We start from the raw sequence: 114,887 nt of genomic DNA on the forward strand, positions 1-114,887 counted from the left end.
GGGGAATGGGGAATGGCAAAAGCGGGCCTCCGATCTCCCCACCAAACCGGCAGGTGGCAGTACACCGCTTTACCCATTCCCGATTCCCCATTCTCCATTCCCAAGAAAAAAGCCGGCGTCAGCCGGCTTTTTTCAAACAAAATCATTCGGATTCCCACCACATCCAGAAGCTGTCCCACAGGCGCTTGAAGAAACCGGCCTCATCGACCGCCTTCAGCGCCACCAGCGGGGCCTGCGCCACCACCTTGCCGTCCAGGCTCACCTTGACCATGCCGATCTGCTGGCCCTGCTTGATCGGCGCCTCGAGGGTCTTGGGCACTTCGATCGACGGCTTCAGTTCGTTGTAGCGGCCGCGCGGCACGCTGACCAGCAGCGGCTGCGCCACGCCCAGCAGCACCTGCTTCTCGGTGCCCTTCCACACGCGCTGCTGCGCGACCTGCTTGCCCGGCTCGTACAGGCTGTGGGTCTCGAAGAAGCGGAAGCCCCAGTTCAGCAGCGCCAGGCTGTCCTCGGCACGCTGCTTCTCGGAGCTGTCGCCCATCACCACCGCGATCAGGCGCTGGTCGCCGCGCTTGGCCGAGCTGAGCAGGCAGTAGCCGGCCTCGGAGGTGTGGCCGGTCTTGATGCCGTCCACGCTGGGGTCGCGCCACAGCAGCAGGTTGCGGTTGGGCTGGGTGATGTCGCCGACGCGGAATTCCTTGATCTTGTTGTACGCGTAGGTTTCCGGATAGTCGCGGACCATCGCCCGGCCCAGCAGCGCCAGGTCGTAGGCGGTGGTGTAGTGGCCGTCGGCCGACAGGCCGTGGGCGTTGACGAAGTGCGAGCCGGTCATGCCGATCTTCTTCGCGTACTCGTTCATCAGCGACGCGAAGGCTTCCTCGCTGCCGGCGGTGTGTTCGGCCAGCGCGATCGCCGCGTCGTTGCCGGACTGGATCGCCATGCCCTTTTCCATGTCTTCCAGGCGCGCGGTCTTGTTGACCGGGAAGCCGCTGTAGCTGCCGTCGGTGCCGGCGCCGCCCTCGCGCCAGGCGCGCTCGCTGAGCATGACCTGGTCGTCGCGGGTGATCTTGCCAAGCTTCAGTTCGGCCGCGATCACGTACGAGGTCATCACCTTGGTGATGCTGGCCGGGGCCACGCGTTCGTGCTCGTTCTCGCCGGCCAGCACCTGGCCGGTGGCGTAATCCATCAGCACCCAGGACTTGGAGACGGCCGGCTTGGGCGCGGGCGGGATCGCCACGGTGGCCGGAGCGGCGGCAGCGGCGGCCGGCGGCGCGGGAACCGGGCCGGGCGTCTGCGCGGAAACCAGGCCGACGGCGAACGTGGCCACGGCAGCGACGGCGAAGCGGAATTTCATCTAAAACGACTCCTGGCGGGCCCGAAGGCCGATGGAAAACGCGACATTGTAGGCCGAGCCGGCGCCCGGGCAGGCGCGGCGCGGGCACGCGCGCGAACCGGCGTTAAGCCATCGGCGCGCCGACCGCCCGCCGTGGCGGGCACGCCACCTCAATCCTTGACGATCTGCGGCCGGCCGAAGCCGAGGCCGGCGATGCGCGTGGCCAGCTCGGCGGCGCGGCCATGGTCCTCGGCCGCCACCCGCAGCCGCCACAGGGTGCGGCCACCGGAGACGATGTCGCTGATGCTGGCGCCGACGATGCCGGCCGAGGCCAACTGCGACAGCGCGCGGTTGGCGTTCTCGCGGCTGGCGAAGCTGGCCACCTGCAGCAGGATGCCGAGCGGCCCGCGCGCGCTGTCGTCGTCGGCGCGCGACGCGGCGCTGGCGACCGGTGCGGGAGGCGGCGCTGCCGGCGTCGCCACTGCGACGGCCGGGGCGGCCACGACGGCGGTCGCCGCGGCAGCGGGCCTGGTCGTCGCGGTGCCGCGGGATCCGCGCACCGGGGTGCTCGCCGCGGCCACGCTGGGCGCGGGCGTGGCCGGCTTGCCGGTGGCCACGCGCACGCCGCGCGACTTCATCCAGGCGTCGAAACGATCGGCATCGCCGACCCGGCCCGGCGCGTCCTGCACACGATAGCGCCAACGCTCGCCTTCCGGCAGCGCCGCGGCCGTGGCGGTCGCCGCGGCGGCGGTAGGCGCAACGACCGCCGCCACCGTGCCGGCGCGCGCCGGCACGGTCGCGGCGGCGGCCACGCTGCCGCCGGCCGATCCGGCCGACTTCGCCGGCAGGGTCTTGACCAGGTTGTCCATGTCCGCCGCGCGCCGCACCGCCGCGGGATCGCGTGTGGCGGTGGCGGTGGCGGTGGACGCGCTGGCCAGCAGCGTCGCCGGGCGCCGGCCGGGAGTGCGCCGTGCCAGCAGGTCGCCGTTGTCGGCCGGGGTCAGGCCGCGCACTTCCACGCGGCCGGTGCCCTTGCCGGTGATGCCGAGCTTGACCGCCGCCGCGTAGCTGAGGTCGATCAGCCGATCATCGTGGAATGGGCCGCGATCGTTGATCCGCACCACCACCGACTCGCCGTTGTCCAGGTTGGTGACCAGGGCGAAGCTGGGCAGCGGCAGGGTCTTGTGCGCGGCGGTGAACGCGTACATGTCGTAGACCTCGCGGTTGGAGGTCAGCCGGCCGTGGAACTTGCTGCCGTAGTACGAGGCGGTGCCGCGCTCGACGTAGCTGTGCGGATCGTCGATGACCACGTACTCGCGGCCCAGCACCATGTACGGGGAGCGGTTGCCGATCGCCGAGCGCGGCTCGTCGGTGACCAGCGGCTCGGGAATGCAGGCGACGTTGGGCACGTAGTCCGGGGTGCTGTCGCGCACGCCGGGCGCATACAGGCCACCGGCGGTGTAGTTGCCGCGCTTGGACGGATCTTCCTTGGCCGGCGCGTAGGGCGAGGTCGACGGACAACCGGTGGCGACGTGCGCCGGGCCCTTGCCCTCGACCCGGATGCCGGGCCCGGCGCCGCCGGCGGTCTTCTTCGGGGCGCTGCTGCAGGCGGCCAGCGCCAGCACAGCGACGACGGGAGCGATCCGGAGCAGCGCGTTCGGGTTCATGCCGGGGGTAACTCCTTGCCGGCGATGGCCTGGGACAGTTGGTAGACGGCCATCGCGTACATCTTGGAATTGTTGTAGCGGGTGATCGCGTAGTAGTTCTGGAAGCCCAGCCAGTACTGCTTGCCGGCGCTGCCGTCGAGCGTGATCGGCGTGGCGCCGCCGGCGGCTGCCGGCACCGGCGCGGTCGGCGTGTAGCCGCGCGCGGCCAGGTCGGCCAGGGTGTAAGTCGGCGTCCAGTCGGTCGGATTGAATTCCTCGGCGCCCGGGCGCAGCGTCGCCGGCACCGCGACCACGCCGTCGCGCACCCAGCCGCCCTTCTTGACGAAGTAGTTGGCGATGGACGAGAACGCGTCGTCGTAGTCGGTGAACAGGTTGCGCTTGCCGTCGCCATCTCCGTCGACCGCGAATTGGCGATAGCTGGAGGGCATGAACTGGCCCAGGCCCATCGCGCCGGCGTAGCTGCCGATCAGGCCGGTGATGTCCAGGTTCTCCTCGCGGGCCAGCGCGAACAGCTGGCCGAGCTCATCGCGGAAGAACAGTTCGCGGCGCACCTCGCGCTCGAGCTTGGCCGGGTCGCCGCTGCGCGGATAGCGGAACGCCAGCGTGTACAGCGCATCCAGCACGCGGTAGGAGCCGGCGTTCTTGCCGTAGCTGGTTTCCACGCCGATGATCGCGACGATGACCTCGGCCGGCACGCCGGTGCGCGCCTGCACCCGCTGCAGTTCGTCGCGATGCGTGGCCAGGAACGCGCGGCCGCCATCGATGCGCGCCTGGCTGATGAACATCGGCCGGTACTCGCTCCACGGCTTGACCCGCTCGGCCGGGCGCGACATCGCCGCGACGATCGCATCCTTGAACTGGGCCTGCGCCAGGGTCGCCTCGATCTGCGCCGGATCCATGCCGTACCTGGCCGCGGTGTCGCGGACGAAGTTGGCGCGGGCGACCTCGAACGGGACTGGGGTCAGGTCCACCGGTGGCGCCTGCACCACTTCCGGCGCGGCCTCGGCCGGCGGAGCCGGACGCGGCGCAGGCGGCGGCGCGCTGGCCTGCGGCGGCGACGGAGGCGCCTTGGGCTGGGTCGCGCATGCGACCAGGCCAAGCGTGAGCAGGCAAATCAGCGAGCGTCGGATCATGCCGGCAGACTAACAGATTCAAGATGAATTTCTACCAATAACGCCATGAAACAAAAGAACTTTGCCCCAGGTCAAGTGCGCCCGCAGCATGACCTGCCGGCATGCACCGGGCACGCGCCCCGACCCGGGCGTGGCGACGGAACAAAAAAGCCGCCGGGGTTGCCCCCGGCGGCCTGGCCTGACGCATGGCGCCCACTCAGAACGGCGCGTCGATGTCGACCACGTCGATCAGCTTGTGATTGACGAATTCCTTGATGCCCAGCCCGATCAGTTCGCGCCCGTAGCCGGAACGGCGCACGCCGCCGAACGGCAGGTCGGCCTTGACCATGGTCGGGTGGTTGACGAACACCATGCCGGTGGAGATGCGCCTGGCCACCGCCACGCCGCGCGCATCGTCGCCGGTGAACACCGAGCCGCCGAGGCCGAACGGCGAATCGTTGGCGATGCGCACCGCGTCGTCCTCGTCCCGGGCGCGGAACAGCATCGACACCGGGCCGAAGAATTCCTGGTGGTAGGCCGGGTTGTCCGGGGCGACGTCGGTGAGGAAGGTCGGCTGCACGAACGCGCCATGCACCGGCACCGGCGGCCCGACCTCGGTCGCGGTGGCGCCGTGCCTGACCGCCTCGGCGATCTGCCGCTTCAGGTCGTCGGCGGCGCCTTGCGAAGACAGCGGCGCCAGGGTGGTCGCCGGATCCATCGGATCGCCGGCCCGCAGCGCCGCCACGCCGGCGCGGTAGCGCTGCAGGAATTCCTCGTACACCTCCTGCACCACGATCATGCGCTTGGACGACACGCAGACCTGCCCGCCGTTCCAGTGGCGGCCGAACACCGCCCACTTCACCGTCTTCTCCAGCGGCGCATCGTCCAGCACCACGAAGGCGTCGGCACCGCCCAGTTCCATGGTCGACTTCTTCAGCGCCTTGGCCGCCTGGGCCGCGACGATGGCGCCGGCGCCTTCCGACCCGGTGAGCGCCACACCGTGCACGCGCGGATCGTTGAGGATGGTCTCCACCTGGCCGCGGGTCGCGTAGAGATTGACGAAGGCCCCGGCCGGCAACCCGGCTTCGGCCATCAGCGCTTGGAACTTGGCCGCGCACTGCGGCACGTTGGAGGCGTGCTTGAGCAGCACGGTATTGCCGGCCGACAGTTGCGGGGCGATGATCCGCGCGATCTGGTAGTACGGGAAATTCCACGGTTCGATCGCCAGCAGCACGCCCAGCGGCTCGTGCACCACCATCGCCCTGCCCTCGGCCGGATCGGCCACCGGCAGATGCTCCGGCGCCAGCAAGCGCTCGGCGTTGACCGCGTAGTACTCGAAGATGTCCGCCGACAGCCGCACCTCGGCTTCGGCCTCGCCGATCAGCTTGCCCATCTCCAGCGTCAGCAGGCATGCGTACTCGCGGGTGTTGGCGCGCAGCAGCCGCGCCGCGGCATGCATCACCCTGGCGCGTTCGGCGAACGGGGCCTGCTTCCATTGCTGGAACGCGGCGTCGGCGGCATCGATCGCGGCCAGTACCTGCGCATCGGTGGCCTCCGGGAAGCTGGCGAGCAATTCACCGGTATAGGGATTGCGGGTCGCATAGGTCATGGTGGTGTCCTCGTGGAAGGTCGGAAAGCGCCGGACGCCTCGCGCCGGCGCGGGAAGCGGTTGGGTCAGGCGGCCAGTTCCTTCACCGCCTGCACCATGCGGTTGAGCACCGCGGCGGCGTCGCCGTAGACCATGTCGCAGTTGTCGCCGTAGAACAGCAGGTTCTCCACGCCGGCGTAGCCCTTGCCCTGGCCGCGCTTGATCACGTAGACCTGATGCGCCTGGTCGGCGTTGAGGATCGGCATGCCGTAGATCGGCGACGCCTTGTCGGTGCGCGCCGCCGGGTTGACCACGTCGTTGGCGCCGATCACCAGCGCCACGTCGGTGCTGGCGAAGCTGTCGTTGATGTCCTCCATGTCGTAGATCAGGTCGTAGGGCACCCCGGCTTCGGCCAGCAGCACGTTCATGTGCCCGGGCATGCGCCCGGCGACCGGATGGATGGCGAACTTCACGTCGACGCCGGCGGCCTGCAACAGCTTCACCAGCTCGTACAGCCGCCCTTGCGCCTGCGCCACGGCCAGGCCGTAACCGGGCACGATGATCACGCTGGAGGCGTAGCGCATCGACGTCGCCGCATCGCCCGGCTCGACCGCGGTCATGCGGCCCTGCACGTCGCCCCGCACGACGGCGGCGCCGTCGCCGAAATTGCTGAACAGCACGTTGCCCAGCGAGCGGTTCATCGCCTTGGCCATCAGCACGGTCAGCAGGGTGCCGGCGGAGCCGACCACCATGCCGGCGATCATCAGCGCCGGGTTCTGCAGGGCGAAGCCTTCCAGGCCCACCGCCAGGCCGGTGAAGGCGTTGTACAGCGAGATCACCACCGGCATGTCGGCGCCGCCGATCGGCAGCGTCATCAGCACGCCGAAGCCCAGCGCGGCGATGAAGAACGCTGGCGCCGCCCAGGCGCCGCCCGTGCCGGTGACCACCAGCGTGCCCAGCACCAGCGCGGCCAGGAACACCGCAGCATTGAACGCGCTCTGGCCCTTGAACCGCCACGCGGTGTCGATGCGGCCATCGAGCTTGGCCCAGGCGATCACCGAGCCGGACAGCGAGATCGCGCCGATCAGCGCACCGAGCACGGTCACCGCCAGATGCAGGCCGCCCTGCTGCGGCTGCCGCGTAGTCAGCGCGACCCCGGCCACCGCCGCGGCGGCGCCGCCGCCCATGCCGTTGTACAGCGCCACCATCTGCGGCATTGCGGTCACCGCGACACGGCGGCCGCTGCGCCAGGCCCAGGCACCGCCCAGCAGCAACGCCAGCAGCGCCAGTGCGAGGTTGGTCAGCGCGTGCGGACGCGCCGCGGGCTGCAGGTCGGCGAGATAGCCGAAGGCGGCGGCCACCGCCACCAGCATGCCGATCCCGGCCAGGACGATGCCGCGCAGCGCGGTCACCGGCGAGGACATGCGCTTGAGGCCGAGGATGAACAGCAACGCGGCGGCGAACCCGCTCAGTTCCACCAGGAGCGAGAGCATGGCGCTACTCCTTCGCGGCCGGCGCGGCGCTGGGCTTGAACATCGCCAGCATGCGGTCGGTGACCACGTAGCCGCCGGCGGCATTGCCGGCGCCCAGCAGCACGCCGACGAAACCGATCGCCTGGCCGGCGACGGTGTCGGCATTGAACAGCGCGTGCATCGCGCCGACCACGACGATGCCGTGGACGAAGTTGGACCCGGACATCAGCGGCGTGTGCAGGATCGACGGCACCTTGCCGATCACTTCGTAGCCGGTGAACGCGGCCAGCATGAACACGTACAACGCGATCAGCCAGCTCATCGACAGATCGAGAGACATGACTCAGGACTCCTTGGTGGGAACGGGCGCGGCGGCCGGCACCGGTGGGTGGCAGAGGCGGCCGTCATGGGTGAGCGCGGTGCCGGCGACCACCGCATCGTCGAAGTCCGGCGCCAGTGCGCCGTCGCGCACCAGCAGGTCGAGCAGCCCCAGCAGGTTCTTGGCGTACAGCTCGCTGGCGTGCTGGGCCAACGCCGAAGGCACGTTGCGCGGGGCGACGAGGGTGACCGGTCCGACGTCCACGGTCTGCCCCGGCACGCTGCCTTCGCAGTTGCCGCCGCTGTCGGCGGCGAGATCGACGATCACCGCGCCGGGCTTCATGCCGGCGATCTGCTCGCGGTCGATCAGGATCGGCGCGGTGCGCCCGGGCACGTTGGCGGTGGTGATGATCAGATCGGCCTGCTGGATGTGCTGGGTCAGCACCGCCGCGGCCTTGGCCCGCTCCTCGGCGCTGAGTTCGCGCGCATAGCCGCCCTCGCCGCGTGCGTCGATGCCGGTGTCGACGAAGCGCGCGCCGACCGACTGCGCCTGCTCGCGGGTTTCCGGACGCACGTCGTAGCCTTCGGTGATCGCGCCAAGCCGGTGCGCGGTGGCCAGCGCCTGCAGGCCGGCCACGCCCAGGCCCATCACCAGCACGCGCGCGGCACGCAGCGAACCGACCGCGGTGGTCATCATCGGCAGGATGCGCGGCAGATGCACGGCGCCGAGCAGCGGCGCGTAGTAGCCGGCCAGTGCGGCCTGACTGGACAGCACGTCCAGCGCCTGCGCGCGGCTGATGCGCGGCACGGTCTCCATCGCGAAGGCGGTGATGCGGCGTTCGCACAGCAGCTCCAGCAGGCCGGGCAGCTTGGCCGGGTACAGCATCGCGATCAGCATGCTGCCCGGGCGCAGCGCCGCCACCGTGCGCAGCGATGGCGCCTGCACGGCCAGCAGCAGGTCCGCACCGGCCACCACCTCTTGCGCATCGTCGAGCACGGTGGCGCCGGCATAGGCCGCATCCGGCAGTCGCGAACCGCCGCCGGCACCGGCCTGCAGGCGCAATTGCGCGCCCAACTTGGCCAGCTTCGGCAGCACCGCGGGCACCATCGCCACGCGGCGCTCCTCGGCCTGTTCTTCCCTCAGGACTGCAACAGTGAACGCCATGATCGCGGCTCGCTTGGAGGACGCGTGCACTGTGCGCGCCGGCCGACGCGCGGGCATTGATCCGGATCAAGCGCGCTGCCGCATCACGCGCAAAAGAACGCGCGCGATGCCCGCAGCTAGGTGGCGGAACGCTGCGGTGCGACAGGGCGATGGCATCACGTGCGGACGATTGCAGTGCGTGGCGGCGCACCCCATCAAAGCCGCAAGACGCGAGCACCGACCGCTCGCGCCACGCGGGCGTGCGCCGAGTGGCCGCCGGCGTTGCGCGCGCGGGCTACAGGGCCGGGAACACCGGCGCGCTGCTGCAGGCTGGAATCGACCCGGCGAGCGTGGTCGCATAGGTCGAGGCCGCGCTGCTGTCCTCGCTCAAGCGCAGGTCGGATTGGTCCACGCCGATGCGCGCATTGCTGGCATGCAGCGTGGCGACATCGGCGGCCACGTGCGCCAGCACCAGCTCGAGCGGTGTCGCGGCGCTGTAGCCCTGCACCGTACTGCCCTTGCCGGCGGGCGTGTCCTGCGCGCGCAGTCCGTCGACCACGATCCCGGCGAAGGTCGGCACGCTGCCGCTGCGGCTGCCGCCGTGGTCGTGGCCGTACAGCGGCGTGATCACCAGGGGCTTGGCCACATCGAACAGGCAGGTGTTGCGGTAGAGCACGTCGCGCACCGGTCCGCCCTTGACCAGGCCGGTCTTGATGCGCAGGCCGTTGTTGTCGGTGGCGACGATGCCGTCGGCGTCGTGGCCGACCAGGCGATTGCCGTCCACCAGCACGTTGCCGACGCCGTACATCACCTCGCTGCCGATGGAGATGCCGTGGGTGCCGTAGAAGCGCGAGTCGCGCACGGTGATGTCGGCCGAGCGCGCGGCGCTGGTCTTGATCGCGATGCCGTCGTCGCCGGCCATCACGTCGTTGTCGGCCAGGGTCGCATTGCGCACGCTGTCCAGATCGAGGCCGTCGGTGTTGGGGCTGTTGGCCGGCGCCCGGACCCGCACGCCCCACACGGTGACGCCGTCGCCGCCGTGCACGAAAACGTGGAAGTACGGCGCATTGATCAGGTTGACGTGGTAGAGCTGCAGATCGGCGACGTCCTGCGCGCGGATCAGGTCGGGCGCGTTCTGGGTCTGGCCGGCGGCCTTGGCGCTGCGCGCGAACTGCCACCAGCTGTCGCTGCCGCCGAGCATCGGCAGGTCGCCGCGGCCGTCGATAGTGCCCTGGCGGCCGGCGCCGTCGCGCACGCCCATCACCCCCAGGCTGCGCCCCTGCAGGGCGATCAGCGCGCGGCAGCCGCCGCTGCGGGCCGCGGCCTGGCCGCAGGCGTTGCGGCCGGGCACCTGGTAGTCGGCGGGCCGACGCGAGGCGAACAGGGTCACGCCGCTGTCGATCGCCAGCGTGGTGTCGCTGCGGATCGTCAACGGTCCGCTGAGGAAGGCATTGCCGCTGCCGGCGCGCAGCAGCACCGCGCCGTGCTCACCGGCGGCGCAGCGGTCGAGCGCGGCCTGGATGCGCGCAGTGTCCGGCGCGCTGCGCTCCTGCGCGTCGGTGAAGCGGCGCTGCTGCGCCTGCAGGGTGGCATCCAGCGCCATGCACACCGGCGGCAAGTGCGGTTCGACCACGTGACGGGAATCGCCGGTCGCGGCAGCGCTGACGAACGCAGCGGCGGCGAGGACGCCGCCGGACACCAGCGCGACGCGCACAGGCTTGCTCATTGCCGGAGCGCGGCGTGCGACGGCGGCAGCGTGGCGGCGGGCGACGCCGCGGCGGCCGCAGGACGCGGCTCCGGCAGCTCGGCGACCGGCAGGCGCACGTCGGCGGACAATTGCTGCCAGCGGCCGTCGACGATCGTCGCCAGCCCGGCCGGGTGTTGATCGAAATGGTGACCGCCGTGCAACACCACCACCTCCGCTCCGCGCGCGCGCAATTGCGGGCAGAGCGTATCTTTTTCCTTGTCGCCGTACACGCACAGCAACTGCGCCGCGGGAATGCGCGCCAGTTCCGGCTGCACCGGCAGTGCGTCGTCGTCGTCGCCGAGGTTGAGCCAGCCGCGCACGCGGATCTGGAAATCGGCCTTGTGTTCCAGGCCCAGCAACGCGACCAGGCCGACCTGCTCGCGCTGCGCCTGTGGCAGCCGGTTGACCATGAACGGCAGGGTGGTGGCGCCGAAGGAATAGCCGACCAGCAGGATCTTCTGCGGATGCCAGCGCTGCTGGTAGTAGGCGATGACCCGGCTCAGGTCGGCGCTGGCCCGCGCCGGCGGCTTGGCCCGCCAGAAGTAGCGCAGGCTGTCCCAGCCGACCACGGCGATGCCGCGGCGCTGCAGCGCTTCGGCCATGCCCTTGTCGATGTCGCGCCAGCCGCCGTCGCCGGACAGCACGATGGCCAGCGGTGCGCCCGGGGTCGCCGAGGGCAGCTCGGTCAGCGGCAGATCGTCCAGCGCCCCGCCACGGCCGCGCGCATGCAGGTGCGCGGCGACCCGCGCGGCCAGCGCGGCATCCACGCCGCCGTCGGCCGGCGCGGCCACGGTGTCGACAAAGCCCTGCGCTGCGGTCGCGGCGGCGGTGCCGGCACAGACCTCGGTGGGTGCCGGCGCCACGCCGATCGCGCCCCCCAGGGTCGCGGAGGGCGCCGCGCCGACGATGCGCGCGGCCAGGGTCGCGGCGGTGCCGGTGCCGGCCAGCACCGGCAGGTAGTAGCTGTCGCCGTGCAACTGCCGCTGCAGCCGCCGGCTCAGCCGTTCGGCATCGTGCCAGGCCTTGTCGCAGCCGTGGCCGCCACGGCGCAAGTGCTTCAGATAGCGCTGGCCGTCGACCACCGCGACCAGCGCGCCGCTGGCGGCGATGCGCCGCGCGGCGTCCTGCCGCTGCGCCGGGCTGCCGCTGGCCAGCAGGATCACCAGGCCCTGCGGCGCCCCCTGCGGATGCACCAGGGTCGTGCGCCCGTAGCCACGGGCATGCAGCGCCCCCGGCGGAAAGTAATAGCGCAGCAGTGCATAGCCGCTCAGGCCCAGCACCACGCTCGTCAACAGCAACACGCGCAGGAATTTCATCGACACGCATCCATCCCGGCCAACGCCGAGCCTCTGGACAACCACGGGAACGACGAGGCAGCGGCGGACGACGCAGACGGGTGGGCCGGAGCCCGGATCGGCGGATGCGCTGCGGAGGATGCCTCGGCGATGTGGGCTGGGATGGATGCGCGGGGTCGCACCTGCCTACCCGGAAGTTCCTGCACACCTGTGGGCCGGGGGGAGCGGCGCGCGTCACGTGGCATCGACGCGCATTGTGCGGATGCACGACATGCGCCGCAATAATGCCGTCACCTGCCTGCAAGGTTGCGGTTAAGCCAGCGCGCGTCGAACGCCGTGCGCTGGTTCAGTAGCCGTGCACCGGGCGGTGCGCCTTCACCGCCATCACCAGGCCCAGCCCGGCCAGCAACGACACCGCCGAGGTGCCGCCGTAGCTCATCAGCGGCATCGGCACGCCGACCACCGGCAGCAGCCCGGAGATCATGCCGCCGTTGACCAGCACGTAGACGAAGAACGCCAGGCCGGTGGCGCCGGCCAGCAGCCGCGAGAAGGTGTCGCGCGCCTGCGAGGCGATCCACAGGCAGCGCCCGATCACGATCAGGTACAGGGTCATCACCGTGGCCACGCCGATCCAGCCGAACTCCTCGCTGAGCACGGAGAACGCGAAGTCGGTGGTCTGCTCGGGAATGAAGTTCAGGTGCGACTGCGAGCCCATGCCCCAGCCCTTGCCGTGCAGGCCGCCGGAACCGATCGCGATCTTGGACTGGATGATGTTCCAGCCGGCGCCGAGCGCGTCGTTCTCCGGGTTGAGGAACATCATGATGCGGTCCTTCTGGTAGGGCCGCAGCAGCCACAGCCAGGCCACCGGCGCGGCCGCGGCGACGCCGCCGACGGCGATGCCCACCCACCACCACGGCAGGCCGGCCAGCAGCAGCACGAAGCCACCGCTGGCGGCGATCAGCACGCCGGTTCCGAAGTCCGGCTGCAGCATGATCAAGGCGGTGGGAATGCCGATGATGACCGCGCTGACCAGCACGGTCGGGATGCGCGGCGGCAGCGGCATGCGGTGCAGGTACCAGGCCACCATCATCGGCATGCTGATCTTCAACAGCTCGGCCGGCTGCAGGTAGAACACCTTCAGGTCCAGCCACTGCCGCCCGTACTTGCCGGTGCCCAGCACGAACACCGCCAGCAGCGGCAGCATCGACAGCGCGTAGATCAGCGGGGTCCAGGCGCGCAGGCGCAGCGCCGACACCCGCGACAGGCTCCACATCGCCGCCGCACCGATGGCGAAGCGCGCGCCCTGCGCCATGACGAGGTGCATGCCGCCGGCGCTCTTGAGCACCGCCAGCCCCATCGCCATCAGCGCGCCCAGCGCCAGGCACAGCGGCCAGTCCAGGGTACGGGTGAAGCGGCCGCCGATGTCGACCAGCCAGCGCAGGAAATCCTTCATCGCTCGTCCGGAATCTCGTCGGGGATCGCCGGCGCTGCGGACTGCAGCGGCACCACCGCCGCATCCACCTCTGCCTGGCCGATCAGCACCGGGCGTTCGCCGGCGGCCAGGGCGACCGCATCGGCGGCGGCGCGCGAGCCGGGATCTTCTGCGTAGTACAGGTGGCTGCCGAACGCGGTGGCGCCGCGCAGGCTGTCCAGCGGTTCGACGCCGGGCGGCAGCCGGCCGAGTAGCCAGGCATCGAAGATCTTGCGCGCGATCGGCGCGGCGGTGCTGGCGCCGTAGCCGCCGCCTTCCACCGCGATCGCCAGGGCGATGGTCGGCCGCTCGGCGGGCGCGAAGCCCTCGAACAGCGAACGGTGGCGCAGGTGCATCGGCAGGCTGCGCGGATCGACCGCGGCCAGCCCCTTGCGGCTGACCACCTGCGCGGTACCGGTCTTGCCAGCCATCTGGTACGGCGCACCGACGGTGATGGCATAGCCGCTGCCGCCCGGACGCATGGTGTCCATCATGCCCTCGCGCACCGCCTGCAGGTTGCTGGGGTTGTCGCTGATCGGCTTGCTCGGCTCCGGCTGCACCGGCGCCCACGGCTGATCGAAGGCCTGGCGCGTGGCCATCACCAGATGCGGCGTGCGCAGTTGCCCGTCGGCGAGGCCGGCGACCCCGCGCACCAGTTGCAGCGGCGTCACCTTCCAGTCGCCCTGGCCGATGGCGATGTTGACCGTGTCGCCGGGGTACCAGGCTTCCTTGCGGCTCTTGGCCTTGTACGCCGGCGAGGGCACGATGCCGCCGGTCTCGCCGACCAGGTCGATGCCGGTGGGCACGCCGAAGCCGTAGCGGGTCATGTACTGGTCGACCTTGGTGATGCCCATGTCGATGGCCAGCTTGTAGTAGTAGGTGTTCACCGACTGCGCGATCGACTTGCGCAGGTCGGTCCAGCCGTGGCCGCCGCGGTGCGAGTCGCCCCAGCCGCGGCTGACCCCGGGCAGATAGAACATGCCGGTGGAGAGGATCTTGTCCTCCGGGCGGCGGGTGCCGCTGTCCAGGCCGGCCAGGCCCATGAACGGCTTGATGGTGGAGCCGGGCGCCACGCCGCCCAGCACCAGGCGGTTGAACTGCGGCCGCGACGGGTCGCTGTTGAGCGCCTGGAAGTCGGCGTGGGAAATGCCGTTGACGAACAGGTTGGGGTCGTAGGACGGCAGGCTGACCATGGCCAGGATCTCGCCGGTGCGCGGATCGATGGCGATGGCCGAGCCCTGGTAGTCGCCGAACGCGGCGACCATGGCGCGCTGCAGGTCGGCGTCGATGGACAGGCGCAGGTCGGCGCCGGACTGCGCCGGCACCCGGCCGACGGTGCGGATCGCGCGGCCCTGCACGTTGGTCTCGACCTGCTCGTAGCCGACCTTGCCGCGCAGTTGCTCCTCGTAATAGCGCTCCAGCCCGGACTTGCCGATGTGGGTCAGCGCGGCGTTGCCCTCGCCCAGCGTCTCCAGGTCCTTCTCGTCGATGCGGCCGACATAGCCGATGATGTGCGCGAACAGGTCGCCGTAGGGGTAGTGCCGGGTCAGGTAGGGTTCCAGCTCCACGCCCGGGAAGCGCCAGCGGTCCACCGCGAAGCGCGCCCGCTCCTCCTCGCTTACACGCAGCTTCAGAGTGATCGGGCGGAAGCTGCGGCTGGCCTTGCGCGCGGCCTGAAAACGCTCGATGTCTTCCGGCGACAGCGCGATGACCTTGCCCAGCTCGGCCAGCAGCGCGTCCATGTCGGCGACCTTGTCCGGGGTCACGTCGAGCCGGAACGCGGGCACGTTCTCGGCCAGCAGGCGGCCGTTGCGGTCGTAGATCATGCCGCGTCCGGGCACTACCGGCCGTGGCTTGATGCGGTTGGCGTCCGAGCGGGTGGCGTAGATGTCGTGGTCCAGCACCTGCAGCTTGAAGTACCAGGCGCCCAGGCCCAGCAGCGCCAGCAGCACGCACAGGAAGCCCAGCGCCGCGCGGCGCCGGAACTGCTCGGCCTCGGCGTGCGGGTTCTTCTGCGCGCGACGCGGATGCAGGGCCATGCTACTTGCTCCGCCGGCCCAGCCGCAGCGCGTCCAGCAGCACGAACAGCGGCGGCCACAGCGCCATGCCCAGCAGCGGCGCCCACCAGTAGTTCCACGGCAGGGTCGGCTCGCCGACGGCCAGGTGCACCGCCGCGGCGACGATGCGGTCGTTGACCAGCAGGCCGCCGATCGCCAGCGCCTGCTGCGACATCGGGAAGAAGCGGATGCGCGCGCGGAAGCGCTGCAGGATGAAGCTCAGGATCACCAGGCGCAGCGCCTGCTCGCCCAGCACCCCGCCGTACAGCAGATCGGCGAGCACCCCGACCGCGAAGGCGAAGCCCAGCCCGACCTTGTCCGGGGTCTCGATCACCCAGTACGCCACCACCAGCGCCAGCCAGTACGGCCGCAGCGGCTGCACCACCAACGGCAACGGCATCAACCCCAGCAACAGCGCCACGATCACGCTGACCGGGAGCACCCAGCCTTTGCTGCGCAGGCGGCTCATTGGCCCGTCTCCTTTGGAGCCGGGCGGGAATCGGGATTCGGGAATCGGGAATCGGATGTCGCGCGTGCCGGCTTGGTCGGCGGCGGGGTGGCCGCGGTGGCGGATGGGTGCACGTTCGGCGATGTCGAGGCGGCGGCGCCGGTTGCGGGGGCTTGCGTCACGCCCTGCGCTGGCTTGGCGTCACCGCTTTGTGCTGCTCCAGCCACGGGCGAAGCTCCTTCCGCTGCCGCTGCGGCAGGCGTCGCCAATTCCCGATTCCCGATTCCCCATTCCCGGCTCTTCAACAACAACACATCCCGCCCGCGGTCCAGCTTCGCCGCCGGCTTCAGCTCGCCGACCAGGAAGGCGTGGGTGTCGTCCGGGCGCAGGGCGGAGATGGTGCCGACCGGGAAGCCGGCCGGGAAGCGGCCGCCCAGCCCGGAGGTGACGATCTCGTCGCCCACCTCGACGCCGGCGCTGAGCGGGATGTCGCGCAGTTCCAGGCTGCCGCCGCGGCCGTAGACGATCAGGCGCACGCCGTTGCGCGCCACCGTCACCGGCACCGCGTGGTCGGGGTCGGTCAGCAGCAGCACGGTGGAGTGCAGCGGGGTCACCGCGATCACCTGGCCCATCAGGCCGCCGGCGTCGATCACCGCCTGGCCGACGTGCACGCCGTCGCGGCTGCCGGCATCGAGCACCAGGCGCTGTCGGGTCGGGTCCAGGTCGATGTCCAGGATCGGCGCCAGTTGCACGTCCAGGCCGCGGCGCTCGGCCACGCCCAGCAGTTCGCGCAGCTGCGCGTTGTCCAGCGCCGCGGTCTGCAGCCGGGTCAGGCGCGCCTTGGCGATCAGCAGTTCGTTGCGCAACGCGCGGTTTTCCTTGACCAGCTGCGCGTGGCTGGCCGCGTTCTCCTGCACCTGCGACCCCAGCCGCCCGGGCAGGCCGGCCAGCGCCCAGATCGGCTGCACCAGCACCGTGGCCTGGCTTCGCAGGCGGGCCAGCCAGTCGGCCTGCGCGTCGAGCACGATCAGCACCAGCGCCAACGCCAGGTAGGCCAGCAGGCGCGGCGTGCTGGCGGATTCGCCGGGGCGGGCGGTGACGGGAGGACCGGCGTAAGGAGGCACGGGCTAAAGCCGGGAATGGGGAATCGGGAGTGGGGAATCGAACAACAACGGCGCGCTCCCGGCGCGATCGGGCCGGAGCGCAGGCAGGCGAGTGGAGAGGGAGCCGGCAGTGCGGAGGCGGAGGGGCCATTCTATTCCCCATTCCCGACTCCCCATTCCCGGCCTCACATTCACTCCGGCGCGAAGAACTCGTTGCCGTGCATGTCCACCAGCTCCAGCGCACGGCCGCCGCCGCGGGCCACGCAGGTCAGCGGATCGTCGGCGACCTGCACGTGCAGGCCGGTTTCCTCGGAGATCAGCCGGTCCAGGTCGCGCAGCAGCGCGCCGCCGCCGGTCAGCACGATGCCGCGCTCGGCGACGTCGGCGCACAGTTCCGGCGGGGTCTGCTCCAGCGCCAGCTTGACCGCCGAGACGATGCCCGACAGCGGCTCGTGCAGCGCTTCCAGCACTTCGTTGGAGTTGATCTTGATCATCTTCGGCACGCCCTCGGCGAGGTTGCGGCCGGAGATCTCCATCTCCTGCACCACCGCCTGCGGGTAGGCGCAGCCGATCTCCAGCTTGATCCGCTCGGCCGTGGCCTCGCCGATCAGCATGCCGTGGTTGCGGCGCACATAATTGGTGATCGACTCGTCGAAGCGGTCGCCGCCGATGCGCACCGACTGCGAATAGACGATGCCGTTCAGCGAAATGACCGCGACCTCGGTGGTGCCGCCGCCGATGTCGATGACCATCGAGCCGCGCGCCTCGGTGACCGGCATGCCGGCGCCGATCGCCGCGGCCATCGGTTCCTCGATCAGGTACACGTCGCGGGCGCCGGCCTCCTCGGCCGATTCCTTGATCGCGCGGCGCTCGACCTGGGTGGAGCCGGCCGGCACGCACACCAGCACGCGCGGGCTGGGGCGCAGGAAGCGCGACTTGTGCACCTTCTTGATGAAATGCTTCAGCATCGCCTCGGTGTAGGTGAAGTCGGCGATGACGCCGTCCTTCATCGGGCGGATGGTGGTGATGTGGCCCGGCGTACGGCCGAGCATCTGCTTGGCCTCGGCGCCGACCGCGGCCACCGAGCGGGTGCCGCCGATCGCCCGGTCCTGGCGCACCGCCACCACCGACGGTTCGTTCAGCACGATGCCCTGGCCACGCACGTAGATGAGGGTGTTGGCCGTGCCCAGATCGATGGACAGGTCGTTGGAGAACATGCCGCGGAGTTTCTTGAACATCGGGGGATTGGGTCCTGGGGCGCGCGCCGTCGCCAGAATGGCGAAAAAATGGGCAGAAAACGAAGTCCGCTAGCCTAGCAACCCGCCTGGGTGCGGGCAAGGAAAATTCTCGCTAAAACCACGCGTTGCGTGGTATCGGCGGGACCGCGATGGATCGTGGTTCTGGCCCTGCCGGGCCGCAGCCGTTACCCTTTGCGCCGCGGCGACCCCGCCCCTCGCCCGCCTGAATGCGGGCTCATTCCTCCGCCAAGGCCTGCCCGATGTCTGCACTGATCTGTGGTTCTCTCGCTTACGACACCATCATGGTGTTCCCGGACCAGTTCAAGAACCACATCCTGCCGGACAAGGTGCACATCCTGAACGTGTCGTTCCTGGTGCCGCGGATGCGCCGCGAGTTCGGCGGCTGCGCCGGCAACATCGCCTACAACCTGCACCTGCTGGGCGGCCACCCGATCCCGATGGGCACGGTGGGCCAGGACTTCGGCCCGTACCGCGAGCATTTCCAGGCGCTGGGCATCGACCTGTCGCGGGTCAAGGTGATCGAGGAGCTGTTCACCCCGCAGGCGTTCATCACCACCGACCACGACAACAACCAGATCACCGCGTTCCATCCGGGCGCGATGATGCGCAGCTACGAGAATCACGTGAAGGACGTGCCGGGCGTGACCCTGGGCCTGGTCGGCCCGGACGGGCGCGAGGGCATGATCCAGAACGCCGAGGAGTTCAGCGCCGGCGGCGTGCCGTTCATCTTCGACCCCGGCCAGGCCATGCCGCTGTTCAACGGCCCGGAGCTGCGCCAGTTCATCGAGCAGGCCGACTACGTGGTGGTCAACGACTACGAGTCCAACCTGCTGCAGGAGCGCACCGGCTGGAACGAGAAGGACATCGTCTCGCGCGTGCAGGCCTACATCACCACCCAGGGCCCCAAGGGCGCCCTGGTCCACACCCCCGAGAAGACCTACGACATCCCGCCGGCGCACGAGCGCCGCGTGGTCGACCCCACCGGCTGCGGCGACGCCTTCCGCGCCGGCCTGATCTTCGGCATCCAGCGCGGCTGCGACTGGCTGACCATCGGCCGCATGGGCAACCTGATGGGCGCCCTGAAGGTCGAGCACCCGGGCACGCAGAACCAGCGCTTCGACTTCGACGAATTCAACGACCAGTTCAAGCAGCAGTTCGGTTACGCGTTGTAAGGCTGGGGCACTACCGGCGGAACGGCAGCGTCGACACCTGGCCATCGCGCTTGCCGGACGCCTACCCGGCGGGCCGCCGTTCCACGACCGATTGCGACGCGGCATCCAGGCTTGCGGCGCCGATCCGGGCGGGGCTAGACTCGGCCGCCCGCGTCGATGGAATGATCGGATGGACACCGCGCCTCGCTGGACCGCCAGGATCCTGGCCGCCGCACCGATCCCGCGTGGACTGCTGCTCTCCATGTGCTGCGCGGCGACCCTGTGCGCCTGCGGCAACGCCGCCCAGGCACCCGCGAGCGCGACTCCCTCCGTGCCCCCGACCGCCCCCGCGCCTGCCGCGAACGGCCCAACGGCGCCTGCTGCGACGCATGATGCGGCGGCCGCGCAAGTGCCCGCCGGCCGCTATGCCACCCAGCCCGGCTGGGGCCAGCTGACCGTGCAGCCCGATGCACGCTTCACCCTCGAAACGCAGAATGTCGATGCCGGTTGCAGCTTCAGCGGCACGCTGCACGGAACCCAGGCCGCGGTCGACGACGGCACCTGCACGCTGCAGTTGGCACCCAAGGCAGACGGCGTGGCGGTGTCCGCCACGGCCGGCGCCGAGAGCGCGTGCCGGGAGTACTGCGGCGGCAACGGCAGCTTCGCAGGCGATTATCTGAAACAGGCTGCGACCTGCACACCTGAAGCCATGCAGCGAACGCGCAAGGCCTTCCAAGCATCCTACGATCGCAAGGACTATGCGGGTGCCGAAGCGACGCTCGCGCCGCTCTATCGCGACTGCGTGGCGGCCCTCAACTTCGGCGACGCCGGCGCCATCCGCAACGACTACGCGCTGACCCAGCATAAACTCGGCGACGATGCCGGATGCCGGCAGACGCTGGCGCCCTACCAGGACGACGCCAAGCGCAGCGACGACGCCATCAGCGAAGGCATGACGCCCGCCCTCGTCGACGATTACCTCCGCGTGATCCGCGCCGCACGCACCAACCTCAAGCTCTGCGGAGAAGGCAGAGGCTAACGCGAGCGTCTACAGGGACGACACACCATCGGGGAACAGCGACATGTCCGATCCAAACACCGCCCCCACCGCGGCAACGCCGCAACTCACCGACGCGCAACTCAAGACCTTGGGTTACTTCGCCATCGGCGTGGCCTCGGAAGGCAGCCTGGGCTCCAAGAATGTGGCCTATCACCTGTCGTTCGCCGGATCGGTCGAGGGCAACACGCTCAAGCCGGTGGCCAACAGCGGCTTCAGCATCGGCACGCTGCAGACCGACCTGGGCGCACATCCGGACGTCGTCCCGACGCTGGTGGATGCCTACCAGACATGGGCCGCCCGGCAGACTCCGAGTCTGGCGCTGTCGGAAAACCAAAGAACACAGACGATCTCCGATCTGCAGCGCAATGGCGATGCCATCCGCGCGGACAACGGCCGCGCACCCGATGCAACCGTGCTCAAGAACCTCAATACCTTCCTGGCCTCCGATGCAGGCGTGCAATTCGTACACGATCGCGACCGCACGCAGATCGACCATCTGATGCGCGAAGGCGACGGCAAGAAGGACCATGGCGGCGCGCTGCACCAATTGCGCCAGACGGAGTTGTACAAGAACGCGAGCCTGGACGACCAGGCCAAGTACGCCACCGTGCTGATGAAGCTGGAGAACCAGGCCGGCAAGAGTCAGTATCCGAAGATCCTCAAGGGCATCAACGACGGCAGCCTCGGCAGCGTCGAGGACGTGGTGAACAAGGTCGACGCGCTGCTGCCGAACAAGACCAACAAGAAAGGCGAGGTGGTGCCCGACTACATCGAGAGCGGCGTCCACCACGCGCTCGCAGGTACCGAGGTGTTCAACAAGCTCCGTGCGGCGCAGCCTGGAAATCCCCTGCATGATGCTTTTGCGGCGGTCTCCGCCGACCCATTGCGCAGCCCGGTCGACCTGAAGGGCGATACCGCCCACGCGGATGCGCTGCATCAGTACAACGCGACCAAGACCCTGTTCCTGCAGAACGGCCAGTCGCCAAAACTGATCAGCGCCCTCGACCAGGACAGTGCGTTCGGCTACAACCTCAAAGGCCGGAACGGCAAGACGGTGGCGCAGTCGTCGAGCCTGTTCGGCGCGGACAACGATGTGGTCGTCTTCGATGGGAACGGTCACGGTACCGCCTTCGTCGGCGGCAAGTGGAGCGCGGTGCAGCGCGACGAGGTCAAGCGCGTCGGCAATGCGGATCAGAGCGTGGATCTTCAACTGCGCAAGGACGGCAAGAGCGAAACGCTGCTGCACGTACCGACCCCGGCGCAGTTGCGCGAACGCAGCGAGCAGCAGCAACCGCAAACGCCTGCGCCGGATCGCGCTCCGGCGTCGGCGCCCGGCCCGAACGACGCCAGCCACCGGAATCATGCGCTGCTCGAGCAGATCCGCGAGGGCGTCAGAAGGATCGACCAGGATCTGGGCAAACCGTACGATGCGGCCAGCGAACGCCTGAGCCGTGCTGCGTTGGCCGCTTGCCGGGACAATGGCGGCCCCGGCAACGCGCCGCTGGCGTCGAACGCACTGGAACGGGCCGATCGCGTGGCGCTCACCGAGAAGGGCCATCTGGTGGTGGTCGAAGGTGAACAGCGCGACCCGGCGCAAAAGCGCGCCAGCGTGGATGTGCAAGTGGCGCTCGCCACTCCGGTGGAACAGTCCGACCAGCGACTGCAGGCCGCGAATCAGGCGATCGACCGCGAACGGCAACTCACGCAACAGCAGGAATTTGCGCGCGAGCGGGACGCGCCGAGCCGCAACGGCCCGGCACTGGCATAACCCGACTTCGGCCGGGCGCATGCGGCGGCGCGCAGCGCGCCGTCTGCGTAGCAGGCGGTGTGGCACTCGATTCGATTCGCACCGTCGCCGTTCCCCCCGCGCGACGGTGGATGCGGATGCACTACGACATGGCGCTGTCGGAGCGCGGCGTGTCCTGCACGCCCACCGACAGTCATGATGGAGCGAGGATCCCAGCGCGAGCGGGGGATCGACGGCGGGCGACGCCATCGCTTTGCTGCACTGCGGGTTGAGCCCAGGCCTGGTTTGTGCGTCACTTGCGCAAGGGCCCCTGGGGGGGACGAGAGCGCGCCCATGTCCGAGTCGACTGTCGCCAGCCTCGCGCAAGCCAAGGTCGTCGCACCATCCGCCGCCGAGGCCGACTGCGCGCCGCTGGCGCGCATGCGCCATTTCCGCCAGATCGAGTCCTTGCCGCCGGCGCTGGCACGCTCGTGGCGGCGCTGCCTCGACGAGTACGGCCTGGCCCCGGACACCCACCCCTCGCCGATGGTCCATGACGACGGTGAGTTGCGCGAGCGCCAGCAGCGGCTGGAGGCGCTGCTGCGCATCGCCAAGGTGGAGATGGAAAATCTCTACGAACAGATCGCCGGCGGCAGCTACGCGGTGGTGTTCGCCGACACCGAGGCCACGGTCCTGCACAGCGTGCAGGATCCGGCGCTGCTGCGTGCGTTCCGCGAGACCGGGCTGTTCTGTGGCGCCAGTTGGGCCGAACGCTACCAGGGCACCAACGGCATCGGCACCTGTGCGGTGGAGGGCAGTGCGCTGAGCGTGCACCGCGGCGAACACTATCTGGAGCGGCACCTGCCGTTGTCCTGCAGCGGCGCGCCGATCCTGGACCCGCAAGGCCATCTGCTGGCGGTGCTGGACGCCTCCACGCCCGACGCACGCGACACCAAGCTGGTGCAGCGCCATACCGGCGCGCTGGTGCGCATGTCGGCGGCGCAGATCGCCCGCGCGTACTTCCTGGAGCAGTACCGGCATGCGTGGATCCTGCGCTTCCACAGCCGCCCCGAGTTCGCCGGCCTGCTGCACGAGGCGCTGATCGCGGTCGGCGGCGACGGCCGCGTGCTGGCGGTCAACGAGGCCACGCTGGAACAGCTCGGCAAGCCCGACCGTTCGCCGCTGGTCGGGCGCGACATCGCCCAGGTGATGCAGCTGGATTTCGACACGCTGGAGCAGCGCGCGCGCAAAGACGCCAGTACGTTGTGGTCGATCCGTTGCGCCTGCCACGGCCGCCGCTTCTTCGCCCTGGCGCAGCCACCGCGTGCGCGCAGCGCTGCCGGCCGAACGCGCGCCGCGGGCGAGGACGGCCAGGCCGCGCGCGCCAACGATCATGTCGGTTCCGATCCGCGCATGCTGCACAACCTGGACAATGCGCTGAAGCTGGCCAAGCACCGCGTGTCGATCCTGCTGTGCGGCGCCACCGGCACCGGCAAGGAAGAGTTCGCCAAGGCGGTGCACCGCAGCTCGCCCTGGGCCGACCGCCCGTTCGTGGCGGTGAACTGTGCGGCGATCCCGGAAGCGCTGATCGAGAGCGAGCTGTTCGGCTATGCGCGCGGCGCCTTCACCGATGCCGCGCGCGAAGGACGCCACGGCAAGCTGTTGCAGGCCAGCGGCGGCACCCTGTTCCTGGACGAGATCGGCGACATGCCGCTGCCGCTGCAAACACGCCTGCTGCGGGTGCTGGAGGAACAGAGCGTGACCCCGCTGGGCAGCGACCGCGCCGTGCCGCTGGAACTGCACGTGATCAGCGCCAGCCACCGCGACCTGGCGCAGATGGTCGGCAGCGGCGGCTTCCGCGAGGACCTGTACTACCGCCTCAACGGCGTGGTGCTGCACCTGCCGCCGCTGCGCGAGCGCAGCGACAAGGCCGAACTGATCCGCACCCTGCTGCGCGAGGAGAGCGGCGAGCAGACGGTGCGCATCAGCGAGGACGCCCTGCACAAGCTGCTCAGCTATGCCTGGCCCGGCAACCTGCGGCAGCTGCGCAACGTGCTGCGTACCGCGGCGGTGCTGTGCGCCGATGGCGTCATCCGCATCCCCAACCTGCCGCAGGAAATCGTCGACGCCGACAGCGGCCCATGCCTGCTCGGCGACGATGCGCATGCCGGCGACGGCATGCCCGGCCGCGTCGCCCTGGACAGTGCCGAGCGCAGCGTGCTGCAGCAGCAGCTCGAGCGTCACCGATGGAACGTCAGCCGCACCGCCGATGCGCTGGGCATCAGCCGCAATACCTTGTATCGCAAGCTGCGCAAGCACGGGTTGGCGACGGCTTGAGTGGCGGCGGCATCGCGATTCAAGGGGTTTGCTGCGTGTCGCGAATGAAGCCTCGCCTGTCGCGTCCTGCCATTCGGTAGCGGCGTGAGTGCTGTGGGGTATTGGCGTCCCAACCGTTGAGGCGGCTGGAGGATGCCGGGCTTCGATGTCGCGGCTGAAGCAGCTCCCACGACAACCGTTTTTACGACAACAGCTTGCGGGTCGCTGAGATCGCACACTGCGGAAGGGACTTCAGTCCCGACTGCGGACGGAGCCGGATAGTTTCGTCCGAGGTCGCGGCTGACGCCGCTCCTGCAGGAAGCCCTGCGCCGGTGGCCAAGCGCGAACCCAGGCAGGAGCGGCTTCAGCCGCGCCAGTCGCCCGCGCCGGCTGGCGTGCAGCCGTGTGGACACGGCGGATGGCACGCGCCGAGCGGTGCCACCACACGAACCGCAAAGCGCCCGCTAGAAGCGCCAGCGCAAACCGACCTGGTATTGCCGCGGGGCGCCGGGGGCGACGAAGCGCGAGGGGCCGTCCTCGACCGCAGCGTCCTGCGGGCGCGCCAGGGCGCCGCCCGGGAACAGGTCCTCGGCGATCGCCGCATACGTCTCGTAGCGGCGGTCGAACACGTTGTTGACCCGCAGGTACAACGACAGGCCTTCGGCGAGTTCCCAGGTGCCGTGCAGGTCGAGCAAGGCATAGCCGCCGGTGGACAGGTCGTGGCGCGCCGGCGCCTCGCCTTCCTCGGGGTCCTCGACCAGGCCGTCCTCGTTGCCGCTGGCCACGCGCCGCGACACCGCGCGCAAGTCGGCCCCCAGCGTCAGCTGCGCCAGCGCCTGCCAGTCCACGCCCAGCTTCAGCGTGTTGCGCGGCAGGCCGGCGATGCGCGTGCCCGGCCGCAAGGTCACCGTGCGCTCGCCGGAGAGCAGTTCGCCGGCGCTGCGGTAGGTGGCGTCCAGGTAGCTGTAGCCGGCGAACCAGCGCAGCGCGCCGTGGCTGCCGCGGTAGCTGAGGTCGGCGCCCTGATAGCGGGTGCGGTCGACGTTGTCGAAATAGCCCTGCTGGGAATTGGGTGCGCGCAGGAACAGGATGTCGTCGCGGTTGTCGGCGCGGTACAGCGAGGCGTTCAGCGTCTGCGCCGGCGTCGGGTTCCAGCGCAGGCCGAGCTCGTAGGTGCGCGAGACGATCTGCTCCAGGCGCGGGTCGGCCTGCAGTCCGGTCGGCAACCGGCACGGCTGTTCCGGGTCGGCGCAGCCGAGTTCGATCGCGGTCGGCGCGCGGCTGTTCTGCGAGGCCGAGGCGAACGCGGTGAAGCCGTCGCCCAGGCGCTGGGTGATGCCCAGCGAGGGATTGGCCTTGGCGAACACGAAGCGCTCGCGCGGCAGCACGCCGTCGTCGGCGGTGGACAGGGTGTTGGCGACGGCGACGCGGTTCCAGCGCAGCGCGGCATTGAGGTGGGTGGCCTCGCTCAGCTCCCAGGTATCGGCGGCGAACAGGCCCAGGGTGCTGCTGCGCCCGTCGACGCCGGAGAAGAACTCCCGATCCTCGTCCGGATCGGCGACCACCGAGCGATCGTCCTGCACGAACGCCTCCTGCTCGTACTGCCGGTAGCGCACGCGGTTGCGGTCATAGGTGGCGCCGATGCTCAGCGCGTGCACGCCGGCCTGGTGGCTGAGGTTCAGTGCCACGCCCTCGGCGTGCTGGCGCATCTGCGTGGTGTTGAGCACGCCACTGTGCAGCGCGTCGGCATCGGCGCGCGACACCGTGCAGCCGGCGTCCAGCGGCGTGCCGTCGGCGGCGTAGCCGTCGGCGCAATCGTCGACGAACTCTTCGTAGTCGTCGTTGATGTCGCCGTTGACGGTGTCGCGCCGCCCCTGGCGGTAGTAGGCGAGCAGATGCAGTGCGGTGCGCTCGTCGAAGCGATGGTCGAACTGTCCGGTGAGCAGCGTGTTGCGGTTGCGGGTCAGGTCCGGCGAGGTGTAGACCGCTGCGCGGTCGGCTTCGTACAGCCCCGGCTCCGTGCCCTCGTCGGTGTAGCGATAGCTCGGCAGCAGGCCATTGCCGACCAGGCGGCTGCGCCCGTGCAGCAGCGACACGTCCCAGTCGGTGCGCTCGCCCTGCCGCCCGAACTTGCCGAACACGGTCCCCAGGCGGCCGGCGGAGGCATCGCGCCAGCCGTTCTCGTCAAAACCGGTGGCCGCGACGAAGGCATGCAGGCCGTCGGCACCGGCGTAGCCGTAGGACGCATCCAGGCGCTTGCGCGCGCCGCTGCCCACCGACAGGTCGGCGCGCAGGCCAGGCGCGGTCAGGCCGGACTGGGTGGTGAAGGCCAGCGCGCCACCCAGCGTGTTGGGACCGAACAGCGGGTTGGAGCCCGGCATCAGCGCGACGCTGCGGATCGCCGCCTCCGGCATCATGTCCCAGCTGACGATGTCGGCGAACGGCTCGTTCATGCGCACACCGTCCAGGTACACCGACACGCCCTGCGAGGCGCCCGGCAAGGCCGAGGCACGGAAACCGCGGAAGGTCAGGTCGGTCTGGAACGGGCTGCCCTGCACCTCGTTGGTGTCCACGCCGTTCATTTCGCGCAGCAGGAAGTCGGTGAGGTTGCCGGCCTGGCTGCGTGCGATGTCGTCGGCATTGGCGGTCTGCACCGTGTACGGCAGCAGGTCGGCATCGATCAGCGTGCCGGGGATCGGCGTGGCGGTGACCTCGACCCGGTCCAGCGCGGTGATCTGCGCGTCGTCGGCGTTGACCGTGGTCTGCGCGTGCGCCGGTGCGGCGAGCAGGCCGATGGCGGTGGCGACGGCCAGCGCGAGCAGGCTCGGCGGCGGAGTATGCGGTCCTGGGGTGTGGGTCATGCCGGTTCCTTGAGGGCTCAGTAGAGAACGATCGATTTGATGCCGCGGCCGGCGCGCATCGCCTCGAAGCCGCGGTTGATGTGGTCCAGCGGCAGGGTTTCGCTGATGAGTTCGTCGATGCGGATCTCCCCGGCCAGGTAGCGCTCGGCATAGGCCGGCAGCTCGCTGCGGCCCTTGACCCCGCCGAACGCGCTGCCGCGCCAGGCGCGGCCGGTGACCAGTTGCAGCGGCCGCGTGCTGATCTCCTGCGCGCTCGGCGCCACGCCGAGGATGATGCTTTCGCCCCAGCCCTTGTGGCAGCACTCCAGCGCCGCGCGCATCGCGCGCACGTCGCCGACGCAGGCAAAGCTGTGGTCGGCGCCGCCGTCGGTGAGGTCGACGATGACCTGCTGCACCGGCGCGCCGAAATCCTTCGGATCCAGGCAGTCGGTGGCGCCCAGCGCGCGCGCCAGCGGGAACTTGTCGCGGTTGATGTCGACCACGATGATGCGCTCGGCGCGCGCCATCACCGCGCCCTGCACCACCGACAGGCCGATGCCGCCGAGTCCGAACACCGCCACGCTCTCGCCGGGACGCACCCGCGCGGTGTTGAGCACGGCGCCGATGCCGGTGGTGACCGTGCAGCCGAGCAGGCAGGCCTTGTCCAGCGGCGCGTCCGGATGGATCCTGGCCACCGCGATCTCCGGCAGCACGGTGTACTCGGCGAAGGTGCTGGTGCCCATGTAGTGCAGCAGCGGACGTCCATGCAGCGAGAAGCGGCTGCTGCCGTCGGGCATCAGCCCGCGGTCCTGGGTGCTTCGGATCGCCTGGCACAGGTTGGTGCGGTTGGAACGGCAGTACTTGCACACGCCGCATTCGGGCATGTACAGCGGGATCACGTGATCGCCCGGGCGCACGCTGGTGACGCCGACGCCGACCTCTTCGACCACGCCGGCGCCTTCCTGGCCCAGGATCACCGGGAATGCCGTATCGGCATCGGCACCGGACAGGGCGATGTCGTCGCCGTGGCAGACGCCGCTGGCGACCATGCGCACCAGCACCTCGCCGGCCTTGGGCGGCTGCAGATCCACCTCTTCGATGGCCAGCGGCTGGTTCGCCGCCCAGGCGACCGCGGCTCGCGTCTTCATTCCGGCTCTCCCCGCCTCCCGTCGCGGCGCCCGTGAGCGCCGCTCGCCTCACCTCACTGCGCCACGATCACACCCCATGGCATCTCGCCCACCGCGATCTGCTTGATCTCCTTCATCGCCGCCGTGTCGATGACACTGATGCTGTTGGAACGGCCATTGGCCACGTACAACTTTTTGCCGTCCGGGCTCAGCGCCGGGTTCCAGGGCCGCTGCCCCACCGGGATCTCCGCCAACGCACGGCGCGCGGCCGGATCGATCACGCTGACCGTGCCGGCGCCATTGGACGCGTACACGCGGCTGCCGTCGCGGGCGATGGCGATGCCGGCGGTACGCTGCCCGGCCGGAATGCTGGCCACGCGCGTGCGCGCCGCCAGGTCGATCACGTCGACCACATTGGCCGCTTCCTGCGCCACATAGACCGTCTTGCCGTCGGGCGCGAACGCCATGCCGCGCGGATGCCCGCTGGTGGCGATGACGCCGGTGGACGCGCCGGCCTTCAGGTCGATCACGTCCAGGTCGTTGGAGCCTTCGTTGCTGGTCAGCAGCAGCGCGCCATCCGGCGTGTAGACGCAGTGTTCCGGCGCCTGCCCGCGAGTGGCGATGTGCGCGCCGATGGTGAAGCTGGCCGGGTCGATCAGCATCACCTGGTTCTGCCCCTCCACGCACACCGCCAGTTGGCGGCCGTCCGGCGACGCGGCCACGCCTTCGGCGTTCTCGCCGATGTCGACGCTGCGCAGCACGCGGTCCTGCACGGTATCCAGGTCCAGCAGGCGATGGCCCTGCGCGTCGATGACGTACAGATGCCCGGGCGGCCCCGGCACCACCTGCTGCAGGCGCTTGCCGAGCTGGCCCTGCGCCGACAGCGTGCGCACCACGCGGTCGCTACCGGTGTCGATCACCGAGATGGTGCCGCTGCGCTGGTTCGGGACGTAGGCCAGCGCCGCGGTCGCGGCCGCAGGCGCTGGCGCGGCCGCCGCCGCCGCATCGGCCCCCGCCGTCGGCGCGGCGGTGCGCTGGCACGCAGCAGCGAACAGCGACAGCGCGACGACGGCGGACAGGCGCAACGCTTTCCTCATTGCGTGGCGCCCGCGGTCTTGTTGATGGAATGGATGAAGGCCAGCAGCTTCTCGGTATCGCCCGGCTTGAGCACGGGACCGAACGGCGGCATCTGCCCGACCACCTTCTCGTGGCCGATCCGGGTCTTGCCGTGCGCGGTCATGCCGGCGGTGCCTTCGGTGATCAGCGTACGCAAGGTGTCGTCGTCGCTGCCGTACACCCAGATGTCGTTGGTCAGCGGCGGACACATGCCGCCACCACCGGTGCCGCCGTGACAGGCGGTGCAGCCGGCGGAGTTGAACAGCGCCTTGCCTTCGGCGACCAGCTCCGGGGTGACCTTGACCGGCGGTCCCTTCGGAATCGGCGTCACCGCCGCAGCGGGGGCCGGTGCGGCGGCAGGAGCGGCGGCGGGCGCGGTCGCCGCCGGCGCAGAGGCCGGTGCAGGCGCCGGCGCCGCAGCCGGCTCGGGTGTGGCCGCTGGCGCGGCGGGCGTCTCCTGCTTGCCGCAGGCGGCCAGCAACAGGAGCGAGGCGAACAGGGACACGGGCAACAGCACGGAGACGGCACGACGACGGACGGAAGCAGAGCGCATGGGAGCAGAACCTTTGCGGAGTGCACGATGGGAGGAGCAGGCCGGGCGAGCGGCGTGTACGGAACGGCGGAAAGCGGTCATTGCGTGCGTCGGTGCTGGGCCTCCGTCAGCAGGTGGGCGAGTTCGGCATTGCCGCGTTGCTGGGCCAGCGCCGCCGGGGTCTTGCCGTCGGCGTCGCGCGCATCGGCGCTGGCGCCGGCGGCGAGCAGACGCCGGGCGCTGTCCTCGCGGCCGGCAGCGGCGGCCAGCATCAACGGCGTGACGCCGGCGCGGTTGGCACGGTCGGCTTCGGCACCGCGCTTGAGCAGCAGATCGAGGATCTTCGGGTCGTTGCGCGCCACCGCGAACATCACCGGGGTGAAGCCGGCCGGATTGGCACGGCGCACGCTGGCACCCGCGGTGAGCAATGCCTGTACCAGGTCGGCGTCGGCGTAGGAGATGGCCAGGTCCAGCGGCGTCCAGCCGTCGGCGGACACCGCCTCGACCTTGGCGCCATGCGCCAGCAATTGCGCGGCGCTCTTGCCGTCGTTGGACCAGGCCGCCTTCATCAACGGCGTCCAGCCATTGCTGTCGCGGTTTTCGACCTTGGCGCCCGCGGCCAACAGCTCGCCGACCAGCAGCGGCGCCTGGTTGCGGATCGCCTGCTGCAGCGGCGGCTCGCCGAGCAGGTTGGGCTTGTCGGCGCTGGCGCCATGCCGCAGCAGCCAGGCCACGCGCACGCCATCGCCGGCATCCAGCGCGTGCGCCAACTCATCGTTGGGATCGGCGCCACCGGCGATGCGCAGCTGCAATTGCGCCAGCATGTCCGACGAGGCCTGCGCGCTCGGCGTGTCGTCCTGGTCGTCGGGCGCCGCATAAGGTCCGTGCGAGCGCAGGTTGCCGGCGACGATGCAATCGGCGCAGGCCACCAGCGGCACGTGATAGTCGCGCAGGATCGCGTCGATCTTGCCGGCGCTGCGCTGCATCGCCGCGTTCAGCGCATCGCGCAATGCCGCGTTCTTGCGCGACACCGCCCACGCCATCGAATATTCCAGCACCTCGTTGTCGATGACGTTCAGCGGCACCACGCCGAGGCCGCCGCGCGCGGCGTAGTAGCCGGCCACCGGTCCCCAGGATTCGGCGGCATCGAGCTTGCCGGCGGCGACCTGCTCGGCGAGCTTGCCGGGATGTTCCTGCGGCGCACTCGCCGAATCGTAGAACAGGTACTGCACTTCACCCTGCACGCCATGGTCGAACAGCGCCTGCCGCGCCGGCGAGCTCTGGAACACGCCGACCTTGAGCTTTTTCAGCGCAGGATCGTCCAGCGAGGCAGGACGCAGGTCCAGGCCCTTGCGGGTGACCAGCACATAGGTGGAGCGATACAACGGGCGCGTGGGCAGGCCCATTTCAAAATCGCTGTTCATGTCCATCAGCACGTCGCAGCGCCCGGCGTTGATCGTGCTGCGCGCCAGGCCGCGCTGGTAGTAGCTGCGCCACTCGTACTCCAGGCGCCGGCCCATCTCCGCGGCCACCACCTGGGCGATCTTGTTCTGGAAGCCCTCGCCTGCACGATCGGACAACGGCATGTTGCCGGGATCGGCACAGACCCGCAGCACCGGCGCATCGGCCGGCAGCGTCGTGGCGGGCGCGGCGGATGCCGGTGCCGCAACGGCGGGCGGGGCAGCAGGAGCGCGAGCCGTCGCGGACGACGGCTCGCGCGTACAGCCCGCGGCGACGAGTCCGAGGCTGCACAACAGCAACACGGCGCGCGCGCCCGCAGGCAGGCGCCGCGAGGCGGGTGCCATCCGGCACCCGCTCGCACCCTGGACGCGGCGCCGCCGGCTCATCGCACCGTCTTGGCGGCGACCGCCGCGCTGCCGCCACCGGCGGCCGCAGTGGCGGTCGTGGTGGGCGTGACGGTCTTGCCGGCGCCGTCGATGCGGAAGGTGTGCACCATGCCGCCCAACGGGATCTTGTCGAAGCCGTTGCTGAAGGCCAGGCCCGCGGCACCCAGCGCGCCGTACGGATCGCCCGGATCCAGGCCGGCGGCGACCGGCAGGCCGATCCAGCCGCCGATACCCGAGAACACCGCCACGTACTGGTGGCCGTTGGCCTTGTAGGCGATCGGATTGCCGATGACGCCGGAGGGCAGCTTGGTCTCCCACAGTTTCTTGCCGGTGTCCTTGTCCACGGCGCGGAACCAGCCGTCCAGCGTGCCGTAGAACACCAGCCCGCCATCGGTGACCAGGGTGCCGCTCCACACCGGGAACTTCTCCTTGATCTCCCACTTGGACTTGCCTTCGACCACGTCGAACGCCTTGACGATGCCCAACGCGCCCGGCTCGTTCGGCTTCATCAGCACGTTGGCGAACACGTACGGCAGGCCCATCATGGTGTTGCCGCGCTCCTGCGGGTCCAGCTCCATGTGCCAATTGTTGGTGCCGCAGAAGAACACCGCCGAATTGGACGGGTCCACCGAGCACGGCTGCTGGTCCTTGCCGCCCATCGCCGACGGGAACGCCTCGACCTTGCGGCCGCGTTCCAGCGGCGAATGCGCCGCGACCTTGACCGGGCGCCCGGTCTTCATGTCGATGCGCTCGGCCCAGTTGGCCGGCACGAACTTGTTGGCGCGCAGCAGCGTGCCGTCGCGGCGGTCGAGCACGTAGGCAAACCCATTGCGGTCGAACTGCACCACCGACGGCACCTGCTTGCCGTCGATGGTCAGGTCGACCAGGATCGGCTCGTTGATGCCGTCGTAGTCCCACTGGTCGAACGGGGTCTTCTGGTAGCCCCACACCGCCTCGCCGGTGTCGATCTTGCGCGCAAACAGGGTCATGGACCACTTGTTGTCGTACTCGCCGGTGTCGCATTCCTTCTGCGTGGTCTTGCCGCAGCGGTACGACGGGCTCCACAGGCCGGGATTGCCGGTGCCGTAGTAGACCAGCTTGAGTTTCGGGTCGTAGCTGTACCAGCCCCAGGCCGCGCCGCCGCCGCGCTTCCAGCCTTCGTCGGGGTAGGTCTTCTGGCCGAGGTCGCCGAGCTGGCCGTGCTGCGGATTGGCCTTGTTGAAGTCCGGGCCGAGGCAGATGTCCTTGTCGGTGCCGGTGGCCTCGCAGGACCAGGCCTGCTTGCCGTCGGCCAGCGCGTACGCGGCCACGCGCCCGCGCACGCCGAACTCGTTGCCGCTGATGCCGGCCACGACCTTGCCGTCGGCGATGATCGGGGCCATGGTGATGGTCTCGCCCTTCTCGGGATAGGCGAGCTTCTGCTTCCACACTTCCTTGCCGGTCTTGGCATCGAGCGCGATCACGTCGCCGCTGAGGCTGCCGAACACCACCTTGCCGTCGGCGTAGGACGCACCGCGGTTGACCGTATCGCAGCAGGCCACCGCCACCGCGCGCTCGTCCTGCTGCGGGGTGTACTTCCACAGCACCTTGCCGTTGTCTTCCTGCGACAGGTCGATCGCGAACACGTTGTTCGGATAGGCGCTGACCATGTACATGGTGCCGCCCACCACCAGCGGCTGGCCTTCGTGGCCGCGGGTGGCGTCGGTCTTCATCTCCCACGACATCTTCAGGTTCTTGACGTTGTCGCGATTGATCTCGGCCAGCGGGCTGTGCCGGTTCAGGCCGAAGTCGCGGCCGATGCCACCCCAGTTGTCGGGGTTGGCGGCATTGGTGGCGAACTCGCTGTCGGTATCGGCAACCGCGGCCGGCGCGGCGGCCGGCGGCTGCTGTGCGGCGGCCGGTGCGGCCGGCGCCGGAGCCTCTTCCTGCTTCTTGCAACCCGCCAATGCCAGCGCAGTGGCCAGCGCGAGCAGCGTACAAGCCTGGGTACGACGTGAATGACTGTGCATCGTTCTACTCCCCTCGTTGAAGAGCCGCGTCACTTCACCTATCGGCGTGTGCCACGGAACCTGAAGCGTGGATGTATACGAGCAACGTCCATGCCATCGCGGCGCTGCGATGCAACATCCCTTGACGTGCGGATCACGACGCCGGTTGTCGTCGCGGAGACGCCCACCAGCGCGGTCGAGGGTGTCTCGGAAACGTGACACTTTGCGCCACACGGTTGCATCGGACGTGGCGCAGTGTGAGCACATGTGCCGGTGGCACACCCTGCGCCATCGCTGCGCTTGCCACACTGGCGCACACGGGTGCGCACGGCGGGGCGCGCGACGGGGAGTGCGCATCCGGCACGCCTGCACCGATCTCGCCAAGGAGGGTGCGGCGCGCGGCGGCGGTCAGCCGCCGCGCCGCAGTCAGTGCGACTGCGGCCCGACGCGGTCCTGCCACCACGCCAGCAGCGCGGCGCAATCGGCGAAATGCAGGTCGGCCAGCGCCGGCCAGGGATTGTCCGGATGCAGCAGCACGGTGGTGGCGCCGGCATGGCGCCCGCACTGCAGGTCGTAGGCGTGGTCGCCGACCATCGCCAGTGCCTGCGGCGCCACGCCCCAGTGCTCGGCCAACTGCAGCAGGCCGCCGGGATGCGGCTTGGGCGGCGCCTCGTCGCGGCCGAGGATAGTGACGTCCTCGAACAGGTCGTCGACCTCGATCTCTTCCAGGGTCAGCTGCGCCAGCTCGCGCGCGTTGCGGGTGAGCACCGCCAGCCGGCAATCGGCCGCGTGCAGGGTGCGCAGCAGCGCCGGCGCGCCGTTGGCCGCGGTGGCCTCCTGGGCCAACACGCGCTCGTGCTCCAGCAGCCAGGCGTGCTTGCTGGCGCGCTGCGCGTCCGGCAGCGCCGCCAGGTGCTGCAGGATGTCGGCCTGCGGCGGGATCTGCAGTTCGCGGCGGATCAGCGCGAAATCGTGCACGGCACGGGTCAGGGTGCCGTCCATGTCGAACACCCAGTGGCGCACCTGGCACAGCGCCTCGGCCGGCGGTGGCATGGCGGCATGCATCGCGCTCAATCCCAGCCCGGCATCTGCGCGCCGTCCAGGCCGCCGGTCTCGAACACCGCGGTGCGGGTGCCGCCGGCCTTCACCGGGAAGGTGATCTGCAGCACCGTGGTCTTGCGCGCCAGCTTCCACAGCGCCTTGTCGTCGCTGATGAACATGGCGATGGCCTCGTCGGTCTTGGGCCGCCAGGCCGCGGCCGCGTGCGGCGGCGCGTCGTCGGCCTTCAGTTCCACCTTGCAGCCGCCGGCGCAGCGGAAATCGCCGGACTGCAGCACGAGGTAGGCGCTGCGCTTCCATTCCGGATGGTCGCGGAACACCAGTTGCACCGGCTTGGGCCCGCTGCCGTCCACATCGACCTTGTCGCGGCTGTACAGCATCGCCGAGCGCTGCACGCCCTTGCCGGCCGGCACCTGCGAGTACTGCCAGGCCGCCTGCATGCGCCGCAGCTCGCGCGCCGCTTCGCCCTTGGCCTTGACCTCGGCGTAGCCGGGCTGGATGCGTTCGGCCGCGTCCGAGCCGGGGTACTGCTGCAGCAGCGCCGCGCCGTGGATCCGGGCCAGGTCCCAGTTGCCCGACTTCACCGCGGCGTCGTACTGCTTGGCCAGATCGTCGGCCGCCTGCGCCTTGGCCTGCGCTTCGGCCGTGGCCTGCGCCTTGCGCTCGGCCTCGTGATCGCCGCAAGCGGCCAGGGCGACGGCGCACAGCGCGCCGAGCAGGATGCGTTTCATCGTGGGGTTCCTCGTTGGATCAGGGTGTCGATGGCCTGCGCGACCTCGGCGGGCTTCTCGACGATGGACATGTGGCCGCTGCCGTCCAGCAGCACCTGGATCGCCTGCGGCAGGCGTTGCGCGTACAGCGCCAGCGCGCTGGCGTCGATCACCGCGTCCTGCACGCAGTTCAGCAGCAGCGTCGGCTGGCGGATGTGCGCGGCCTCCTCGAACGGCAGGAACGCCTCCTCGCCGCGGCCGATGCGCGCCAGCACCTGCTGCTCGAAATCGGCCTCGCGGCGACGCCAGGCCACCACCGCCGGCACCGCCCAGCGCGGGATGCGCGGCTTGGCGCGCTCGAGCAGGAACACGGTGTCGATGTAGCGGCGCAACGACGCCGCATCGTGCACCGCGAACGGATTGTGCCCGTCCAGCACCGCCTGGCCGAAGACGTTGTCGGCGAAGCGCACGCCGGCGGCGTTGAACAGGCCGACCCGGTCGAACACCGCCGGATGGCGCGCCGCGGCCAGCGCCGCGATGCCGCCGCCCATCGAATGCCCCAGCAGCACGCATTCGCTGCCCGCACGGCGCGCGCACTGCACCGCGAACGCAGCCACGCGCTCGGCCTGCGCCACAAAGCCGTAGTCCTGCCCGGCGATGCGCTGGCTCTCGGCCCAGCCGGGCAGATCCGGGATCACCAGGTGATAGCGCGTGCCCAGCGCGCGCGCCAGCGGCAGCCAGTTCTCCTTGCTGCCGGTGAAGCCATGCACCAGCAGCAGGGTCGGCGCGGCGGGATCGGCCGCGGCGCGCACCAGATAGGTCCAGGTGTGCCCGGCGACCTGCGACTGGCGCCGCCGCAGCCCGCTGCCGCGACGCTGGCGCAGGCTCTCCAGGCGCACCAGCAGGAACGGATCGCGCGCCACCAGCAGCGCCCCGATCGGCATCGCCACGAGCGCCACGCACAGCAGCGACACCAGCAACGCCAGGGCGCCAGCCAGCAGCAGCAGCATCATCAAGACCAGGGTCGCCATCACCATGGGGACACCGGAGCGCGCAGGCCGCTCATGCGCTCACGCCACCACGTCGGCTTCGCCGAGATGGAGGGCCAGCCACACGGTCGGCTGCACGGGATCGGTGAAGGTCACCCAATGCGGCGTATCGGCCGGGATGAACAGATGGTCGCCCGGCGCCAGCGCGACCTCGCGATCGCACAGCGCCACCCGCGCGCGACCGCGCAGCACCAGCACCCATTCGTCGTGCGCCTGCAGGTACGGCGACTCCTGCGGCGTGGTCTGCCCGTGCGAGACGATGCGCTCGACGCGGCAACCGGAGCGCCGGAGCAGTTCGGTGAAGATTTCGCCACCGTGGGCATCGGGCAATGCGTCCAGCAAGGAACCGGACAGCACGGGCGCGTCGGTCATCTCAGCAGCCCCTCGGGGGGCGCATGCAGGCCCGCGCGCATCGGCGCCGGCAACGACCTGCCATGGCACTGGCGCTTGCAGCGGAGACCGGGGCGGCGGTGGCGAACGATGTCATGCGCGCATGGACCGAGGACCATCGGGACTGCCGAGGATATCGCGAATGCGTGGCAGCAGGTCGTGCTGATCGACGGCGTTGCGTGTGGAATCCGTTAAGGCGGCACTGCACAGGCACGCGCCTCATGCCGGCGGCGCATGCGAGGCCGCAGATGACGACGTCCTGCAACGCAGGCGCGGCCATGCCGCCACCATCGCACCCTCCCCGCGCGACGCGATCGTCGCAACACGCCGGCCGCACACACGCACACGGCGCCGGGAGTGCTCCCGGCGCCGTGTGCGCGGTCTTTCGCGGGCGACTTGCGTCAGTGCGCGGTGCTGCCGGCCTTGGCCTTGTCCAGCATGTCCTGCACCGACACCGTGGTGATCGGGTGGTAGCCGGGCTTGGCCTTGGCGAACACCTCTTCGGCGAAGGCGAGCCCGTCCGGCGTCTTCACCAGTTCGGCGTAGATCGGCAGGATCAGCTTGCGGCGGCCGACGCGGGCGATGAACTCGCCGGCGGCCGGGCGCGCGTCCACGTAGCCGCTGCGGATCGCCAGCGGATACCAGCGCATGGCGATCTCGCCGTTGGCGGTGCCGGTGAAGTGGTAGGCGTCGTCGAGTTGCTTGAGCTGCGCCGGGGTCAGCTTCTCGCCCAGGCCGCTGAGGAAGCGCGTCCACTCCTGGGTGCTCCAGGCATCGGTCACCTGCTTGCCAGGCAACGTGCCGCTGCCGGTCCAGGCGATGCGCGCGGTGTCGACCATGGCGAAGTTGCGCGAACGCGCCTTCTGCGCGAACGCCGGAATGCCCGGCTCGTCCAGCCACGCATGCAGTTCCTGCGCGGTCACCGCGTTCGGCTTCTTGGGCAGCAGGTGGGTCTTCAGGTACTCGACGAACTGATCGGTGTTGGCGCTCTGGAACGCGTGGTCGTCGAACCAGCCGCGCAGGAACGGATCGAAGGTGTCGCGGCCGAAGCGCTGTTCCAGGAACTGCAGGAACCATGCGCCCTTGACGTAGGCGACCTGGCTCAGCGCCTCGTCCGGATCGCGCTCGGTCAGCGCCGGCAGCGCCAGCGCCTGGTCGGCCGGGCTCATGCCCTTCAGTTCGGCGAGCAGGTCGGTCTGGTCGATCTCGCGCTCCATCTCCGCCGCTTCCGGGCCGTACAGCGCCTCGGTGATGCGCGCCTGCACGTAGGTGGTGAAGCCTTCGTTGAGCCAGATGTCCTTCCAGCTGGCGTTGGTCACCAGGTTGCCGGACCAGCTATGCGCCAGTTCGTGCGCGATCAGCGACACCAGCGACTTGTCGCCGACGATCACCGTCGGGGTGGCGAAGGTCAGGCGCGGATTCTCCATGCCGCCGAACGGGAACGACGGCGGCAGCACCAGCATGTCGTAGCGGCCCCAGCGATACGGACCGTACAGCGTCTCGGCGGCCACGATCATCTTCTCGGTGTCCTCGAACTCCTTGGCCGCCTTGTCGACCATCGCCGGCTCGGCCCACACGCCCGAGCGCGCGGAGATCGGCTTGAACACCAGGTCGCCGGCGGCGATCGCCAGCAGGTAGGACGGGATCGGCTGCGGCATCTTGAAGCGGTAGTCGCCGTTGCGCACCGCCTTGGGATCGTTGTCGGCGCTCATCAGCACCATCACGTCCGGACGCGAGACCACGTGCGCGCTGTAGGTGAAACGCACGCTCGGCGTGTCCTGCAGCGGCACCCACGAACGTGCGTGGATCGCCTGCGACTGACTGAACATGAAGGGCAGCTTCTTGCCCTCGGTCATCGACGGCTCCAGCCACTGCAGGCCCGAGGCGGTCGGCGCGGTGTGGTAGGTGATGCTGATCGTCTGCGGCTGCGTCGGCGCCTCGATGGTCAGCTTGCTGCCGTAGATCTTGTCGGCCGGCGCCAGCGCGTACTGCAGCGGCGCCTGCTGGCCCTTGCCGTCGTCGGCCTGCACCTTCTCGATGGTCAGGTCGCGCGTATCCAGCACCAGTTGCTTGGCGCTCTTGTCCTTCCAGTCCAGCGTGTAGGTGGCGGTGCCGCCGATCTGCTTGCTGTCGAAATCCAGCTTCAGATCCAGCGCCAGATCCTTGATCACGACCTTGGACGGCTCGGCGTAGGAGGTCTCGTCGTGGCTGCGGTCGGCCGGCTTGGCCGCGGCGGGTGCCGGCTTGGCGGCAGTGGCGGCCGCATCGGGCGCGGACGCTTCACGGGAACACCCGGACGCGACCATCGCGGCCAGGGACAACAACAGGAACGGGGAACGCATGGCAGTAACCGGTTCGAGGAAAACTCGCAGTCTACCGGAAGGCCGGGATTCGGGATTCGGGAGTGGGGATTCGCAACGGCAGTGCAATGCGTGCTGACGAACCCCGAATTACCGCTCTCCAATCCCGGATCCACTCAGATCTTGTCGCCCGAATGGATTGCCACCATACCGCCGGCCAGGTTCTTGTGGTGGCTGCGGGCGAAGCCGGCCGCTTCCATCATTCCCTTCCGCGCGTCCTGCGGCGGAAGCTTGCGTCGGCACCGTCGGACCGCGCGTCGGGACTGAAGTCCCTCCCACAAGAACAGCCCAGCGCCGCGATCGGCCTGCAACCGATCGTCCGCTCTTACGATTCCCGAATCCCGACTCCCGAATCCCGGCTTTCTGTGGCAGATGCTTGCACCGGCACCGCCGGACCGCGCGTCGGGACTGAAGTCCCTCCCACAAGAACAGCCCAGCGCCGCGATCGGTCAGCCACCGATCGCCCGCTTTTGCGATTCCCGAATCCCGATTCCCAATTCCCGGCTTTCTGTGGCAGATGCTTGCGCCGGCACCGTCGGACCGCGCGTCGGGACTGAAGTCCCTCCCACAAGAACAGCCCAGCGCCGCGATCGGCCTGCAACCGATCGTCCGCTCTTCCGATTCCCCAATCCCGAATCCCGAATCCCGAATCCCTGCTTTCTGTGGCAGATGCTTGCACCGGGCACCGCCGGACCGCGCGTCGGGACTGAAGTCCCTCCCACAAGGACGACACAGCGCCGCGATCAGTCAGTACCCGATCGCCCGCCTTTGCGATTCCCGAATCCCGATTCCCAATTCCCGGCTTCTCAGATCCTATAGCCCGAGTGGATCGCCACGATGCCGCCGGTCAGGTTCTTGTAGTGGCTGCGGGCGAAGCCGGCCTCTTCCATCATCGCCTTCAGCGCGTCCTGCGGCGGATGCTTGCGGATGCTTTCGGCCAGGTACTGGTAGCTGTCGGCGTCCTTGGCGAACAGTTGGCCCAGGCGCGGCAGCACCTTGAACGAATGGAAGTCGTACAGCGGCTTGAACCAATCGGCGGTGACTTCGGAGAACTCCAGCACCCGCGCCTGGCCGCCGACCTTGAGCACGCGGTACATCTCGCGCAGCGCGGCGTCCTTGTCGGTGACGTTGCGCAGGCCGAAGGCGATGGTCACCAGGTCGAAGCTCTGGTCGGGGAACGGCAGCGCCTCGGCGTTGCACTGCACGTAGTCCAGGCCCGCAACCAGGCCGCGGTTGGTGAGGCGGTCGCGGCCCACCGAGAGCATGCCGGCGTTGATGTCGCCCAGCACGATCTCGCCGTCGGCACCGACCCGGTCCTTCAGCAGCGCGGCGATGTCGCCGGTGCCGCCGGCCAGATCGAGCACGCGGTCGCCCGGCTTGACCTGCGCGGTGGCGACGAAATAGCGCTTCCAGACCCGATGGATGCCCATGCTCATCAGGTCGTTCATCAGGTCGTAGTTGCCGGCGACCGAAGTGAAGACCTCGCCGACCAGCTTCTGCTTGTCCTTGGCGGCGACGTCGCGGAAGCCGAAATGGGTGGTGCCGGATTTGTAGGGGGATTCGCTCATGCCGGGATTATCGCACTGCCGGCCGCTCCGTGCCGGTGAAGCGGCGCCCGGGATGACAGCCGCCGGCCGCCTGCGCCAGACTGCGGTCAGACTCCCGCTCCCCCAGGCCATTCCATGCTGACCACGCCCGACTACCGCGCCCTGCTCGACACCGCCATCGCCGAAGCCCGCCAGGGCCTGGCCGAGGGCGGCATCCCGATCGGCGCCGCCCTGTACCACCGCGATGGCCGCCTGCTCGGCTGCGGCCACAACCGCCGCGTGCAGGAAGGCGATCCGTCGGTGCACGGCGAGACCGACGCCTTCCGCAAGGCCGGGCGCCAGCGCCGCTACAAGGACACCATCATGGTCACCACCCTGGCGCCGTGCTGGTACTGCAGCGGCCTGGTGCGGCAGTTCAACATCGGCACCGTGGTGGTCGGCGAATCGGTGACCTTCCAGGGCGGCATCGACTGGCTGCGCGAGAGCGGCGTGGAGGTCATCGACCTGCACAGCCAGGAGTGCATCGATCTGCTCGGCGGCTTCATCGCCGCACACCCGGACGTGTGGAACGAGGACATCGGCGAGGACTGAGCGGCCCGCCGCAGGCGCCGCGCTCGGCGCACCAGGCAGGACGCCCACCGACGCGCCCACGCGCCGACCCCAGGCCATGCCGAGCGACGCCGACCTGGCGCGCCGGCTTGCCCCGCCCGAGCCTCGCCACCGCCGCGCCGGCACCCCTGCACGGCCAAGGTCTGAGAACTCCCACGCCAGCAACGGCGGGAAGGGCCCTGCCGGCCGAGTGTTATATTGTTTCAAAATTAACACCGATCGCACCGCATGCCGTCTGTTGCCCTCGCTTCGCCCGCCTCCCTCGCCGTTCCCGCGACGCCCGCCGCGCGACTGGCCTCGATCGACCTGCTGCGCGGCACGGTGATGCTGCTGATGCTGCTCGACCACGTGCGCGAGACCTTCTACCTGCACCACCCGGTCGGCGACCCGATGGAGGTGGAAGGCACGGCGCCGGCGCTGTTCGTCGCGCGCACCCTCGCCCACCTGTGTGCGCCGGTGTTCGTGTTCCTCACCGGCCTGTCCGCCTGGCTGTACGCGTCCCGGCCGGCCGACGGGCGCACGGCGGCCGCCCGCTTCCTGCTCAAGCGCGGCCTGTTCCTCATCGTGCTGGAGCTGACCCTGGTCAACCTGGCCTGGAGCGGCGCCTTCCCGCCGCAGGCGCTGTACCTGCAGGTGATCTGGGCGATCGGCCTGAGCATGCTCGCGCTGGCCGCACTGCTGTGGCTGCCGCGGCCGGCGCTGGCCCTGCTCGGCGCGGCCCTGGTCGCCGGCCACCACCTGCTGGACGCGGTGCAGGTGCAGGGCGACGGCCCGCTCGCGGCCGCCTGGGCGGTGCTGCACGACAGGCGCTGGCTGGAGTTGGGCGAGCTGCGTCTGCGCACCTCCTACCCGGTGCTGCCGTGGATCGGGGTGATCGCGCTCGGCTATGCCGCCGGCCCCTGGTACGGCGCCGCCGCCGAGCCGGCGCAACGCCAGCAGCGCCTGCTGGCCTGGGGGCTGGGCGCGCTGGCCGGCTTCCACCTGCTGCGCTGGCACAATGGCTACGGCGATGCGCCCTGGCAGGCGCAGGACGACCTCGCGCATACCGCGATGAGCTTCTTCAACGTCACCAAGTACCCGCCGTCGCTGCAGTTCCTGCTGCTGACCCTGGGCTTGGGCCTGCTGTTGCTGCACCTGTACGAGCACCCCGCCGTGGCCCGGACCCTGGCGCCGCTGGCGACGATCGGCGCGGCGCCGATGTTCTTCTACCTGCTGCACCTGTACGTGCTGAAGCTCGCCTACCTGGCCGCGCTGGCGCTGTGGGGCGCCAACCAGGGCGACCTGTTCGGTGTGGACAGCGTGGCCGCGCTGTGGGCGATCGCCGCCTTGCTGGGCCTGGCCCTGTACTGGCCCACCGCCGCGTTCGCGCGACTGAAGGCACGGCGCCGCGACCTGGGCTGGCTGCGCTACTTCTAGGTTCATCTGCGTGCAATGCAGGCGTGATCGACTGCCGGTTCCCTCGTTCGCGCCTGGAGACCTGCGATGTCCACCCGCCTGCCGCAGTTGCTGCTGATCGGCCTGACCCTCGCCGCCTGCGCCGGATGCGCGACCGCGGCGAGCAAGCGCGACGCCTGGGTGGTGCAGCAGATCCACGACTACAACCATCCCTACGCCGCGCAGCGCGCCGAGTTGGACACCAAGATGGCGACCATGGCCACCGGCGCCTACGCCTTCTACCGCGGCACCGACCATATTTTCTACCAGGACATGACGACCCTGCCGGGCTCGCTGTGGACCTCGCCGCAGACCGGCTACACCTGGCTCGGCGGCGACACCCACATCGGCAACTTCGATGCGGCGCGCGACAGCAGCGGCAAGGCGGTGTTCAAGGTCGCCGACTTCGACGAAGGCCACCTCGGCCAGTACGTGTGGGACCTGCGCCGGCTGGCCGCGAGCATGGTCCTGGCCGGGCGCGACAACGGCCTGTCCGACAGCGACATCGGCGACGCCATCGACACCATGGTCGGCGCCTACCTGGACAAGATCGCCGATTTCCGCGGCAGCGACGCCGAAGAAAGCTTCCAGCTGAGCAAGCGCAACACCAGCGGCGCGGTGGCCAAGATCATCGACAGCGCCGACGGCAAGAGCCGCAGCAGCCTGCTGTCCAAGTACACGGTGGTCAACGGCGGCAAGCGCCAGTTCCAGAACCTGGACAACCTGGTCGCGGTGGACGCCGGCACCGCCTCGGCGGTGGCCGCGGCGATGAACGGCTACATCGGCTCGATCGCCGCGTCCAAGCGTTACGCGGCCAGTTACTACAGCATCAAGGACGTGCGCCAGAAGCTGGGCTCGGGCACCGGCAGCCTCGGCCGCCTGCGCCTGTACGTGCTGATCGAAGGCCCGAGCACGTCGACCAGCGACGACGTGATCCTGGAGTGGAAGCAGGAAGCGGCCAGCGTGGTCGCCGTGGCCGCGCCGTCGCAGATGCCGGCCTCGACCTACGACAACAACGAGGGCGCGCGGGTGGCGCGCACCGCCAAGGCGCAGACCATCGACGCCGACGTGCTGGTCGGCTACGCCAGCGTCAACGGCACCCCGTTCTACGTGCACGAGAAATCCCCGTTCCAGCAGGACCTGGACCCGACCGCGCTGGACAGCGCCGGCAAGCTCGCCACCGCCGCCACCTACCTGGGCCAGGCCCTGGCCTCGGCGCATGCGCTGGCCGACCAGGACTACGACCCGAACGTGGTGCCCTACAGCATCGACAAGCAGATCGACCAGGCGGCCAGCAGCAAGAGCGGCCTGAAATCGGAACTGCGCCAGTTCGCGTTCGACTACGCCGCGCAGGTGCAACTGGACTGGCAGTCGTTCGTGGCCGCGTACAAGGCGGGCACGCCGCTGTATTGAGTTCGCGCCGGGTGCGTGCAGCGTAAGCGGAGCTGCCACGTCTCGTAGGAGCGGCTTCAGCCGCGACGGCATTCCCGGGAAGGCCTCATCGCGACTGAAGCCGCTCCTACGACGCGCGCGACGTAGGCGTGACGTAGGGACAAGGTGCACAGCGGCAGGCGCGGGCAACGCGCCTGCCGAGGTGGATCGCACCAGGTCCTACAGGATATACCGGCTCAGGTCAGGGTCCTGGACCAGCTCGCCCAGGTGCGCATCGACGTAGGCCGCGTCCACGGTGACGCTCTGCCCGTCGCGGTCCGGGGCTTCGTAGCTCAGCGTGTCGAGCAGGCGCTCGAGCACGGTGTGCAGACGCCGCGCGCCGATGTTCTCCTGGCGCTCGTTGACCAGGAACGCGATCTCCGCCAGGCGCGCGATGGCGTCGTCGGTGAAGCGCAGGCTCACGCCCTCGGTCAGCAACAGCGCTTCGTACTGCTTGGTCAGCGCCGCCTTCGGTTCGGTGAGGATGCGGATGAAGTCGTCCTTCGACAGCGCCGACAGTTCCACCCGGATCGGGAAGCGGCCCTGCAGCTCCGGGATCAGATCGCTGGGCTTGGCCAGGTGGAACGCACCGGAGGCGATGAACAGGATATGGTCGGTCTTGACCGTGCCGTACTTGGTGCTGACGTTGGAGCCTTCCACCAGCGGCAGCAGATCGCGCTGCACGCCTTCGCGCGAGACGTCGCCGCCGGTGGCGCCGGCCTCGCTGCGCTTGGCCACCTTGTCGATCTCGTCGATGAACACGATGCCGTGCTGTTCGCAGGCCTCGATCGCCGCGGCGCGCACATCGTCCTCGTTGACCAGCTTGCCGGCCTCTTCCTCGATCAGCAGCGGCCGCGCGGCCTTGATGGTCAGCTTGCGCGACTGCGACTTGCCGCCACCGAGGTTGGAGAACATCTGCCGCAACTGCTGGCCCATTTCCTCCATGCCCGGCGGGGTCATGATGTCCATGCTGACGTTGACCGCGACATCCAGTTCGATCTCGCGCTCGTCCAGTTCGCCGGCACGCAGCATGCGCCGGAACTTGCTGCGGGTGTCGCTGTCCTGCGCCGAGGGCTCGTTGCGTGCGGCTTCCGGATCGAAGCCGATGCCGGCGCTGCGCCGCGGCAGCAGCGCATCGAGGATGCGGTCTTCGGCGCGCTCCTCGGCCTGCGTGCGCACGCGGGTCTTGGCCTGCTCGCGGTACAGCTTGACCGCGGTATCGGCCAGGTCGCGCACGATCTGCTCCACGTCCTTGCCGACGTAGCCGACCTCGGTGAAGCGGGTCGCCTCGACCTTGACGAACGGCGCGTTGGCCAGCGTCGCCAGACGCCGCGCGATCTCGGTCTTGCCGACGCCGGTGGGGCCGATCATCAGGATGTTCTTCGGCATCACTTCGTTGCGCAGCGCATCGGGCAACTGCATGCGCCGCCAGCGGTTGCGCAGCGCGATCGCCACCGCGCGCTTGGCCTCGTGCTGGCCGACGATGTGGCGGTCCAGCTCCTGCACGATCTCGCGCGGGGTCATGGTGCTATGGGTATCGGTCATGGTCGGGAAATCGAAGAGGGAATCGGGAATGGAGAATCGGGAATGGGAAAGCAGGCGTCATCGGTGACGGAGACGGGAACCGCTGTTGCGATTCCCCAGTCCCCATTCCCGATTCACAGCTCTTCCACCACCACGTTGCGATTGGTGTAGATGCAGATGTCGCCGGCGATGTTCAGCGCTTCGACGGCGATGGTGCGCGCGTCCAGCGTGGTGTGGCCAAGCAGCGCGCGCGCCGCCGACAAGGCGTAGGAACCACCGGAGCCGATGGCGATGATGCCGTCCTCCGGTTCGATCACGTCGCCGGTGCCGCTGATGATCAGCGAGGTTTCCTTGTCGGCGACCGCCAGCAGCGCCTCGAGCTTGCCGAGGCGGCGCTCGGTGCGCCAATCCTTGGCCAGTTCCACCGCGGCGCGGGTCAGCTGGCCGTGCTTCTCCAGCTTGACCTCGAACAGTTCGAACAGGGTGAACGCATCGGCGGCGGCGCCGGCGAAGCCGGCCAGCACCTGGCCCTCGCGGCCGAGCCGGCGCACCTTGCGCGCATTGCCCTTCATCACGGTGTGACCCAGGGTCACCTGGCCATCGCCGGCCACGGCGACGCGACCATCGCGGCGCACCGACAGGATCGTGGTGGCGTGGAAAACATTGGGGTTCTGACTGGGATCCATGCGGCCTCCGGAGCGATGACTCAGGTGTGGGGGCTGGCGGCGCGCGGTTCAAGCGTCGCCGAGCCGGGCATGCGCCGGCCGTGCCGGATCGGCAGCGATGTCCCACGCGACGTACCAGTCCTCGCCCTGGGTTTCGCTCGGATGCAGGGTGCGCCCGGCGCCGTTGCCGCAGGCCAGGCCGTGTGCCGCGCAATCGCGGTCGCAGCCCCAGCACAGCCGTTCGGGGCGGCGCGGCGCCAGCGGAAAGGGGTTGGCCATCGGTAAGCCCTCGCAACGTGGGAGGACAGTGTCCTCCCGCCTTTGCCGACTCGCCTTGATCCAGAACAAGCGCGGGCGCGATGCGGCGCTCAGGACTTGCGCTTGGCCCGCGGGTGCGATGCGTCGTAGACCTTGGCCAGGTGCTGGAAGTCCAGATGCGTGTAGATCTGCGTGGTGGCGATGTCGGCATGGCCGAGCAGTTCCTGCACGCCGCGCAGGTCGCCGGAGGATTCCAGGATGTGGCTGGCGAAACTGTGCCGCAGCATGTGCGGATGCACGTGCTTGAACAGGCCCTGGCGCCCGGCCAGTTGCTTGATCCGGATCTGTACCGCGCGCGCACCGATCGGCGCCCCGCCGCGGCCCGGGAACACCGGCGCGGCGGCCTCGCCCCGGCTTTCCTCGCGCCACGCCAGCAACGCGGCGCGCGCGTGCGAGCCGACCGGCACCAGCCGCTGCTTGTTGCCCTTGCCCAGCACGCTGACCATGCCGGCGACGAAATCCAGATCGCGCCAGCGCAGCGCGCACAGTTCGCTCAGGCGCAGGCCGGAGGAATAGAACAGCTCCAGCAGCGCGCGGTCGCGCAGGCCCAGCGGCGCATCGGTCGGCACTTCGACCAGGCGCACCGCCTCGTCGGCGTCGAGCACCTGCGGCAGCTTGCGCGGTGCCTTCGGCGCGCGCAGTGCCGCGGCCGGGCTGGTGGCGATGTGGCCGTGCTTGAGCAGCCACGCATAGAAACTGCGGCACGCCGACAGGCGCCGCTGCAGGCTCTTGGGCGACAGCCCGCGGCGGTGCTCGGCGGCGATGAAGTTTCGCAGTTGCGCGGCATCCAGCGCGGCCGGTTCGCCAAGCAGGTTGGCGGCCGCCCACGCCTCCAGCGCCGCCAGGTCGCGGCGGTACGCGTCCAGGGTATGCGCGGACATGCGCCGCTCGACCTGCAGGTAGGCGAGGAACCGGGACGCGGGAGACGTGGCCTCGCTCGCGATGCCAGCAGTGCCCTGCCCGGCTTGGTGATCGGCAGCGCCGGTTCCGGCGCTGTCCCGGGTCCCGGGTCCCGGATCCCGAGTCCCGGCCCCACTCATCGCTGCAACGCCACCGCCAGCGCCTCGCCCATCATGCGCAGGAACAAGGTGCCCATGCCGGGATAGAACCGGTTCGGGTCGCGGCTGCCGACCGCGATCAGGCCCAGGCCGGGCAGCGGCAGCAGCGCGGTGGATTGCACTTCGTCCACGCGCTCGCCGTACAGCAGCGCCTGCTTTTCCGGTTGCAGGCGGCCGCAGATCGGCTCGCCGTCCTTCAGGCAATCGCGGAACGGCGCCAGCCGCGGATCGTCGGCCGCCAGCACCTGCAGCCACGACGCCTGTTCCAGGCCGGGCAAGGGCTGCAGCAGCACGATGCTGACCAGGTCGCCCTGGAAATCCTCTTGCAGCGACGCGGCCATCGCGCGCACGCTGTCGGCGGCGCTGTGCTGACGCATCAACGCCAGGGTCAACTGGTGGGTACGCACCGCCAGCCGTTCATTGACCTGCGCATTGGCGGCCAGGTCGGCCAGCCGCCGCGACAGTTCGCGGTTCTTGTCGCGCAGCACTTCCAGCTGGTAGCTGGCCAGCGACGCGGTCGGGCCGTCGTCGCGCGGTACCACCAGGGTCAGCGCCAGATCGGGAAACTGTTTGAGGAAGCCGGGATGGCGCCGCAGCCACGCCGCCACCTCGTGCGCACCGAGCTTGTCGTGGCTGTCACTCATCGGATCCATTCTCCATCGAAGACGAACGTCGCCGGCCCGGACATCACCACCGGTGCGGTGTCGTCCGGCCATTGCACGCGCAGCTCGCCGCCCGGCAGGCTGACGCGCACGTCGCGCTCCACCCGGCCGCGCTGCATCATCACCGCGGCCGCCGCGCAGGCGCCGCTGCCGCAGGCCAGGGTCTCGCCGACGCCGCGCTCGTACACGCGCAGGCGCAGGTGGCCGCGGTCGATCACCTGCACGAAGCCGACGTTGACCGAATCCGGGAACGAGGCGTGCTGCTGCAGCAACGGACCCAGGCGTTCCACCGGTGCCGCATCGACCAGGCCCACTTCCAGCACCGCGTGCGGGTTGCCCATCGACACCGCGCCGAAGCGCACGCTGCCGCCCTGCAGCGGCAGCACGTATTCGTCGCGCGCACGCGGGAAGCCGACCAGCGGCACGTCCTCCGGCGCGAAGCGCGGCACGCCCATCGCCACGGCGAATTCGCCGCTGGCGCTGCGGGTGATGTGGTGACTGCCGGCGGGGCTTTCGATGACGAAATCGTCCGCGGCCGGCGCACTGCCGTCGCGCACCAGCCAGGCCGCGACGCAACGTGCACCGTTGCCGCATTGCCCGGCGGCGCTGCCGTCGGTGTTCCAGATGCGGTAGCTGGCGACCGCCGCGGCGTCGCGCGGCGGTTCGATGGTCAGGATCTGATCGCAGCCGACGCCGAAGTGGCGGTCGGCCAGGCGCACCGCCAGTGCGGCGTCCGGCGGCGGGGTGCCGTCGCGCAGGTCGAGCACCACGAAATCGTTGCCCGCGCCCTGCATCTTGCTGAAACGCAGGCGCGCGTCGTGGCGGGCCTCACTCATTCCCATTGGTGGGCATGGTGGTGTCGTTGGCCGGCGGGCGCTGCCCATCCACCGGCTGCGCCTGCCCGGCGGGATCGGTGGTCGCCGGCGGCGTCGCATCCGGCGCGGGCGTGGCGGGCGCGGCTTCCACCGGCACCGGCTTCTGCGGCATCACCAGCGGCCCCTTATTGCCGCAACCGGCCAGGGCCAGCAACGCAGCGGCGGAGAGAACGAGACGGATCGGAGAAGAGGACGATGTGCTCATGCGCCGAGTATAGCCACACCGGCATGAACCGGCTGTGCCGCGGTCGCCTGACGCGGCGCGCTCACGCGCGCGGCGGTTCCGGCCGCCACCACAACCATAGCGCCACCGCGCTCATGCAGCCGATCGCCAGCACCTGCACCCACAGCCGGTGCACGAACAGCAGCAGCACCAGCTCGCACGCGGCCATGGTCAGCGTCGCCATCCACTTGCCGCGACGGCTGACCGCGCCATGCCGTTCCCAGTCGCGGATGCTGCGGCCGAAACGCGGATCGCGCAGCAGGCGCCGGCGCAGCCGCGGCGAACCGCGCGCGGCGGCATAAGCGGCGATCAGCACGAATACCGTAGTCGGCAAGCCCGGCACAAAGATGCCGACGATGCCGGTCGCCAGGCTGGCATAGGCCAGCAGCCACCAGGCCCAGCGGAAACGGGAGTGCGTGCGCATGGCGGCATGATAAGCCTGCGCTGGCGCGGGCAGGTGGCGACCGTCTGTCGACGCAACCGAGGTAGCCGTGCGGCAGCGGCTGTGGGAGCCGCTTCGGCCGCGATGGAAGAAGCCACCGGTGCGTCCGACTCTTTGCAGTCGGGACTGAAGTCCCTCCCACAAGGCATTGCCAAGCCGTCAGCGCTGCTGCACGGCATGGCGCAAAGGCCATCGACCCTTCAGGTCCGACTCGGCCGGCATGCTCACTGTGGGAGCGGCTTCAGCCGCGACGCGTGAAGCCACTGGTGCGTCTGATCTCACAGCAGTCGGGACTGAAGTCCCTCTCACAAGGAGTGACCAGACCATCAGCACCGCTGACGGCCCCCGCATAGGACACAAGCGACCCGCCCACCGCAGGAGCGGCTTCAGCCGCGACGAGCGAAGCCTTCGGCTTGTCCGACCTTGGCGCAGTCGGGACCGAAGCCCTCCCACAAGGCATTGCCAAGCCGTCAGCGCTGCTGCATGGCATGGCGCATCAGCGATCGACCCTTCAGGTCCGACTCGGCCGCCATGCTCACTGTGGGAGCGGCTTCAGCCGCGACGGGTGAAGCCACAGGCCATCCGCCATCCAACCAAACATCGGGATGGGCCGGCCTCACGCCAGCCGCCCCACCTGCGCATCGGCCAGCCCGCAGGCCGGCCGATGCGTGCGGCCCTCACTTGGCCGGCTGCTCCACGCCCAGTTGGTCCAGCATGAAGGCATAGGACTCGGCCATTTCGCGGTAGCGACGGAAGCGGCCGGACTTGCCGCCGTGGCCGGCTTCCATGTTGACGCGGAACACGATCGGCTGGTTGCCGGTGTCGTTCTCGCGCAGCTTGGCCACCCACTTGGCCGGCTCCCAGTACTGCACCTGCGAATCCCACAGGCCGGTGCCGACGTACATCGCCGGATAGGCCTGGCGGGTGACGTTGTCGTAGGGCGAGTAGCTGAGCATGTAGTCGTAGTACGCCTTCTGCTCGGGATTGCCCCACTCGTCGTACTCGTTGGTGGTCAGCGGGATGCTCGGATCGAGCATGGTGGTGACCACGTCCACGAACGGCACCTGCGCCACCAGCACGCGGTAGTCCTTCGGCGCCATGTTCGCCACCGCGCCCATCAGCAGGCCGCCGGCGCTGCCGCCAGCCGCGGCGACCCGATCCGGTGCCGCATAGCCCTGCTGCACCAACCCGCGGGTGACGTCGATGAAGTCGTTGAAGGTGTTCTTCTTGTGCAGCAGCTTGCCCTGGTCGTACCAGTCGCGGCCCATTTCCTGGCCGCCGCGGATGTGCGCGATGGCGTAGACCACGCCACGGTCGAGCAGGCTCACCACCGGCAGGTTGAACGCCGGATCGGTGGACATGCCGTAGCTGCCGTAGGCGTACTGGTACAGCGCGGCGCTGCCGTCCTTCTTGAAGCCCTTCTTGTAGACCAGCGACACCGGCACCTTGACCCCGTCGCGCGCGGTCACCCAGACGCGTTCGGTCTGGTACTTGCTGGCGTCGTAGCCGATCACCGGCTGCTGCTTGAGCAGCCTGCGCTCGCCGGTGCGGGTGTTGAGTTCGTAGGTGGTGGCCGGGGTGGTCAGCGAGGTGTAGCTGTAGCGCAGCCACGGCGTGTCCGGCTCGGCGTTGATCGACAGGCCCATCGAGTACGCCGGCTCGTCGGCCTTGACGTATTCCTCCTTGCCGTCGGCGAAGTGCAGGCGGATCCGCTCCAGGCCGTCGGAGCGCTCGGCGATGGCGGTGAAGCCGTCGAACAGCTCGAAGCCGTCGATGAACACCTTCTCGTCGTAGGGCAGCCAGCTCTGCCACTGGTTGCGCGAGGTGGCGCCGTCGGGCGCGGTCATCAGCGCGTAGTTCTTGGCCTTCCAGTTGGTGCGGATCACCCAGCGGCCGTCGAAATGATCGGCGTGGTACTCGACGTCGCGCTCGCGCGGCGCCAGCACGGTGAAGCGCTGAGGATCGGCGGCCGGCGCGTAGCGCTGCTCGGAAGACACGGTGCTTTCGACGCCGATGACGATGTACTTGTCGTCGCGGGTGCGGCCCACGCCCATGTAGAAGCTGTCGTCCTTCTCCTCGTACACCAGCGCGTCCTGCGCGGCGGGCGTGCCGAGCACGTGCTTCTTGACCCGCACGGTCAGCAGCGTCTCCGGGTCGTTCTCGACGTAGAACAGGGTCTTGTTGTCGTCGGCCCACACCACGTCCGGCGACACGCCGGGGATACGGTCGGCATAGACCTCGCCGGTGTCCAGGTTCTTGAAGCGCACCACGTACTGGCGGCGGCCGACGTCGTCCTCGGTCCAGGCGAGAATGCGGTTGTCCTGACTGACCGCCGCGTCGCCGACGCTGAAATAGCCCTTGCCGGCGGCCATGGCGTTGACATCGAGCAGGATCTCCTCCGGCGCCTCCATGCTGCCCTTGCGGCGCGCCTGGATCGGGTAGTCCTTGCCGCTCTCGTAGCGGGTGTAATACCAGTAGCCGCGCTCGCGGTACGGCACGCTGCTGTCGTCCTGCTTGATGCGCCCGACGATCTCCTCGTACAGCCGGTCTTCCAGCGGCTGCAGCGGCTTCAGCACCTGGTCGGCGTAGGCGTTCTCGGCGTTGAGATAGGCCAGCATCTGCGGGTTCTTGCGCGCGTCGTCGCGCAGCCAGTAGTAGGCGTCCTGGCGAACGGCGCCGAACGGCGCCTTGACCGCGTGCGGCTGCTTGGCCGGATGCGGCGGGGTCGCCGCGGCGGCGGAGGCGGAGGAAGCGAAGGAGGCGGTCATGAGCAGGACGAGGCTCGCTAGCAAGGGGGGGTGAGGCATCTAATGGGGCTCCGGCGGCGGTAACGCAACGGGACGCGCCGCCTTGGCCGGGCGGCGGCAGCGGGCGGGCGCCGCGCAGTGCCGGCCGAGTCTCCCTGCAACGCTGCGCCGTGGCAAGCGTGCCGAGGCAGTGCAGCCTGCGACGCAGGGCAATCGGCGACCCGCGGCGCCGCGATGGCATCGCGGCGGGCAGCCGTGGCCAGCGAAGCCGAATGGCGCCGCATCGCACGGCACACGACCGATCACCAGGAAAGCAACGCCAGATGCACGGGGGTGCACGGCCCCGACCCATGCCCGATTCGCCCAGGCCCAGCGCCCATCCCGGGTCGCGCCGCCACAGCCACCGCGCAATCTGCCGGACCTCTCCGACTGGACGCGGCTAACACGCTCGGGAACACGCTCCTCTATCATCGGCCGCATGGCTTCCCATCCTGGCGACACCCTCAGCGCCTCGCCCGCCGCCCCCGGCTACAGCCGGCGCAGCCGCGAGATCGAACCTTTCCACGTCATGGCCTTGCTGGCCCGCGCCAACGAACTGGAACACGCCGGCCACGACGTGATCCACCTGGAAATCGGCGAGCCGGACTTCACCACCGCTGCGCCGATCGTCGCCGCCGGCCAGGCCGCACTGGGCGCCGGCCATACCCGTTACACGGCCGCGCGCGGCCTGCCGGCCCTGCGCCAGGCGCTGGCGGACTTCTACCGGCAGCGTCACGACGTCGACCTGGATCCGGCGCGCATCCTGATCACCCCCGGCGGCTCCGGCGCGCTGCTGCTGGCCAGCGCGCTGCTGGTCGATCCGGGTCGCCACTGGCTGATGGCCGATCCCGGCTACCCGTGCAATCGCCACTTTCTGCGCTTGGTCGAAGGTGCCGCGCAGTTGGTGCCGGTCGGTCCGGACAGCCGCTACCAGCTGACCCCGGAGCTGCTGCAGCGGCACTGGAACGCGGACAGCGTCGGCGCGCTGGTGGCGTCGCCGGCCAATCCCACCGGCACCGTGCTGTCGCGCGCCGAACTGGCCGCGCTGTCGCAGACACTGCACGCCCGCGGCGGGCACCTGGTGGTGGACGAGATCTACCACGGCCTCAGCTACGGCATCGACGCGCCCAGCGTGCTGGAAGTCGACGACGACGCCTACGTGCTCAACAGTTTTTCCAAGTACTTCGGCATGACCGGCTGGCGCCTCGGCTGGCTGGTGGCGCCGCGCGCGGCGGTGCCGTCGCTGGAGAAGCTGGCGCAGAACCTGTACATCAGCGCGCCCAGCATCGCCCAGCACGCGGCGCTGGCCTGCTTCCTGCCGGAAACGCTGCAGATCCTGGAAGCGCGCCGCGCCGAATTCGCGCAGCGCCGCGACTACCTGCTGCCGGCGCTGCGCGCGCTCGGCTTCCGCATCGACGTCGAACCGGAAGGCGCGTTCTACCTGTACGCCGACGTGTCCGATTTCACCGACGATGCGCAGGCGTTCTGCGCGCACTTCCTGGAGACCGAGCACGTCGCGTTCACCCCGGGCGTGGATTTCGGTCGCCATCGCGCACGCCAGCACGTGCGCATCGCCTATACCCAGAGCCTGCCGCGGCTGCAGGAGGCGGTGGCGCGGATCGCGCGTGGGCTGGGGCGCTGGGCGCGCTGAGGCGACCAGCGGCGGGGGAGACGCGAGTGAAGCCAGCCTTGCTCATCTATCGCGAAGCCATCGAATCCGATCTGGCTGCCATCTGCGCGCTCGGCGAGGAAGTGAACGCTGTCCACCATGACGCGTTTCCCCACATCTTCGCCGGCCCGGGCGAGGCGGACCGCGACGTGGCGCACTGGAAGCGCAGCATCGGCCAGGACAATGCCACCACCATCGTCGCCGAAGCGCAGGGCGTCCTCGTTGGTTTCGTCACGGTCGGCATGGTGTCGGAATCGCACTCACTGCTGCAGCCCATGCGCTTCGGCCGGGTGGGCAGCGTGGGCATCACCCAACGCCATCGCGGCCAGGGGATCGGCCCGGCGCTGATGCAGCGTGCGCACGAGTGGGTGGCGCTGCGCGGCGGTGTCGAAATGCGCCTGAATGTCTGGGCCTTCAACACCCACGCACTGCACGTTTACGAAGAACTGGGTTATGAAGTCCGTTCGCTGACCCTGGTCAAGTCGTTGGCCGACGGGGCCTGAGCACCCGCTGCGGCGACGACCTGAGATCACCTTGAGAACGCGGACAATGCCGGCGCGATCGTGACGCAACGCGACGCATTGCGCGCAGGCTCGACCGCTCATTGGATGGCGCGCCAGGCCGGGAGATGGTCCGCGCCCCAGCCGGGACGCGGACCACACCACTCACTTGGACAGCCGCTCCCACAGGAAGCTGTACGCCAGCGCCTGCATGTGCGCCGCCTGCGCGTTGTTGGCCGCGCCGCCATGACCGCCTTCGATGTTCTCGTAGTAGGTCACGTCCTTGCCGGCGTCGATCATCTTCGCCGCCATCTTCCGCGCATGGCCCGGGTGCACGCGGTCGTCGCGGGTCGAGGTCAGGAAGATCACCGGCGGATAGGTCTTCTTCGGGTCGAACAGGTGGTACGGCGAGAAGGTCTGGATGAACTTCCAGTCGTCGGTGTCCGGGTTGCCGTACTCGGCCATCCACGAGGCGCCGGCCAGCAGGTGGCTGTAGCGCTTCATGTCCAGCAGCGGCACCTGCACCACCACCGCGCCGAACAGCTGCGGGTACTGCATCAGCATGTTGCCGGCCATCAGCCCGCCGTTGCTGCCGCCCTGCACGCCCAGGTGCTTGGCCGAGGTGATTTTGCGCGCGACCAGGTCCTGCGCCACTGCCGCCATGTCCTCGTAGGCCTTGTGCCGGTTCTGCTTCAGCGCCGCCTGGTGCCAGCGCGGACCGTACTCGCCGCCGCCGCGGATGTTGGCCAGCGCGTACACGCCACCCTGGTCGAGCCAGGCGCGGCCCAGGCTGCCGGAGTAGAACGGGGTCATCGAGATCTCGAAGCCACCGTAGGCGTACAGCAGGGTCGGCGCGCTGCCGTCGGCCTTGAGCTGCTTGGGCCGGACCAGGAAGTACGGCACCTTGGTACCGTCCTTGGACACCGCGAAATGCTGCTCGATTTCGTCCTTGGACGCGTCGAAGAAGCTCGGCATCGCCTTCAGCGTCTCGATGCTCTTCGGCCCGCGCTGCACGTCGGCCAGCATCAGCGTGGTCGGGGTCAGGAAGTCGGTGGAGGTCAGCCACACCTGGTCGTTCTCGTCGGCATCGACCGCATCGACGCTGGTGCTACCGAAGGCCAGGTCGCCGACCGGGAACGCTGCACGCGCCCATTCGCCCTCGCCCGGGGTCAGCACCCACAGCCGGCTCTTGACGTCGTCGAGCACGTTCAGCACCAGCCGCGACTTGGTCCAGGCGAAGGACGCCAGCGACGCGGTCTCGGTGGGCGTGAACAGCACCTGGAAGTCGCGCTTGCCGGCCATGAAGTCGTCGAACCTGGTCGCCAGCAGCGCACCGGCCGGGTAGGTCGTGCCGCCCACCGTCCACGGATCGCGCAGTTCCAGGGTCAGCCACTGGCGGTGCACGCCCTTGTTGGCCGAGTTGGGCACGTCGATCTTGGTCAGGCGGCCGTCCGCGCCGCGCAGGTACATCTCGTCGTTGTAGAACGCCAGCGTGCGGCTGACGAAATCGCGCTCGTAGCCGGGCGTGTCGTCGTGCATCGCGGCGATGTACATGTCGTCCGGCTTGCCCTCGTAGACCAGCGTGGCGCTGGTCATCGGGGTGCCGCGCTTCCACTGCTTGACGATGCGCGGGTAGCCGGAGCTGGTCAGCGAGCCGGGGCCGAAGTCGGTGTACAGGTAGACGGTGTCGGCATCGATCCAGCTCAGCCCGCCCTTGGCCTCGGGACGGAAGAAGCCGTCCTTGATCCACTGCTTGGTGCTCAGGTCGAACTCGCGGGTGACGTCGGCGTCGGCGCCGCCGCGCGACAGCGCGATCAGGCAGCGGCGGTACTCCGGGCGCAGGCAGTTGGCGCCATGCCACACCCAGTTCTCGCCCTCGGCCTTGTTCAGCGCGTCCAGGTCCAGCACCGTCTCCCACTTCGGCTCGGGCTTGCGGTACTCATCGAGCGTGGTGCGGCGCCACAGGCCGCGCTCGTGGGCGCGGTCCTTCCACAGGTTGTAGTAGTACGGGCCGATCTTCTGCACGGCCGGGATCTTGGCGTCGGAATCCAGCACCTCGCGGATGCCGGCCTCGCGGGCCTTGAAGGCGGGGGTCTCGGCCAGCCGCGCCTCGGTCTTGGCGTTCTGCGCCTTGACCCAGTCCAGCGCCTTGGTGCCGGTGACGTCTTCGAGCCAGGCGTAGGGGTCTTGGGGCATCGCGGTTTCCTTGGCCGCGGCGGTGCCGGCGGCGAGCAGGCCGGCGATCAGGCAGGCGTGTGCGAGTGAGGACATGTTCGGATCCGTGGAAGGACAGCGCCGCACCGTAGCACGCAGCATCGCCGCCCTCCCCTGCCGAAGGTCAGGCCGGGCGCGCGGTCCGCAGCGCCGGCCGGCGCCGCCGCGCCTGCGCCCGCGGCCTGGCCCGCCACTGCCCCCACAGACGCCGCAGCGGCGGCAGCGGGAAACGATGCAGAGCCCACCAGGCGCTCAACGGCATGCCCAACAGCCACAGCGGCCGCCAGCCCAGCCACTCGCTGTGGCCGCGCGCGGCCGGCCATACCAGGACCAGGGCCAGCCCGGCCAGGATCGCCTGGCGCAGCAGGCGGCGCAGGCCCGGGTGCGGGACGTGGGTGCGCGGGGAGGACGGAACGATCGGCATGACGGCAGCTCCTGGAAGTCGAGGCGCGCAGGTTGCCGCCGCGACATCTCAGGGGCTGCGACGCACCATTGACATGGCGCACGCGCATACTTCACCGGCGTTCGCCCTTCGCCCCGGAATCTCCTATGCGCCTGCTCTCCCTGTTCGCTTCCGTGCTGCTGCTGGGCATGGCCGTCCCGTTGCCGACGGCCCGGGCCAAGGCGCCGGACCCGGAGCAGGAGCCTGCGCAGCCGCCGATCGACCTGCAGCGCTTCATGGGCCGCTGGTACGTGATCGCCCACATCCCGTACTTCGCCGAGCGCGGCCACGTCGCCAGCAGCGACGAGTACACCCTCAAGGAAGACGGCAAGATCGCGGTGCGCTACGAGTACCGCAACGGCTTCGACGAGCCGGTCAAGGAGCTCAACTCGCGCGCCACGGTCAAGGAAGGCACCGGCAACCGCCGCTGGACCACCTGGTTCTTCAGAATGGTGCCCACCAAGTACCGCATCCTGGAAGTGGCGCCGGACTATTCCTGGGCGCTGATCGACTATCCGGGCCGCGATCTGGCCTGGGTGTTCGCGCGCTCGCCGAACATGAGCCACAAGCAGTACCGCGAACTGGTCGACAAGCTGGACCACCAGTACGGGGTCAACATCGACAAGCTCAAGCGCGTGGCGCAGCGCCGCGACCAGGTCGGCAAGCTCGGCTTCGAAGTGCCGAACAAGCCCTGAAGCGGTTCCCTCGCAGCCGGCTGCGACGCGGACGAGCCGATCCGCATTGCGCTGGGCCGGCGCACGCCGCGCGCCCGTGTGCCGTTCGGGCCACATCAGGCCCCTTACTGCGACCATCCAACGCCGCCACGCCGCCGCACCGCGCGTGGTCTGCACCGGCACCACGATCATCCTTCGCTCAGCGAAGCACCCGGCGCGGCCCGTATGATCGGGGCGCCCTCCCCCACAGACAGGTGCACCGCTTGGCCAGCGTCCTCTCCGAACCTCTCGACGAAGCACCGCGCGGCTGCGCGGACGCGACCCAGCTGCGCGGCCAGGTGTTTGCGCAGAACTGCCCGTCCCGGGCCGTGCTCAGCCACGTCACCAGCCGCTGGGGCGTGCTGGTGCTGGTCGCCCTGCGCAAGGGCACCCATCGCTTCGGCGATCTGCGCCGCAGCCTGGAAGGAGTCAGCGAAAAGATGCTGTCGCAGACCCTGCAGGCGCTGGAAGCGGACGGCCTGGTGCAGCGCACCGCCTACCCGGTGGTGCCGCCGCACGTGGAGTACGACCTGACCCCGCTCGGCGAGGAAGCCGCGGCGCATGTGCACGCGCTGGTGGACTGGATCGAGCGCAACATCGGCGTGATCCTCGGCGGCGGCGCGCCACTGGATGCGGCGTAGGCGTCGACCTCCAGGCTGCGCACGCATTTGCGGTAAAGCCGCGGTCGCGGCTGGAGCCGCTCCGATGCGGGCTATCGCAGCGCGCGGCGACGCCTCAGTCGTCGCTGTAATTGCTCAGCGCCAGCGACAGCAGCGCCTTGGCCTGCTCGCGCAGCGAGCGCGGCTCGACGATCTCCGCATCCGAGCCGTAGTGCAGCACGTCCATCAGCAGTTCGCGCGAGACGCTGTAGGGCACCTTCAGTTCGTAGCGGCCATCGGCCAGGAACCGGCCCTGCTGCTTGGAATGCCAGTGCTCGTCGGCGACCCAGCGCGCGGCCTTGGGGCTGAACACGATGGTGGCCCAGCCCTTGGGCGCGCCGGAAAAGATGCCGTAGCTGGCCGCCAGCTGCGAATCCAGTTCGGCGTCGGCCACGTCCTGCGCCGGCTGGTCGAGCAGGCGCGCGTGGTTGATGCGGTCCACCGCGAAGCTGCGCACCGCGTCGCGGCCATGGTCCCAGGCGTCCAGGTACCAATTGTCGCGGTAGTGGGTGATGCGCTGCGGCGACACCGTGCGCTTGGTCGATTCGTCGGTGGAGCGGGCGCGGTAGTCGAAGGACAGGCGCTTGCGCTCCAGCACCGCCGAGGCGACGGTGCGGAAACTGGCTTCGTCGAGCTTGCGGCCGCGGTGCGGGATCACCCGCACCCGCTCCACCGGCCAATGGGTCGCCCCGGCCTGGGCGGCGAGCAGGCTTTCGATGCGCTGCTGCAGCGGCGCCAGCACCGAGGACAGCACCCCGCCGCCGGTGCGCGCCAGCAATTGCTGCGAGGCCAGCAGCGCGTGCAGTTCCTCCGAACTCAGCCACAGCCCGGGCAGCTCGAAACGGTCGCTCTCCCCGGACTCGTAGCGGAAGCCGGCCTCACCGTCGCCCTCCACCGGCGCCATCAGCGCATCGCGCAGGAAGGCCAGATCGCGGTAGACGGTGGCGCGGGAGCAACCCAGTTCGTCCTGCAGCCGCGCCACCGTCACCGGGTAGCGTGCGGACTTGAGCAGGCGGTGCAGTGCGTTGATGCGTTCGTAGCGGTCCATGGCCCCGATTATGTCTGAGTCGACGGCGGAAAACGCCTGCCTGGCGCGGCAGCCGGCTGCGCGCCCGAACCGCCGATGAAGCCGGCGCCCGGGGCCGGCCAGGGTGTCATGTGGATCCGGTATGATGAAATCGTTTCCATTTCGTTAGCCGAAGGCTGCGTCCTCATCCCCGGAGAAGCCATGTCCCGCCGTGCCACCCTCGTATCCGCCATCGCTTTGTTGCTGCTGAGCACGTCCCCGGCCTGGGCCGCCGACGTCGCCACCTCACCGACAGCCACGGACCCGGCCAGTTCGCCGTGGAGCGGATCGGGCGAACTGGGCTTCGCCTCCTCGCACGGCAACAGCACCAACGAAAGCCTCAACGGCCGGCTCAAGGGCCAGTACGTGGACGGCGACTGGATCCACAGCCTGGACCTGCTCGCCCTGCACGCCAGCGCCGAGTACACCGACACCAATCCCGACGGCACCACCTCGCGCAAGCGCCAGACCACCTCCAACCGCTACACCGGCAGCGCCGGCAGCGCGCTGCAGCTCGGCGAGCACCGCCAGCTGACCGCCTCGCTGCGCTACGAGCGCGACGACTTCGCCACCTACGACCGCCTGGCGACGATCGGCATCGGCTACGGCACCCGGATCATGGACGGCGACCGCCGCAGCATCGACGTGCAGATCGGTCCCGGCGTGCGCCGCGCCCACGACGTGGTCGAGGACCGCACCGAAACCGGCCTGATCGGCCGCGGCCTGGTCGACTTCAAGTACGGCCTGACCAGCAACACCGAGCTGGGCAACACCCTGCTGGTCGAATCCGGCGCGTACAACACCTTCGCGCAGAACGACCTGGGCATCTCGGTGAGCATGAACGAGCGCCTGGCGCTGAAGGCCGGCTGGCAGGCGCGCTACAACAGCGACGTCAGCGACGACAAGAAGAAGACCGATACCTTGACCACGATGAACCTGGTCTACAAGTTCAAGTGAGCCGGGATTGGGGAGTGGGGAGTGGGGATTCGGGATTGGCGCACGGCAGCGCGTCGCCTCGCCACGCCGCAGGGCTGACCCGTTGATTCGCTTCTCGCAGGAACCGCTGCAGCCGCGCGCCGCCAGCACGGCACGCAATGGCGTTGGCGCGCAGGGACCAATGCACCTGAGCGGCGTCAGCCGCGACAGGCTTTCCCGGTAACGCCTATCGCGGCTGCAGCCGCTCCCCCACGCGCGCAACCGGCACTGCCGGGATCTGCACTGTGGGAGGGACTTCAGTCCCGACGACGGAGGGTGTCAGTCCGCTTTCGGCTTCGCTTGTCGCGGCTGCATGACAGGTGACCCCCACCGTCGCTGGCGCGGCACTGCGCACGCCCTCAGGCCGGCAGGTCGACATCCAGCAGTTCGCGCGCGCCGGCACCCAGCAGGGCCTCGGCCACGGCCTGGCCCAGCGCCTGCGGATCCTGCGCACTGCGCTGCAACTCCGCGCGCACCAGGCGCCCGTCGGCGACGCCGCCGACCAGGCCCTGCAACAGCAGGTCTTCGCCGCGCCATTGCGCGAAGGCCGCCACCGGCACGTGGCAGCTGCCGTGCAGGGCGCGGTTCATCGCCCGCTCGGCCTCCACGCAGGTGCGGGTCGGGGCGTCGTCCAGCGCGGCGAACAATGCCAGCGCGGCACTGGCGTCCTCGCGGCATTCCACCGCAATGGCGCCCTGCGCCGGGGCCGGCAGCCAGTCCGGCGCCTGCAGGCGCTGGGTGATGCGCCCCTCCAGGCCCAGCCGCTGCAGGCCGGCGCAGGCCAGCACGATGCCGTCGTAGCCGCCGTTGTCGAGCTTGGCCAGGCGCGTGTTGACGTTGCCGCGCAGGTCCAGCAGTTCCAGGTCCGGGCGCCGCGCGCGCAGCTGCGCCTGCCGCCGCAGCGAGGAGGTGCCGACGCGCGCGCCCAGCGGCAGCGCGTCCAGCGAGGCGTAGAGGTTGGAGATCAGCGCATCGGCCGGATCGGCGCGCGGCAGGATCGCCGGCAGCACGAACGGCGGATCCAGCTCCATCGGCACGTCCTTGAGCGAATGCACCGCGCAATCGGCCTCGCCGCGCAGCATCGCCAGCTCCAGTTCCTTCAGGAACAGGCCCTTGCCGCCGATCGCGGCCAGCGAGCGGTCCAGGACTTCGTCGCCGCGGGTGCTCATCGGCACCAGCACCACGTCCAGGTGCGGGTGCGCGCGGCGCAGGCAGGCGGCGACATGTTCGCTCTGCCACAGGGCGAGCGGACTCTTGCGGGTAGCGATGCGCAGGATCTTCATGCGCGCATTATCGCGGAAAGCCGCCGTCCGCCGCTGCACGCGGGCGGCCCGGGCGGCGTCAGCGCTGGTGGATCTCCTTGCGCAGCTGCGCCACGCAGCGCCGGCTGACCTCCAGCGGCTGCTTGCCATGGCGCAGCACCGCCTGCACCTGGCCCTCGCCGAGCCGGCGCAGCTCCACCAGTTCGTGGCGCGCGACCAGGCAGTTGCGGTGGATGCGCACGAAGCGCTCGGCGAACTCCTCCTCCAGCGCGCGCAGCGATTCCTCGATCAGGTCCTCGCCGCGCGCGTGGTGCACGACCACGTACTTTTCCTCGGCCTGCAGGTAGTGGATGTCGTCGACCGGGATCAGCCGCAGGCTGCCGCGCAGGCGCGCGCACAGGTGGGTGCGGCGCTGCGGGGCCGGCGCCGCGGCGTCGCCGTTGCCGCGTCCGGCCATGAAGGTACGGGCGCGCTGCAGGGCCGCGGCCAGACGCTCGGCGCGCACCGGCTTCATCAGGTAGTCGATCGCCGCCGCCTCGAACGCGGACAGCGCATGCGCGTCGTAGGCGGTACAGAACACCACGGCCGGGCGCGGCTCGAAGGTGGCCAGATGGCGCGCGGCCTCCAGGCCGTCGAGGCCGGGCATGGCGATGTCCAGCAGCACCAGGTCCGGCTGCGCGGCGGCGCAGGCGTGCAGCGCGTCCATGCCGTTGTCGGCTTCGGCCACCACTTCCACGCCGGCATGCGCGGCCAGCAGCGTGCGCAGGCGTTCGCGCGCCAGGGGTTCGTCGTCGGCGATCAGCACCTTCACCCAGGTCTCCCTCACTCGACTGGCGTGCGCTGCGGCCGATACTAGCCCTGGTTCCGGGCGCCCGCCATCGGCATCGCACCATGCCGCCATGCGGCCGCTGCAATCAGCTGCCGGCGAGGCAGGCGTCCATCCAGTCGCCCAGGTCGGCGATTTCCTCGGCGCAGACCTGGTGCGCCATCGGATAGCGTCGCCACTGCACCGGCATGCCCAGCGCCTGCAGGGTCTGCGCGGTACGCTCGGCGTAGGTCTGCGGGATCACCGGGTCGCCCTGGCCGTGGGCCATGAACAGCGGTTGCCGCAGGGCCGCCGGGACGTGCCAGTTGGCGACGCTCTCCAGTTCCGGCAGGTAGGTGGACAGCCCGATCAGGCCGGCCAGCGGCCGTTCGCGGCGCAGGCCGGCGGCCAGGGTGATCGCGCCGCCCTGGGAAAAGCCGGCCAGCAGCAGGCGCTCGGCCGGCACGCCGCGCGCGTCCTCGCGCGCGATCAGGGCCTCGACCTGGGCAACCGATTCGGCGACGCCGGCACTGTCGGCGCGGTTGGAGAAGTCCATGCTGACGATGTCGTACCAGGCGCGCATGCGCACGCCGTTGTTGACCGTCACCGGCCGCACCGGCGCGTGCGGGAACACGAAGCGCAGCGCCGGCCAGTGCGGCCGCACCAGTTCCGGCACCAGCGGCGCGAAGTCGTGGCCGTCGGCGCCCAGGCCGTGCAGCCACAGGACGGTCCAGCGCGGCGCGGCGCCGGTTTCGTGTTCCACTGTCTCCAGCATGTCGGTTCCCGATGAATGAGGCCGGATAGTATGCCGGCCTCAGCCCTGGGCCTGCGCCTCGGCCTCGGCCCGGCGTGCGGCGGCCTCGCGGCGCAGTTCGGCGGCGCGCAGCAGCACCGCCGGCGGCTGCGACTCCTCGGGAATGGCGAGGATGCGCAGCTTGCGCAGCCACAGGCCAGCGGCGCGCGAGGAGCTGATCGCCACCACCGGCACCGCCAGCGCCATGCCGATCACCACCGGCGCCATCCATGCCGCCAGCGACGGCGACACGGCATAGGCCATGCCGCCCATCAGCAGGCCGAACGCACTCAGTCCGCCGTAGCTGCGCAACAGCGCCGACCACGAAATGCGGCCATCGTCGCGCTGCTGCGCGTCCCAGCCCGAGTCCTTGCCGGCCAGCACCTCGGCCACGCCGCGCGACTGCACGTACATCACCACCGGCGCCATCAGCGCGGCCAGCAGGGTTTCCAGCAGCATGCTGGCGAAGGCGCGCAGCCCGCCGCCGCAGCCGCGGCGTTCGCCGGGCTTGAGCAGCATCGCGAAGTAGCCCATCACCTTGGGCGCCAGCAGCACGAACATGGTCACCGCGAATACCCAGGCCACCCGCGTGGAGTCCTGCTGGTGCCAGTAGCGCGCTGGCGAGAACGGCGAGATCACCGAGGCGACCAGGTCGAAACCGCCGTTCTGCAGCGGAATGGCGATGCCGATCAGCATCAGCATGCCCCACATCGGTGCGGTGAAGTAATGGCCGATGCCGATCAGCATGTGCATGCGGCTGACCCAGTGCAGGCCGCGCGCGCGCACCACCTTGGAGTGCTGCAGGTTGCCCTGGCACCAGCGGCGGTCGCGCACCAGCAGGTCGGTCAGCGTCGGCGGGCCTTCCTCGTAGCTGCCCTGCAGGTACGGCACCATGTGCATGGCCCAGCCGCCACGACGCATCAGTGCCGCTTCGACGAAGTCGTGGCTGAGCACGTGGCCGCAGAACGGCTTGCGCCCGGGCAGCGACGGCAGGCCCGCCTGCGCGGCGAAGGCCTCGGTGCGAATCATCGCGTTGTGGCCCCAGTAGTTGCTTTCCGCCCCGTGCCACCAGGCCACGCCGAAGGCGATCACCGGGCCGTAGACGCGGCCGCCGAACTGCTGCATGCGCGCGAACAGGGTGTTGCCGTTGACCACTTCCGGCAGGGTCTGGATCAGGCCGACGTCGGGGTTGGCCTCCATGCCGGCAGCCAGGCGCACGATGCTGTCGCCGGTCATCAGGCTGTCGGCGTCCAGGATCAGCATCTGCGGATAGGCGCCGCCGAAGCGGCGTACCCAATCGGCGATGTTGCCGGCCTTGCGCCCGGCATTGCTGGCGCGGCGCCGGTAGAACAGGCGGCCTTGGCCGCCGACCCGCTCCACCAGCTCGGCGTACACCTTCTCTTCTTCCGCGCCGATGGCCGGGCGCGTGGTGTCGCTGAGGATGAAGAAATCGAAGCGCTCGATCTGGCCGGTGGCCGCCACCGACTCGTAGATCGCCTGCAGGCCGGCCATCAGCCGGTGCGGATCCTCGTTGTAGGTGGGCATCAGCAGCGCGGTGCGGTTGCGCACCTGCGGCAGCAGCGCGTCCGGATCGATGCCGAGCTTGCGACCCTTGCCGAACACCAGAGTGAAGAAGCCGGCCAGCGCGCTCACGAACGACAGCGCGATCCAGGCGAACAACGGGATGAACAGCACCATCAGACAGGCTTCGAGCACGCTCACGCCGCCGATCACCAAGACCTTGCCGATCAGCCAACTGGCGTAGGCGGTCATCGCCGCGGTGGTGCCGAACACGTAGAAGCGCCGCCAGCCGATCCCGACCGGGGTGCTGGGCAGGCGCGTGTTGCGCAGTTTGCCTTCCTGCAGCGACTGCAGCGGCATGGCCAGCGGCGCCTCGGGCGGCAGGACCGCGTGGCCGGCATCCAGGGGAGCATCGACGTGCACGGCCGGTGTGGGGGCGACCGTGCTCATGCGATCCGCCGACCGCGTCCGGCGCCGCAGCGCCCTCGGGAAGTGCCGCGGGCGGACGGCACGGCGGATGCCGCCGCGGCCACGCGCGCCTGGTTGTGTTCGCCAGTTGGTACCACGTGCTCTCCTGTCGACGGGCAAGGACGCCAGTCAATGTAAACCCTAAATAGTAAGCTTTCGCGAAGGTGGCCAGCGGCGCCGCCGAGGTGGCGCCGGCCGATCCGTTCAGCCATGCCGCCGTCACCTGCGCTCACCCGCGTTTCACCCGTCGCGCCGACCATGAAGCCAGTCCGGCAATGGAGGATCGACGCATGCGCCAGCCCGCCCGGCGACGCACACGCACCCAGCGGCAACCCGCGACGCCGCACGGGGCGCCGGCGCTGCTGATCGTGGACATGATCAGCCGTTTCGACTTCCCGGACGGCGCACGGCTGGCGGAGGCCGCACTCCCGGTGGCCGAGCGCATCGCCCAGCTCCGCGCGCGCTTCCATCGCCGCGGCTGGCCGGTGCTGTTCGCCAACGACAACTTCGCCGACTGGCGCACCGATTTCGAAGGCCTGTGGACCCTGTGCGCCGACCCGAAGCAGCGCGGCGCACGTATCGCCGCCTACTTGGCGCCGCGCCCGCAGGACTACTACGTGCTCAAGCCCAAGCACTCGGCCTTCCTCGGTTCGGCCCTGGCCCTGCTGCTGGCGCGACTGCAGACCACCCGCCTGCTGGTCACCGGCATCGCCACCGACGCCTGCGTGCTGGCGACCGCGATCGATGCGCGCATGCGCGATTTCCAGGTGCAGGTGCCGCCCTCGTGCTGCGCGGCGCTGGATGCCGGGCGCCAGCAACGGGCGCTGCAGGTGCTGCGCGAGGCCTTCGCGGTGCGCATCAGCGACCGGCTGCCGGTGCGCGCAGGCGGATGAGCGTGGTTACTCCGCCGTCGGCACCGGCATCGGGTCGGCGCCCTCGCCCTCGTCGCCGAGCGGCCGCGCCACGAACGGGAACGCCAGGGTGATGGTGGTGCCGCGTCCCAGTTCCGATTCCACGTCGACGAAGCCGCCGGCCTGGCGCACCAGACCGTAGACCTGGGCCAGCCCCAGGCCGGTGCCCTTGCCCTCGGGTTTGGTGGTGAAGTACGCCTCGAACAGGCGCGACTTGACCGCATCGGACATGCCCTCGCCCTGGTCGCTGACCGCCAGGGTCACGTAGCGGCCGGGCTGGCGCATCGCCGCCGCGCGCGACGGCGGCACCTCCAGCGCGCCGCAGCGGATCGTCACCGCATCGCCGGGGCGGCTGGCGTCGCGCGCGTTCAACGCCAGATTCAGTACCGCCTGCTCGACCGCGTTGCGGTCGGCATAGGTCGTCGCCACCTCGGCGCATGCAAGCAATTGCAGGCGCATCTCGCCGCCCAGCGCCTGCGCCAACAACGGCTGCATCTGCGTCACCAGCGCGTTCAGGTCCAGCCAGATCGGCTTGACCGGGTGCGCGCGGGCGAAGCCGAGCAGGCGCCGGGTCATGCCCGCGCCGTGCTGCAAGGCCTCGTTGGCGATGGCGAGCAGCCGTTGCTGGTCCGGCTGCAGGCGCTGCGGATGGTCGGCGACCATGCTCACCGAGGTGATCGCGGTATGCAGCATGTTGTTGAAGTCGTGGACCACGCCGGCAAGCATCTGCCCCACCGCCTCGCCCTTCTGCGCCTGGGTCATCGCGCGCTCGGCCACGCGCTGCGCGGCCAGGGCGATGTCCAGTTGCCCGCGCAGCTGCGACTGCTCGGTCTGCCAGCGACGGCCCAGCGCAGCGGCATCGTCGGCGTCCATCGTGTCGCCCCGGCCCTCGATCGGGGCGAGGTGACCCAGCGCGCGCAGGGCCTGTTCGACCTGGTGTTGCTGGGTGACGTCGCGGCTGATCACCAGCACGCTTTCCACCCGCGCCGAGGCGTTGGCCAGCGGACTGACCATCACGTGCCACCAGCGCCGCCGTCCATCCAGCGAGGGGCGCTCCGCCCAGAATTCACGCTGCTCGTTGCCCAACGCCGCAGCAAAGGCGCCCTGGGTCAGCGAGCGCATGTCCTCGGGCCACAGCTCGACCCAGTTGTGGCCGACGACGTCGGCGGGGTCGGACACGCCGAGCAGGGCCAACCCGTGGGGATTGATCGAGCGCACGACGCCGTCGCGGCCGACTTCCTTGATGCAGTCGTGGGAGAGCTCGACGATCTGCCGATAGTGGGCGTGCGTGGTCAAGCTGCGTCTCGCAGTAAGTAAGGTCGAGAATATCGGGATTTGCGGGACGTCACCAGCGCTTCACCGACGAATCGTGAAGCTGCAGTGGATTATTTATTAAAGCGATCCCTGCATTATGCGCGTCACCTCCGCCTCCACCACCATTCTTCTGGTGGAGGACGACCAGACGATCCGGGAGTTGGCCGCCGCCATGCTGGCCGCCGATGGATACCGGGTCCTGTCGGCGGCGACCGCGCAGGAAGCACTGGCGGTGCTGGAACGGCATCCGGACGTGGCGTTGATCTTCAGCGATGTGCAGATGCCGCGCTGCGACGGCTTGAGCATGGTGCGCCAGTTGCGCCGCCGCGGCATCGTCACCCCGGCCCTGCTGACCTCCGGCATGCACGCACCGGAACCATGGATGCTGCCGGAGCACACCGGCTTTCTGCCGAAACCTTACCGCCGCACCGATCTGCTGGCGGCCCTGGATCGTCTGCAGACCGGAGCCTGAGCGGGGCGCCACCCCACACCGCTTCCCCACGGCAATCGCATCCGACAGACGACCGGCCAGCGAATTCAGGCGAAGACCAGCTTTCCGTACCGTGCCGAACGGATCGCCGCCAGGCGCTCGGCGACGAAATAGGCGCCGGCGTTGGCATCGCGGAAATACACGCCGTCGAACGCGTGCCGGCCGAGCACCGCACCGTCGTGGCCACTGATGCAGATCTGCGGCTCGAGCACGCCATCCGGGCACGTACGCAGCAGCCCGTCGAGGACGAAGCCGTCCAGCTCGCGGCGCATCTGCGGTTTCAAGACTGTCATGAGCACACTGCACCATAGACCGCATGAAGCTCGCACAACGGAGGTGGCGACCACGGTCGCACGGGAGCGCGGCACGTGTCGGCAACGGAAGCTAAACGATTCATTCGCACGTGCAACGCGATCCATGCTTGCGGCGTCTGACGTTCGGCAAATCCACTATGCGCCGCACTCTCCATTTCGCCGTAGACAAGCGCGCGCTTCACGCCTCTTTTATCGCGCCATTTGTACTTTGCTCGTGCATTATCGCACTGCAACATCGCCGTTCCGTTTCGACGCTGCCGTGCCTCTTCCTTCGCTTCACGTCGCGCGCCCGCCAGGACGCGCGCCGGCAGTCGCTTTCCGATTTTCGTGTGCCCCGTCCTCCCCCTTCCCAGACGGAACCGCCATGTCGCCCCCCACTCCCGCCGACCTGACCGACAGACAACGCGATACCCATCCGGTGCTGCATGCGCCGCGCCGCCGCTACCGCGATGCGCGCGGCCGCTTCGTCCGCAATGCCGAGGTGACCGTCAAGCTGCACCCGGCGCCGCGCCGGACCAGCCTGTTCGTGACCTCCGAGATGGCCGACTTCATCAAGGCCGGCGGCCTGGGCGACGTGGCCGCGGCCTTGCCGCGCGCGCTGCGCGGCAGCTGCGACATCCGCGTGCTGATCCCGGGCTACCCGGCGGTGCTGCGCACGACCGGGCCGCTGGAGATCGTCGGCCGCATCGCCGCACATGCCGGGCTGCCGGATTGCGCGCTGGGCCGGGCCGAGCGTCCGGATGGTCTGTGCGTCTACGTGCTGCTGTGCCCGCAGCTGTTCGAGCGACAGGGTTCGCCGTACGTGTGCAGCGAAGGCCGCGACTGGGAAGACAACGCGCTGCGCTTCGCCACCCTGTCCCACGCTGCCGCGCAGATCGCCGGCGGTCAGGCCGGGCTGGACTGGACGCCGGAGCTGCTGCACCTCAACGACTGGCCGTGTGCGCTGGCCGCGGCCTACGTGCGCTGGTCCGGCGGCCGCACGCCTTGCCTGCTGACCATCCACAACCTCGCCTACCAGGGGCTGTTTCCGTATGCGATGGCCGGTGCCCTGGGCATCCCCGCCGAGGGCCTGCAGGACCTGGAGTTCTACGGGCAGATGTCGTTCCTGCGTGCCGGCATCGTCCACGCCGACCATGTGAACACGGTCAGCGTCAGCTACGCGGCGCAGATCACCGGCCCGGCGCAGGGCTGCGGCCTGGACGCGCTGCTGGCGCGGCGCGCCGCCAGCGGCCGCCTCAGCGGGATCGTCAACGGCATCGACGCCAGTTGGGACCCGCGCACCGACACGCACCTGCCGGCGCACTTCGGTGTCGGCCAGATCCAGGGCAAGCGCGAGAACGCGGCGCAGGTGCGCCAGGCGTTCGGCCTGCTCGACAGCGACGGTCCGCTGTTCGCGGTGGTCTCGCGGCTGGTGCACCAGAAGGGCCTGGACCTGATCTGCGAAGTGGCGCCGCAGATCGTCGCCGCCGGTGGCCAGATCGTGATCATCGGCGGCGGCGAGCCGCAGATCGAGCAGGCGGTGGCGGCGCTGGCGCGGCGTTACCCCGGCCATGTCGGCGCGCACATCGGCTTCGAAGAGCCGCTGGCGCGGCGCATGTTCGCCGGCTCCGACTTCCTGCTGATGCCCTCGCGCTTCGAGCCCTGCGGGCTGAGCCAGATGTACGCACAGCGCTTCGGCAGCCTGCCGATCGCCCACGCCACCGGCGGCCTGATCGACACGGTGGACGACGGCGTCACCGGCTTCCTGTTCGAGGAAGCCTCGGCCGACGGCCTGCGCCGCTGCCTGCAACGGGTGTTCCGCACCTTCCGCCTGCCGGGTCTGCTGCAGGCGATGCGTCGCGCGGCGATGCTGCGGCCCAGCGGCTGGGAGCTGGCCGGGCGCAAGTACATGGCGCTGTACGAGCGCACCGCCGCCACGACCGCCGGCAACATCCCGGCCGCGGCCAGCGCCACGGTGTCGGCCACCGCGAGTGCCATGGCCGCCGCATGAGCGATCGGGAACACGCCGTGGACCCGGCCGCCGGCGGGGACCCGGCGGCGGACACGGAGGACGACGGCGACGGCCTTGCCCTGCAGGCACTGGCACGCGGCGAGGCGATCGATGCGTTCGCCTGGCTTGGCCCGCATCCACAGGCCGACGGCACGGTGCGGGTGCGTGTGCTGGCGCCCGGCGCCGAGGCGCTGGGCCTGCTCGATGCGCAGGGCAAGCTGATTGCGCGGATGCGTACCCACCCGCAGGCAGATGGCCTGTTCGAGGGCGAGCTGAAGCAGCCCACGCCCTACCGGCTGCGCATCGTGTGGCCGGACGCGGTGCAGGAATGCGACGATCCCTATGCCTTCGAGCCGATGCTCGATCCGGCCTGGCTGCAGGATCTGGCCGCTGGCGACGGCGCCGCCCTGCGTACCGCGCTCGGCGCGCATCACGCCCGCGTCGGCGAGGTGGAGGGCGTGCGCTTCGCGGTGTGGGCGCCGCAGGCCAGGCGGGTGGCGCTGGTCGGCGACTTCAACCATTGGGACGCGCGCCGGCATCCACTGCGCTTTCACCCGGACGCCGGGGTCTGGGAACTGTTCGTGCCCGGGCTGCACGGCGGCGAACACTATCAATACGAATTGCAGGCCGCCGACGGCAGCGTGCTGCCGCGCAAGGCCGATCCGGTGGCGCGCTGCAGCGCCCTGGCGCCGTCCACCGCCTCGGTGGTGCCGTACGCCGACAGCCATGCCTGGGGAGATGCGGCCTGGCTTGCGCAGCGCGAGGCCCAGGCCGGCAGCGCACAGCCGCTGAGCGTCTACGAGCTGCATGCCGGCTCCTGGCGCCACGACGGCAACGGCCAGCCGCTGCACTGGGATGCGCTGGCCGCCGAACTGATCCCCTACGTGCGCGGGCTCGGCTTCACCCACATCGAGCTGCTGCCGATCGCCGAGTATCCGTTCGGCGGCTCCTGGGGCTACCAACCGCTGGGCCTGTACGCCCCCACCGCGCGCCATGGCGACGCCGACGGCTTCGCGCGCTTCGTCGATGCCTGTCACCAGGCTGGCATCGGCGTGTTGCTGGATTGGGTCGGTGCGCACTTCCCCGACGATGCGCACGGCCTGCAGCGCTTCGACGGCAGCGCCCTGTACGAACACGCCGACCCGCGCGAAGGCGTGCACCGCGAGTGGAATACGCTGGTCTACAACTACGGCCGCCCGGAAGTGGTGGCTTACCTGATCGGCAGCGCGCTGGAGTGGATCGAGCGCTTCCACGTCGACGGCCTGCGCGTGGATGCGGTGGCGGCGATGCTGTACCGCGACTACGGCCGCAACGCCGGCGAGTGGATCCCCAACGCCCATGGCGGCCGCGAGAACCTGGAGGCGATCGCCTTCCTGCGCCGGCTCAACGACGAGATCGCGCAGCGCTTCCCGGGCGTGCGCACCATCGCCGAGGAATCCACCGCGTGGCCGGGTGCGACCGCGCCCACGGCGCAGGGCGGCCTGGGCTTCAGCCACAAGTGGAACATGGGCTGGGCGCACGACACCCTGCGCTACCTGCAGCGCGATCCGCTGCACCGGCAGCACCACCACAGCGAGATGAGCTTCGGCCTGGTGTACGCGTTCTCCGAGCATTTCGTGCTGCCGCTGTCGCACGACGAGGTGGCGCGCGGCAAGGGCTCGCTGCTGGCGCGCATGCCCGGCGACGCCTGGCAGCGCTTCGCCAACCTGCGCGCCTACCTGGCCTTCATGTGGGCGCATCCCGGACGCAAACTGCTGTTCATGGGCTGCGAGTTCGGGCAGTGGCAGGACTGGGACCACGACCGGCCGCTGGACTGGGTGCAGGCGCAGCAGCCCGAGCACCGCGGCGTCGCGCGCCTGGTCGCCGACCTCAACCGGCAATTGCGTGCGTTGCCGGCGCTGTACCGCAGCGACCGCAGCAGCGACGGCTTCGAATGGAGCATCGCCGACGATCACCACAACAGCGTGTTCGCCTTCGTCCGCCACGACCGCGATGACGATACGCCGCCGCTGCTGGCGGTGAGCAACTTCACGCCGACCGTCCACCACGATTACCGCGTGGGGGTGCCGCGTGGCGGACGCTGGCGCGAGATTCTCAACAGCGACAGCGGCTATTACGGCGGTTCCAACCAGGGCAACGGCGGTGTGCTGTCGACCCTGCCGCAGCCGATGCACGGGCATGCGCAATCGCTGGCGCTGACCCTGCCGCCGCTGTCCACCCTTTGGCTGCAACCGGACCTTTGACCATGGCCACGACCGCTGTCTCGACCGACTCCCCTGCCGCCCCGCGCGCGGCGCTGCGCCCCGGCGCCTGGCCGGGCGCCAACGGCGAGGTCGCCTTCGCGCTGTGGGCGCCGGATGCCGAGCGCGTGGAGCTGGTGTTCGGCGACGATCGGCGGCAGCCGCTGCAGGCGATCGGCGACGGCTATTTCGCCGCCACCCTGGCGTGCGCACCCGGCACCCGCTACCGCTACGCCATCGACGGCGGCACGCCGGTGCCGGACCCGGCCTCGCGCTGGCAGCCGGACGGCGTGCACGGCGCCAGCGCGGTGCTGGCCACCGACGGTTACGCCTGGCGCCACGGCGACTGGCGCGGCCGGCCCTGGGCCGAGACGGTGTTCTACGAACTGCACGTGGGCACCTGCGGCGGCTACGCCGGGTTGCGCGCGCAGCTGCCGACCCTGGTCGCGCTCGGCGTCACCGCGATCGAACTGATGCCGCTGGCCGAATTCCCCGGCCGCCACAACTGGGGCTACGACGGCGTGCTGCCGTACGCGCCGGCCTCGGCCTACGGCCATCCCGACGAACTCAAGGCACTGATCGACGAGGCCCACGGCCTGGGCCTGAGCGTGTTCCTGGACGTGGTCTACAACCACTTCGGCCCGGACGGCAATTACCTGGGCCAGTACGCCTCGACCTTCTTCCGCGAGGACGCGCCGACGCCCTGGGGCGCGGCGATCGACTTCCGCCTGGCGCCGGTGCAGCGCTACTTCATCGACAACGCGCTGATGTGGCTGCACGAGTACCGCTTCGACGGCCTGCGCCTGGACGCGGTGCACGCGATCGTGCCCAACGCCTTCCTCGACACCCTGCGCGAGGCGATCACGGCCAGCGTGGCCGACGGGCGCCACGTGCACCTGGTGCTGGAGAACGAGGCCAACCAGGCCGACGTGCTGGAGCGCGGCTACAGCGCGCAGTGGGACGACGACTTCCACAACAGCCTGCACGTGCTGCTGACCGGCGAACACGAGGGCTACTACGCCGGCTTCGCCGACGCGCCGGCGCAGCACCTGGCGCGGGTGCTCGGCGAAGGCTTCGCCTTCCAGGGCGAGGCCGACCACCGCGGGCATGCGCGCGGCGAGCCCAGCGGCCACCTGCCGCCGCACAAGTTCGTGATCTTCGCGCAGAACCACGACCAGATCGGCAACCGCGCCCGCGGCGACCGGCTGATCACCCAGGTGAGCGAACCGGCGCTGCGCGCGGCGCTGACGCTGACCGCGCTGACCCCGATGATCCCGCTGTTCTTCATGGGCGAGCCGTGGGGCAGCCGGACCCCGTTCCAGTTCTTCACCGATTTCGCGCCGCCGCTGGACGAGGCGGTGCGCGAGGGCCGGCGCCGTGAGTTCGCGCACTTCGCCGCCTTCGCCGACCCGGAACAGCGCGCCACCATTCCCGATCCCAACGCACCTGGCACCTTCCACGCGTCCATCGCCGACATCAGCGACGCCACCCACGGCGACGGTGCGCGCTGGCGCGACTGGTTCGCGGCGTTGATGGCGTTGCGGCGCCAGTACCTGGTGCCGGCGCTCAGCCAGGCCAGCGCGCTGGGGGCGCGGGTGATCGGCCCGAAGGCGATCGCGGCGGGCTGGCGCCTGGGCGACGGCGAATGGCACGTGGCCGCCAACTTCGGCGACGCGCCGGTGGCGCTGGACCTGCCCGGCAGCACCGTGCATGCGGAGAACGCCGGCGACGACGCCGCGCAGTTGCCGCCCAACGCCTTCGTCGCGCGCTACCGGCCCGGCAACGCCGCATGAGCACCCGCTGTCGCGACGCCATCGCGACAGCGTCCCCGGCACGCTGGCCGCCTCGTTCGCTGCCCACCGCCGCGCACGCGCCGCCGTCGCGCGCGGGCGGGACCGCGGCGGATCCCTCTTTCGCTTGCTGCCCGGTTTGCCCTGCCCATGACCGACACTTCCCTGCACACCCTGGCCGACGCCGCCGGCCTGCTGGTCGACTGGATCGATGCCGGCGATACGCCGCGCACGGTCGCCGACGACACCCTGCGCCACGTACTCGGCGCACTGGGCCTGGACGCGCGCGACGCCGCCGCCTGCCGCGACAGCCTGCGCCGGCTGCAGGCCGATGCCGCGCTGCCGCCGCTGCTGACTGCCGACGTCGACGTGCCGGTCGAAATCGGCGCCGCCCCCGGCACGGCGTACCGGCTCGACAGCGAGGACGGGCGCGCACTGCACGGCCACTGCGACGCGCAGGGCCGCCTGGTCGCACCCGATACCGCCGGCTACTGGACCCTGCAGCACGGCGACCGCAGCACCACCCTGGCGGTGGCGCCGCCACGCTGCTACGGCGTCGCCGACGCGGTGGGCGCGGCGCAGCCGCGGCGCTGGGGCCTGTCGTTGCAGGTGTACTCGGCGCCGGGCGGCTACGACGCCGGCATCGGCGACGCCGACGGCACCGCCGCCTGGGCCGCGCGTATCGCCGCGGCCGGCGGCGATGCCATCGCGCTGAGCCCGGTGCATGCGGCGCGACCGATCGGTGCGCACTACAGCCCCTACTCGCCCAGCGACCGCCGCTTCCTCGATCCGTTGCAGGCAGCGCCGGCGCGCGTGCTCGGTGCCGCCGCCGCGCAGCGCGCGCTGGAGGCGGCCGGGCTGGTGCAGGCCTTCGCCGAGGCGCAGGCCCGCCCGCTGATCGACTGGCCGGCCTCCGCTGGCTTGAAGTGGCAGTGGCTGCGGCAACTGCATACCGACTTCGGTCAGGCCGATGCCGCGCTGCACGCCGACCTGGCCGCGTTCGAACGCGACGGCGGCAGCGCCCTGCACGCGCATGCCGCGTTCGCCGCGCAGGATTTCGGCGATGCCGATCCGGGCCTGCATCGGTTCGCGCAGTGGCTGGCCGCGCGCAGTTGGGCCGACGTGCAGCGCCAGGCGCGTGCCGACGGCATGGGCATCGGCCTGATCGCCGACCTGGCGGTGGGCTTCGACGCGCATGGCGCCGAGGCCGCGGCATGGCCGCAGGCGCTGCTGCAGGGGCTGGAACTGGGCGCGCCGCCGGACGCGTTCAACGGCGACGGCCAGGCCTGGGGCATCTGCGGCTATGCGCCGACCGCGCTGCGCGCCACCGGCTTTGCGCCGTTCATCGAACTGCTGCGCGCGGTGATGCGCGATCGCGGCGGCGTGCGCATCGACCACATCCTCGGCCTGCTGCGGCTGTGGGTGATCCCGCGCGGCGCACCCTCCTCCACCGGCGTGTACCTGCGCTATCCGCTGCACGACCTGCTGCGCCTGCTGGCGCTGGAATCCTGGCGGCACCGCGCGATCGTGATCGGCGAGGATCTGGGCGTGGTGCCGGACGGCATCCGCGCGGAACTGTCGCGCCGCGGGGTGATGGGCATCGACGTGCTGCTGTTCACCCGCGACCGCGCCGGCGCGTTCCTGCCGCCGGCGCAGTGGCGCCCCGACGCACTCGCCACCACCACCACCCACGACCTGCCGACCCTGCGCGGCTGGCGCCGCGGCGAGGACATCGACTGGCGCCGGCGCCTGCAGTTGAGCGACGCCGCGCAGCAACATGCCGACCACCAGGCACGCACCGACGATGTCGCGCGCATGGACCAGGCGGTCGCCGCGGCGCTGCCGCCCGCCGAGGCCGCCGACCCTGAACTGGGCGCGCTGCGCTTCGTCGCCGCCACGCCCTCGCCGCTGGCCCTGCTGCCGGCCGAGGACGCGCTGGGCCTGGACCAGCAACCCAACCTGCCCGGCACCGTCGACGGCCACCCGAACTGGCGCCGGCGCCTGCCCGCGCCCGACGCCGCCGCGACCGCGGCTACCCTCGCCACGCGCCTGGATGCCTTCGCCCAGACCCGCCAATCCACCGCCACCGCCGCGCAAGGAGCCGACGCATGCGCATGATTCCCCTGCGGGCCACCGCCCGCCTGCAGCTGCATGCCGGTTTCACCCTGCTCGATGCCGCCGCACAGGTGCCGTATTACGCCGGGCTGGGCATCAGCCACCTGTATCTGTCGCCGATCGGCACCGCGGTGCCCGGTTCCACCCACGGCTACGACGTCACCGACCCGCGCCAGGTCAATCCCGAACTCGGCGGCGAGCCGGCGCTGCTGCACCTGTCCGAGCGCGCGCGCAGCCACGGCATGGGCCTGATCCTGGACATCGTGCCCAACCACATGGCCACCCACCCGAGCAATCCGTGGTGGTGGGACGTGCTCACCCATGGCCGGCGCAGCCGCCATGCCGGCTGGTTCGACATCGACTGGCGCGCGCCCGGGCGCGAGGGCAAGCTGTGGTTGCCGGTGCTGGACCGCCCCTATGCGCAGGCGCTGAGCGAAGGCGCGCTGCAGTTGCAGGTGGCCGAGGACGGCAGCGTGGTCCTGCTGCACCACGACCAGCGATTCCCGATCCGCCTGGACGGCGCCATCGCCCAGGAACCGGCCAGCGCGCGCCCGGCCTGGGCCGCCCGGCTCAACGACGCCGCGCGGCTGGGCGACGACGCCCTGCACCGGCTGATCGAACGCCAGTGCTATCGCCTGGCCTGGTGGCGGGTCGGCAACGACATGCTCAACTACCGCCGCTTTTTCGACATCACTTCGCTGGCGGCGTTGCGGGTGGAGCAGAACGACGTGTTCGCCGCGGTCCACGAGCTGCCGCTGCGGCTGGTCGCCGAGGGCCATCTCGATGGCGTGCGGGTCGACCACGTCGATGGCCTGGCCGATCCCACCGGCTACGTGCAGCGGCTGCGCACGCAACTGGACCGCGCCGGCCGCCGCCGCGGCATCGCCCCGGGCGGCATCGTCCTGTATCTGGAAAAGATCCTGGCGCCGCACGAGCAGTTGCGCAGCGACTGGCCCTGCGACGGCACCACCGGCTACGACTTCATGGACCAGGTCGCCGCGGTGCTGCACGACCCGGCCGGCGCCGAACCGCTGACCGCGCTGTGGCGGCGCTGGAGCGGGCGCAGCGGCGACTTCGGCCAGGAGCAGCGCGCCGCGCGCGACGAGATCCTGCAGGGTTCGCTGCAGGCCGAGTTCGTGCGCACCGTGCAGGCGCTGGGCGCCGCCGCGCGCCTGGATCCGCTGACCCGCGAGTTCAGCCCGCAGATGCTGGCGCGCGGGCTGATGGCCTTGCTGCGGCACTTCGAGGTGTACCGCACCTATGCCGGGCCCGATGGCCTGGACGACGACGACGCGGCGCGCCTCGCGCAGGCCGCGCAGCGCGCGCGTGCCGGCGCCGAGCCGCGGGTGTGCGCGGCGATCGATGCGATCGAACGCTGGAGCCGCGACGGCCGCGGCACCGGCAAGGCGCAGGTGGCGCTGCGGCGGATCGTGCGCCGGCGCCTGGAGCAACTGTCGGCGCCGCTCAACGCCAAGTCGGTGGAGGACACCTCCTTCTACCGCCACGGCGTGCTGCTCTCGCGCAACGAGGTCGGCAGCGAGCCGGACGTGTTCGCGCTGACGCCGGAGGCGTTCCACGCGGCCAACGCCGTGCGCGCGCAGCGCTATCCGCGCGCGCTGCTGGCCACCGCCACCCACGACCACAAGCGCGGCGAAGACGTGCGCATGCGCCTGGCCGCGCTCAGCGCGCAGGCGCCGTGGTGGGAGGCGCAGGTGGCGCGGTTCCAGGCGCTGTCGGCCGACCTGCTGCCGGCCGGTAGCGCCGCGCCGCTGCTCGGCGACCTGCTGATGCTGTGGCAGATGCTGGTGGCGGCGTGGCCGCTGGAACTGGCGGTGGACGACGCCGACGGCCTGCGCGACTACGCCGAGCGCATCGGCGCCTGGCAGCTCAAGGCCGCGCGCGAAGCCAAGCTGCGCACCCACTGGACCTGGCCGGACGAGGACTACGAGCGCAATGCGCGCGCGCTGCTCGACGCGGCGCTGGTGCAGCCGGCCGGCGCCGCACTGCGCGAGGCGCTGGCGCAGGCGGCCGCGGCACTGGCCCCGGCCGGCGCGCTCAACAGCCTGGTGCAGACCACCCTGCGCCTGACCCTGCCCGGCGTGCCCGACCTGTACCAGGGCAGCGAGGGCTGGGATCTGTCGCTGGTGGATCCGGACAACCGCCGCCCGGTGGACTACGCGCTGCGCCAGGCCTGGCTGCGCGATGCCACCGCAGCGGACGCGCTGCTGCAGGACTGGCACAGCGGCCACATCAAGGCCTGGTTGACCGCACAGCTGCTGCAGCTGCGGCGCGCGCATCCGGACCTGTTCGCGCACGGCCGCTACACGCCGCTGCAGGCGCAGGGCCCGCAGGCCCAACACGTGCTCGGCTTCGTGCGCGAACACGAGGGCGCCTCGCTGGTGGTGGCGGTACCGCGGCTGGGCGCGGCCGCGCAGGCGCTGCGGCCGGACGCGCCGCTGCGGGCGCAGTTCGATTGGCGTAACACGGTTCTGACACTGCCGCAGGCACAGTATCGCCCGGTGCTGGCCAGTGCTACCGTCGACGCGATGTCGGCCATTGCGGTGTCGGCGCTGTTCGCCGAGTTCCCGGTGGCCGTGCTGGTCGCCTCCCCCTGATCTCGCAAGAAGCCATGGACGCAGAAACACGCCAACGCCGCATCCGCCAACTCGCGCACGAAATCTGGGAAGCCGAAGGGCGACCCGATGGCCACGCCGCCCGCCATTGGGCCATGGCCGAACGCCTGGTGGCCGCGGAAGCGGCCGCCGAAGCCGATGCCGAGGCGCTGCCGCCGTCGCAACCGCGACGCAGCGCCGGCACCGGCAGCATCTCTTCCTAAGGATCCTTCATGCCCGTGCGCAAGCTCACCCGCCGTTCGCGTATCCGCGAGGGCCTGCCGTATCCGCTGGGCGCCACCTGGGACGGCCTGGGGGTGAACTTCGCCCTGTACTCGGCGCACGCCACCAAGGTGGAGCTGTGCCTGTTCGACGATCGCGGCCGCGAGATCGAACGCATCGCCCTGCCCGAGTACACCGACGAGATCTGGCACGGCTACCTGCCCGACGCGCGCCCCGGCCAGCTCTATGGCTACCGCGTGTACGGTCCGTATGCGCCCGACGCCGGGCACCGCTTCAATCCCAACAAGCTGCTGCTCGATCCTTACGCCAAGCAACTGGTCGGCGAACTGAAATGGGCGCCGGCCCTGTTCGGCTACACCATCGGCCACAAGGATGCCGACCTCAGCTTCGACCGCCGCGACAGCGCCGCCTACATGCCCAAGTGCGCGGTGATCGATCCGGCCTTCACCTGGGGCAAGGACCAGCGCCCGCAGACGCCGTGGGACAGCACGGTGATCTACGAGACCCACCTGCGCGGCACCACCATGCGCCACCCCTCGGTCCCCGAGGCCTGGCGCGGCACCTTCTCCGGGCTGAAGGTGGACGAGGTGGTCGAGCACATCAAGCGCCTGGGCATGACCGCGGTGGAACTGCTGCCGGTGCACGCCTTCGTCGACGACGAATACCTGCTCAAGCAGGGCCTGCGCAATTACTGGGGCTACAACACCATCGGCTTCTTCGCCCCGCACCCGCGCTACATGGCCACGCGCACGGTGTCCGAGTTCAAGCAGATGGTGGCGCGGCTGCACAGCGCCGGGCTGGAAGTGATCCTGGACGTGGTCTACAACCACACCGCCGAAGGCAACGAACTGGGGCCGACGCTGTCGTTCAAGGGCATCGACAACGCCAGCTACTACCGCCTGGCCGAGGATCGCCGCTTCTACATCAACGACACCGGCACCGGGAACACCTTCGACCTGACCAATGCCGGCGCGCTGCGCATGGTCAACGACTCGCTGCGCTACTGGGTGGCGGAGATGCACGTGGACGGGTTCCGCTTCGACCTGGCCACCATCCTCGGCCGCGAGCATCACGGCTTCGACCCCAAGGGCGGCTTCCTCGACGCCTGCCGCCAGGATCCGCTGCTGAGCCAGGTCAAGCTGATCGCCGAGCCGTGGGACGTCGGCCCGGGCGGCTACCAGGTCGGCGCCTTCCCGCCGGGCTGGTCGGAGTGGAACGACAAGTTCCGCGACAACGTGCGCGCGTTCTGGCGCGGCGACGAAGGCCAACTGGCGGAACTGGCCACGCGCCTGACCGGCTCGGCCGACCTGTTCCACCACCGCGGCCGTCGCCCGACCGCCTCGGTCAACTTCGTCACCGCCCACGACGGCTTCACCCTGCACGACCTGGTCAGCTACGCGCACAAGCACAACGAGGCCAACGGCGAGCACAACCGCGACGGCTCGGACAACAACATCTCCGCCAACTATGGCGTGGAAGGCGAGACCGACGACGAGCAGATCAACGCGCTGCGCCTGCGGCAGATGCGCAACATGCTGGCCACCCTGCTGCTGTCGCAAGGCACGCCGATGCTGCTGGCCGGCGACGAGTTCGGCCGCAGCAAGGGCGGCAACAACAACACCTACTGCCAGGACAACGAACTGACCTGGCTGAACTGGGAAGCCGGCCCGCGCGCGCACCAGCTCAGCGCCTTCGTCTCGCGCCTGACCCACCTGCGCGCGCACTACCCGCTGCTGCACCGCGCGCGCTTCTTCGACGGCGTCTACGACGAGGAACTGGGCATCAAGGACGTGACCTGGCTGGCCCCGGACGGCGAGGAAATGACCGAAGCCTCCTGGCACGACCCGCACGCCCGCGCGCTGATGATGCGCCTGGACGGCCGCGCCCCGTCCAGCGGCCTGCGCCAGGCCGCGTCCAACGTGACCCTGCTGATGATCGTCAACGGCGCGGTCGAGGACGTGCCGTTCACCCTGCCGCTGGTCGAAGGCGAACACTGGCGCGTGCTGATCGACACCGCCGAACGCAACGGCGAACACGGCCTGCCCGGTGGTTCGCAGTGGCACGGCATCGGCCGCTCGCTGACCCTGCTGGCGGCCGAACGCGACAGCAAGACCGCCGCGGCGCGTCACCAGAATGCGGATGCGCCGACGGCGTGAGCTGATGGGAGCGTCCGACGCGTTGTCGGGCGCTGCGGGTCGCGGCTGAGGCCGCTCCTACAGAAGGCGGACGTGGCGAACTGTCGTCCATAGGAGCGGCTTCAGCCGCGACCGGACATCAATGGAACTCAGATACCGCCGTGCCGCGCTGGCTGCCCACCGCAAGCGGCTGCACCGATAGCGCCCCGGCAGCAACGTGAGGGTGGTTCACTGGCGCCCACCCCGCTCCACATACGGCCGCGCCTGCAGGATCACCACCTCGTCGCCGACCACCGCCCACTCGATGTCCTGGTCGGCGCCGCCCAGCGCCTGCTTGGTCATCGCGCCGACCTTGGCCAGTCGCGCGATGAGCGCGTCGGTCAGTACCTGGCGGGTGCCGACGATCGGCACCTCGCGAACGCCGCCGGCGGCGTTGGCCACGAGCTGGGTGTCCTCGGCCGAGCGGCTCAGCACCTGCACCGCCCTGGACCAGCTCGAATACATCACCTGTTCGGCCTGGCGCTTGCCCTCGACCACCCGGATGCCCAGACCGCGCTTGGCCGAGATATAGGTGACATGGCGGCGCGCGGCATCGAAGGGATCGCGGGTGATCATCACCCCGGAACTGTCGGACGGGGCGGCCAACTGCACCAGCACCGCCATGGCCACCGCGTCCTGCGGCAGGCCGGCGGCGGCGCGCGCTTCGTAGGCCTCGAAGTTGTACACCGACGCCCACACCGTCTGCACCGCCTTGGCCAATGCATCGGCGCGGGTGACATTGGGCACGGTGGTGTACAGGCCGGCGCCGCTGAAGCCGGGCAGATCCTCGGAGTTGGACGAGCTGCGCACGAACACACCGGCGCCGTGCAGTTGCCCCTGCCACTGCGTCTCCAACGCGCGCACGAAGGCGGGATCGGGCGCGGCGTCGGCGATCTCGGCACGCAGCGTCGCCAGCGCGGCGCGGCGCACCTCCGCATCGGTGGCGAAGCCGGGGCGTCGCTGCAGATCGCGCAGGCGCTGATCGACCTGCAGGCGCTGCAGCGTCGCCTGGTAGAACGCGAACGGGATGCAGAAGCCGTCCGGCACGCGCGCGGCCGGCGGCAGCACAGCCTTCAAGGTGCCGAGATTGGCGGCCTTGGTCCCGCAGGCGCGGCTGTCGCGGGCGCGCAGCGCCGCCAGCGGTTTGAGCGCGGTCACGGTCAGGTCCGGACGCGGCAGCGCGCGAGCCGCGGTCCGTGAAGCGGCAGCGGGTGCGGCCGTCGGCGGACCCGCCAGCGCTGTCACCCGGTAGTCGTTGTGGGTGACATCCAGTTGCACCCAGCGCCCGTCGTACTGGCGCAACGCCGCCTGCGCATCGCGCACGTACACATTGGGAATGCCCCAGCCCTTGGCCAGCAGGTTGACGTGCGACAACAGCGTGGACGGGCGCTGTGTGACCAGGCCGGCGACCGGCGCCAACGCGATCGGCACCTCGTCCAGCACCGGGATATCGCGCGGCGACAGCGTACGGAACTGCGCCTCCGAACGCACGATGCGCAGCCGTCCCTCGGCATGGCCGGTGTTCAACGGCAGGAAGCGCTGCTCGCGCAGCAGCGCCTCCTGGGTGACGAAGGCCAGCCCGGCGGACTTGGCCACCTGTTCGTGCAGCGTGGAGTTGGTCTTGAACCGCAGCGCGTCGAAGAACGAGGCGCGCAAGGCGGCATCGGTCTGCTGCAACAAGGGCGCGGTAAGGACGTCGCCCTCCCAGAACTCGTAGGTGTAGCCCGGCAGATCCTGCTGCCAGCTCAGGGTGCCGAACAGGAAGCGGCGCTGCGGATCGCGGTACTGCGCCTTCAGCGCCGCCTTGCCCATGCCCGGCGCCAGGCGCTGGCGCACGAATTGCTCGTGCAGCGCGAAGCGCGGGGTGTTGAGGTAGTAGACGCGTCCACCCTGCTGCCGGTCGATCACGAACAGCAGATGCGGCAGCTCCAGCGCTGTGCCGGCGTTGTAGACCCGCGCAAGCTGAAGGAACTGCGCACGGCTGTCCAGGCGCGGCAGGGAATCCGGCCCAGTCGCCGGCTGCACGGCGGCATTGCTGCCCGGGCGTTGCTCGTAGGCCGACGGCTTGCGCGCGGTCTGCGCCAGCGTGGGCGCCACCGGCCACAGCAGCGCGAAAAGGACACACCACGCCGACACGCGTGGCCACGAAAGGGACGGACGGGCTCGGTCCATGATGCCGGTTCGGGAGGGCGACGAGCGCGGATCATACGCCAGCGCCTGCGCGTTGGTTGCGCGGCCAGGCGCTGCCGGGCATGGTCCGGCGTTTGCCGCCGCCGCGGGCCGTTGGGATGACGGGGGAGAATGACATCCGCTGCGGACAGCTCCACCAGGCCCTCCTTTCTGTATCGTTGACCGACAGAACGCTGCGCAGCCGCGTGCGGTCCCGCCACATGCCTGCCCGCGACCTGACGCACCTCGCCCCAGCCAGGAGTCCGCATGCCGCTGTATCCCCTGTTCGCCGACCTGGCCGGACGCCGCGTGCTGGTCGTCGGCGGCGGCGAGGTGGCGATGCGCAAGATCGAGGCGTTGCTGCACGCCGGTGCCGACGTGCTGGTGTACGCGCACGCGCTCAACCCCACCGTGGCGCAGTGGCTGGCGCAGGGCCGCCTGCAACGCGCCGACGGCGCCTTCGACCCGCAGTGGCTGGACGACGCCTGGCTGGTGGTGGCCGCCACCGACGACGACGCGTTCAACCGGCAACTGGCCGAACAGGCCGGAGCGCGACGCAAGTGGGTCAACGTGGTCGACGACGCCGCGCTGTCGACGTTCCAGGTGCCGGCGATCATCGATCGCGACCCGCTGTTGATCGCGATCTCCTCCAGCGGTGCGGCGCCGATGCTGGCGCGGCGCCTGCGCGAGCGCTGGGAAACCGAACTGGACCATTCCTACGCCGAACTGGCGCAACTGTTCGCGCGCCACCGCGCCGCCATCCGCGCGCGCCTGCCGGACCTGCCGCAGCGCCGCCGCTGGTTCGAACAGGTACTGGAGGGACCGGTGCAGACCCTGCTGCAGAGCGGCCAGCGCGATGCCGCCGAACAGGCCTTCGCCGAAAGCCTGCAGCGCAGCGACGCGGTGCCGCGGCAGGGCAGCGTGTGGCTGGTCGGCACCGGCAATGGCGACCCCGGCGCACTGACGCTGAAGGCGCTGCGCGCGCTCAACCAGGCCGACCTGCTGCTGGTCGGTGCGCAAGTGAGCGCGGCAGTGCTGAGCCTGGCACGCCGCGATGCCAGCCGCCAGCCGCTGCCGGACGATCCGGCCGCGCATCTGGCGCTGCTGATCGAACGGGCGCACGCCGGACAGCGCGTGGTCAGCCTGCTGCCGGGCGATGCGTTCCGGCAGGCGCCGCACGTGGCGCTGGCGGCGCAATTGGCCGCCGCCGGGATCGCCTGCGAGGTGGTGCCTGGCGTCGCGCCGGGCTGAGACCTAAGCCGGCAGCGGCGGCACCGGTTCGTCGGCTGCTCCGTCCCGCTTCGCCGTCACCAGGTGCTTGCGCATCCCCACCCACAACGCCAGCGACAGCAGCGAGATGCCGCCCAGCAGCAGGAATGCGGCGCGATAGCCGAACCCCTGTGCGATCCAGCCGCCCAGTGCGGGACTCAGCGCCGCGCCGACGCCCTGCATCGTCATCACCGCGCCCTGCCCCACGTTGACCCGGCCGGTGCCCTGCAGCAGGTGCGCCACCAGCGCCGGCACCGCCACGCTCTGCAGGCCCGCGCCGACGCCGTCGAGGATCTGCACCGGGAACACGCCCCAGGTGTGGATGACGCTGGCGGCGATCAGTCCGCGCAGCGGTAGCGCCAGGAAGGTCAGCAGCAGTACCCACCAGTGCCCGCGCACGCGGATCAGGCGCATCGCCAGCAGCGAGGCGAGCACCATCGTGGACTGGGCGACGATGATGGTGGTGGCGGTCAGCGCGTTCGGGTCGCCCTGGTGCGCGGCCACCACGGCCATGCCGTACAGCGGCAGCATCGCCGCATTGCCGAGGTGGAACAGCGCCAGCGCCGCGGCCAGGACCAGCAAGGGCTTGCAGGTCAGCAGCACCGACCAGCCGCTGACGTGCGTACCGTGGTCGTCCTCGGCCTCGGCCATGCCGCGCGCCGCACGGTGATCGATGGCGTCGCGCGGAATCATCAACACCGAGATGATCGCCAGCACGCCGAAGCAGCCGGTCAGCACGAACACCGCGCCGAAACCGAATTTCCAACCGAGCAAGCCCGCCAGCGCCGCGGCCACCACGTTGCCGGCATGGCTGCCGACCTGGTTGCGCGCGATCTGGTGATCGAAGCCGGCCTGGCGCACCAGGCCCAAGGTGATGCCGGACAGCGCCGGCCCCAGCGCGGCGGCGGCGAGCGCGGTCATCACCTGCGCGGCGATGACGCCGGGCAGCGTCGGCGACCACCACAGCAGCGCTGAGGCCAGCAGGATCATGCTGCAGCCGACCACCACGATGCTGCGCTTGCGCTTGGTCGCATCGACCAGCGCGCCGCCCGGCGTGGTGGCGAGCATGCCGACGATGCCGCCGGCGGTCATTACCGAGCCGATCGCGCCGAGCGACCAGCCCTTGGATTGCAGGAACACGCTCAGGAACGGGCCGAGCCCGTCCTGCACGTCGGCCATGGTGAAGTTGAGCGCTTCCAGCGCGCGCGTGCCGCGCGGGCGCTTGCCAGCGCCGCTCATGCGCGCACCGCCGACGAGCGCGTCGACAAGGACAGGAGAGCGTGGTGCTGCGCAGGCGCGACGGGCGGCATGACGGTGTCCTGGATGGCCAGCTGAAACACAGGCGCGGCGGTGGCCAGGGGCACACCGCCGCGACGACTCGGAACTTAGTGGGGCTTGGGCTTCGGTTTCGGCTTGGGCCCGTCCTTCGGCGCAGCATCATCCGCATGCGCGTGCAACGGCTTGTGATGAGGCTTGGGCGGCTTCGGCTTCGGCTTCAGCGGCTGCAGCGTCGCGTCGCTGGCGCCCAGCGCCTGCGCATGCAGCACCTGGCCATGCGCGGACTCCAGCAATTCGCCCTGCGCCGTCAGCGGCTTGCCGGCGGCGAGCCAGCGCGCCGATTCCGGCACCGCGTGCGGCGGGAAGCGCACGATCAGCCCGTCCTCCAGCAGCGCGCCATGCACCTGCCCGTGCGGGCCGTGCAGCAGCCGTGCGATGGTACCGGCGTGACGCGCCGCGTCCTGCGCGGGCTTGTGCTTGGCCGGCGGCTTGGGCTTGGGTGTGTGCGGACCGGCATGCGGACCTTCATCGACGATGCGCGCGGCCCCGTCCGGGTCCACCGCCAGCGCCACCAGCACATCGGCGCCGCGCGGCTTGAGTCCGCGCACGCCGAGGCCGACGCCCGGACGCAGCGCCTGCAGCAGTTGCGCCGACAGGTGCGGCGGGGTGTGCACTTCGGTGCCGTCGTCGAACAGCAGGCCGTCGACGTCGGCCTTGGGGTTGAGCAGGAAGCGTGCGAGCGTGCCACGGGTTTCCGGCAGGGAATCGGGATCGACCCAATGCATTGCATTCTCCAGACGAACAAGGGATGCCGGCGGGGGCCGGCAGCGCCCGCCGCGAACGGCGGGCGCGGGGTCAGGCGCGATGGAACCGCGCCCGGATCAACGCGGGGCCGGCGGCGGCGGCGGGGCGGCCGGCGCACCCGGCGCGCCCGGCGGCGGAGCAGCCGGCGGCGCAGGCGGGGCCGGGGGCGCGAACACCGCCTGCAGCGAGTTGCGGTCGCGGCCGACCTGGGTGGCTTCCACCGAGCGACCCACCTGGGTCAACACGCCGAAGCCGTTGACGCTCAGGCGCGCGCCGGGCCGCAGCAACTCGCTGTACTGCACGGCGGCGTGCGGTGGCATGCGCACCACGGTGCCGTCGCTGAGCAGCACGCCGGCGGTGTCGCCGCGCGGGCCATAGACCAGCCGCTCGATGCGGCCATCGGCCTGCAGCGGGGTCAGGGCCGGTGGTGCCGGGGGCGCCGGCGGCGGCGTCATCGGGTTCGGCGGGCGGTCGACCACCTGCTTGCCACTGCGGCGCGCGGTGATGGTGTTGGCCTGCAGCAGCGGCAGGCTGCCCAGGCGATAGCCCTGGACCGAGATCGCATCGCCACGACGTACGGCGGCCTGCAGATCGGCCGACAGGTGCGGCGGGAAGCTGACCTGGGTGCCGTCCATCAGCCACAGACCATCGACGTCGCCGTTGGGGTTGAGCATGAAGCGCTCGACGGTGCCGTCCACGCGCACCGGCGTGGCGGCGACGGGGGCCGCGGGCGGCGGCGGCGGCGCCGGAACGCTGCCGGGCGCCGGCGGGGCGGGAGGTGCGGGCGGCGCCGGCACCTGCGCGGTGGCGGCAGCAGCGGCGGTGGCCAGCACCAGGGACAGAGCGAGTGCGCTACGACGGATCATGGGAGTTCCTCCTGAGCGGCAAGGGGGCGCCGCTCGCAGGAGAGGTAATGCAGAGGCCGTGCCAACTTTTAAGTCATTGATCTTTAAATGAATCGAGTGCCGATCTGGCTTTAGCAGCGTCTCCATTCCATCCACATCTGTCCGCTTTGCGGACAGGTGTGGATGGAAGGGGATTGGAGATTGGGGATTGGGGATTCGCAAAAGCGGACGCGTCGCCTGATGTCTGGTGCTGTGACGAATCCCCAATCCCCAATCCCCAATCCCGCGGCGCGCCAGCGCGCCGCTACAGCCCGTACTCGTCGAGCTTGCGGTACAGGAGCTGGCGATGGATGCCGAGCCGGCGTGCGGCCTCGGCGCGGTTGCCGTGGGCCTGGGTCAGCGCCGCCTGGATCATCTGCCGTTCCAGTTGCGCGATCGCCTGCGGCAGGGTCAGCGCGTCGGTATCGAGCGTCGTGGGCGTCTCGGCGGGCTGGGCCAGCAGTTCGTCCAGGTCGTGCGCCTCGACCACCGGCGCGCGCACCAGCACCTGGCAGCGCTGCATGGCGTTGCGCAGTTCGCGCACATTGCCCGGCCAGGGATAGGCGCGCAGGCGCGCCTGCGCCGCGGGCGACAGGGTCTGCGGGGCGCTGGCGCCGGCGACGAGGAAATGCTGGGCGAGCAGCAGGATGTCGTCGCCGCGCTCGCGCAGCGGCGGCAGTTCGATCGGCACCACGTTGAGCCGGTAGCGCAGGTCGCTGCGGAAGCGCCCGGCGTCCACCGCCTGCAGCAGGTCGCGGTGGGTGGCGGCGATCACCCGCACATCCACCTTCTGCGCGCCGCGCCCACCCAGCGGCGAGACCTCGCCTTCCTGCAGGAAACGCAGCAGCTTGGCCTGCATCGGCAAGGGCATGTCCCCGATCTCGTCGAGGAACAGGGTACCGCCATCGGCGTCGCGGATCAGGCCGTTGCGGTCGCTCACCGCGCCGGAGAACGCACCCTTGCGGTAGCCGAACAGCTCGCTCTCCATCAGCTCGGCGGGAATCGCCGCGCAATTGATCGCCACGAACGGCTGCGCGGCACGCGCGCTGGCACGGTGCAGCGCGCGCGCCGCCAGTTCCTTGCCGGTGCCGGTTTCGCCGGTGATCAGCACCGGCAGGTCGGACGCGGCGGCCAGGCCGATGCGCTTGTGCACGGTGCGCATCGCCGCGCTGTGGCCGAGCAGCGCGTCGTCTTCCTCGGCCGGCATCGCCGCTGCGGCGTCCGGCGCGGCGTCGCCGCGGCTGCGCAGTGCGCGCTCGACCACCTCGGCGATATCGGCGCGGCCCACCGGCTTGACCAGGTGATCGAAGGCGCCGAGCTTCATCGCCTCGATGGTGTTGCCGCTGGAGGCATGCGCGGTGAGCATCACCAGCGGCACGCGCATGGCCTGCGCATCGTCCTGGCGCGCACGCATCAGTGCGATGCCGTCCATGCCGGGCATGCGGAAGTCGACGAAGGCCAGGTCGAGCCCACCCTCGCCCAGGCGCGCCAGTCCCTCGCGCGGGTCGGCCACGGCCACCACCTCGTGGCCGAACGAGCGCAGCGTCGCCTGCAGGGTGCTGAGGAAGGCCAGGTCGTCGTCGATGATCAGGATGCGCGCCATGGCAGCTCCAGGCTGAACTCGGTGATGCCGTCACGATGCGCGTAGTGCGCCTCGCCGCCATGGGCGCGGGCGATCTCGCGCACCAGCGCCAGGCCCAGGCCGTTGCCGTCGCTGCGGCCGCTGGCGAACGGTTCGAACAGATGCGCGGCCACCGGCGCCGGCACCGGCTCGCCCTGGTTGCGCACGCGCAGGTGCAGCAGGTCGTTCTCGGCCTGCGCCGCCAACGTGACCTCGGTGCCGGGAGCGGCGTGCTGCAGCGCATTGCGCAGCAGGTTGTGCAGGGCGCGCCCGGCCTGCTGCGGATCCAGCATCCACTGCGCTGGCGCCGCTTGCAGGCGCAGCGCGATCGGCGGCGTCTGCCCGTCCCAGTCGGCCGGGTCCAGCAGCGCCTGCAGCCACGGTTGCAGCGCCACCGTCTGCCGGTGCAGGCGGATCGGCTGAACCATGCCGAGCAGGCTTTCCACCACGCCGTCCAGGCGCTGGATCTGCGCCAGCATCAGTTGCGCCTGGGCGTCGTCGGCGCCGTCCGCGTGCGCGGCGATCTGGTTTTCCAGCGCCAGGCGCAGGGTCGCGATCGGGTTGCGGATTTCGTGCGCCACGGTCGCGGTCATGCGCCCCAGCGCGGCCAGGCGTTCGTGCCGCGACAGCTCCTCGCCGAGCCGGCGGGTCTCGGCCAGGGCCCGCGCGCTGCGTTGCGCATAGTCGGTGACCGCGGCGCCGAGCCGGTCCAGCTCCGGCGCGCCGGTCTTGGGGATCTGCGGTACCTCGGCCGGCGTCGCCAAGGCCTGCTGGATGCCCTGCAGGCGCTGGCTCCAGCGCCGCACCACCCAGCCCAGCGCCAGCGCCGACACCACCACCAGCGCCAGGATCAGCGCCATCCCCAGCGCCAGCGGCAGACTGGCGGCGGCGTCGCTGGAAGCCACGCGGGTCATGGCCCAGGCCGCGGCGTTGCGGTCCAGCGGGCAGGCCGCGATCAGCAGGCTCTCGCGCTGCCCGTCGCGGCGGTAGTCGACCGTGTGCTGCGCCGCCACCCCGCGCTGCACGGCGGCGACGATGACGTTGCGCTCGGCCGAGGGCACGTCGGTCTTGTGCTCGGTTCCATCGTAGGTCGGGTAGGCATAGGCGACGAAGCCGCGCTGGCGGTCCCAGAAGCCGCCTTCCACGCCGGCGGCATCGGCGAGCACCAGTTGCGAGACCACCGCCGCCAGGCCGGTGCCGTCGCTGCCGTGGGCGGCGGCGCTGGCGCCGTTGTAGCGCTGCACCATGCGCGTGCACACCTCGCGCAACCCGGCCTGCGCGCGTTCGCTGCGCACGCCCTCGCTGTGCCGGTACAGCCCGACCAGCACCACCGCCATGCCCACGCAGGCGGCGACGATGACGATCCAGATCAGCAGCAGTTGCCGCAACAGCGAACGGGGCATGGACGTCCTTGGGCGCAACGGAAGAGGCGGGGCGAACCGCGGCGATCGTAACCGCGCCGCGGTGCCTGCGGCGACTCAGCGCAGGTTGGTCTTGACCAGTTCCAGCACCTCGTCGCCGCGTCCGCTCATCACCGCGCGCAGCAGGTACAGGCCCATGCCCTTGGCCTGTTCCAGCTTGACCGCCGGCGGGATCGCCAACTCCTGGCTGGCCACGCGCACGTCCACCAGCGCTGGGCCGGGATGCGCGAACGCCTCGCGCAGGGCCGGCTCCAGTTGCGCCGACTCGTCCACGCGCAGACCCAGGATGCCCATGGCGTTGCTCATCGCCGCGAAGTCCGGATTGCTCAGGTCGGTGCCGGTATCCAGGTAGCCGGCCGACTTCATTTCCATCGCCACGAAGCCCAGCGAGCCGTTGTTGTAGACCACCACCTTCACCGGCAGGCCGAGCTGGGCCAGGGTGATGAAGTCGCCCATCAACATGGTGAAACCGCCATCGCCGGACAGCGAGATCACCTGCCGGCGCGGGAACTGCGCCTGCGCGCCCAACGCCTGCGGCATCGCATTGGCCATCGAGCCGTGGTTGAACGAGCCGAGCAGGCGGCGCTGGCCGTTCATGGTCAGATAGCGCGCCGCCCACACCGTCGGCGTGCCGACGTCGCAGGTGAAGATCGCATCGGCATCGGCCAGCGCATCGACCATGCGCGTGACGAACTGCGGATGCAACGGCTCGCCGGGGGCCGAGGCCACGGCCAGGTCGTCCAGGCCCTCGCGCGCCTTGCGGTAGTGAGCCAGCGACTTCTCCAGGAAGCCGCGGTTCTCGCGCCGCTGCAGGCGCGGCAGCAGCGCGGCGATGGTCTCGCGCACGTCGGCGGCGATGCCCAGCTGCAGCGGCGTGCGCCGCCCCAGCGCGGCCGGATCGTTGTCGACCTGCACGATGGTGGCGTCCTTGGGATAGAACTGCCGGTACGGGAAATCGGTGCCGAGCATCAGCAGCGTGTCGCAGTTGAGCATGGCCTGGTAGCCGGAACTGAAGCCGATCAGGCCGGTCATGCCGACGTCGAACGGGTTGTCCCACTCCACATGTTCCTTGCCGCGCAGCGCGTGCACGATCGGCGCGCCCAGCGCGTCGGCCAGCGCCACCACCTCGTCGTGCGCGCCGGCACAGCCGCTGCCGCACAGCAAGGTGGTGGCCTTGCTCGCCTGCAGCAGATCGGCCAGCTTCGCCACGTCGGCGTCGGCCGGCAGGATGCGCGGCGCGGCCAGCGCCGGCCACGTCGTCGGCGTGCCCTTGGGCATTTCCTGCAGGGCGACGTCGCCGGGGATCACCACCACCGCCACGCCGCGGCGCAGGATCGCCGTGCGCATCGCCCGCTGCAGCACTTCCGGCATCTGCGCCGGGTTGGTCACCAGTTCGACGTAGTGGCTGCACTCGCGGAACAGTTCCTGCGGATGCGTTTCCTGGAAATAGCTCAGGCCGATCTCCGAGGACGGAATGTGCGCGGCGATCGCCAACACCGGCTGGTGGCTGCGGTGGCAATCGAACAGGCCGTTGATCAGATGCAGGTTGCCCGGGCCGCAACTGCCGGCGCACACCGCCAGCTTGCCGCTGACCGCGGCTTCGGCGCCGGCGGCGAAGGCGGCCACTTCCTCGTGGCGCACGTGCATCCACTCGATGCTGTCCATCTGCCGCAGCGCGTCGGTCAGGCCGTTGAGGCTGTCGCCGGTCACGCCCCAGATCCGCTCCACGCCCGCGCTGTGCAGGGTTTCGGCGAGCAGGCGAGCCATGGTCTGCTTGGACATACGTGCTGATCTCCGGGTGGGGAACGGCATGGTCGCACCGCGTGCGTTACCGACGCGTGGCGCAGCAGATGCACGCCCGTGCCTGCCGCCTCCATGTTCAGCGCACGGTGCGGCTAGTCTTCGCCGCGTGCAGCGGCGGCATCGTGCGCCGCATTGTCCGCATCGTCCTCGTGATAACTGCCGGACGTGGCGGCCTTGCCGTGGGCGCCACCGGGATGCTCGCCGGTGGCGCCATAGGTGCCGGCCTGGCCGAGGTTCGGCTGGCTGCGTCCGCTGCGGTCTTCGCCGTGATCCTGTGGCGCAGGCGCCTGCGGCGGCGGCATGGGCTGCGACGGCACATCACGGTCGCGGCCGCGTGGCACGCCGCTGTCGGCGGACACATCGCCCTGCGTGCCGCGGTAGGCGGCCTGGCGTACATCGTGCGTGCCGGTGGGAGGTGAAGTGCGCTGCGCCATGACGATCTCCTGCAGAAGCGTGTGAGCGGATCACGCTAGGCCGGCGCACGTTAGCCGGCATGCAAGTTGCGATGAAGGCCGCGCGAGCGGCGACTGCGATGCCGACCGGCGCGACCACGCCGCACGCACGTGACCTGCACGCCTGCGCCACCCGTGCTGGCCGACGCTGGCCGCTCCTTCCACATTGGAGCCCTGCGATGTCCGGTCTACTCTGGAAACTTGCGCTGGCCGGCACGGCTTACGCCGCCATCCGCGCCTATCGCCGCAACACCCACACCACCATGGCCGACGCGGCCTCGTCCATGCCACCAGCCGAACTGGATGACGGTCGGGCCACGCCGCCGCACGGCGACACCCTGCAGGGCGCCGAGCGCGCGTCGACAACTGCGACCACAGACGATCCGGACGGCGCCGTGCCGGCCTGATCCCTGCAACGCGCAGCGGCGTGTCGCGCGCTCACCGCCGACACGCTGCTGCCAGCGTCGCAGGAGCGTGGGCGTCAGCTCAACCTTTGGGGCGATCGTGGGTTTCGCGGCCATCGCCGTGGCGCGCATTGCGCGCACGCAGTTCCTCGCTGGCCTTGCGCGCCAGTTCCTCGTATTGCTTGCGGATTTCTTCCAGCCGCTTCTCGTCCAGCTCTTCCAGGTCCAGCAGCTCGTTGTTGGCCTTGGCGCTGACCCGGATCAGTTCGTCGAGCTTGATCTGCATCGCCGCGGTGTCGGCGTTCTGGGTGTGCTGGATCAGGAACACCATCAGGAAAGTGATGATGGTGGTGCCGGTGTTGATGACCAGTTGCCAGGTGTCGTTGAAGCCGAACACCGGGCCGCTGAGGCCCCACACCAGCACGATGCATAGCGCGATGCAGAAGGTCCAGGGCGTGCCGGCGGCATACGACGCCTTCTTGGCGACCACGTTGAACAGCTTGGCAGGTTTCATCGCAGGCCCTCGCTCGACGGGAGACGCCTGCACCGCCGCCAGCGTCTGCAGGCGGCTAAGGATGATCGACAGCCTCCCGTGAGCGAGGCGTGCATATCGCGCCAGCGCCGGGCCAATGAAAAAGGCGGGGTCGCCCCCCGCCTTTTTGCTTGACCTGTGCGCGAGGCTCAGCCGGCCTGTTGCGTCGCCGGCTGCAGCGCCCGCACCGGGCGCGGCCGGCTCGGGAAGGCGTGGCGCAGGATCCGCCACACCACCTGGCCGAACTGCTTGGGCAGCGAGCCGGTGTTGTAGTGCTGGCCGTAGCGCGCGCAGATCTCGCGCACCTGCACCGCCAGCGCCGCATAGCGGTTGGCCGGCACGTCCGGGAAGAAATGGTGCTCGATCTGGTGGCTGAGGTTGCCCGACAGCACGTTCAGCAGCTTGCCGCCGGCCAGGTTGGAGGAACCGCGCAGTTGCCGCAGGTACCAATGGCCGCGCGACTCGTTCTTGATCGACTCCTTGGGGAAGGTCTCGGCGTCGGCAGTGAAGTGGCCGCAGAAGATGATCACGAAGGTCCAGATGCTGCGCAGCACGTTGGCGGCCAGGTTGCCCAGCAGCACCGGCAGGAAGAACGGTCCGGCCAGCGCCGGGAACAGGATGTAGTCCTTGAAGATCTGCCGGCCCATCTTGCGCCCGACCGGCAGGAACGTCCGCTTCAATTCGCCGCGCTTCATCTTGCCGGCCAGCCAGCGGCCCAGGCGCAGGTCCTGAATCGCCACGCCCCATTCGAACAGCAGCGCGAACACCACCGCGATGAACGGCTGCGCCAGGTAGAACGGGCGCCAGCGCTGCTCGGGGAAGATGCGCAGCAGGCCATAGCCGATGTCGTCGTCCATGCCGCGCACGTTGGTGTAGGTGTGGTGCTTGAAGTTGTGCGTCTTGCGCCAGTTGTCGCCGGTGGCGACGATGTCCCACTCGTAGGTGTTGCCGTTCAGGTGCGCATCGCCCATCCAGTCGTACTGGCCATGCATCACGTTGTGGCCCAGCTCCATGTTCTCCAGGATCTTGGACAGGGTCAGCAGCAGCACGCCGGCGATCCACGCCGGCACCAGCACGCTGTGCACGAACGCCCCGAGGAACAGCAGCGCACGGCCGGCCACGCCGGTGTAGCGCACCGCGGCGACGATGCGGCGGATGTAGCGCGCATCGCGCGCGCCCAGGTCGGCCAGGGTGCGCATGCGCAGCGCATCCAGTTCGTCGCCGAAGGCCTGCAGTTCGGCAGGGGTGAGTGCGCGGTTGCGGGGAGCCGCCATGGGGAAGTCCTTCAGAGGTCCAGGGTCAGGTCGCTGCTGGCGCTGTTGACGCACAGCTTCAGCGAACCGGGTTCGGCGGCGTGGGCGCCGCTGAGCAGATCACGGGTGATGCCGGCCTGCTTGCCACAGGCGCAGCTGTTGCAGATGCCCATGCGGCAGCCGTGCTTGGGACGCAGGCCTTCGGCTTCCAGCGCGGTGAGCAGCGACTGGCCGCGCGGCAGCTGCAGCACGCGGCCGCTGCGCGCCAGGGTCACCGCCACGGTGCCCTGTTCGACATCGGCAGGCGCCGGCGGCGGGCTGAACGCCTCGGCCTGGAAGCGCGCCACCTGATGCTGCAGGCGCGCGCGCGCAGCCTGCACGAAGCCGCCCGGGCCACAGGCCAGCACCTGCGCCTGCTCCAGGCCGCCCAGGGCGTCGAGCGGCAGCGTGTCCACGCGCGGCGCCGGCGTTTCGCCTTCGCCGGTGATGGCCAGGTGCAGGCGGAAGCGCGGATGCGCCGCGGCCAGCGCCTGCAGTTCGTCGCGGAAGCAGACCTGGTCGTGGCGCCGCGCCCAGTACAGCAGGTCGACATCGGCCGGCATGCCGGCATCGGCCAGTTGCCGCAGCAGCGCGCGCATCGGGGTGATGCCGCTGCCGGCGGCCAGCAGCAGCCAGCGGCCGTGCGGCGCGGTCGGCAGCACCATCTCGCCGTAGGCCTGGCCAAGTTCGAACACCTCGCCGATGCGCGCCGCGCCGGCCAGGTACTGGCTGACCCGGCCGCCGTCGACGGTCTTGACCGTGATCGCCAGGCGCCCGCCCGGCAACGGCGTGGGGCTGTAGCTGCGCAGCAGCCGGCGGCCGTCGATCTCCACGCCCAGTTCCACGTGCTGGCCGGCACGCAGGCCGCGCCAGTGGCGGTTGGGCTGCAGCACCAGGGTCACCGCATCGCTGCTGGCGGCCTCACGCTGCACCAGCCGGGCGCGCGGGCGCTGCCAGGTCCACAACGGATGCAGCCGGGTCGACCAGAAATCGAACACGTCCGGCTTGACCCAGGCGCGCAGGGCGCGGGCGGCGGGGCGGAGCTTGGCGGGACGGCGGGCAGCGTTCATGGGGTCCACTATACAGATGAAGATACAGATGTCTATACAGTTGTGCATTCAGCAATGGCGTTATCATCCCTCATTGCCTGGCCCGGTCTGCCCATGACGACGCTCTCCCCTCCCCCGTTCGCGGACACGCCGAACGCCCGCAAGGGCGCGATCTCGCGCGAGGACCTGCTGGCCGCCGCGCTCAAACTGATCGGGCCGCACCGCAGCGTGTCCACACTGAGCCTGCGCGAGGTGACCCGCGAGGCCGGCATCGCCCCCAACAGCTTCTACCGCCAGTTCCGCGACATGGACGAGCTGGCGGTGGCGCTGATCGACCTGGCCGGCAGCTCGCTGCGCACCATCATCGGCCAGGCGCGGCAGCGTGCCGCCGGCAACCGCCGCAGCATCATCCTCAGTTCCGTGGAGACTTTCATGGAACAGTTGCGCGCCGACGACAAGCTGCTGCACGTCCTGTTACGCGAGGGCACGGTCGGCTCGGACGCGTTCAAGCATGCGGTGGACCGCGAGCTGAACTATTTCGAGGACGAACTGCGGGTGGACCTGATCCGCCTGGCCGCGCTGGAGGGCGCGCCGCTGCACGAGCCGGCACTGGTGTCCAAGGCGATCACCCGGCTGGTGTTCGCGATGGGCGCCACCGCGATGGACCTGCCGCCGGAGAAGGATCCGGAACTGATCCGGCAGATCACCGCGATGCTGCGGATGATCATCGTCGGCGCGCGCACGCTCGCCGCCGGCTGAGTTCGCGGCGCAGCGGCGTCGCCACCGCAGACAGCCATCGGCACGGGCGCTTGCCTGCATCGTGACATGCCGCCGACATGGCCTTGGCCCCGGCTTTACCTGCGCCTGCCCACCCTCGTCGGACACTCCCCCAACGAGGCATGCACATGGCCGTTCCGAACTATCCGTCGCCGCCGTTCAAGGCGCAGCAGCAATCCTTTCCCGGCAAGACCCAGGCCATGGATCCGAAACCGGACCACGGTGAAGACAGCTATGTCGGCCACGGCCTGCTGCAGGGCAAGCGCACCCTGATCACCGGCGGCGACAGCGGCATCGGCGCGGCGGTGGCGATCGCCTATGCGCGCGAAGGCGCCGACGTTGCCATCGCCTATCTGCCCGACGAGCAGGACGACGCCGAGCGCATCGGCAAGCTGGTCGAGGATGCCGGCGTGCGCGTGCTGCTGCATCCCTGCGACATCAGCGACCGCGCGCAGGCCGAGACGTTGATCAAGACCGTGACCGACGCCTTCGGCGGCCTCGACGTACTGGTCAACAACGCGGCCTACCAGCGCTATTTCCATAGCTTCGACGAGATCACCCTCGACGAATGGGAGAAAACCTTCGCCACCAACGTGCATGCGCCGTTCCACCTGGTGCGGCTGGCGCTGCCGCACATGCCCGAGGGCGGCTCGATCATCAACACCGCCTCGGTGAACTCGAAGAAGCCCACGCCCAACATCCTGCCGTACTCGGCCACCAAGGGCGCGCTGGCCAACCTGACCATCGGCCTGGCCGGCCTGCTCGCCGAGAAGAAGATCCGCGTCAACGCGGTGCTGCCAGGCCCGATCTGGACTCCGTTCATTCCCACCGGCATGGATGAGGAATCGGTGCGCACCTTCGGCGAGCAGACGCCGTTCGGCCGTCCTGGCCAGCCAGCGGAACTGGCCTCGGCCTATGTATTGTTGGCTGCGGACACCTCGAGCTATACCTCGGGCACGTTGCTGACCATCTCGGGTGGCGCAGTGACGCTGTAAGGCCGGGAATCGTAAGTGGGGAATCGGGAATGGGAAAAGCGCTGCGGGCTGGCGGCGCTGTAGGTGCGGCTCTGGCCGCGAGAGGCTTTCTCCTGATGTTGTCGCCGTGATCCTCACGCAAGCACACGCATCGCGCCTGCTGCTGTCTCGTTAGCAGGCCACAGATCTAGCGCACTCCCCTCTTTAGGAGCGGCTTCAGCCGCGACAGGCATTCCCATGAAGGCCTGTCACGACTGAAGCCGCTCCTTCAAGCGCGAGCGCAAAAGACATGCAGCACCCGCGCATCACGCGTATCGCCACCGTGTACATCTCCTCACACGGCATCTCGCACGGCATTCACTCTGCGCTGCAACTGCTCTAACGGCGGCAAGTCTAGGTTGATCGCACAGGGGAAAAACACACGGACGCGCGATGCGATGCAGGTGCGTCGCGCACACCATCTGGAGCGATATCCATGACCCGAAGCAACACCGAACGCTTGTTGAAGTGGCTGCAGGACGCCTACGCCATGGAGCAGGAGGCCAACACCATGCTCACTGCCACCGCCGGCCGCCTGGAGCACTACCCGCAGCTGAAGGCGCGCATCGAGCAGCACGTCGACGAAACCCGCGATCAGTCCGAGCAGGTCAAGCGCTGCATCCAGATCCTCGACGGCTCGGTCCCGACGATCAAGGGCACGGTGGCGAGCGTGATGGCCTCGGTGCACGCCGCCGGCAATTCGATGATGAGCGACGAGGTGGCCAAGAGCCTGGGCGTGAGCTACGCGTTCGAGCATATGGAGATCGCCAGCTACCGTTCCCTGGTGATCGCCGCCAAGGAAGCCGGGCAGACCGAGATCGCCGACATCTGCGCCGCCATCCTCGACCAGGAAATCGCCATGGCCGAGTGGCTGATCGAGCACCAGGAAGCCACGATCCTGGCGTTCCTGAAGCGCGAACGCACCGAAGGCGAAACCGCCAAGCACTGAGCGTCGTCGTGCACCGCACGACGCGTGCGCATTCCCCCGCAGCACCCACCATCATCGACCGGAGACTCCCCATGGCCGTCAAGACCATCGACGAATTGTTCATCCACGAGCTGTCGGACATCTACAGCGCCGAGAAGCAGCTGACCAAGGCACTGCCGCGACTGGCACGCGCCTCCACCAACCCGGCGCTGCGCGCGGCGTTCGAAGCACACCTGGAGGAAACCCAGGGCCAGATCGAACGCATCGACCAGATCGTCGAAAATGGCAACCTGCGCCTGAAGCGGATCAAGTGCGCCGCCATGGAAGGCCTGGTGGAAGAAGGCAAGGAAGTGATCGACTCGATCGAGGCTGGCCCGGTGCGCGATGCCGCGCTGATCGGCGGTGCGCAGAAGGTCGAGCATTACGAGATCGCGTCCTACGGCACGCTCGCCGCCATGGCCAAGCAGCTGGGCATGGACGATGCGTTGAGCCTGCTGCTGGAAACGCTCAATGAAGAGAAGTCCACCGACGAGAAGCTGACCCTGCTGGCCGAGCAGGGGGGCAACGAAGAAGCGGCACGCAAGCGCAAGGCGGCCTGACCGCGCCAGCTGCGGCCCGCCGGCGCGGGTCGCAGCGTCCCAGACGCCTATCCCCCACGCGCGGCCGTCGGTCGCGCCATTGCGTCGTCTCGACGTTCGGGCGGCACTCCAAGAGAAACCCATGTTCATGCACAACAAGCGGCTGATGTACACGGTCCGCGTGGCACAACCAGATCCGGCGCTGGCCTCGCTGATGCTGGAACAGTTCGGCGGCCCGCAAGGCGAGCTCGCCGCGGCGATGCGCTACTTCACCCAGGCCATCGGCGAGGTCGATCCCGGCCGCAAGGATCTGCTCTACGACATCGCCACCGAGGAGCTGAGCCACCTGGAAATCATCGGCTCGATCATCGCCATGCTCAACCAGGGGCCGAAGGCGGTGCTGTCCGAAGGCATGGCCGAAGCCGAGGACATGCGCAACCTCACCCGCAACAACAACACCAGCCAGACCCAGCAGATTCTCTACGGCGGCGGCCCGGCGCTGGTCAATTCCAGTGGCGTGCCGTGGAGCGCGGCCTACGTGGACAGCATCGGCGAGCCGACGGCCGACCTGCGCTCCAACATCGCCGCCGAAGCGCGTGCCAAGATCGTGTATGAGCGCCTGATCAACGTCACCGACGATCCGGGCATCGTCGATGCGCTGACCTTCCTGATGACCCGCGAGGTGGCGCACCAGAAATCCTTCGAGAAGGCGCTGTACGCGATCGAGCCGAACTTCCCGCCGGGCAAGCTGCCGGGCGATCCGGCCTTCACCGATCGCTACTACGACATGTCGCAGGGCGATGGCGACATGCAGGGGCCCTGGAACAGCGGCAGCCAGTGGGAGTCCATTGCCGACCGCAATCGCCAGGTGGCGGTGGATGGCGGCAGCGGGATGCCCAGCGTGGGCCTGAGCGAACTGGAACAGAGCGCAGTGCAGGCGCTGGCGGCGCGTACGCTGTCGCAGCCGGACAGCGACCCGACCACCGGTGCCGACCTGGGCGCCGGCCCGGGTGCCGGTTCGACCAAGGGCAGCGTGGCGCGCTAGCGCTTCACTGCAGGTCCACCGCAACGACGCCGACGCCGCGATGCACAAGCACCGCGGCGTTCGCATGTCTGGGCCATTGCCCGTGGTCGGCACCACCCGCGGCGCCGCGATCAATCGCCGGTCTGCCGATGCGGCGCGTGCACCGGCTTGGATTGCGGGGAATCCTTCTGCCGCAGCCAGATGCTCAACACCACCAGCGCGAACACCGCCAGGAACTCGCTCTGCCAGTTCTGCATCGATTCGAACCAGAACTGCGCGCCGCTGGCGTGTTCCCAGAAGGACGGCAGCGGCCGATGCTGCATGGCCTGCTCGGCCACCTCGTGGCGCCAACTGCCCAGTGCATGCAGGACGAAGCTGAGCAGGAACAGCGCACCGAAGGCCAGTGCCAGCGAGCGCTCGTACAGCGCCAGCCAGATGCCGCCGGCGCGCACCGGCCAAGGCGCCGGGCCCGGCGCGACGGCGTCGTCCTCCTGCCCTGGCGACAGCGGCCGCGACTCGGCCGAGCCCCACTGGCGCAGCTTCACCGTCAGCACCACGTACATGCCCATCTGCAGGAACTCGCTCTCCCAGTTCTCGAACAGCGCGCCGATGAAGTGCCCGCTGTGCAGGTACTGCCACATCGGCAGCGCCGCCAGCCCCTGCTGGCGCAGTTCCTCGTTGTAGGCTTGGTGGCCACTCAGCGCCTGAGCGGCCATGAACAGCAGGCTCAGCGCCAGCAACACGATCGACAGGCTGTTGCGTTTCCAGAACATCGACTCGGCTCCTCCTCCACCGCCGCACTGCCGGCGCGCCGTCGCTGCGACCATAGGCAGCCACAGGCAAAAAGTGGATGAAGAAGCTGGGGCGATACGCCTCGGATGCCAGGCGATGCCATCACCTGCAGGAGCGGCCACGGCGTGGCGGCAGGCGCCACCACGCCGCACTGGCTCAGAACTCTTCCCACTCCGCGCTGTCCGCCGGCACGCCCTGGATCGGGCGCGGCTTGGCCGCCGCTTGCCGCACCGGGACCGCCGGCTTGGGCTTGGCGGCGGCGACAGCCCGCACTGCCGGCCTGGCCGGCTGCGGCCTTGCCGCGATCGCCGGTGCCACGCTGATGGCGGCGCCGCCGGCGAGGCGGAACACCGCCACCGCGCGTGCCAGTTCCGCCGCCTGGTCTTCCATGCTCTTGGCCGCCGCGCTGGCTTCTTCCACCAATGCCGCGTTCTGCTGGGTGCCCTCGTCCAGCTGCATCACCGTCTTGCTGACCTGGTCGATGCCCGCGCTCTGCTCGGCGCTGGCCGCGGAGATCTCGGCCATGATGTCGGTGACCCGCTTCACCGAGGCGACCACCTCGGTCATGGTGGTGCCGGCGCGGTTGACCAGGGTCGAGCCCTGCTCCACTTCCTGCACCGAGTCGGAGATCAGGGCCTTGATCTCCTTGGCCGCCGCCGCCGAACGCTGCGCCAGCGTGCGCACTTCCGAGGCCACCACGGCGAAGCCGCGGCCCTGTTCGCCGGCGCGCGCCGCTTCCACCGCCGCATTGAGCGCGAGGATGTTGGTCTGGAAGGCGATGCCGTCGATCACGCCGATGATGTCGGCGATGCGCGCGGACGCGGCGCTGATCGAGGCCATGGTCGCCACCACTTCCTCCACGGCGCGGCCGCCGTGCTCGGCCACCTCGCCGGTGCTCAGCACCAGCTGGTTGGCCTGGCGCGCGCTGTCGGCGTTCTGCTTCACGGTGGACGTCAGCTCCTCCATCGAGGCGGCGGTTTCTTCCAGGCTGGCCGCCTGCTGCTCGGTGCGCACCGACAGGTCGCTGTTGCCGCTGGCGATCTCGCTGGCGGCGGTGTTGATCGAGCCGACCGCGCGCTGGATGCCCTGCACGATGCCGGTCAGTTGCTCGGCGGTGCGGTTGGCGGCGTCGGCGAGCTTGCCGAATGCGCCTTCATAGCGCACTTCCACGCGCTGCGACAGGTCGCCATCGGCGATCGCCCCCATGATCCGGCCGACGTCGGCCAGGCCGCTGTCGGCCTGACGCATCAGCCGGTTCAGCGCTTCCACCATTTCCTTGAACGCGAACTCGTAGCGCGCCTCGTCGCCACGTGCAGTGAAGTCGCCGCGGGCGGCCGCGTCGGCCAGCCGCGCGATGTCGCCGTTGACCGCCGACAGGTTGGCCTTGACCACGTCCAGCGCCTCGTGCAGCGCGGCGCGCTGTCCCGGCAGCCGACGCATGTCGCGGCGCAGGTCGCCGCGGCCGTACTCGTCCATGATCGCCATCGCCTCGACGATCGCGTCCAGGTGCTCGAACAGCGCCGTGTTCATGCCGTGTGCGAGCGTGCCGTAGTCGCCTGGGAAATCCTCCGGCATGCGGTGGCTGATGTCCTCGCCCTGCTGCAGCCGCACCAGGGTCTGCATCTCGCCGTTGAAGCGCTGCAGTTGGGTCTGCATCTGTTGCATGCTGGTCATCAACTGCCCGGTCTCGTCGCGCGACTCCACCTTGATCGGATTGTCGAAGCGGCCCGAGGCGATCGCCTCGGCGGTCCGCGTGGCGCCGCGCAACGGCGCGACGATGGCGCCGGCGATCAGCCAGCACAGACCCACGACCAGCGCCACCAGGCCACCACCGATCACGGTGAGGATCTTGGTGAAGCCCATCGCCTGGGCCTGGATGTCCTCGGCATACACGCCCATCGCCAGCACCCAGTTCCACTGCGGGTACAGCGCGGCGTAGCTGATCTTCGGCAGCTGCACCGACTTGCCGGGCTTGGGCGCGGTGTAGTAGCTGAAACCGTCGCCGCTGCGCACCGCCGTCTGGATGTCGCGGTACACGTACTCGCCGGCATCGCTCCTGTAACCGCTCATGTCGGTGCCGACCGCGCGCTTGGGATGCATGACGATGCGCATCTGCGGGTCGACGATGAAGAAGTAGTCCACGCCGCCGTTGGTCTTCATGTCGGCCAGCGCGCCCTTGGCCGCTGCCTGCGCCTGCGCCTGCGTCATCTCGCCGCGCTTGGCCAGATCGGCGTAGTGCTGCATCACGCTCAGGCCCATGTCGACCTGGGTCTTGACGCTTTGCTTGCGCGCATCGATCAGGTTGAGATATTGCAGGCGCGCCGCGGCAACGGCGAGCAGGATCACGCCGAGCGCGATCAGCGTGCACAGCACGATGAACTTGCGCGCCATGGGCAGATTGGCGATATGGCGGCGCAGAAATTGGATGGGATTCATGGCGTAGAAAGCAGAGAACGGAATTTTGTATCGGCCAGCGCGCGCTCGAACTTGAACTGCGAAGTGCCTCGCCAGAGCAACGCGCACCACAGTTTCACGCTGCAGCCGGCTTCCGTCAGGCCAGTGCGGCATCCATCGGCGCGCTCGCGGACGACACGCCGGCGGCGTGCGGCTCCCACACCAGGCGATGGAAATCGAAGCCCTGCTGCAACCGCGGCTTGACCACGTTGAAGTACGGCGAGACGTCGAAATCGCGCGGCAGCGTCAGGCTGTGATGGCGCGGATGCAGGATCTCCGCGTCTTCTCCGGCATCGCTTCCCGTCGGCGGCGCCTGGTCGATTTCCGGCAGGATGGGATAGCGGATCGCGCCGAACGCCTGCGCCAGCAACGTCGAGCAGATCGCCCGCGTCGGCTCGCCGCTGCCTAGCTCCAGGAAGCGCCGCTTCACCGACGACGGCAGCGGCGGCGTGCGGATCAGGTAGCGCGCCAGGTCGAAGATGTTCTTCAGGTCGTAGCTGTTGCCGACCCGCGAGACCATGTACTCCACCACGGTCTCGATCTCCTGCGCGCTCAACCCGACCGGACGGCAGATGCGGGTGTGCAGGCCGGCGAACTCGCTCAATCCCACCAGGCGCACGCCGACGTTGATGTCGACATCGCAGAACAGCGGCGCTTCCTCGCCGGGAAGCGCGGCCACGTGGTCGCCGATGTACAGCGCCGCGTGCGACCAGGTGGACTGGCTCAGGTACTTGATGGCGGTGGAGAAGCGGCTGTTGCCCTCGACCAGCAGCACGTCGCCCTTGCGTAGCGTGGCACGCAACAGCTGCGGCGGGCTGGTCGGCAGTTGCGAGCCATGGCGGCGCGGCTTGGACAGGAACTTGGCCAGGTGGCGGCCCAGCAAACGTGGCAAGGACAGCATGCGCGTTCCCCCGAGGGACGGCCGCTTCGGCGAAACGGCTCCGCTATCCGCAATGGCGGCCATGCGCTGGATTTCTTGAATGGCGTGCCGGCGCCAGCGACCGGCTCACGGTTGCCGCAGGATCGACAGCTCCACGAACTGCGCGCTGCTGGAACGCAGGTAGACCGCATAGCGGCCACGGCCCGGCACTTGCACCAGAAAGCGGTCTCCCGGCACCGGCTGGAGCTTGTCGACCGCGGCCGCACCCAGCGGCGCGATCCGCAGCCGCACCTTGGCATCGTCCTGCGCTGGCGTGAGATTGGCGATGGTCAGCGCGCCATCGAAGAGGGTGCGGCTCTCGCCCGGCAACAGACTCAGCATCAGCGACATCGCCGCGGCCTTGGCGTCGCAGGCACCGGCCTGCGCCTCGGCCAGCTGCCGCTGCAGCGGCTTGACCTCCACGTACTGCACGAAGCCGTAGGTCGCGCCGATCACCACCAGCACTGCCGACACCTCGGCGGCGGTGCGCTTGAACGAGAGTGCTTGCCACCATGTCTGCGCCGGCGGGGGCGGCGTCTGTCGGGTCGTTCGAGCCATGCATCACGGTATCGATGCCGCCATGCCTCTGTCTGCCAGCACGGCTGACATCGCCGCGCACGGCCGCGTTCGTCTACCTGGCGATACAGACGCGACGCCACGTGCCTCGCGATAGGCGCCGCCCCAAGCACGGACATCGCGCGATGGCGCGGCATGGCCTCGCGCCTATGCAACTCCCAGCAGGCGATGACGCGTCTTTCGGAGGTTTCGAAACCACGGATCGTCGACGCGCAGGGAGAACCGCCCACGCATGTTGCGTCGCAACTTGACGCATCGAGCGCCCGGGCGGAGTCTTGGCATGAAATTTCGAAATTATTTTCGCAATCCGAAATTCACTTGTCAAGCGACATCACGGGGCGGGTCGAGCAAGCTGGCGATTCCCCCGGGTCCTCCAGGAACTGCAGATGATCAAGACGACTTCCCAGCGCGCGGCCGGCGCCGCGCCCGACGACGGCGACGAGGCCGGGGACAAGAAGCTGCGCAGCACCGTGCAGTCGCTGGCCAAGGGCTTTCGCGTGCTCGAGGCGTTCTCGTCCGAGCACGAGGAACTGTCGCTGAGCCAGATCGCGGCCCTGGCCCGGCTCGATCCAGGCACCACCTTCCGCATGCTCAACACCCTGGTCGAGCTGGGCTACGTGCACCGCGTGCCGGAGAGCCGCCGCTTCCGCCTGACCCTGAAGGTGCTCGACCTCGGCTTCCACGCCATCGCCCGCCGCGATCTGCGCAGCGTGGTGCGGCCGCTGCTGCGCACGCTGGTCAGCGACGTCAACGAAGCGGCCAGCTTCGCGGTGCTGCAAGGCCCCGACGTGCTCTACATCGAGCGCGTGCGCGCCGGCATCACCCGCCTGGGCGTGGACATCCGCATCGGCACCACCGTGCCCAGCACCCGTACGGCGATCGGCCTGGCGATGCTGGCGCACCTGGCGCCGGCGGAAGTGACGCGGGTGACCGGGGTCGACGTGCAGGGTGCGCAGACGCCGGAGATCGCCACGATCCGGCGCACCTTCGACAGCATCCGCCGCGACCGCTACGTGATCCTGGAGTCGATGCTGACGGAGGGCCTGCGCGTGCTGGCGGTCCCGGTGCTGGATGCGGACGACTATCCGCTCGGCGCGATCAGTGTCGCCGCGCCGTCGGTGCGCACCAGCCACGCCGAACTGCTGGAGACCGCCCTCCAGCCGACGCTGCTGGCCGCCAAGGACATCGCCTTCGCGATCCAGGCCAGCGGGAGTGTTGCCGTGACCGCCCCCAGCACCTGATCCGCCCGGGCCACCGCCCGGCCCTCCCTGTCGGTCTCGCTGCGTGGACGCTTCGGCGCCCGCGTCGGGATCCCCTTGTCCTGCGAAAGGCAGCCACGATGCTCATGTCCACCCCTGCCCCTGCCACCACCGCCACGACCACCGCCCACGCGCCGTCCATCGCCGAGGCGCAGGCGGAGATCGGCGCACGCCTCGAACGCCTGCCGATCACCCGCAACGTGTGGTGGGCGCGCAACATCGTCGGCGCCGCCACGTTCTTCGACGGCTACACGGTGATCGCCATCGCCTACGCGATGCCGGTGCTGACCAAGGAATGGCAGCTGTCGCCGGCGCAGATCGGCACGATCCTGTCGGCCGGCTACCTGGGCCAACTGCTGGGCTCGGTGTTCTTCGGCTGGCTGGCCGAGCGTATCGGCCGGCTGCACGTGCTGCTGTTCACCATCCTGCTGTTCGTGTCGATGGACGTGGCCTGCCTGTTCGCCGGCAGCGCCGCGGCGATGATCGCGTTCCGCTTCGTCCAGGGTATCGGCACCGGCGGCGAGGTGCCGGTGGCCAGCGCCTACATCAACGAACTGATCGGCTCGAAGAAGCGCGGCCGCTTCTTCCTGCTATACGAGGTGATGTTCCTGCTCGGCCTGGTCGCCGCTGGCGGCATCGGCTACTTCCTGGTGCCGGCCTATGGCTGGAAGGCGATGTTCATGGTCGGGCTGATCCCGGCGACGATCATGATTCCGCTGCGTTTCTTCATGTTCGAATCGCCGCGCTGGCTGGCCGCCAAGGGCCGCTACGCCAAGGCCGACACCATCGTCGCCGAACTCGAACGCAGCGCCGAGCGCCGCCATGGCCCGTTGCCGGCGCCGGTGTTCGACCGCAGCGCGCTTCCCAAGACGCAGCGCTCGGACTGGCGCGAGCTGTTCGGCAGCGTCTATCGCAAGCGCACGCTGGTGATCTGGAGCCTGTGGTTCTGCTCCTACCTGGTCGCCAACGGCATCATCACCTGGCTGCCGACGCTGTACCGCACGCACTTCGGGCTGTCGCTGCAGCAGAGCATCGCCTATGGCTTCTTCACCTCGCTGGCCGGCGTCGCCGCCGCAGTGGCCTGCGCGCTGTCGATCGACAAGGTCGGACGCAAGCGCTGGTACGGGCTGGCGTTCGCCGCCGGCGGGCTGCCGCTGCTGGCGCTGGCGGCGCTCGGCGGCACCTCGGCGCCGCAGGTGCTGGTGTTCGCGGCGCTGGGCTATGCCGCGGTGCAGACCATCACCTTCTCGCTGTACCTGTATTCAGCCGAGCTCTACCCCACCCGCATCCGCGCCATCGGCACCGGACTGGGCAGCGCCTGGCTGCGCCTGGGCTCGGCCTGCGGGCCGCTGCTGGTCGGCGCGGTCATCGCCGGACTCGGCATCCGCTACGTGTTCGCCGCCTTCGCTGCCGTGCTGCTGGCCGGCGCCGTCGTGACCTGGCGCTTCGCCCTGGAAACCAAGGGCAAATCGCTGGAGCAGCTGTCGCCCTGAGCGTATCGCCGGCACTGCCGCTGGCGCATCGCACAACACCTCCGCACCACCCCCGTCGGACCCCGCGTTCGATTCCATCCCCCGTTGATCCAAAGAAGAGGAAATGAGCATGAGCACCATCGACCTGAAAGGCCTGGTCCCCGCCCCGGTCACCCCGTTCACCCGCGACGGCGCCGTCGACTATCCCGCGATCAAGCGCATCGGCGCCTGGCTCGGCGGCATCGACGGGGTCAAGGGCCTGACCGTGCTCGGCCACGCCGGCGAAGGCACGTTCCTGGAGCGCGACGAACAGGCCAAGGTGATCACCGCCTTCCGCGACGCCGTCGACGGCCGCATCCCGATCATCGCCGGCATCACCCTGGAAGGCACCCGCGTCGCCGCCGACGAAGCCAAGCGCGCGGTCGCCGCCGGCGCCTCCGCCGGCCTGATCTATCCGTCGCACGGCTGGCTGCGCTTCGGCTACCAGAAGGGCGCGCCGCAGGACCGCTACAAGGCCATCCACGAGGCTAGCGGGCTGCCGATGATCCTGTTCCAGTACCCGGACGCGACCAAGGCCACCTACGACCTGGAGACGTTGCTGGAGATCGCCGCGCTGCCGGGCGTGGTCGCGATGAAGAACGGCGTGCGCAACATGAAGCGCTGGGACACCGAGATCCCGGTGTTCCGCAAGGAGCGCCCGCACGTGCCGGTGCTGACCTGCCACGACGAGTATCTGCTGCACACCATGTTCGACGTGGATGGCGCGCTGGTGGGCTACGGCTGCATCGCCCCGGAGCCGCTGCTGGAGATGATCGCCGCGGGCAAGGCCAAGGACTACGCCAAGGCGCGCGCACTGCACGACCGCCTGCTGCCGGTGACCAAGAGCGTCTATCACCGCGGCTCGCACATGGAAGGCTCGGTGGCGCTGAAGTGGGCGCTGGTCGCGCGCGGCCTGCTCGACCACGCCACGGTGCGTTCGCCGCTGCTGCCGCTGGCCGAGGGCGCCGACAAGGAGATCGCTGCGGCGATGGCCGCCGCCGGCCTCGGCAAGGTGGGCTGACCCGCACGGGTTGCCTCCAGCTCGATGGGCCGCGCAGTTGCGCGGCCCATCCGCTGCGGCGATGGCGTGCGCCTCGGCGCCGCAACGCGTTCCGGTCTGCCCTCGCGTTTCTTTGCCGGTCCCCCCACAGGTCTGCACACAGGCGTGCCCGTCGCCGACGGACGCGACGCCGTGCTGCGGCTCCACGACCGGAAGGTGTCTTCCCTTCGCGCACTGCCGCGTCGCCGCGCACCCACCGCGCACGTCCGGCGAGTGCTTCGTCTCGTCCGTGGAGCGTCCCATGTCCCGTTCTCTTTCCTGCGTCTCGTTGCTGGCGGCGGCCGCCGCCCTGCCGGCCTGCGCCATTGCCGCCGACACCACGCAATGGCTCGACGACCACGGCATCGCGCCGCGCCTGGTCTGGTCCAACGACTATGCGCGCAACGTCGACGGCGGCCTGTCGCGCGGCGACCGCAATGCCGGCGGCGTGATCGCCGGCGCGGACCTGGATCTGCAACGCCTGTTCGGCATTTCCGGTGCCACGCTGCACGCCACCGGCGCCCGGTACTACGGCGACAGCCTGTCGCAGCGGCAGATCGGCAACGGCGTCAAGGTGCAGGGCTATTGGTATCCGCAACAGCAGGCGCAACTGGCGCAACTGACCTGGGAACAGACCTTCGCCGACGGGCGCTGGCAACTGGTCGCCGGGCGCATGAACACCACCTGGCAATTCGCGCGCAGCCGCTACGGCTGCCGCTTCGTCAGCGCCTCGGACTGCCCGTTCCAGCTGAGCCAGGCCGATGGCGGCTTCGTCGGCTTTCCCTACGTGAACTGGGGCGCGAAGCTGCGCTACAAGCCCGACGCCACCTATGTTTCGGTGGGCGCATTCGAACTGAACCCGCAGCGCAAGAACAACCACGGCCTGGACTGGAGCACCGCCGACAGCACCGGCGTGCTGGGCACGCTCGAGGTCGGCTACGAACCCGATCCCGCACGGGGCAAGGGCGCACCGCGCTACCTCGCCGGCCTCTGGTACAACTCGGCCGACTACAGCGACCTGCGCTACAACCAGGCCGGCGGCTTGCGCGGGCTGGTCGGCGGCCCTGCGCGCCTGTACGACGGCGGGCGCTGGGGCGCCTACGCGCTCGGCGAACGCGCGCTGTACCGGCCGCAGGGCATGGCAAGCAAGCGCATGCTGGTCGCCTTCGGCAACATCGCCGCACCGTTCGACAAGCACCAGGTCTACGACCTGCAGGTCACCGCCGGCCTGTACTACAGCGGCCCGTTTGCGGCACGGCCCGGCGACGGCATGGGCGCGATCGCGCACTACTACCGCTTCAGTGCGGACCAGCAGGGCTACATGAACGACCTGCTGCGCAAGCGCGGCGCGGCCGCGGACATCGCGCGCAACGAACTCATGTTCGAACTCAACTACAGCTATCGCATCGCGCAGACGCCGCTGTTCCTGGTGCCGAACGTGCAGTACATCGTCCATCCCGACATCCTGGGCAATCCCGCGGCGCGCCGTGCGCCCGACGATGCGCTGGTGATCGGCTTGCGGGTGATGCTCAACATGGGTGGGCTGGGCACGCCGAAGTGAGGCCGCACTTGGCACCGGCCGGGGACCGATATCGCGGCAGCCGAGGCAGGCGCGCACGCACGCTTGCGCCGCTGGCGGTTAACCTTCCCTCCCCTTGCGTCATCCGGATCGCGCCTCAATGGCCAACCCCTACTACCGTGGCCCCGTCAGCGACCATTTCGATGGCGTGCGCTTCTTCAACCCCGGCCAGCCCACGATCGACAATGCGCTGAGCAAGGTCCTGCGCTGGAAGGCCGCCATGGGCGCGGTGCGCTGGCCTGCGCAGGTCGCGGTGACGCCGGCCATGCCTGCACCGCGACACGACAGCCTGCGCATCACCATGGTCGGCCACGCCACGCTGCTGATCCAGGCCGCCGGCCTCAACCTGCTCACCGACCCGGTGTGGTCGCAGCGGGCCAGCCCTTCGCAGATCGCAGGGCCCAAGCGGGTAACGGCACCGGGCATCCGCTTCGCGGACCTGCCGCCCATCGATACTGTGCTGCTGAGCCACAACCACTACGACCACTTCGACCTGGCGACCTTGCGCACGCTGCACGACGCGCACCAGCCGCTGTTCGTGATGCCGCTGGGCAACGACGTCCTGCTGCGCAAGCGCGTGCCCGATGCGCGCATCGCCACCGGCGACTGGCACGACCGGCTGCCGATCGGCGACACCGCGACGGCGACGCTGACCCGCGCCAACCATTGGTCCAGCCGCGGCATCGCCGACCGCAGGATGGCGCTGTGGTCCGGCTTCTTCGTCGAGACCGCGCGGGGATCGGTGTGGTTCGCGGGAGACACCGGCTACGGCGATGGCGCCATCTTCCGCGAGATCCGCGACCGGCACGGCGCGCCCGACGTGGCGTTGATCCCGATCGGCGCCTACGCGCCGCGCTGGTTCATGGCGCCACAGCACATCGACCCCACCGAAGCGGTGCGGATCTTCCGCGACACCGGCGCGCGGCGCGCGCTCGGCATCCACTGGGGCACCTTCCAGCTCACCGACGAAGGGCGTGATGAGCCGCGCGAAGCGCTGGCCGCCGCACTGCACCTGGCCGGCATCGCCGCAACGGACTTCGTCGCCGCCGAGCCGGGGCAGGCGTTCGACTTCGCCGATTTGGCGCCTTGACGTGCGCAGAAGTGAAGCCTGCGGGCGACAATGGACGCTGCTTCTTAAGGCCGGTTGCCTGAGTTTCCCCCGCAGGAGCGTTCCGTCGTCACGACGCGGCGAACCGCCGCGGTCGCGCAATTCGCCCTCGCGACGCAGAGAGAGTGCAGGTGCAGACGGCTACACTCGCGCTCCCGCCCACCAGGACACCGTCATGCGCGATCTCAGCCCGCTGCCTTCCATCGCCCTCGGCCGCTACCGCCACTTCAAGGGCGGCGAATACGAGGTGCTGGGCATGGTCCGCAGCAGCGAAACGCTGGAACCGCTGGTGCTGTACCGGCCGCTGTACGGCGAAGGCACGCTGTGGGTGCGGCCGTATCCGATGTTCGTCGAGCAGGTGGAGATCGACGGCGTATGCCGCCCGCGCTTCGCGCCGATCGACGCGGACGCCTGAGCACGGCGCGGGCGACCGCGCCGCGCCCGACGCGAGACGCTAGCGCTTGGCCGCGCTGTCCACGTCGCTCTTGGTCGCGGCGTGATCCTGTGCCGGGCGGTTGCGGTTCTTCTTGGCGCGCGTGACCAGATACAGCATCGCGGCGATCAGCAGGACGAACAGTCCGGCGACCCAGGGCATCAGCGTGGTGTCCATTCGACACTCCAATTCGGTTGCACAGCGGTCACCAGACCACACACGCAGTGAAGGCCTTGGCTAGTGCGACGGTGAGGTCGGCGTCGTGCCGGCGCATCGCATGCGCACGATGAGCGGTTCCGTCGCGCAGTCCTGAGCCGCCGCGACGGCGGCCTTCACGACGGCCTTCGCGACAGGCACCAGCATCACTTGGGTTTGCGACCAGGCGCATTCCGCACGCCGCCGCGATCGCGCTGTCGATGCCTGAGAGGCCCTGGCCGAGACGTTCGCAGGACGGGCAAGCCACTCGAATCTCAGGCCTTCGGAGCGCACCGGCTGCCGTGCCGGCCAAGCCGCCCAGCGCACGCCGAACCGACCGGGACACATTGACATACGCACTGTACGCAAATAACGTACGCCACGTATGTGAATGAAGGCCCGCCCATGCACCAACGCCGCAGCCGCCGCGAGATGATCGAGACAACCCGCGCCAGCCTGCTGGCTGCGGCGCGGCAGGCGTTCGCCACGCACGGCTTCGCGCACACCTCGATGGACGTGTTGACCGCCGAGGCCGGTCTTACCCGTGGCGCGCTGTATCACCACTTCGGCAGCAAGGACGGCCTGCTGATCGCGGTCATCGAGCAGATCGAGGCCGAGGTGGGCCTGCGCCTGCAGGCGGTGTCCGACGCCGCGCCCACGCCGTGGGACGGTTTCCGCCGCCGCTGCCGCACCTACCTGGAACTGGCGCTGGAACCGGAGATCCGCCGGATCATCCTGCAGGACGCGCGCGCCGTGTTCGGCGACGTGCCGCCGGCGGCGCAGTCGGTGGGCATCGCCGCGCTGCAGGCGGCGCTGGAAGCCCTGATCGCCGCCGGCACGGTGGCGCCGCTGCATGCCGGGGTGATGGCACGCATGCTCTACGGCGCGATCACCGAGGCGGCGTTCTGGATCGCCGAGCCGGACGCCGACCTGCACGCACGGCTGGCCGACGCGCTGGACGCCCTGGACCGGCTGCTCGACAGCCTGCGCACGCCCTGATTCCGCAGCACTCCCCGCCTCGCCACTCGACCAGGATCACGCACATGCACTGGCGCAATACCGAACAGCGCTTCGGCGCCCTCGCCAAGCTGTTCCACTGGACCACCGCCGCCGCCTTCATCGGCGCCTATGCGGTGGTGTACTACGTCATCTGGTTCATGGACGACACGTCGGACGCCTCGCTGCCGGTGCTCAACCTGCACTGGGTGCTGGGCCTGCTGGTCGGGTTCCTGGTGCTGCCGCGGCTGTTGTGGCGCTGGCTGGACGTGCAACCGGACGATCCGCCGGGCTCGGCGCTGGAACACCGGCTCGCGCATCTGGCGCATTGGGGCCTGTACGCGCTGCTGATCGTGATGCCGCTGACCGGCTACATCGGCACCGGCGCGCCGACCGACCTCGGCCTGTTCCGCATTCCCGGCTTCAACGAGACCGCGCTGTTCGCCTGGATCAGCCGCACCTGGCACCTGAGCTGGGAGGCGTTTGAAGCGCCGATCGACGTGGTGCACCACTTCATCGGCAAATGGATCGCATGGGTCGTCGTACTGCTGCACGTGGCCGCCGCGCTGTTCCATCACTGGGTCCGGCG

At 70.0% G+C, this 114,887-nt stretch carries 95 protein-coding genes and 2 pseudogenes (1 of these 97 running past the window's edge); 36 read left to right on the forward strand and 61 right to left on the reverse strand.

Features of this window, described 5'->3' with window-relative positions:
* Positions 1–142: 142 nt before the first annotated feature.
* The 14 genes from CEK66_RS00495 to CEK66_RS00560 all read right to left on the reverse strand — a co-directional run bounded on the left by CEK66_RS00495 (position 143) and on the right by CEK66_RS00560 (position 17,993).
* Entirely contained in the window at positions 143–1,354 is a 1,212-nt protein-coding gene (locus CEK66_RS00495; RefSeq protein WP_152235590.1) for a D-alanyl-D-alanine carboxypeptidase family protein, read from the reverse strand.
* Between the two features lie 149 nt (positions 1,355–1,503).
* Positions 1,504–3,000, reverse strand: a complete 1,497-nt coding sequence (locus CEK66_RS00500) for a septal ring lytic transglycosylase RlpA family protein (protein ID WP_152235591.1) — start codon at positions 2,998–3,000, stop codon at positions 1,504–1,506.
* Positions 2,997–4,133, reverse strand: a complete 1,137-nt coding sequence (mltB, locus tag CEK66_RS00505; RefSeq protein ID WP_017914484.1) for a lytic murein transglycosylase B — start codon at positions 4,131–4,133, stop codon at positions 2,997–2,999. Before mltB ends, CEK66_RS00500 begins: the two co-directional genes overlap by 4 nt.
* A gap of 196 nt (positions 4,134–4,329) precedes the next feature.
* Positions 4,330–5,721, reverse strand: coding sequence for an NAD-dependent succinate-semialdehyde dehydrogenase (locus tag CEK66_RS00510; protein WP_152235592.1), 1,392 nt, complete (start codon positions 5,719–5,721; stop codon positions 4,330–4,332).
* A gap of 65 nt (positions 5,722–5,786) precedes the next feature.
* Positions 5,787–7,193, reverse strand: coding sequence for an NAD(P)(+) transhydrogenase (Re/Si-specific) subunit beta (locus CEK66_RS00515; protein ID WP_152235593.1), 1,407 nt, complete (start codon positions 7,191–7,193; stop codon positions 5,787–5,789).
* Between the two features lie 4 nt (positions 7,194–7,197).
* Positions 7,198–7,512, reverse strand: coding sequence for an NAD(P) transhydrogenase subunit alpha (locus CEK66_RS00520; protein ID WP_017909700.1), 315 nt, complete (start codon positions 7,510–7,512; stop codon positions 7,198–7,200).
* A gap of 3 nt (positions 7,513–7,515) precedes the next feature.
* Entirely contained in the window at positions 7,516–8,655 is a 1,140-nt protein-coding gene (locus CEK66_RS00525; protein WP_152235594.1) for an NAD(P) transhydrogenase subunit alpha, read from the reverse strand.
* A gap of 274 nt (positions 8,656–8,929) precedes the next feature.
* A complete protein-coding gene (locus tag CEK66_RS00530; RefSeq protein ID WP_152235595.1) occupies positions 8,930–10,360 on the reverse strand; it encodes a glycosyl hydrolase family 28 protein in 1,431 nt (476 codons plus the stop codon).
* Entirely contained in the window at positions 10,357–11,697 is a 1,341-nt protein-coding gene (locus CEK66_RS00535; RefSeq protein WP_152235596.1) for an AcvB/VirJ family lysyl-phosphatidylglycerol hydrolase, read from the reverse strand. Before CEK66_RS00535 ends, CEK66_RS00530 begins: the two co-directional genes overlap by 4 nt.
* 325 nt (positions 11,698–12,022) lie before the next feature.
* Positions 12,023–13,129, reverse strand: coding sequence for a rod shape-determining protein RodA (gene rodA / locus CEK66_RS00540; RefSeq protein WP_017907587.1), 1,107 nt, complete (start codon positions 13,127–13,129; stop codon positions 12,023–12,025).
* A complete protein-coding gene (mrdA, locus tag CEK66_RS00545) occupies positions 13,126–15,186 on the reverse strand; it encodes a penicillin-binding protein 2 (protein WP_017907586.1) in 2,061 nt (686 codons plus the stop codon). Before mrdA ends, rodA begins: the two co-directional genes overlap by 4 nt.
* Position 15,187: 1 nt before the next feature.
* Positions 15,188–15,673, reverse strand: coding sequence for a rod shape-determining protein MreD (gene mreD, locus CEK66_RS00550; RefSeq protein ID WP_010343694.1), 486 nt, complete (start codon positions 15,671–15,673; stop codon positions 15,188–15,190).
* Positions 15,670–16,776: a rod shape-determining protein MreC gene (gene mreC / locus CEK66_RS00555; protein ID WP_152235597.1), complete on the reverse strand. Its 1,107-nt coding sequence runs from the start codon at positions 16,774–16,776 to the stop codon at positions 15,670–15,672. The genes mreD and mreC overlap by 4 nt, the downstream gene beginning before the upstream one ends.
* Before the next feature lie 170 nt (positions 16,777–16,946).
* Positions 16,947–17,993 carry a rod shape-determining protein gene (locus CEK66_RS00560; protein ID WP_010343692.1) on the reverse strand — a complete coding sequence of 349 codons (1,047 nt, stop codon included), beginning with the start codon at positions 17,991–17,993 and terminating at the stop codon, positions 16,947–16,949.
* A gap of 260 nt (positions 17,994–18,253) precedes the next feature.
* Here CEK66_RS00560 and CEK66_RS00565 point away from each other — a divergent pair, with 260 nt between their 5' ends.
* The 4 genes from CEK66_RS00565 to CEK66_RS00580 all read left to right on the forward strand — a co-directional run bounded on the left by CEK66_RS00565 (position 18,254) and on the right by CEK66_RS00580 (position 24,288).
* Positions 18,254–19,186: a carbohydrate kinase family protein gene (locus CEK66_RS00565; RefSeq protein WP_017911561.1), complete on the forward strand. Its 933-nt coding sequence runs from the start codon at positions 18,254–18,256 to the stop codon at positions 19,184–19,186.
* Between the two features lie 505 nt (positions 19,187–19,691).
* Complete coding sequence (locus CEK66_RS00570) at positions 19,692–20,204, forward strand: hypothetical protein (protein ID WP_152235672.1); 513 nt, start codon at positions 19,692–19,694, stop codon at positions 20,202–20,204.
* 43 nt (positions 20,205–20,247) lie between these two features.
* Entirely contained in the window at positions 20,248–21,993 is a 1,746-nt protein-coding gene (locus CEK66_RS00575) for an XVIPCD domain-containing protein (RefSeq protein WP_152235598.1), read from the forward strand.
* A gap of 312 nt (positions 21,994–22,305) precedes the next feature.
* Complete coding sequence (locus CEK66_RS00580) at positions 22,306–24,288, forward strand: sigma-54-dependent Fis family transcriptional regulator (protein ID WP_043094693.1); 1,983 nt, start codon at positions 22,306–22,308, stop codon at positions 24,286–24,288.
* Positions 24,289–24,731: 443 nt separating this feature from the next.
* Here CEK66_RS00580 and CEK66_RS00585 read toward each other — a convergent pair whose 3' ends face one another.
* The 13 genes and pseudogenes from CEK66_RS00585 to ubiE all read right to left on the reverse strand — a co-directional run bounded on the left by CEK66_RS00585 (position 24,732) and on the right by ubiE (position 40,853).
* A complete protein-coding gene (locus tag CEK66_RS00585) occupies positions 24,732–27,128 on the reverse strand; it encodes a TonB-dependent receptor (RefSeq protein WP_152235599.1) in 2,397 nt (798 codons plus the stop codon).
* A 17-nt stretch (positions 27,129–27,145) separates the two neighbouring features.
* Positions 27,146–28,255, reverse strand: coding sequence for an S-(hydroxymethyl)glutathione dehydrogenase/class III alcohol dehydrogenase (locus CEK66_RS00590; RefSeq protein ID WP_152235600.1), 1,110 nt, complete (start codon positions 28,253–28,255; stop codon positions 27,146–27,148).
* Between the two features lie 53 nt (positions 28,256–28,308).
* Positions 28,309–29,331 (reverse strand): beta-propeller fold lactonase family protein, encoded by a 1,023-nt coding sequence (locus CEK66_RS00595; protein ID WP_152235601.1) that lies wholly within the window; start codon positions 29,329–29,331, stop codon positions 28,309–28,311.
* The gene (locus CEK66_RS00600) at positions 29,328–29,903 is read right to left on the reverse strand and encodes a c-type cytochrome (protein ID WP_152235602.1); all 576 of its coding nucleotides are present in this window, start codon (positions 29,901–29,903) and stop codon (positions 29,328–29,330) included. The genes CEK66_RS00595 and CEK66_RS00600 overlap by 4 nt, the downstream gene beginning before the upstream one ends.
* Positions 29,904–29,980: 77 nt before the next feature.
* Positions 29,981–31,645 (reverse strand): annotated as a pseudogene (locus CEK66_RS00605) (quinoprotein dehydrogenase-associated putative ABC transporter substrate-binding protein); the annotation flags it as partial.
* Positions 31,646–31,725: 80 nt separating this feature from the next.
* The gene (locus tag CEK66_RS00610; protein ID WP_152235604.1) at positions 31,726–33,738 is read right to left on the reverse strand and encodes a methanol/ethanol family PQQ-dependent dehydrogenase; all 2,013 of its coding nucleotides are present in this window, start codon (positions 33,736–33,738) and stop codon (positions 31,726–31,728) included.
* 405 nt (positions 33,739–34,143) lie between these two features.
* Positions 34,144–34,782 carry an HAD family hydrolase gene (locus CEK66_RS00615; RefSeq protein ID WP_017914832.1) on the reverse strand — a complete coding sequence of 213 codons (639 nt, stop codon included), beginning with the start codon at positions 34,780–34,782 and terminating at the stop codon, positions 34,144–34,146.
* A gap of 5 nt (positions 34,783–34,787) precedes the next feature.
* Positions 34,788–35,507, reverse strand: coding sequence for a hypothetical protein (locus CEK66_RS00620; RefSeq protein ID WP_152235605.1), 720 nt, complete (start codon positions 35,505–35,507; stop codon positions 34,788–34,790).
* Positions 35,504–36,523 (reverse strand): alpha/beta fold hydrolase, encoded by a 1,020-nt coding sequence (locus tag CEK66_RS00625; protein ID WP_152235606.1) that lies wholly within the window; start codon positions 36,521–36,523, stop codon positions 35,504–35,506. Before CEK66_RS00625 ends, CEK66_RS00620 begins: the two co-directional genes overlap by 4 nt.
* 33 nt (positions 36,524–36,556) lie before the next feature.
* Entirely contained in the window at positions 36,557–36,907 is a 351-nt protein-coding gene (locus CEK66_RS00630) for a cupin domain-containing protein (RefSeq protein ID WP_152235607.1), read from the reverse strand.
* A gap of 419 nt (positions 36,908–37,326) precedes the next feature.
* Positions 37,327–39,267, reverse strand: coding sequence for a M1 family metallopeptidase (locus CEK66_RS00635; protein WP_017914829.1), 1,941 nt, complete (start codon positions 39,265–39,267; stop codon positions 37,327–37,329).
* Between the two features lie 134 nt (positions 39,268–39,401).
* Positions 39,402–39,572, reverse strand: a complete 171-nt coding sequence (locus tag CEK66_RS20510; RefSeq protein ID WP_255424674.1) for a class I SAM-dependent methyltransferase — start codon at positions 39,570–39,572, stop codon at positions 39,402–39,404.
* 519 nt (positions 39,573–40,091) lie between these two features.
* Positions 40,092–40,853: a bifunctional demethylmenaquinone methyltransferase/2-methoxy-6-polyprenyl-1,4-benzoquinol methylase UbiE gene (gene ubiE, locus CEK66_RS00645; protein WP_017910016.1), complete on the reverse strand. Its 762-nt coding sequence runs from the start codon at positions 40,851–40,853 to the stop codon at positions 40,092–40,094.
* 114 nt (positions 40,854–40,967) lie between these two features.
* Here ubiE and CEK66_RS00650 point away from each other — a divergent pair, with 114 nt between their 5' ends.
* The 3 genes from CEK66_RS00650 (at position 40,968) to CEK66_RS00660 (ending at position 44,288) form a co-directional block, all read left to right on the forward strand.
* Positions 40,968–41,423, forward strand: a complete 456-nt coding sequence (locus tag CEK66_RS00650; RefSeq protein WP_010341927.1) for a nucleoside deaminase — start codon at positions 40,968–40,970, stop codon at positions 41,421–41,423.
* Between the two features lie 246 nt (positions 41,424–41,669).
* Positions 41,670–42,857, forward strand: a complete 1,188-nt coding sequence (locus CEK66_RS00655; RefSeq protein WP_152235608.1) for a heparan-alpha-glucosaminide N-acetyltransferase domain-containing protein — start codon at positions 41,670–41,672, stop codon at positions 42,855–42,857.
* Between the two features lie 66 nt (positions 42,858–42,923).
* Entirely contained in the window at positions 42,924–44,288 is a 1,365-nt protein-coding gene (locus CEK66_RS00660) for a DUF2252 family protein (protein WP_152235609.1), read from the forward strand.
* A 198-nt stretch (positions 44,289–44,486) separates the two neighbouring features.
* On the opposite strand, the gene hslU is transcribed toward CEK66_RS00660, so the two are convergent.
* The 9 genes from hslU to CEK66_RS00705 all read right to left on the reverse strand — a co-directional run bounded on the left by hslU (position 44,487) and on the right by CEK66_RS00705 (position 52,841).
* Complete coding sequence (hslU, locus tag CEK66_RS00665; RefSeq protein WP_017912058.1) at positions 44,487–45,851, reverse strand: ATP-dependent protease ATPase subunit HslU; 1,365 nt, start codon at positions 45,849–45,851, stop codon at positions 44,487–44,489.
* Between the two features lie 113 nt (positions 45,852–45,964).
* The gene (gene hslV / locus CEK66_RS00670) at positions 45,965–46,516 is read right to left on the reverse strand and encodes an ATP-dependent protease subunit HslV (protein WP_152235610.1); all 552 of its coding nucleotides are present in this window, start codon (positions 46,514–46,516) and stop codon (positions 45,965–45,967) included.
* A 48-nt stretch (positions 46,517–46,564) separates the two neighbouring features.
* Positions 46,565–46,774, reverse strand: coding sequence for a DUF3079 domain-containing protein (locus tag CEK66_RS00675; RefSeq protein WP_152235611.1), 210 nt, complete (start codon positions 46,772–46,774; stop codon positions 46,565–46,567).
* Positions 46,775–46,863: 89 nt separating this feature from the next.
* Positions 46,864–47,757, reverse strand: coding sequence for a tyrosine recombinase XerC (gene xerC, locus CEK66_RS00680; RefSeq protein ID WP_152235675.1), 894 nt, complete (start codon positions 47,755–47,757; stop codon positions 46,864–46,866).
* Between the two features lie 92 nt (positions 47,758–47,849).
* Positions 47,850–48,515 (reverse strand): DUF484 family protein, encoded by a 666-nt coding sequence (locus tag CEK66_RS00685; RefSeq protein WP_152235612.1) that lies wholly within the window; start codon positions 48,513–48,515, stop codon positions 47,850–47,852.
* Complete coding sequence (dapF, locus tag CEK66_RS00690) at positions 48,512–49,369, reverse strand: diaminopimelate epimerase (RefSeq protein WP_152235613.1); 858 nt, start codon at positions 49,367–49,369, stop codon at positions 48,512–48,514. The genes CEK66_RS00685 and dapF overlap by 4 nt, the downstream gene beginning before the upstream one ends.
* Positions 49,362–49,613 (reverse strand): lipoprotein, encoded by a 252-nt coding sequence (locus tag CEK66_RS00695; RefSeq protein ID WP_017914634.1) that lies wholly within the window; start codon positions 49,611–49,613, stop codon positions 49,362–49,364. The genes dapF and CEK66_RS00695 overlap by 8 nt, the downstream gene beginning before the upstream one ends.
* Before the next feature lie 61 nt (positions 49,614–49,674).
* The gene (locus CEK66_RS00700; RefSeq protein ID WP_152235614.1) at positions 49,675–50,055 is read right to left on the reverse strand and encodes a YbaN family protein; all 381 of its coding nucleotides are present in this window, start codon (positions 50,053–50,055) and stop codon (positions 49,675–49,677) included.
* A 695-nt stretch (positions 50,056–50,750) separates the two neighbouring features.
* Positions 50,751–52,841, reverse strand: a complete 2,091-nt coding sequence (locus tag CEK66_RS00705) for a S9 family peptidase (RefSeq protein WP_193312528.1) — start codon at positions 52,839–52,841, stop codon at positions 50,751–50,753.
* A 457-nt stretch (positions 52,842–53,298) separates the two neighbouring features.
* Here CEK66_RS00705 and CEK66_RS00710 point away from each other — a divergent pair, with 457 nt between their 5' ends.
* Together CEK66_RS00710 and CEK66_RS00715 are read left to right on the forward strand one after the other, a co-directional pair.
* Complete coding sequence (locus tag CEK66_RS00710; RefSeq protein ID WP_152235616.1) at positions 53,299–54,510, forward strand: pyridoxal phosphate-dependent aminotransferase; 1,212 nt, start codon at positions 53,299–53,301, stop codon at positions 54,508–54,510.
* 38 nt (positions 54,511–54,548) lie between these two features.
* Positions 54,549–55,031, forward strand: coding sequence for a GNAT family N-acetyltransferase (locus CEK66_RS00715; RefSeq protein ID WP_226978440.1), 483 nt, complete (start codon positions 54,549–54,551; stop codon positions 55,029–55,031).
* Between the two features lie 162 nt (positions 55,032–55,193).
* Here CEK66_RS00715 and CEK66_RS00720 read toward each other — a convergent pair whose 3' ends face one another.
* Together CEK66_RS00720 and CEK66_RS00725 are read right to left on the reverse strand one after the other, a co-directional pair.
* Positions 55,194–57,299 carry a prolyl oligopeptidase family serine peptidase gene (locus CEK66_RS00720; protein ID WP_017912050.1) on the reverse strand — a complete coding sequence of 702 codons (2,106 nt, stop codon included), beginning with the start codon at positions 57,297–57,299 and terminating at the stop codon, positions 55,194–55,196.
* 67 nt (positions 57,300–57,366) lie between these two features.
* On the reverse strand, positions 57,367–57,666 hold the full coding sequence (locus tag CEK66_RS00725; protein ID WP_017912049.1) for a hypothetical protein: 300 nt from the start codon (positions 57,664–57,666) through the stop codon (positions 57,367–57,369).
* A gap of 167 nt (positions 57,667–57,833) precedes the next feature.
* Here CEK66_RS00725 and CEK66_RS00730 point away from each other — a divergent pair, with 167 nt between their 5' ends.
* A complete protein-coding gene (locus CEK66_RS00730) occupies positions 57,834–58,379 on the forward strand; it encodes a lipocalin family protein (protein ID WP_223875579.1) in 546 nt (181 codons plus the stop codon).
* 242 nt (positions 58,380–58,621) lie between these two features.
* Positions 58,622–59,038, forward strand: a complete 417-nt coding sequence (locus CEK66_RS00735) for a helix-turn-helix domain-containing protein (RefSeq protein ID WP_017907669.1) — start codon at positions 58,622–58,624, stop codon at positions 59,036–59,038.
* Positions 59,039–59,132: 94 nt separating this feature from the next.
* Here the strand turns inward: CEK66_RS00735 and CEK66_RS00740 are convergent, their stop codons facing one another.
* A complete protein-coding gene (locus CEK66_RS00740) occupies positions 59,133–60,104 on the reverse strand; it encodes a YafY family protein (RefSeq protein ID WP_010341069.1) in 972 nt (323 codons plus the stop codon).
* A 180-nt stretch (positions 60,105–60,284) separates the two neighbouring features.
* Between CEK66_RS00740 and CEK66_RS00745 the strand changes: the two genes are divergently transcribed.
* Complete coding sequence (locus CEK66_RS00745; RefSeq protein ID WP_017907670.1) at positions 60,285–61,079, forward strand: DUF481 domain-containing protein; 795 nt, start codon at positions 60,285–60,287, stop codon at positions 61,077–61,079.
* A 377-nt stretch (positions 61,080–61,456) separates the two neighbouring features.
* On the opposite strand, the gene hemC is transcribed toward CEK66_RS00745, so the two are convergent.
* From hemC to mdoH, 4 genes are all read right to left on the reverse strand, one after another.
* Positions 61,457–62,380 (reverse strand): hydroxymethylbilane synthase, encoded by a 924-nt coding sequence (gene hemC / locus CEK66_RS00750; RefSeq protein WP_152235618.1) that lies wholly within the window; start codon positions 62,378–62,380, stop codon positions 61,457–61,459.
* 58 nt (positions 62,381–62,438) lie between these two features.
* Entirely contained in the window at positions 62,439–63,185 is a 747-nt protein-coding gene (locus CEK66_RS00755) for a LytTR family DNA-binding domain-containing protein (RefSeq protein WP_193312529.1), read from the reverse strand.
* 88 nt (positions 63,186–63,273) lie between these two features.
* Positions 63,274–63,939 (reverse strand): alpha/beta hydrolase, encoded by a 666-nt coding sequence (locus tag CEK66_RS00760; protein ID WP_152235619.1) that lies wholly within the window; start codon positions 63,937–63,939, stop codon positions 63,274–63,276.
* A 39-nt stretch (positions 63,940–63,978) separates the two neighbouring features.
* Positions 63,979–65,928: a glucans biosynthesis glucosyltransferase MdoH gene (gene mdoH, locus CEK66_RS00765; RefSeq protein ID WP_152235620.1), complete on the reverse strand. Its 1,950-nt coding sequence runs from the start codon at positions 65,926–65,928 to the stop codon at positions 63,979–63,981.
* A 308-nt stretch (positions 65,929–66,236) separates the two neighbouring features.
* Between mdoH and CEK66_RS00770 the strand changes: the two genes are divergently transcribed.
* The gene (locus CEK66_RS00770) at positions 66,237–66,839 is read left to right on the forward strand and encodes an isochorismatase family cysteine hydrolase (protein ID WP_226978441.1); all 603 of its coding nucleotides are present in this window, start codon (positions 66,237–66,239) and stop codon (positions 66,837–66,839) included.
* A 6-nt stretch (positions 66,840–66,845) separates the two neighbouring features.
* On the opposite strand, the gene CEK66_RS00775 is transcribed toward CEK66_RS00770, so the two are convergent.
* Complete coding sequence (locus CEK66_RS00775) at positions 66,846–68,153, reverse strand: ATP-binding protein (RefSeq protein ID WP_152235622.1); 1,308 nt, start codon at positions 68,151–68,153, stop codon at positions 66,846–66,848.
* 115 nt (positions 68,154–68,268) lie between these two features.
* On the opposite strand from CEK66_RS00775, the gene CEK66_RS00780 reads away from it, so the two are divergent.
* A complete protein-coding gene (locus CEK66_RS00780; protein WP_017907677.1) occupies positions 68,269–68,643 on the forward strand; it encodes a response regulator in 375 nt (124 codons plus the stop codon).
* Positions 68,644–68,708: 65 nt separating this feature from the next.
* Here CEK66_RS00780 and CEK66_RS00785 read toward each other — a convergent pair whose 3' ends face one another.
* Entirely contained in the window at positions 68,709–68,954 is a 246-nt protein-coding gene (locus CEK66_RS00785; protein ID WP_226978442.1) for a hypothetical protein, read from the reverse strand.
* Between the two features lie 385 nt (positions 68,955–69,339).
* Between CEK66_RS00785 and glgA the strand changes: the two genes are divergently transcribed.
* From glgA to glgX, 7 genes are all read left to right on the forward strand, one after another.
* A complete protein-coding gene (glgA, locus tag CEK66_RS00790) occupies positions 69,340–70,965 on the forward strand; it encodes a glycogen synthase GlgA (protein WP_152235623.1) in 1,626 nt (541 codons plus the stop codon).
* An 80-nt stretch (positions 70,966–71,045) separates the two neighbouring features.
* Entirely contained in the window at positions 71,046–73,208 is a 2,163-nt protein-coding gene (gene glgB / locus CEK66_RS00795; protein WP_318526803.1) for a 1,4-alpha-glucan branching protein GlgB, read from the forward strand.
* A 2-nt stretch (positions 73,209–73,210) separates the two neighbouring features.
* Positions 73,211–74,998 (forward strand): malto-oligosyltrehalose trehalohydrolase, encoded by a 1,788-nt coding sequence (gene treZ, locus CEK66_RS00800; protein WP_193312530.1) that lies wholly within the window; start codon positions 73,211–73,213, stop codon positions 74,996–74,998.
* Between the two features lie 147 nt (positions 74,999–75,145).
* Positions 75,146–77,113: a 4-alpha-glucanotransferase gene (gene malQ / locus CEK66_RS00805; RefSeq protein WP_152235626.1), complete on the forward strand. Its 1,968-nt coding sequence runs from the start codon at positions 75,146–75,148 to the stop codon at positions 77,111–77,113.
* Positions 77,110–79,725, forward strand: coding sequence for a malto-oligosyltrehalose synthase (treY, locus tag CEK66_RS00810; RefSeq protein ID WP_152235676.1), 2,616 nt, complete (start codon positions 77,110–77,112; stop codon positions 79,723–79,725). Before malQ ends, treY begins: the two co-directional genes overlap by 4 nt.
* Before the next feature lie 14 nt (positions 79,726–79,739).
* Entirely contained in the window at positions 79,740–79,946 is a 207-nt protein-coding gene (locus tag CEK66_RS00815; RefSeq protein ID WP_081613359.1) for a DUF2934 domain-containing protein, read from the forward strand.
* A gap of 9 nt (positions 79,947–79,955) precedes the next feature.
* On the forward strand, positions 79,956–82,121 hold the full coding sequence (gene glgX, locus CEK66_RS00820) for a glycogen debranching protein GlgX (RefSeq protein WP_152235627.1): 2,166 nt from the start codon (positions 79,956–79,958) through the stop codon (positions 82,119–82,121).
* Positions 82,122–82,328: 207 nt separating this feature from the next.
* Here glgX and CEK66_RS00825 read toward each other — a convergent pair whose 3' ends face one another.
* Positions 82,329–84,311 carry a PEP/pyruvate-binding domain-containing protein gene (locus CEK66_RS00825; protein WP_226978443.1) on the reverse strand — a complete coding sequence of 661 codons (1,983 nt, stop codon included), beginning with the start codon at positions 84,309–84,311 and terminating at the stop codon, positions 82,329–82,331.
* Positions 84,312–84,575: 264 nt separating this feature from the next.
* Between CEK66_RS00825 and CEK66_RS00830 the strand changes: the two genes are divergently transcribed.
* Positions 84,576–85,559 carry an NAD(P)-dependent oxidoreductase gene (locus CEK66_RS00830; RefSeq protein ID WP_152235628.1) on the forward strand — a complete coding sequence of 328 codons (984 nt, stop codon included), beginning with the start codon at positions 84,576–84,578 and terminating at the stop codon, positions 85,557–85,559.
* Positions 85,560–85,562: 3 nt separating this feature from the next.
* Here the strand turns inward: CEK66_RS00830 and CEK66_RS00835 are convergent, their stop codons facing one another.
* From CEK66_RS00835 to CEK66_RS00865, 7 genes are all read right to left on the reverse strand, one after another.
* Entirely contained in the window at positions 85,563–86,816 is a 1,254-nt protein-coding gene (locus CEK66_RS00835) for an MFS transporter (RefSeq protein ID WP_152235629.1), read from the reverse strand.
* 146 nt (positions 86,817–86,962) lie between these two features.
* Positions 86,963–87,640: a hypothetical protein gene (locus CEK66_RS00840; protein ID WP_152235630.1), complete on the reverse strand. Its 678-nt coding sequence runs from the start codon at positions 87,638–87,640 to the stop codon at positions 86,963–86,965.
* A 96-nt stretch (positions 87,641–87,736) separates the two neighbouring features.
* A complete protein-coding gene (locus CEK66_RS00845) occupies positions 87,737–88,525 on the reverse strand; it encodes a hypothetical protein (protein WP_152235631.1) in 789 nt (262 codons plus the stop codon).
* A gap of 283 nt (positions 88,526–88,808) precedes the next feature.
* Positions 88,809–90,146 (reverse strand): sigma-54 dependent transcriptional regulator, encoded by a 1,338-nt coding sequence (locus CEK66_RS00850; protein WP_152235632.1) that lies wholly within the window; start codon positions 90,144–90,146, stop codon positions 88,809–88,811.
* Positions 90,131–91,567, reverse strand: a complete 1,437-nt coding sequence (locus tag CEK66_RS00855; protein ID WP_152235633.1) for a HAMP domain-containing sensor histidine kinase — start codon at positions 91,565–91,567, stop codon at positions 90,131–90,133. Before CEK66_RS00855 ends, CEK66_RS00850 begins: the two co-directional genes overlap by 16 nt.
* A gap of 75 nt (positions 91,568–91,642) precedes the next feature.
* Positions 91,643–93,352: a ubiquinone-dependent pyruvate dehydrogenase gene (gene poxB, locus CEK66_RS00860; protein ID WP_173003365.1), complete on the reverse strand. Its 1,710-nt coding sequence runs from the start codon at positions 93,350–93,352 to the stop codon at positions 91,643–91,645.
* Positions 93,353–93,480: 128 nt separating this feature from the next.
* Complete coding sequence (locus CEK66_RS00865) at positions 93,481–93,822, reverse strand: hypothetical protein (RefSeq protein ID WP_152235635.1); 342 nt, start codon at positions 93,820–93,822, stop codon at positions 93,481–93,483.
* A 197-nt stretch (positions 93,823–94,019) separates the two neighbouring features.
* Between CEK66_RS00865 and CEK66_RS00870 the strand changes: the two genes are divergently transcribed.
* Positions 94,020–94,247, forward strand: a complete 228-nt coding sequence (locus CEK66_RS00870) for a hypothetical protein (protein ID WP_017910124.1) — start codon at positions 94,020–94,022, stop codon at positions 94,245–94,247.
* A gap of 79 nt (positions 94,248–94,326) precedes the next feature.
* On the opposite strand, the gene CEK66_RS00875 is transcribed toward CEK66_RS00870, so the two are convergent.
* The 3 genes from CEK66_RS00875 to CEK66_RS00885 all read right to left on the reverse strand — a co-directional run bounded on the left by CEK66_RS00875 (position 94,327) and on the right by CEK66_RS00885 (position 97,138).
* Positions 94,327–94,758: a low affinity iron permease family protein gene (locus CEK66_RS00875; RefSeq protein ID WP_017910123.1), complete on the reverse strand. Its 432-nt coding sequence runs from the start codon at positions 94,756–94,758 to the stop codon at positions 94,327–94,329.
* 167 nt (positions 94,759–94,925) lie between these two features.
* Positions 94,926–96,050, reverse strand: a complete 1,125-nt coding sequence (locus CEK66_RS00880) for an acyl-CoA desaturase (RefSeq protein WP_152235636.1) — start codon at positions 96,048–96,050, stop codon at positions 94,926–94,928.
* A gap of 11 nt (positions 96,051–96,061) precedes the next feature.
* Positions 96,062–97,138: a ferredoxin reductase gene (locus tag CEK66_RS00885; RefSeq protein WP_152235637.1), complete on the reverse strand. Its 1,077-nt coding sequence runs from the start codon at positions 97,136–97,138 to the stop codon at positions 96,062–96,064.
* A 93-nt stretch (positions 97,139–97,231) separates the two neighbouring features.
* Here CEK66_RS00885 and fabR point away from each other — a divergent pair, with 93 nt between their 5' ends.
* From fabR to CEK66_RS00910, 5 genes are all read left to right on the forward strand, one after another.
* Entirely contained in the window at positions 97,232–97,876 is a 645-nt protein-coding gene (gene fabR, locus CEK66_RS00890) for an HTH-type transcriptional repressor FabR (protein WP_152235638.1), read from the forward strand.
* A 146-nt stretch (positions 97,877–98,022) separates the two neighbouring features.
* The gene (locus CEK66_RS00895) at positions 98,023–98,889 is read left to right on the forward strand and encodes an SDR family oxidoreductase (protein WP_017910119.1); all 867 of its coding nucleotides are present in this window, start codon (positions 98,023–98,025) and stop codon (positions 98,887–98,889) included.
* A gap of 454 nt (positions 98,890–99,343) precedes the next feature.
* Complete coding sequence (locus tag CEK66_RS00900) at positions 99,344–99,856, forward strand: ferritin-like domain-containing protein (RefSeq protein WP_043094625.1); 513 nt, start codon at positions 99,344–99,346, stop codon at positions 99,854–99,856.
* 71 nt (positions 99,857–99,927) lie between these two features.
* A complete protein-coding gene (locus CEK66_RS00905; RefSeq protein WP_043094623.1) occupies positions 99,928–100,434 on the forward strand; it encodes a ferritin-like domain-containing protein in 507 nt (168 codons plus the stop codon).
* A gap of 121 nt (positions 100,435–100,555) precedes the next feature.
* Positions 100,556–101,458 (forward strand): manganese catalase family protein, encoded by a 903-nt coding sequence (locus CEK66_RS00910; protein WP_017910116.1) that lies wholly within the window; start codon positions 100,556–100,558, stop codon positions 101,456–101,458.
* A gap of 110 nt (positions 101,459–101,568) precedes the next feature.
* Here CEK66_RS00910 and CEK66_RS00915 read toward each other — a convergent pair whose 3' ends face one another.
* The 4 genes and pseudogenes from CEK66_RS00915 to CEK66_RS00930 all read right to left on the reverse strand — a co-directional run bounded on the left by CEK66_RS00915 (position 101,569) and on the right by CEK66_RS00930 (position 106,160).
* The gene (locus tag CEK66_RS00915) at positions 101,569–102,210 is read right to left on the reverse strand and encodes a DUF6766 family protein (protein WP_152235639.1); all 642 of its coding nucleotides are present in this window, start codon (positions 102,208–102,210) and stop codon (positions 101,569–101,571) included.
* Positions 102,211–102,568: 358 nt separating this feature from the next.
* Positions 102,569–104,647: pseudogene (locus CEK66_RS00920) on the reverse strand (methyl-accepting chemotaxis protein); the annotation flags it as partial.
* A gap of 133 nt (positions 104,648–104,780) precedes the next feature.
* Positions 104,781–105,584: a YiiX/YebB-like N1pC/P60 family cysteine hydrolase gene (locus tag CEK66_RS00925; protein ID WP_043094617.1), complete on the reverse strand. Its 804-nt coding sequence runs from the start codon at positions 105,582–105,584 to the stop codon at positions 104,781–104,783.
* A 105-nt stretch (positions 105,585–105,689) separates the two neighbouring features.
* Positions 105,690–106,160: a hypothetical protein gene (locus CEK66_RS00930; protein WP_039728364.1), complete on the reverse strand. Its 471-nt coding sequence runs from the start codon at positions 106,158–106,160 to the stop codon at positions 105,690–105,692.
* A gap of 404 nt (positions 106,161–106,564) precedes the next feature.
* Here CEK66_RS00930 and CEK66_RS00935 point away from each other — a divergent pair, with 404 nt between their 5' ends.
* The 6 genes from CEK66_RS00935 (at position 106,565) to CEK66_RS00960 (ending at position 113,089) form a co-directional block, all read left to right on the forward strand.
* Positions 106,565–107,419 (forward strand): IclR family transcriptional regulator, encoded by an 855-nt coding sequence (locus tag CEK66_RS00935; protein WP_017912848.1) that lies wholly within the window; start codon positions 106,565–106,567, stop codon positions 107,417–107,419.
* A 104-nt stretch (positions 107,420–107,523) separates the two neighbouring features.
* Positions 107,524–108,930, forward strand: coding sequence for an MFS transporter (locus tag CEK66_RS00940; RefSeq protein WP_226978444.1), 1,407 nt, complete (start codon positions 107,524–107,526; stop codon positions 108,928–108,930).
* Positions 108,931–109,039: 109 nt separating this feature from the next.
* Positions 109,040–109,969, forward strand: coding sequence for a dihydrodipicolinate synthase family protein (locus CEK66_RS00945; RefSeq protein WP_026144587.1), 930 nt, complete (start codon positions 109,040–109,042; stop codon positions 109,967–109,969).
* A 280-nt stretch (positions 109,970–110,249) separates the two neighbouring features.
* Complete coding sequence (locus tag CEK66_RS00950; RefSeq protein WP_193312531.1) at positions 110,250–111,548, forward strand: carbohydrate porin; 1,299 nt, start codon at positions 110,250–110,252, stop codon at positions 111,546–111,548.
* A 118-nt stretch (positions 111,549–111,666) separates the two neighbouring features.
* On the forward strand, positions 111,667–112,656 hold the full coding sequence (locus tag CEK66_RS00955) for an MBL fold metallo-hydrolase (protein WP_152235643.1): 990 nt from the start codon (positions 111,667–111,669) through the stop codon (positions 112,654–112,656).
* 193 nt (positions 112,657–112,849) lie between these two features.
* The gene (locus CEK66_RS00960) at positions 112,850–113,089 is read left to right on the forward strand and encodes a DUF1653 domain-containing protein (protein ID WP_152235644.1); all 240 of its coding nucleotides are present in this window, start codon (positions 112,850–112,852) and stop codon (positions 113,087–113,089) included.
* A 39-nt stretch (positions 113,090–113,128) separates the two neighbouring features.
* Here CEK66_RS00960 and CEK66_RS20295 read toward each other — a convergent pair whose 3' ends face one another.
* A complete protein-coding gene (locus CEK66_RS20295; protein WP_017910105.1) occupies positions 113,129–113,284 on the reverse strand; it encodes a hypothetical protein in 156 nt (51 codons plus the stop codon).
* Positions 113,285–113,707: 423 nt separating this feature from the next.
* On the opposite strand from CEK66_RS20295, the gene CEK66_RS00965 reads away from it, so the two are divergent.
* Together CEK66_RS00965 and CEK66_RS00970 are read left to right on the forward strand one after the other, a co-directional pair.
* Positions 113,708–114,301: a TetR/AcrR family transcriptional regulator gene (locus CEK66_RS00965; RefSeq protein WP_043094607.1), complete on the forward strand. Its 594-nt coding sequence runs from the start codon at positions 113,708–113,710 to the stop codon at positions 114,299–114,301.
* Between the two features lie 44 nt (positions 114,302–114,345).
* Positions 114,346–114,887: the 5' portion of a cytochrome b gene (locus tag CEK66_RS00970; RefSeq protein ID WP_152235645.1), read on the forward strand. The gene runs 70 nt beyond the window's last position; the window shows 542 of its 612 coding nt (coding positions 1–542); the start codon lies at positions 114,346–114,348; its stop codon lies off the right edge, out of view.

The sequence above is a fragment of the Xanthomonas sp. LMG 12460 genome (assembly GCF_009192895.1).
Lineage (GTDB): Bacteria > Pseudomonadota > Gammaproteobacteria > Xanthomonadales > Xanthomonadaceae > Xanthomonas_A > Xanthomonas_A sontii.

What these genes read in the sequence shown, in the direction of transcription:
- CEK66_RS00960 (WP_152235644.1), top strand. Translation starts at nt 112,850, where the DNA reads ATGCGCGATCTCAGCCCGCTGCCTTCCATCGCCCTCGGCCGCTACCGC.
- CEK66_RS00520 (WP_017909700.1), bottom strand. Translation starts at nt 7,512, where the DNA reads ATGTCTCTCGATCTGTCGATGAGCTGGCTGATCGCGTTGTACGTGTTC.
- CEK66_RS00730 (WP_223875579.1), top strand. Translation starts at nt 57,834, where the DNA reads ATGGCCGTCCCGTTGCCGACGGCCCGGGCCAAGGCGCCGGACCCGGAG.
- CEK66_RS00870 (WP_017910124.1), top strand. Translation starts at nt 94,020, where the DNA reads ATGTCCGGTCTACTCTGGAAACTTGCGCTGGCCGGCACGGCTTACGCC.
- CEK66_RS00705 (WP_193312528.1), bottom strand. Translation starts at nt 52,841, where the DNA reads ATGACCGCCTCCTTCGCTTCCTCCGCCTCCGCCGCCGCGGCGACCCCG.
- CEK66_RS00660 (WP_152235609.1), top strand. Translation starts at nt 42,924, where the DNA reads ATGTCCACCCGCCTGCCGCAGTTGCTGCTGATCGGCCTGACCCTCGCC.
- CEK66_RS00685 (WP_152235612.1), bottom strand. Translation starts at nt 48,515, where the DNA reads ATGAGTGACAGCCACGACAAGCTCGGTGCGCACGAGGTGGCGGCGTGG.
- poxB (WP_173003365.1), bottom strand. Translation starts at nt 93,352, where the DNA reads ATGGCTCGCCTGCTCGCCGAAACCCTGCACAGCGCGGGCGTGGAGCGG.
- treZ (WP_193312530.1), top strand. Translation starts at nt 73,211, where the DNA reads ATGGCCACGACCGCTGTCTCGACCGACTCCCCTGCCGCCCCGCGCGCG.
- CEK66_RS00535 (WP_152235596.1), bottom strand. Translation starts at nt 11,697, where the DNA reads ATGAAATTCCTGCGCGTGTTGCTGTTGACGAGCGTGGTGCTGGGCCTG.
- CEK66_RS00830 (WP_152235628.1), top strand. Translation starts at nt 84,576, where the DNA reads ATGCCGCTGTATCCCCTGTTCGCCGACCTGGCCGGACGCCGCGTGCTG.
- hemC (WP_152235618.1), bottom strand. Translation starts at nt 62,380, where the DNA reads ATGAAGATCCTGCGCATCGCTACCCGCAAGAGTCCGCTCGCCCTGTGG.
- CEK66_RS00515 (WP_152235593.1), bottom strand. Translation starts at nt 7,193, where the DNA reads ATGCTCTCGCTCCTGGTGGAACTGAGCGGGTTCGCCGCCGCGTTGCTG.
- CEK66_RS00625 (WP_152235606.1), bottom strand. Translation starts at nt 36,523, where the DNA reads ATGGTGATGGCGACCCTGGTCTTGATGATGCTGCTGCTGCTGGCTGGC.
- CEK66_RS00950 (WP_193312531.1), top strand. Translation starts at nt 110,250, where the DNA reads ATGTCCCGTTCTCTTTCCTGCGTCTCGTTGCTGGCGGCGGCCGCCGCC.
- CEK66_RS00915 (WP_152235639.1), bottom strand. Translation starts at nt 102,210, where the DNA reads ATGTTCTGGAAACGCAACAGCCTGTCGATCGTGTTGCTGGCGCTGAGC.
- CEK66_RS00740 (WP_010341069.1), bottom strand. Translation starts at nt 60,104, where the DNA reads ATGGACCGCTACGAACGCATCAACGCACTGCACCGCCTGCTCAAGTCC.
- CEK66_RS00875 (WP_017910123.1), bottom strand. Translation starts at nt 94,758, where the DNA reads ATGAAACCTGCCAAGCTGTTCAACGTGGTCGCCAAGAAGGCGTCGTAT.
- CEK66_RS00905 (WP_043094623.1), top strand. Translation starts at nt 99,928, where the DNA reads ATGGCCGTCAAGACCATCGACGAATTGTTCATCCACGAGCTGTCGGAC.
- CEK66_RS00610 (WP_152235604.1), bottom strand. Translation starts at nt 33,738, where the DNA reads ATGCACAGTCATTCACGTCGTACCCAGGCTTGTACGCTGCTCGCGCTG.
- glgA (WP_152235623.1), top strand. Translation starts at nt 69,340, where the DNA reads ATGTCGCCCCCCACTCCCGCCGACCTGACCGACAGACAACGCGATACC.
- dapF (WP_152235613.1), bottom strand. Translation starts at nt 49,369, where the DNA reads ATGAGTGAGGCCCGCCACGACGCGCGCCTGCGTTTCAGCAAGATGCAG.
- CEK66_RS00615 (WP_017914832.1), bottom strand. Translation starts at nt 34,782, where the DNA reads ATGCATGCCGCCATGCCACCGCCGGCCGAGGCGCTGTGCCAGGTGCGC.
- ubiE (WP_017910016.1), bottom strand. Translation starts at nt 40,853, where the DNA reads ATGAGCGAATCCCCCTACAAATCCGGCACCACCCATTTCGGCTTCCGC.
- CEK66_RS20295 (WP_017910105.1), bottom strand. Translation starts at nt 113,284, where the DNA reads ATGGACACCACGCTGATGCCCTGGGTCGCCGGACTGTTCGTCCTGCTG.
- CEK66_RS00585 (WP_152235599.1), bottom strand. Translation starts at nt 27,128, where the DNA reads ATGACCCACACCCCAGGACCGCATACTCCGCCGCCGAGCCTGCTCGCG.
- CEK66_RS00910 (WP_017910116.1), top strand. Translation starts at nt 100,556, where the DNA reads ATGTTCATGCACAACAAGCGGCTGATGTACACGGTCCGCGTGGCACAA.
- CEK66_RS00725 (WP_017912049.1), bottom strand. Translation starts at nt 57,666, where the DNA reads ATGCCGATCGTTCCGTCCTCCCCGCGCACCCACGTCCCGCACCCGGGC.
- CEK66_RS00855 (WP_152235633.1), bottom strand. Translation starts at nt 91,567, where the DNA reads ATGCCCCGTTCGCTGTTGCGGCAACTGCTGCTGATCTGGATCGTCATC.
- CEK66_RS00935 (WP_017912848.1), top strand. Translation starts at nt 106,565, where the DNA reads ATGATCAAGACGACTTCCCAGCGCGCGGCCGGCGCCGCGCCCGACGAC.
- malQ (WP_152235626.1), top strand. Translation starts at nt 75,146, where the DNA reads ATGACCGACACTTCCCTGCACACCCTGGCCGACGCCGCCGGCCTGCTG.
- rodA (WP_017907587.1), bottom strand. Translation starts at nt 13,129, where the DNA reads ATGAAGGATTTCCTGCGCTGGCTGGTCGACATCGGCGGCCGCTTCACC.
- CEK66_RS00675 (WP_152235611.1), bottom strand. Translation starts at nt 46,774, where the DNA reads ATGGCCAACCCCTTTCCGCTGGCGCCGCGCCGCCCCGAACGGCTGTGC.
- mrdA (WP_017907586.1), bottom strand. Translation starts at nt 15,186, where the DNA reads ATGGCCCTGCATCCGCGTCGCGCGCAGAAGAACCCGCACGCCGAGGCC.
- CEK66_RS00965 (WP_043094607.1), top strand. Translation starts at nt 113,708, where the DNA reads ATGCACCAACGCCGCAGCCGCCGCGAGATGATCGAGACAACCCGCGCC.
- CEK66_RS00500 (WP_152235591.1), bottom strand. Translation starts at nt 3,000, where the DNA reads ATGAACCCGAACGCGCTGCTCCGGATCGCTCCCGTCGTCGCTGTGCTG.
- CEK66_RS00880 (WP_152235636.1), bottom strand. Translation starts at nt 96,050, where the DNA reads ATGGCGGCTCCCCGCAACCGCGCACTCACCCCTGCCGAACTGCAGGCC.
- CEK66_RS00700 (WP_152235614.1), bottom strand. Translation starts at nt 50,055, where the DNA reads ATGCGCACGCACTCCCGTTTCCGCTGGGCCTGGTGGCTGCTGGCCTAT.
- CEK66_RS00930 (WP_039728364.1), bottom strand. Translation starts at nt 106,160, where the DNA reads ATGGCTCGAACGACCCGACAGACGCCGCCCCCGCCGGCGCAGACATGG.
- CEK66_RS00840 (WP_152235630.1), bottom strand. Translation starts at nt 87,640, where the DNA reads ATGCATTGGGTCGATCCCGATTCCCTGCCGGAAACCCGTGGCACGCTC.
- CEK66_RS00825 (WP_226978443.1), bottom strand. Translation starts at nt 84,311, where the DNA reads ATGGACCGAGCCCGTCCGTCCCTTTCGTGGCCACGCGTGTCGGCGTGG.
- CEK66_RS00510 (WP_152235592.1), bottom strand. Translation starts at nt 5,721, where the DNA reads ATGACCTATGCGACCCGCAATCCCTATACCGGTGAATTGCTCGCCAGC.
- CEK66_RS00580 (WP_043094693.1), top strand. Translation starts at nt 22,306, where the DNA reads ATGTCCGAGTCGACTGTCGCCAGCCTCGCGCAAGCCAAGGTCGTCGCA.
- CEK66_RS00595 (WP_152235601.1), bottom strand. Translation starts at nt 29,331, where the DNA reads ATGAGGAAAGCGTTGCGCCTGTCCGCCGTCGTCGCGCTGTCGCTGTTC.
- CEK66_RS00495 (WP_152235590.1), bottom strand. Translation starts at nt 1,354, where the DNA reads ATGAAATTCCGCTTCGCCGTCGCTGCCGTGGCCACGTTCGCCGTCGGC.
- CEK66_RS00850 (WP_152235632.1), bottom strand. Translation starts at nt 90,146, where the DNA reads ATGGCGCGCATCCTGATCATCGACGACGACCTGGCCTTCCTCAGCACC.
- CEK66_RS00720 (WP_017912050.1), bottom strand. Translation starts at nt 57,299, where the DNA reads ATGTCCTCACTCGCACACGCCTGCCTGATCGCCGGCCTGCTCGCCGCC.
- CEK66_RS00780 (WP_017907677.1), top strand. Translation starts at nt 68,269, where the DNA reads ATGCGCGTCACCTCCGCCTCCACCACCATTCTTCTGGTGGAGGACGAC.
- mreD (WP_010343694.1), bottom strand. Translation starts at nt 15,673, where the DNA reads ATGAGCCGCCTGCGCAGCAAAGGCTGGGTGCTCCCGGTCAGCGTGATC.
- treY (WP_152235676.1), top strand. Translation starts at nt 77,110, where the DNA reads ATGATTCCCCTGCGGGCCACCGCCCGCCTGCAGCTGCATGCCGGTTTC.
- CEK66_RS00560 (WP_010343692.1), bottom strand. Translation starts at nt 17,993, where the DNA reads ATGTTCAAGAAACTCCGCGGCATGTTCTCCAACGACCTGTCCATCGAT.
- CEK66_RS00945 (WP_026144587.1), top strand. Translation starts at nt 109,040, where the DNA reads ATGAGCACCATCGACCTGAAAGGCCTGGTCCCCGCCCCGGTCACCCCG.
- CEK66_RS00590 (WP_152235600.1), bottom strand. Translation starts at nt 28,255, where the DNA reads ATGAAGACGCGAGCCGCGGTCGCCTGGGCGGCGAACCAGCCGCTGGCC.
- CEK66_RS00565 (WP_017911561.1), top strand. Translation starts at nt 18,254, where the DNA reads ATGTCTGCACTGATCTGTGGTTCTCTCGCTTACGACACCATCATGGTG.
- CEK66_RS00525 (WP_152235594.1), bottom strand. Translation starts at nt 8,655, where the DNA reads ATGGCGTTCACTGTTGCAGTCCTGAGGGAAGAACAGGCCGAGGAGCGC.
- CEK66_RS00785 (WP_226978442.1), bottom strand. Translation starts at nt 68,954, where the DNA reads ATGACAGTCTTGAAACCGCAGATGCGCCGCGAGCTGGACGGCTTCGTC.
- CEK66_RS00760 (WP_152235619.1), bottom strand. Translation starts at nt 63,939, where the DNA reads ATGCTGGAGACAGTGGAACACGAAACCGGCGCCGCGCCGCGCTGGACC.
- CEK66_RS00900 (WP_043094625.1), top strand. Translation starts at nt 99,344, where the DNA reads ATGACCCGAAGCAACACCGAACGCTTGTTGAAGTGGCTGCAGGACGCC.
- fabR (WP_152235638.1), top strand. Translation starts at nt 97,232, where the DNA reads ATGACGACGCTCTCCCCTCCCCCGTTCGCGGACACGCCGAACGCCCGC.
- CEK66_RS00835 (WP_152235629.1), bottom strand. Translation starts at nt 86,816, where the DNA reads ATGAGCGGCGCTGGCAAGCGCCCGCGCGGCACGCGCGCGCTGGAAGCG.
- CEK66_RS00695 (WP_017914634.1), bottom strand. Translation starts at nt 49,613, where the DNA reads ATGAGCACATCGTCCTCTTCTCCGATCCGTCTCGTTCTCTCCGCCGCT.
- mltB (WP_017914484.1), bottom strand. Translation starts at nt 4,133, where the DNA reads ATGATCCGACGCTCGCTGATTTGCCTGCTCACGCTTGGCCTGGTCGCA.
- CEK66_RS00630 (WP_152235607.1), bottom strand. Translation starts at nt 36,907, where the DNA reads ATGACCGACGCGCCCGTGCTGTCCGGTTCCTTGCTGGACGCATTGCCC.
- CEK66_RS00655 (WP_152235608.1), top strand. Translation starts at nt 41,670, where the DNA reads ATGCCGTCTGTTGCCCTCGCTTCGCCCGCCTCCCTCGCCGTTCCCGCG.
- CEK66_RS00600 (WP_152235602.1), bottom strand. Translation starts at nt 29,903, where the DNA reads ATGCGCTCTGCTTCCGTCCGTCGTCGTGCCGTCTCCGTGCTGTTGCCC.
- CEK66_RS00940 (WP_226978444.1), top strand. Translation starts at nt 107,524, where the DNA reads ATGTCCACCCCTGCCCCTGCCACCACCGCCACGACCACCGCCCACGCG.
- CEK66_RS00530 (WP_152235595.1), bottom strand. Translation starts at nt 10,360, where the DNA reads ATGAGCAAGCCTGTGCGCGTCGCGCTGGTGTCCGGCGGCGTCCTCGCC.
- CEK66_RS00895 (WP_017910119.1), top strand. Translation starts at nt 98,023, where the DNA reads ATGGCCGTTCCGAACTATCCGTCGCCGCCGTTCAAGGCGCAGCAGCAA.
- CEK66_RS00815 (WP_081613359.1), top strand. Translation starts at nt 79,740, where the DNA reads ATGGACGCAGAAACACGCCAACGCCGCATCCGCCAACTCGCGCACGAA.
- CEK66_RS00865 (WP_152235635.1), bottom strand. Translation starts at nt 93,822, where the DNA reads ATGGCGCAGCGCACTTCACCTCCCACCGGCACGCACGATGTACGCCAG.
- CEK66_RS00710 (WP_152235616.1), top strand. Translation starts at nt 53,299, where the DNA reads ATGGCTTCCCATCCTGGCGACACCCTCAGCGCCTCGCCCGCCGCCCCC.
- CEK66_RS00845 (WP_152235631.1), bottom strand. Translation starts at nt 88,525, where the DNA reads ATGATCCGTCGTAGCGCACTCGCTCTGTCCCTGGTGCTGGCCACCGCC.
- hslU (WP_017912058.1), bottom strand. Translation starts at nt 45,851, where the DNA reads ATGACCGATACCCATAGCACCATGACCCCGCGCGAGATCGTGCAGGAG.
- CEK66_RS00955 (WP_152235643.1), top strand. Translation starts at nt 111,667, where the DNA reads ATGGCCAACCCCTACTACCGTGGCCCCGTCAGCGACCATTTCGATGGC.
- CEK66_RS00575 (WP_152235598.1), top strand. Translation starts at nt 20,248, where the DNA reads ATGTCCGATCCAAACACCGCCCCCACCGCGGCAACGCCGCAACTCACC.
- CEK66_RS00770 (WP_226978441.1), top strand. Translation starts at nt 66,237, where the DNA reads ATGCGCCAGCCCGCCCGGCGACGCACACGCACCCAGCGGCAACCCGCG.
- CEK66_RS00885 (WP_152235637.1), bottom strand. Translation starts at nt 97,138, where the DNA reads ATGAACGCTGCCCGCCGTCCCGCCAAGCTCCGCCCCGCCGCCCGCGCC.
- mdoH (WP_152235620.1), bottom strand. Translation starts at nt 65,928, where the DNA reads ATGAGCACGGTCGCCCCCACACCGGCCGTGCACGTCGATGCTCCCCTG.
- CEK66_RS00635 (WP_017914829.1), bottom strand. Translation starts at nt 39,267, where the DNA reads ATGCGTTCCCCGTTCCTGTTGTTGTCCCTGGCCGCGATGGTCGCGTCC.
- CEK66_RS00620 (WP_152235605.1), bottom strand. Translation starts at nt 35,507, where the DNA reads ATGAAACGCATCCTGCTCGGCGCGCTGTGCGCCGTCGCCCTGGCCGCT.
- CEK66_RS00745 (WP_017907670.1), top strand. Translation starts at nt 60,285, where the DNA reads ATGTCCCGCCGTGCCACCCTCGTATCCGCCATCGCTTTGTTGCTGCTG.
- CEK66_RS00650 (WP_010341927.1), top strand. Translation starts at nt 40,968, where the DNA reads ATGCTGACCACGCCCGACTACCGCGCCCTGCTCGACACCGCCATCGCC.
- glgX (WP_152235627.1), top strand. Translation starts at nt 79,956, where the DNA reads ATGCCCGTGCGCAAGCTCACCCGCCGTTCGCGTATCCGCGAGGGCCTG.
- CEK66_RS00925 (WP_043094617.1), bottom strand. Translation starts at nt 105,584, where the DNA reads ATGCTGTCCTTGCCACGTTTGCTGGGCCGCCACCTGGCCAAGTTCCTG.
- hslV (WP_152235610.1), bottom strand. Translation starts at nt 46,516, where the DNA reads ATGGATCCCAGTCAGAACCCCAATGTTTTCCACGCCACCACGATCCTG.